Annotated in this window: 102 protein-coding genes and 1 other RNA gene (2 of these 103 only partly in view); 62 read left to right on the plus strand and 41 right to left on the minus strand. The window is 57.3% G+C overall.

All coding sequences use genetic code 11. The features are described from left to right. The 4 genes from PQR63_RS09255 to PQR63_RS09270 all read right to left on the minus strand — a co-directional run. Positions 1-1,046 carry the 5' portion of a branched-chain amino acid ABC transporter substrate-binding protein gene (locus PQR63_RS09255; protein ID WP_408167563.1) on the minus strand. It extends 100 nt beyond the left edge of the window, so the window shows 1,046 of its 1,146 coding nt (coding positions 1-1,046); the start codon lies at positions 1,044-1,046; its stop codon lies beyond the left edge, outside the window. 206 nt (positions 1,047-1,252) lie between these two features. Then, complete coding sequence (locus PQR63_RS09260) at positions 1,253-2,053, minus strand: MetQ/NlpA family ABC transporter substrate-binding protein (RefSeq protein ID WP_408167564.1); 801 nt, start codon at positions 2,051-2,053, stop codon at positions 1,253-1,255. 76 nt (positions 2,054-2,129) lie between these two features. Then, complete coding sequence (locus tag PQR63_RS09265) at positions 2,130-2,783, minus strand: methionine ABC transporter permease (protein WP_094562901.1); 654 nt, start codon at positions 2,781-2,783, stop codon at positions 2,130-2,132. Further along, complete coding sequence (locus tag PQR63_RS09270; protein ID WP_408167566.1) at positions 2,773-3,822, minus strand: methionine ABC transporter ATP-binding protein; 1,050 nt, start codon at positions 3,820-3,822, stop codon at positions 2,773-2,775. The genes PQR63_RS09265 and PQR63_RS09270 overlap by 11 nt, the downstream gene beginning before the upstream one ends. Positions 3,823-4,184: 362 nt before the next feature. Here PQR63_RS09270 and PQR63_RS09275 point away from each other — a divergent pair, with 362 nt between their 5' ends. Continuing rightward, a complete protein-coding gene (locus tag PQR63_RS09275; RefSeq protein ID WP_408167567.1) occupies positions 4,185-4,760 on the plus strand; it encodes a methylated-DNA--[protein]-cysteine S-methyltransferase in 576 nt (191 codons plus the stop codon). Between the two features lie 149 nt (positions 4,761-4,909). Here the strand turns inward: PQR63_RS09275 and groL are convergent, their stop codons facing one another. The 3 genes from groL to PQR63_RS09290 form a co-directional block, all read right to left on the minus strand. Next, complete coding sequence (gene groL, locus PQR63_RS09280) at positions 4,910-6,562, minus strand: chaperonin GroEL (protein WP_408167568.1); 1,653 nt, start codon at positions 6,560-6,562, stop codon at positions 4,910-4,912. A gap of 114 nt (positions 6,563-6,676) precedes the next feature. Further along, entirely contained in the window at positions 6,677-6,967 is a 291-nt protein-coding gene (gene groES / locus PQR63_RS09285) for a co-chaperone GroES (protein WP_007882171.1), read from the minus strand. Positions 6,968-7,138: 171 nt separating this feature from the next. Further along, complete coding sequence (locus PQR63_RS09290) at positions 7,139-8,104, minus strand: LysR family transcriptional regulator (protein ID WP_408167569.1); 966 nt, start codon at positions 8,102-8,104, stop codon at positions 7,139-7,141. Between the two features lie 121 nt (positions 8,105-8,225). Between PQR63_RS09290 and PQR63_RS09295 the strand changes: the two genes are divergently transcribed. Then, positions 8,226-9,392 (plus strand): mandelate racemase/muconate lactonizing enzyme family protein, encoded by a 1,167-nt coding sequence (locus PQR63_RS09295; protein ID WP_408167570.1) that lies wholly within the window; start codon positions 8,226-8,228, stop codon positions 9,390-9,392. 64 nt (positions 9,393-9,456) lie between these two features. Here PQR63_RS09295 and PQR63_RS09300 read toward each other — a convergent pair whose 3' ends face one another. The 3 genes from PQR63_RS09300 to PQR63_RS09310 all read right to left on the minus strand — a co-directional run bounded on the left by PQR63_RS09300 (position 9,457) and on the right by PQR63_RS09310 (position 12,674). Next, entirely contained in the window at positions 9,457-10,689 is a 1,233-nt protein-coding gene (locus PQR63_RS09300) for an MFS transporter (RefSeq protein WP_408167571.1), read from the minus strand. A gap of 128 nt (positions 10,690-10,817) precedes the next feature. After that, positions 10,818-11,393, minus strand: coding sequence for a TetR/AcrR family transcriptional regulator (locus PQR63_RS09305; protein ID WP_408167572.1), 576 nt, complete (start codon positions 11,391-11,393; stop codon positions 10,818-10,820). A 153-nt stretch (positions 11,394-11,546) separates the two neighbouring features. Beyond that, on the minus strand, positions 11,547-12,674 hold the full coding sequence (locus tag PQR63_RS09310; RefSeq protein ID WP_408167573.1) for an NAD(P)/FAD-dependent oxidoreductase: 1,128 nt from the start codon (positions 12,672-12,674) through the stop codon (positions 11,547-11,549). Between the two features lie 283 nt (positions 12,675-12,957). Here PQR63_RS09310 and PQR63_RS09315 point away from each other — a divergent pair, with 283 nt between their 5' ends. Further along, positions 12,958-14,481, plus strand: coding sequence for a sensor domain-containing diguanylate cyclase (locus PQR63_RS09315; protein ID WP_408167574.1), 1,524 nt, complete (start codon positions 12,958-12,960; stop codon positions 14,479-14,481). A gap of 55 nt (positions 14,482-14,536) precedes the next feature. Here the strand turns inward: PQR63_RS09315 and PQR63_RS09320 are convergent, their stop codons facing one another. From PQR63_RS09320 to PQR63_RS09330, 3 genes are all read right to left on the minus strand, one after another. Then, the gene (locus tag PQR63_RS09320; RefSeq protein ID WP_408167575.1) at positions 14,537-14,896 is read right to left on the minus strand and encodes a hypothetical protein; all 360 of its coding nucleotides are present in this window, start codon (positions 14,894-14,896) and stop codon (positions 14,537-14,539) included. A gap of 209 nt (positions 14,897-15,105) precedes the next feature. Beyond that, positions 15,106-16,062, minus strand: coding sequence for a chemotaxis protein (locus tag PQR63_RS09325; RefSeq protein WP_408167576.1), 957 nt, complete (start codon positions 16,060-16,062; stop codon positions 15,106-15,108). Between the two features lie 87 nt (positions 16,063-16,149). Beyond that, the gene (locus PQR63_RS09330; protein WP_408167578.1) at positions 16,150-17,904 is read right to left on the minus strand and encodes a methyl-accepting chemotaxis protein; all 1,755 of its coding nucleotides are present in this window, start codon (positions 17,902-17,904) and stop codon (positions 16,150-16,152) included. A 369-nt stretch (positions 17,905-18,273) separates the two neighbouring features. On the opposite strand from PQR63_RS09330, the gene map reads away from it, so the two are divergent. After that, positions 18,274-19,044, plus strand: coding sequence for a type I methionyl aminopeptidase (gene map, locus PQR63_RS09335; RefSeq protein ID WP_408167783.1), 771 nt, complete (start codon positions 18,274-18,276; stop codon positions 19,042-19,044). 199 nt (positions 19,045-19,243) lie between these two features. Continuing rightward, positions 19,244-20,326, plus strand: coding sequence for a calcium:cation antiporter (locus tag PQR63_RS09340; RefSeq protein ID WP_408167579.1), 1,083 nt, complete (start codon positions 19,244-19,246; stop codon positions 20,324-20,326). A gap of 22 nt (positions 20,327-20,348) precedes the next feature. Here PQR63_RS09340 and PQR63_RS09345 read toward each other — a convergent pair whose 3' ends face one another. Further along, a complete protein-coding gene (locus PQR63_RS09345; protein WP_408167580.1) occupies positions 20,349-20,579 on the minus strand; it encodes a DUF3820 family protein in 231 nt (76 codons plus the stop codon). 8 nt (positions 20,580-20,587) lie between these two features. Next, positions 20,588-22,165, minus strand: coding sequence for a sensor domain-containing diguanylate cyclase (locus tag PQR63_RS09350; protein ID WP_408167581.1), 1,578 nt, complete (start codon positions 22,163-22,165; stop codon positions 20,588-20,590). Positions 22,166-22,443: 278 nt separating this feature from the next. Between PQR63_RS09350 and PQR63_RS09355 the strand changes: the two genes are divergently transcribed. Further along, a complete protein-coding gene (locus PQR63_RS09355; protein ID WP_408167784.1) occupies positions 22,444-22,647 on the plus strand; it encodes an oxidoreductase-like domain-containing protein in 204 nt (67 codons plus the stop codon). A 141-nt stretch (positions 22,648-22,788) separates the two neighbouring features. Further along, positions 22,789-23,697 (plus strand): polyphosphate kinase 2, encoded by a 909-nt coding sequence (ppk2, locus tag PQR63_RS09360; RefSeq protein WP_408167582.1) that lies wholly within the window; start codon positions 22,789-22,791, stop codon positions 23,695-23,697. A 91-nt stretch (positions 23,698-23,788) separates the two neighbouring features. On the opposite strand, the gene PQR63_RS09365 is transcribed toward ppk2, so the two are convergent. Beyond that, positions 23,789-24,313 carry a hypothetical protein gene (locus tag PQR63_RS09365; protein ID WP_094562916.1) on the minus strand — a complete coding sequence of 175 codons (525 nt, stop codon included), beginning with the start codon at positions 24,311-24,313 and terminating at the stop codon, positions 23,789-23,791. A 362-nt stretch (positions 24,314-24,675) separates the two neighbouring features. Between PQR63_RS09365 and PQR63_RS09370 the strand changes: the two genes are divergently transcribed. The 4 genes from PQR63_RS09370 to PQR63_RS09385 are packed head-to-tail and all read left to right on the plus strand — an operon-like array spanning position 24,676 to position 27,740. Beyond that, a complete protein-coding gene (locus PQR63_RS09370; RefSeq protein WP_408167583.1) occupies positions 24,676-25,194 on the plus strand; it encodes a FecR family protein in 519 nt (172 codons plus the stop codon). Beyond that, the gene (locus tag PQR63_RS09375; protein ID WP_408167585.1) at positions 25,187-25,813 is read left to right on the plus strand and encodes an OmpA family protein; all 627 of its coding nucleotides are present in this window, start codon (positions 25,187-25,189) and stop codon (positions 25,811-25,813) included. The genes PQR63_RS09370 and PQR63_RS09375 overlap by 8 nt, the downstream gene beginning before the upstream one ends. A 48-nt stretch (positions 25,814-25,861) precedes the next feature. Then, positions 25,862-26,878, plus strand: a complete 1,017-nt coding sequence (locus tag PQR63_RS09380; protein WP_408167586.1) for an NAD(P)-dependent oxidoreductase — start codon at positions 25,862-25,864, stop codon at positions 26,876-26,878. 25 nt (positions 26,879-26,903) lie between these two features. Beyond that, entirely contained in the window at positions 26,904-27,740 is an 837-nt protein-coding gene (locus PQR63_RS09385; protein WP_408167587.1) for an amidohydrolase family protein, read from the plus strand. On the opposite strand, the gene PQR63_RS09390 is transcribed toward PQR63_RS09385, so the two are convergent. After that, a complete protein-coding gene (locus PQR63_RS09390) occupies positions 27,728-28,717 on the minus strand; it encodes an SDR family oxidoreductase (RefSeq protein ID WP_408167588.1) in 990 nt (329 codons plus the stop codon). The two genes, PQR63_RS09385 and PQR63_RS09390, sit on opposite strands and share 13 nt — an antisense overlap. A gap of 287 nt (positions 28,718-29,004) precedes the next feature. Between PQR63_RS09390 and PQR63_RS09395 the strand changes: the two genes are divergently transcribed. After that, positions 29,005-30,138 (plus strand): metallophosphoesterase, encoded by a 1,134-nt coding sequence (locus PQR63_RS09395; RefSeq protein WP_408167589.1) that lies wholly within the window; start codon positions 29,005-29,007, stop codon positions 30,136-30,138. Positions 30,139-30,551: 413 nt separating this feature from the next. Here PQR63_RS09395 and PQR63_RS09400 read toward each other — a convergent pair whose 3' ends face one another. Beyond that, the gene (locus tag PQR63_RS09400) at positions 30,552-31,526 is read right to left on the minus strand and encodes a GlxA family transcriptional regulator (RefSeq protein ID WP_408167590.1); all 975 of its coding nucleotides are present in this window, start codon (positions 31,524-31,526) and stop codon (positions 30,552-30,554) included. Positions 31,527-31,634: 108 nt separating this feature from the next. Here PQR63_RS09400 and PQR63_RS09405 point away from each other — a divergent pair, with 108 nt between their 5' ends. After that, positions 31,635-32,885: an MFS transporter gene (locus PQR63_RS09405; protein WP_408167591.1), complete on the plus strand. Its 1,251-nt coding sequence runs from the start codon at positions 31,635-31,637 to the stop codon at positions 32,883-32,885. Positions 32,886-32,946: 61 nt separating this feature from the next. Next, positions 32,947-33,870, plus strand: coding sequence for a LysR family transcriptional regulator (locus PQR63_RS09410; RefSeq protein WP_408167592.1), 924 nt, complete (start codon positions 32,947-32,949; stop codon positions 33,868-33,870). Here PQR63_RS09410 and PQR63_RS09415 read toward each other — a convergent pair. Both PQR63_RS09415 and PQR63_RS09420 read right to left on the minus strand, forming a co-directional pair. Further along, the gene (locus tag PQR63_RS09415) at positions 33,867-34,982 is read right to left on the minus strand and encodes an alkene reductase (protein ID WP_408167593.1); all 1,116 of its coding nucleotides are present in this window, start codon (positions 34,980-34,982) and stop codon (positions 33,867-33,869) included. The genes PQR63_RS09410 and PQR63_RS09415 overlap by 4 nt on opposite strands. Beyond that, entirely contained in the window at positions 34,982-35,710 is a 729-nt protein-coding gene (locus PQR63_RS09420; RefSeq protein ID WP_408167594.1) for an SDR family oxidoreductase, read from the minus strand. The genes PQR63_RS09415 and PQR63_RS09420 overlap by 1 nt, the downstream gene beginning before the upstream one ends. 182 nt (positions 35,711-35,892) lie before the next feature. On the opposite strand from PQR63_RS09420, the gene PQR63_RS09425 reads away from it, so the two are divergent. The 3 genes from PQR63_RS09425 (at position 35,893) to PQR63_RS09435 (ending at position 38,709) form a co-directional block, all read left to right on the plus strand. Next, positions 35,893-36,483 carry a TetR/AcrR family transcriptional regulator gene (locus tag PQR63_RS09425; RefSeq protein WP_408167595.1) on the plus strand — a complete coding sequence of 197 codons (591 nt, stop codon included), beginning with the start codon at positions 35,893-35,895 and terminating at the stop codon, positions 36,481-36,483. An 88-nt stretch (positions 36,484-36,571) separates the two neighbouring features. Next, on the plus strand, positions 36,572-37,612 hold the full coding sequence (gene curA / locus PQR63_RS09430) for an NADPH-dependent curcumin/dihydrocurcumin reductase (protein WP_408167596.1): 1,041 nt from the start codon (positions 36,572-36,574) through the stop codon (positions 37,610-37,612). Positions 37,613-37,692: 80 nt separating this feature from the next. Beyond that, positions 37,693-38,709 carry an LLM class flavin-dependent oxidoreductase gene (locus PQR63_RS09435; protein ID WP_408167597.1) on the plus strand — a complete coding sequence of 339 codons (1,017 nt, stop codon included), beginning with the start codon at positions 37,693-37,695 and terminating at the stop codon, positions 38,707-38,709. Between the two features lie 78 nt (positions 38,710-38,787). On the opposite strand, the gene PQR63_RS09440 is transcribed toward PQR63_RS09435, so the two are convergent. From PQR63_RS09440 to PQR63_RS09450, 3 genes are all read right to left on the minus strand, one after another. Further along, positions 38,788-39,600: a GntR family transcriptional regulator gene (locus PQR63_RS09440; protein ID WP_408167598.1), complete on the minus strand. Its 813-nt coding sequence runs from the start codon at positions 39,598-39,600 to the stop codon at positions 38,788-38,790. Positions 39,601-39,662: 62 nt separating this feature from the next. Continuing rightward, positions 39,663-40,868: an amidase gene (locus PQR63_RS09445; protein ID WP_408167599.1), complete on the minus strand. Its 1,206-nt coding sequence runs from the start codon at positions 40,866-40,868 to the stop codon at positions 39,663-39,665. A gap of 4 nt (positions 40,869-40,872) precedes the next feature. Then, positions 40,873-41,871, minus strand: a complete 999-nt coding sequence (locus PQR63_RS09450) for a polysaccharide deacetylase family protein (protein WP_408167600.1) — start codon at positions 41,869-41,871, stop codon at positions 40,873-40,875. A gap of 227 nt (positions 41,872-42,098) precedes the next feature. Between PQR63_RS09450 and PQR63_RS09455 the strand changes: the two genes are divergently transcribed. The 14 genes from PQR63_RS09455 to PQR63_RS09520 all read left to right on the plus strand — a co-directional run bounded on the left by PQR63_RS09455 (position 42,099) and on the right by PQR63_RS09520 (position 62,409). Continuing rightward, complete coding sequence (locus PQR63_RS09455) at positions 42,099-43,286, plus strand: ABC transporter substrate-binding protein (protein ID WP_408167601.1); 1,188 nt, start codon at positions 42,099-42,101, stop codon at positions 43,284-43,286. A gap of 62 nt (positions 43,287-43,348) precedes the next feature. Then, positions 43,349-43,423, plus strand: a non-coding RNA gene (locus PQR63_RS09460) — sX9 sRNA. A gap of 60 nt (positions 43,424-43,483) precedes the next feature. After that, positions 43,484-44,362: a branched-chain amino acid ABC transporter permease gene (locus PQR63_RS09465; protein WP_408167602.1), complete on the plus strand. Its 879-nt coding sequence runs from the start codon at positions 43,484-43,486 to the stop codon at positions 44,360-44,362. Next, positions 44,359-46,956, plus strand: coding sequence for a branched-chain amino acid ABC transporter ATP-binding protein/permease (locus PQR63_RS09470; RefSeq protein ID WP_408167603.1), 2,598 nt, complete (start codon positions 44,359-44,361; stop codon positions 46,954-46,956). Before PQR63_RS09465 ends, PQR63_RS09470 begins: the two co-directional genes overlap by 4 nt. Positions 46,957-46,965: 9 nt before the next feature. Beyond that, entirely contained in the window at positions 46,966-47,349 is a 384-nt protein-coding gene (gene hpxZ / locus PQR63_RS09475; RefSeq protein ID WP_408167604.1) for an oxalurate catabolism protein HpxZ, read from the plus strand. 37 nt (positions 47,350-47,386) lie between these two features. After that, positions 47,387-48,976 (plus strand): gamma-glutamyltransferase family protein, encoded by a 1,590-nt coding sequence (locus PQR63_RS09480; protein WP_408167606.1) that lies wholly within the window; start codon positions 47,387-47,389, stop codon positions 48,974-48,976. Positions 48,977-49,294: 318 nt separating this feature from the next. After that, on the plus strand, positions 49,295-51,442 hold the full coding sequence (locus tag PQR63_RS09485) for a diguanylate cyclase domain-containing protein (RefSeq protein WP_408167607.1): 2,148 nt from the start codon (positions 49,295-49,297) through the stop codon (positions 51,440-51,442). Positions 51,443-51,968: 526 nt separating this feature from the next. Continuing rightward, on the plus strand, positions 51,969-52,058 hold the full coding sequence (gene kdpF / locus PQR63_RS09490; protein ID WP_007883498.1) for a K(+)-transporting ATPase subunit F: 90 nt from the start codon (positions 51,969-51,971) through the stop codon (positions 52,056-52,058). Between the two features lies 1 nt (position 52,059). Continuing rightward, complete coding sequence (gene kdpA / locus PQR63_RS09495; protein ID WP_408167608.1) at positions 52,060-53,853, plus strand: potassium-transporting ATPase subunit KdpA; 1,794 nt, start codon at positions 52,060-52,062, stop codon at positions 53,851-53,853. A gap of 120 nt (positions 53,854-53,973) precedes the next feature. Continuing rightward, positions 53,974-56,037, plus strand: coding sequence for a potassium-transporting ATPase subunit KdpB (gene kdpB, locus PQR63_RS09500; RefSeq protein ID WP_408167786.1), 2,064 nt, complete (start codon positions 53,974-53,976; stop codon positions 56,035-56,037). A 36-nt stretch (positions 56,038-56,073) separates the two neighbouring features. Next, on the plus strand, positions 56,074-56,652 hold the full coding sequence (gene kdpC, locus PQR63_RS09505) for a potassium-transporting ATPase subunit KdpC (RefSeq protein ID WP_408167609.1): 579 nt from the start codon (positions 56,074-56,076) through the stop codon (positions 56,650-56,652). A gap of 222 nt (positions 56,653-56,874) precedes the next feature. Beyond that, positions 56,875-59,589 carry a DUF4118 domain-containing protein gene (locus PQR63_RS09510; protein ID WP_408167610.1) on the plus strand — a complete coding sequence of 905 codons (2,715 nt, stop codon included), beginning with the start codon at positions 56,875-56,877 and terminating at the stop codon, positions 59,587-59,589. Positions 59,590-59,594: 5 nt separating this feature from the next. Next, a complete protein-coding gene (locus PQR63_RS09515; protein ID WP_408167612.1) occupies positions 59,595-60,296 on the plus strand; it encodes a response regulator in 702 nt (233 codons plus the stop codon). Positions 60,297-60,420: 124 nt separating this feature from the next. After that, positions 60,421-62,409, plus strand: coding sequence for a methyl-accepting chemotaxis protein (locus tag PQR63_RS09520; RefSeq protein WP_408167613.1), 1,989 nt, complete (start codon positions 60,421-60,423; stop codon positions 62,407-62,409). A 39-nt stretch (positions 62,410-62,448) separates the two neighbouring features. On the opposite strand, the gene PQR63_RS09525 is transcribed toward PQR63_RS09520, so the two are convergent. From PQR63_RS09525 to PQR63_RS09535, 3 genes are all read right to left on the minus strand, one after another. After that, the gene (locus PQR63_RS09525) at positions 62,449-62,880 is read right to left on the minus strand and encodes a hypothetical protein (protein ID WP_408167614.1); all 432 of its coding nucleotides are present in this window, start codon (positions 62,878-62,880) and stop codon (positions 62,449-62,451) included. Positions 62,881-62,911: 31 nt separating this feature from the next. Further along, positions 62,912-63,715, minus strand: a complete 804-nt coding sequence (locus tag PQR63_RS09530) for a TorF family putative porin (protein WP_408167615.1) — start codon at positions 63,713-63,715, stop codon at positions 62,912-62,914. Between the two features lie 133 nt (positions 63,716-63,848). Beyond that, positions 63,849-64,625 carry a GntR family transcriptional regulator gene (locus PQR63_RS09535; RefSeq protein WP_408167616.1) on the minus strand — a complete coding sequence of 259 codons (777 nt, stop codon included), beginning with the start codon at positions 64,623-64,625 and terminating at the stop codon, positions 63,849-63,851. A 365-nt stretch (positions 64,626-64,990) separates the two neighbouring features. Between PQR63_RS09535 and PQR63_RS09540 the strand changes: the two genes are divergently transcribed. The 7 genes from PQR63_RS09540 to PQR63_RS09570 all read left to right on the plus strand — a co-directional run bounded on the left by PQR63_RS09540 (position 64,991) and on the right by PQR63_RS09570 (position 72,530). After that, positions 64,991-66,049, plus strand: a complete 1,059-nt coding sequence (locus PQR63_RS09540) for an ABC transporter substrate-binding protein (RefSeq protein WP_408167617.1) — start codon at positions 64,991-64,993, stop codon at positions 66,047-66,049. A gap of 60 nt (positions 66,050-66,109) precedes the next feature. Then, positions 66,110-66,925 (plus strand): ABC transporter permease, encoded by an 816-nt coding sequence (locus PQR63_RS09545; RefSeq protein ID WP_094562948.1) that lies wholly within the window; start codon positions 66,110-66,112, stop codon positions 66,923-66,925. A gap of 10 nt (positions 66,926-66,935) precedes the next feature. Continuing rightward, a complete protein-coding gene (locus PQR63_RS09550) occupies positions 66,936-67,754 on the plus strand; it encodes an ABC transporter ATP-binding protein (RefSeq protein ID WP_408167618.1) in 819 nt (272 codons plus the stop codon). A 19-nt stretch (positions 67,755-67,773) separates the two neighbouring features. Next, positions 67,774-68,502, plus strand: coding sequence for a maleate cis-trans isomerase family protein (locus PQR63_RS09555; protein WP_408167619.1), 729 nt, complete (start codon positions 67,774-67,776; stop codon positions 68,500-68,502). A gap of 14 nt (positions 68,503-68,516) precedes the next feature. Next, a complete protein-coding gene (gene hydA, locus PQR63_RS09560) occupies positions 68,517-69,935 on the plus strand; it encodes a dihydropyrimidinase (protein WP_408167620.1) in 1,419 nt (472 codons plus the stop codon). Positions 69,936-70,186: 251 nt separating this feature from the next. Beyond that, the gene (locus PQR63_RS09565; RefSeq protein ID WP_408167621.1) at positions 70,187-70,909 is read left to right on the plus strand and encodes a PA4824 family protein; all 723 of its coding nucleotides are present in this window, start codon (positions 70,187-70,189) and stop codon (positions 70,907-70,909) included. Between the two features lie 286 nt (positions 70,910-71,195). Continuing rightward, positions 71,196-72,530, plus strand: coding sequence for a hemolysin family protein (locus PQR63_RS09570; RefSeq protein ID WP_408167622.1), 1,335 nt, complete (start codon positions 71,196-71,198; stop codon positions 72,528-72,530). Between the two features lie 154 nt (positions 72,531-72,684). Here the strand turns inward: PQR63_RS09570 and PQR63_RS09575 are convergent, their stop codons facing one another. Together PQR63_RS09575 and PQR63_RS09580 are read right to left on the minus strand one after the other, a co-directional pair. Further along, entirely contained in the window at positions 72,685-73,467 is a 783-nt protein-coding gene (locus PQR63_RS09575; protein ID WP_408167623.1) for a 3-hydroxybutyrate dehydrogenase, read from the minus strand. A gap of 9 nt (positions 73,468-73,476) precedes the next feature. After that, positions 73,477-74,217 carry an acetoacetate decarboxylase gene (locus PQR63_RS09580; protein WP_408167624.1) on the minus strand — a complete coding sequence of 247 codons (741 nt, stop codon included), beginning with the start codon at positions 74,215-74,217 and terminating at the stop codon, positions 73,477-73,479. 227 nt (positions 74,218-74,444) lie between these two features. Between PQR63_RS09580 and PQR63_RS09585 the strand changes: the two genes are divergently transcribed. The 6 genes from PQR63_RS09585 (at position 74,445) to PQR63_RS09610 (ending at position 83,925) form a co-directional block, all read left to right on the plus strand. Further along, entirely contained in the window at positions 74,445-75,212 is a 768-nt protein-coding gene (locus PQR63_RS09585) for a GNAT family N-acetyltransferase (protein WP_408167625.1), read from the plus strand. Then, positions 75,209-76,069, plus strand: a complete 861-nt coding sequence (locus PQR63_RS09590; RefSeq protein ID WP_408167626.1) for a UDP-2,3-diacylglucosamine diphosphatase — start codon at positions 75,209-75,211, stop codon at positions 76,067-76,069. The genes PQR63_RS09585 and PQR63_RS09590 overlap by 4 nt, the downstream gene beginning before the upstream one ends. Beyond that, entirely contained in the window at positions 76,051-77,088 is a 1,038-nt protein-coding gene (locus tag PQR63_RS09595) for a glycosyltransferase family 4 protein (protein ID WP_408167627.1), read from the plus strand. Before PQR63_RS09590 ends, PQR63_RS09595 begins: the two co-directional genes overlap by 19 nt. A 374-nt stretch (positions 77,089-77,462) precedes the next feature. Further along, positions 77,463-79,607 (plus strand): methyl-accepting chemotaxis protein, encoded by a 2,145-nt coding sequence (locus tag PQR63_RS09600; RefSeq protein WP_408167629.1) that lies wholly within the window; start codon positions 77,463-77,465, stop codon positions 79,605-79,607. Positions 79,608-80,119: 512 nt separating this feature from the next. After that, complete coding sequence (locus PQR63_RS09605; RefSeq protein WP_408167630.1) at positions 80,120-81,856, plus strand: methyl-accepting chemotaxis protein; 1,737 nt, start codon at positions 80,120-80,122, stop codon at positions 81,854-81,856. 266 nt (positions 81,857-82,122) lie between these two features. Beyond that, positions 82,123-83,925 carry a methyl-accepting chemotaxis protein gene (locus tag PQR63_RS09610; protein WP_408167631.1) on the plus strand — a complete coding sequence of 601 codons (1,803 nt, stop codon included), beginning with the start codon at positions 82,123-82,125 and terminating at the stop codon, positions 83,923-83,925. Between the two features lie 127 nt (positions 83,926-84,052). Here the strand turns inward: PQR63_RS09610 and PQR63_RS09615 are convergent, their stop codons facing one another. Together PQR63_RS09615 and ppk1 are read right to left on the minus strand one after the other, a co-directional pair. Then, the gene (locus tag PQR63_RS09615) at positions 84,053-84,511 is read right to left on the minus strand and encodes a SixA phosphatase family protein (RefSeq protein ID WP_408167633.1); all 459 of its coding nucleotides are present in this window, start codon (positions 84,509-84,511) and stop codon (positions 84,053-84,055) included. A gap of 64 nt (positions 84,512-84,575) precedes the next feature. Then, positions 84,576-86,687, minus strand: coding sequence for a polyphosphate kinase 1 (gene ppk1, locus PQR63_RS09620; RefSeq protein ID WP_408167634.1), 2,112 nt, complete (start codon positions 86,685-86,687; stop codon positions 84,576-84,578). Positions 86,688-87,073: 386 nt separating this feature from the next. Between ppk1 and pstS the strand changes: the two genes are divergently transcribed. The 7 genes from pstS to phoR all read left to right on the plus strand — a co-directional run bounded on the left by pstS (position 87,074) and on the right by phoR (position 94,120). Further along, a complete protein-coding gene (gene pstS / locus PQR63_RS09625; protein ID WP_408167635.1) occupies positions 87,074-88,123 on the plus strand; it encodes a phosphate ABC transporter substrate-binding protein PstS in 1,050 nt (349 codons plus the stop codon). Positions 88,124-88,244: 121 nt separating this feature from the next. Beyond that, positions 88,245-89,279 carry a phosphate ABC transporter permease subunit PstC gene (gene pstC, locus PQR63_RS09630; RefSeq protein WP_408167636.1) on the plus strand — a complete coding sequence of 345 codons (1,035 nt, stop codon included), beginning with the start codon at positions 88,245-88,247 and terminating at the stop codon, positions 89,277-89,279. A gap of 89 nt (positions 89,280-89,368) precedes the next feature. Then, positions 89,369-90,214, plus strand: a complete 846-nt coding sequence (gene pstA, locus PQR63_RS09635) for a phosphate ABC transporter permease PstA (protein ID WP_408167787.1) — start codon at positions 89,369-89,371, stop codon at positions 90,212-90,214. Positions 90,215-90,266: 52 nt separating this feature from the next. Further along, complete coding sequence (gene pstB, locus PQR63_RS09640) at positions 90,267-91,052, plus strand: phosphate ABC transporter ATP-binding protein PstB (protein ID WP_408167637.1); 786 nt, start codon at positions 90,267-90,269, stop codon at positions 91,050-91,052. Positions 91,053-91,231: 179 nt separating this feature from the next. Beyond that, the gene (gene phoU, locus PQR63_RS09645) at positions 91,232-91,942 is read left to right on the plus strand and encodes a phosphate signaling complex protein PhoU (protein ID WP_408167638.1); all 711 of its coding nucleotides are present in this window, start codon (positions 91,232-91,234) and stop codon (positions 91,940-91,942) included. A 42-nt stretch (positions 91,943-91,984) separates the two neighbouring features. Then, positions 91,985-92,662, plus strand: a complete 678-nt coding sequence (locus tag PQR63_RS09650; protein ID WP_408167639.1) for a response regulator — start codon at positions 91,985-91,987, stop codon at positions 92,660-92,662. A gap of 138 nt (positions 92,663-92,800) precedes the next feature. After that, complete coding sequence (phoR, locus tag PQR63_RS09655; RefSeq protein WP_408167640.1) at positions 92,801-94,120, plus strand: phosphate regulon sensor histidine kinase PhoR; 1,320 nt, start codon at positions 92,801-92,803, stop codon at positions 94,118-94,120. Between the two features lie 113 nt (positions 94,121-94,233). Here phoR and PQR63_RS09660 read toward each other — a convergent pair whose 3' ends face one another. After that, positions 94,234-94,491, minus strand: a complete 258-nt coding sequence (locus tag PQR63_RS09660; RefSeq protein ID WP_408167641.1) for a hypothetical protein — start codon at positions 94,489-94,491, stop codon at positions 94,234-94,236. Between the two features lie 233 nt (positions 94,492-94,724). On the opposite strand from PQR63_RS09660, the gene PQR63_RS09665 reads away from it, so the two are divergent. Beyond that, positions 94,725-95,177: a VOC family protein gene (locus PQR63_RS09665; RefSeq protein WP_408167642.1), complete on the plus strand. Its 453-nt coding sequence runs from the start codon at positions 94,725-94,727 to the stop codon at positions 95,175-95,177. 442 nt (positions 95,178-95,619) lie between these two features. Here the strand turns inward: PQR63_RS09665 and PQR63_RS09670 are convergent, their stop codons facing one another. The 3 genes from PQR63_RS09670 to PQR63_RS09680 form a co-directional block, all read right to left on the minus strand. Then, on the minus strand, positions 95,620-96,021 hold the full coding sequence (locus tag PQR63_RS09670; RefSeq protein ID WP_408167643.1) for a hypothetical protein: 402 nt from the start codon (positions 96,019-96,021) through the stop codon (positions 95,620-95,622). Then, positions 96,008-96,463 carry a hypothetical protein gene (locus tag PQR63_RS09675; protein ID WP_408167644.1) on the minus strand — a complete coding sequence of 152 codons (456 nt, stop codon included), beginning with the start codon at positions 96,461-96,463 and terminating at the stop codon, positions 96,008-96,010. The genes PQR63_RS09670 and PQR63_RS09675 overlap by 14 nt, the downstream gene beginning before the upstream one ends. Positions 96,464-96,537: 74 nt before the next feature. Further along, the gene (locus PQR63_RS09680) at positions 96,538-98,697 is read right to left on the minus strand and encodes a TonB-dependent siderophore receptor (protein WP_408167646.1); all 2,160 of its coding nucleotides are present in this window, start codon (positions 98,695-98,697) and stop codon (positions 96,538-96,540) included. Positions 98,698-99,044: 347 nt separating this feature from the next. On the opposite strand from PQR63_RS09680, the gene PQR63_RS09685 reads away from it, so the two are divergent. Next, positions 99,045-99,275, plus strand: a complete 231-nt coding sequence (locus PQR63_RS09685; RefSeq protein ID WP_408167647.1) for a hypothetical protein — start codon at positions 99,045-99,047, stop codon at positions 99,273-99,275. A gap of 690 nt (positions 99,276-99,965) precedes the next feature. Here the strand turns inward: PQR63_RS09685 and PQR63_RS09690 are convergent. The 4 genes from PQR63_RS09690 to PQR63_RS09705 all read right to left on the minus strand — a co-directional run bounded on the left by PQR63_RS09690 (position 99,966) and on the right by PQR63_RS09705 (position 102,843). Then, positions 99,966-100,820 carry an AraC family transcriptional regulator gene (locus tag PQR63_RS09690; RefSeq protein ID WP_408167648.1) on the minus strand — a complete coding sequence of 285 codons (855 nt, stop codon included), beginning with the start codon at positions 100,818-100,820 and terminating at the stop codon, positions 99,966-99,968. Between the two features lie 210 nt (positions 100,821-101,030). Further along, positions 101,031-101,444 carry a hypothetical protein gene (locus PQR63_RS09695; RefSeq protein ID WP_408167649.1) on the minus strand — a complete coding sequence of 138 codons (414 nt, stop codon included), beginning with the start codon at positions 101,442-101,444 and terminating at the stop codon, positions 101,031-101,033. Between the two features lie 104 nt (positions 101,445-101,548). Then, positions 101,549-101,788, minus strand: coding sequence for a hypothetical protein (locus tag PQR63_RS09700; RefSeq protein ID WP_408167650.1), 240 nt, complete (start codon positions 101,786-101,788; stop codon positions 101,549-101,551). Between the two features lie 158 nt (positions 101,789-101,946). Further along, complete coding sequence (locus PQR63_RS09705) at positions 101,947-102,843, minus strand: LysR family transcriptional regulator (protein WP_408167651.1); 897 nt, start codon at positions 102,841-102,843, stop codon at positions 101,947-101,949. Between the two features lie 185 nt (positions 102,844-103,028). Here PQR63_RS09705 and PQR63_RS09710 point away from each other — a divergent pair, with 185 nt between their 5' ends. Beyond that, positions 103,029-103,982, plus strand: a complete 954-nt coding sequence (locus tag PQR63_RS09710; RefSeq protein WP_408167788.1) for an aromatic alcohol reductase — start codon at positions 103,029-103,031, stop codon at positions 103,980-103,982. A 258-nt stretch (positions 103,983-104,240) separates the two neighbouring features. Here PQR63_RS09710 and PQR63_RS09715 read toward each other — a convergent pair whose 3' ends face one another. Beyond that, on the minus strand, positions 104,241-105,242 hold the full coding sequence (locus PQR63_RS09715) for an alpha/beta hydrolase (protein WP_408167652.1): 1,002 nt from the start codon (positions 105,240-105,242) through the stop codon (positions 104,241-104,243). A gap of 366 nt (positions 105,243-105,608) precedes the next feature. On the opposite strand from PQR63_RS09715, the gene PQR63_RS09720 reads away from it, so the two are divergent. The 5 genes from PQR63_RS09720 (at position 105,609) to PQR63_RS09740 (ending at position 109,998) form a co-directional block, all read left to right on the plus strand. Then, positions 105,609-106,421: a helix-turn-helix transcriptional regulator gene (locus tag PQR63_RS09720; protein WP_094562971.1), complete on the plus strand. Its 813-nt coding sequence runs from the start codon at positions 105,609-105,611 to the stop codon at positions 106,419-106,421. A gap of 94 nt (positions 106,422-106,515) precedes the next feature. Further along, on the plus strand, positions 106,516-107,919 hold the full coding sequence (locus PQR63_RS09725; protein ID WP_408167653.1) for an NAD-dependent succinate-semialdehyde dehydrogenase: 1,404 nt from the start codon (positions 106,516-106,518) through the stop codon (positions 107,917-107,919). A 166-nt stretch (positions 107,920-108,085) separates the two neighbouring features. After that, on the plus strand, positions 108,086-108,844 hold the full coding sequence (locus tag PQR63_RS09730) for an alpha/beta fold hydrolase (protein WP_408167654.1): 759 nt from the start codon (positions 108,086-108,088) through the stop codon (positions 108,842-108,844). Positions 108,845-109,018: 174 nt separating this feature from the next. Next, positions 109,019-109,693: a type 1 glutamine amidotransferase domain-containing protein gene (locus PQR63_RS09735; RefSeq protein ID WP_408167656.1), complete on the plus strand. Its 675-nt coding sequence runs from the start codon at positions 109,019-109,021 to the stop codon at positions 109,691-109,693. 2 nt (positions 109,694-109,695) lie between these two features. After that, entirely contained in the window at positions 109,696-109,998 is a 303-nt protein-coding gene (locus tag PQR63_RS09740; protein WP_408167657.1) for a putative quinol monooxygenase, read from the plus strand. A gap of 494 nt (positions 109,999-110,492) precedes the next feature. On the opposite strand, the gene PQR63_RS09745 is transcribed toward PQR63_RS09740, so the two are convergent. Beyond that, the gene (locus PQR63_RS09745; RefSeq protein WP_408167658.1) at positions 110,493-111,077 is read right to left on the minus strand and encodes a DUF2846 domain-containing protein; all 585 of its coding nucleotides are present in this window, start codon (positions 111,075-111,077) and stop codon (positions 110,493-110,495) included. A 368-nt stretch (positions 111,078-111,445) separates the two neighbouring features. Between PQR63_RS09745 and PQR63_RS09750 the strand changes: the two genes are divergently transcribed. The 3 genes from PQR63_RS09750 (at position 111,446) to PQR63_RS09760 (ending at position 114,899) form a co-directional block, all read left to right on the plus strand. Further along, positions 111,446-112,411 (plus strand): PEGA domain-containing protein, encoded by a 966-nt coding sequence (locus tag PQR63_RS09750; protein WP_408167659.1) that lies wholly within the window; start codon positions 111,446-111,448, stop codon positions 112,409-112,411. A gap of 106 nt (positions 112,412-112,517) precedes the next feature. Beyond that, entirely contained in the window at positions 112,518-113,606 is a 1,089-nt protein-coding gene (locus PQR63_RS09755; protein WP_408167660.1) for a hypothetical protein, read from the plus strand. Between the two features lie 78 nt (positions 113,607-113,684). Then, positions 113,685-114,899: a tetratricopeptide repeat protein gene (locus tag PQR63_RS09760; RefSeq protein WP_408167661.1), complete on the plus strand. Its 1,215-nt coding sequence runs from the start codon at positions 113,685-113,687 to the stop codon at positions 114,897-114,899. Positions 114,900-115,123: 224 nt separating this feature from the next. On the opposite strand, the gene PQR63_RS09765 is transcribed toward PQR63_RS09760, so the two are convergent. Beyond that, positions 115,124-115,343, minus strand: the final stretch of a protein-coding gene (locus PQR63_RS09765; protein WP_408167663.1) for an NAD(P)-dependent oxidoreductase. Its footprint extends 668 nt past the window's final position; 220 of the gene's 888 nt are visible here — the last part of the coding sequence; its start codon lies off the right edge, out of view; its stop codon occupies positions 115,124-115,126.

A 115,343-nucleotide genomic window follows, 5' to 3' on the forward strand; every position in this document is an offset into this window, starting at 1 on the left:
ACGAAGCCCAGCAATCCTTTATAACGAATCTTGTGCAGTTCTTCCACGATCTGCGACCGCTCCGTTGAATTGGCTTGTCTGATCGCGGCAATGAGCGTGTTGCAGGCATCGTACGACGACAGCGTGTAGACGCTGATGCTGGTGCGAAATTTTGCCGTGAAGTTTTTTTCAAACGTTTTGAATTGCGGATGTTCTTCGTAAGGCTTGCCGGGCGCCGCTGCGAAGATGCCTTCACCAACACCCTGAGTCATGCTGAGAAAAATCGGATTCATCACGCTACCGGTCAGAAAAAGTCTGGCCGGCACACGTAGCCGTTGTCGGGCACGCACGAGGTCTTCACTGCGCTGCAGGTAGCCGCTGAAGAAAATCAAATCGGCCTCTTTGGCCGCAAATTGCGACAGTGCAGCGTTGAAATCGGAGGTTTTGTTGCTGACGGTGCTTCTGCCGACGAGCTCGGTGGTAGTGCGCATCTGATCGGCGAAGGTGTCAGCCATGCGCGAGCCAAACGTGGACGTGTCATCGAGTATTGCGATGCGTTTTGCCTTTAACTCGCGGTTCGCAAACTCGGCAATGGCGGTCGCAGCGTCCTGGCTGTTGCCGATGATGCGGAAGCTGGTGTTATAGCCTTGCTGGGTGAATTCCGGTGCCGCGGCCGAGGCGCTGATGTGCGGCACACCGGCTGCGGCGTAAAGCGGCGCCGCCACATTGGTCGGCGCCGAAGTCCAGTGTCCGATGACACCGGCGACACCGGCGGTGATCATCGATTTGGCGACAAAACCTGCCACTGCGGTATCTGCCTTGTCATCGATGGCGAGCAGCTTGAAGACCAGCTTCTTTCCATTGATGGAATAGCGGTTGCGGTTGGCCTCGTCGATCGCCAGTTGGACGCCGTATTGGCCGCTCTGCGCAAGAGGCCAGGAAAGCGGACCGGCAAATCCGATCAGCACAGTCTGCGTGTTTGCTTCGGATGAAGCTGGCTGGGAGTAGAGCGAAGTAAGCAGAAGGCTGATGCCGAGCAAGCGTCGCAGGCGATGTACCGGTTTCATGTCGCTCCTTTCGAAGAGCATGCTGATAGAACGGACGGCGGGGGGAGGCGTGATGAGTTGTCAGAATAACAAATTTAATTGTTATTGAGGCAATTTCAAAGCAGGGAAAAGAGGGGCTTTGTGGCGTGGGACGAGAGGACTTACAAATAAAAAGGGCGGGCCTCCTTGGAGAGCCCGCCCTTGTTCAGCAGCTATTCAGCGATCGATTACCAGGAAGTTACAACCGAATTCTTGTACTTCTCGGTGACGAACTTCTTGATTTCAGGGCTGTGGTAAGCCTTGATCAGCTTGGCGACCCATGGCTTGTCCTTGTCTTCGACACGCACGGCGATCACGTTGACGTAAGGACCCTTGGGCGCTTCGACTGCGATGCTGTCCTTGGTTGGCGACAAGCCGGCGGATTCAGCGAAGTTACCGTTGATGGCGGCAGCGTCGAAGTCATCCAGCGAGCGTGGCAGCTGAGCAGCGTCCAGTTCGACGATCTTGACCTTCTTCGGATTGTCGATGATGTCCAGCGGGGTTGCCTTCAGGCCTGCATCAGGCTTCAGCTTGATCACGCCTTGTGCTTGCAACAGCAACAGCGCACGGCCGCCGTTGGTCGGATCGTTAGGCACGCCGATACGGGCGCCGTTTTTCAGATCTTTCAGGGACTTGATCTTCTTCGAGTACACGCCCATCGGGAAAGTGATGGTGGTGCCGACGCTGACCAGCTTGTAGCCGCGATCTTTGACTTGTGCGTCGAGGTACGGTTGGTGCTGATAGCTGTTGGCATCCAGATCGCCTGCAGCCAGTGCAGCGTTTGGTTGGATGTAATCGCTGAATTCAACGATTTGCAGCTTCAGGCCGTCTTTCTCGGCGAGCTTCTTCACTTGTTCCAGGATTTCAGCGTGCGGGCCGCCGGTAGCACCGATCTTGATCGGCTTGTCTTGCGCCAGAACAGGAGAGGACACCAGGCTGGCAGCAACGCCCAAACCTGCGAAAAACTGGATTAATTGACGACGATTCATTGTTTCCCTTTCTGTTAGATCTTCATAGCAGCGGATAGCTGCACTATTGTTTTAATGACGCGTGTTGCCTTGGCGTTTAGCGATGGCTCAGGCGTCGCACCAGGACATCGCCCAGTGTTTGCACCAATTGTACAAATACGATCAGGATCAGCACCACCGCCAGCATGACTTCCGGCAGGAAGCGCTGATAACCGTAGCGGATGCCGAGGTCGCCCAGGCCGCCGCCGCCGATCGCACCGGCCATGGCCGAGTAGCCGACCAGACTGACGAAGGTGATCGTGAGACCCGCGACGATACCAGCAAACGCTTCCGGTACCAATACTTTATAAATGATTTGCCAGGTGGTTGCACCCATGGCCTGAGCGGCTTCTACCAGACCGTGATCGACTTCACGCAACGCGGTTTCCACCAGACGCGCGATGAACGGCGCCGAAGCAATCGTCAGCGGTACGATCGCAGCGGCAGTACCGATTGACGTACCGACAAAGAAGCGCGTGAACGGGATCACCGCCACCAGCAAGATGATGAACGGCGTCGAACGCACGGCATTGACCAGCAGGCCGGCGATGCGGTTAAACGCGATGTTAGGCAGGATGCCCTTGCGTTCGGTCAGGTGCAGGGCAATGCCCAGTGGTACACCGAAGACTGCGCCCAGCAGGCCGGAGATGCCGACCATCATCAGCGTCTCGCCGAAGGAGCTGATAAAGAGATCAATCAGTTCAGATGACATGGTTCAGTTCCTCCACCACGACGCCTTGCGCACGCAGATAATTCATTGCATTGGTAATGTTCTCAGGGGTGCCGTTGGCAAGGATCGCCAGCGAGCCGAAAGCCTGACCCTGGATTTCATCGATCTGACCGTGCAGGATGTTGAAGTCCAGGTTGTAGCGGCGTACCGCTTCCGACAGATGCGGCTGATCCACACCCGAGCCGGTGAAGGCAAAACGGAACAGGTGATCAGTGCCTGCGCCATCCTTGGTATTGGCCAGACGCTCGCGCAGGCGTGCCAGCACGCCCTTGGGCAGTTCGTGCGCGATCACGTCACCGATCAGGGCGCGCGTGACTTCATGCTTGGGCTCGCGGAACACGTCGAGCACTTCACCCTGTTCGATTACCTCGCCAGCCTCCATCACTGCGACGCGGTCGCAGATCACCTTGATGACTTCCATCTGGTGGGTGATCAGTACGATCGTCAGGCCGAGTTCCTTGTTGATCTTGCGCAGCAGTTCGAGAATCGAACGTGTGGTTTCCGGATCAAGTGCGGAAGTGGCTTCATCTGACAGCAACACTTTAGGGTTGTTGGCCAGCGCGCGGGCGATGCCCACACGTTGCTTCTGGCCACCGGAGATTTGCGCCGGATAGCGGTTTTTCAGGGCGGTCAGGCCGACCAGCTCCAGCAACGGTTCTACTTTCTTGGCGATCTCAGACTTGGACAGACCGGCCAGTTCCAGTGGCAGGGCGATGTTGTCATACACCGTGCGCGAAGACAGCAGGTTGAAATGCTGGAAGATCATGCCGATGTGGCGGCGCGCATCGCGCAGGTCATCGGCTGACAGCGTCGTCATGTCCTTGCCGTCGAGGATGATGTTGCCGGAGGTCGGACGATTCAACAGGTTGATGGTGCGCACCAGTGTGCTCTTGCCGGCGCCGCTGCGGCCGATGATGCCGAAGACTTCTCCCTTGCGGATGGACAGGTTGACGTCGCGTACTGCGTCAACCGTGCCGTTGCCGCTTTGGAAGCGTTGGGTTACCCCCCGTATTTCAATCATATTGCTTTCGATCATGTTGCAATGAAAAAGGCAGCAGACCGGCCTCGTGGGCCACCTGCTGCCTATATTTTTTATATAGAAGCGTGATTTTATGAGGATTTCGTTACACGAGGAACTACATTTTGCATATTCCCTAATGAGTAAAAGGCATAACCACGCGGTTTTGTAGCGCAAATGGCGAGAATGGATGAAATTCTCCGCACGATCCTCAACAGGATTGTTTAAAAGCAATTTTATTGCTGCCGTACGTAGTTGCTGCCATTGAACCCTTACGCTGAAAGTTCTGTCTTCACAGGCTAAGATAGCCGGCATCGGGATCAGTGTCACCGTGTTCGTTGCCGTTGTCGGAGCTAAGGAAAAGCATGTCATACGTCTATAAAACAATGGAGTCGCCGGTCGGTCAGTTGACCTTGGTAGGGCGGGGCGAGAAGCTTGCGGCCATTCTGTGGGAGGACGACAAGCCGACCAGAGTAAAACTTGGTGAACTGACGCTGAAACCTGAAAGCGCCGTCCTGCTGGAGACGGAGAGGCAACTGAACGAATACTTCGCCGGCAAGCGCAAACATTTTGATGTAGAGCTGGATTTCACCGGTACCGATTTCCAGAAGCGCGTGTGGGCCGCCTTGCTGACCATTCCTTTCGGTGAAACCCGCAGCTACGGCGACATCGCTCGCGAGCTCGGCGACATCAAGGCGGTGCGCGCGGTTGGTGCGGCCAACGGCAAAAATCCCATCTCCATCATCGCGCCATGCCATCGCGTGATCGGCGCCTCAGGTGAGCTGACGGGTTTTGCCGGCGGCCTCAAGGCCAAGGAGCTGCTGCTCACACTGGAAGGTGCACATGCCTTGCACAACAAGCCCGGCACCGGTGTTCCGCAAAAGCGTCGCAACAAACACAAGCAGCCGGATCCGAATCAGAGTTTGCTGTTTGCGGACTGACAGCGCATGGCAATGTAGAAGTAGAAAATTCTCCGCACAATGAAAAAGGCCTCGATTGATCGAGGCCTTTTTTTGTACAGCGCGAAGCTGACATGGAAAGCGATGCCTTCCGGTGCGCCCGCATTCCGGAGAATGCAGGCGCAGCCGAATTACATCATGCCGTCCATACCGCCCATGCCGCCCATACCACCCATGCCGCCTGGCATACCGCCGCCCGACTTGTCTTCTGGCAGTTCTGCAACCAATGCGTCGGTTGTCAGGATCAGGCCGGCAACCGATGCTGCGTTTTGCAGAGCGGAGCGGGTGACCTTTGCTGGATCCAGAACGCCCAGCTCAACCAGGTCGCCGTAGGTGCCGTTGGCAGCGTTGTAACCGTAGTTACCAGTGCCTGCCAACACAGCGTTGATCACGACCGAAGGTTCGTCGCCTGCGTTGAATACGATCTGACGCAGTGGCTCTTCGACAGCGCGCAGAACGATCTTGATACCGGCTTCCTGGTCAGGATTGTCGCCCTTCAGGTTCTTGACGTTAGCGCGAGCGCGCAGCAGGGCAACGCCGCCGCCTGGCACAACGCCTTCTTCAACAGCAGCGCGAGTAGCGTGCAGAGCATCTTCAACGCGTGCTTTCTTTTCCTTCATTTCGACTTCGGTAGCTGCGCCAACCTTGATCAGAGCAACGCCGCCTGCCAGCTTGGCAACGCGTTCTTGCAGCTTTTCACGATCGTAGTCGGAAGTCGCTTCTTCGATTTGCGCGCGGATTTGCTTGACGCGTGCTTCGATAGCGATGGCTTCGCCGTTACCGTCGATGATGGTGGTGTTTTCCTTGCCGATTTCGATACGCTTGGCTTGGCCCAGTTCAGCCAGAGTGGCTTTTTCCAGAGTCAGGCCGACTTCTTCAGCGATCACTTGACCACCGGTCAGGATAGCGATGTCTTCCAGCATTGCCTTGCGACGGTCGCCGAAGCCAGGAGCCTTGACAGCTGCAGTCTTCAGGATGCCACGGATGTTGTTCACAACCAGAGTTGCCAGTGCTTCGCCTTCGACATCTTCAGCGATGATCAGCAGTGGACGGCCAGCCTTGGCGACTTGTTCCAGGATCGGCAGCAGGTCACGGATGTTCGAAACCTTCTTGTCGAACAGCAGGACGAATGGGTTTTCCAGAGCAACAACTTGCTTTTCTTGGTTGTTGATGAAGTATGGCGACAGGTAGCCGCGGTCGAATTGCATACCTTCGACGATGTCCAGTTCGTTTTCCAGCGACTTGCCGTCTTCCACGGTGATGACGCCTTCTTTACCGACTTTGTCCATTGCCTTGGCAATGATGTCGCCGATATCGGAATCCGAGTTAGCCGAGATCGAACCGACTTGAGCGATTTCCTTGCTGGTTGTTGTTGGCTTTGCCAGCAACTTGACTTCAGCGACGATGGCGGTAACAGCCTTGTCGATGCCGCGCTTCAGATCAGTTGGGTTGAAGCCTGCTGCAACGTACTTGAAGCCTTCGCGAACGATAGCTTGTGCCAGCACGGTAGCGGTAGTCGTACCGTCGCCTGCGTTGTCGGAAGTCTTGGAGGCAACTTCTTTAACCAGTTGCGCGCCCATGTTTTCCAGCTTGTCTTTCAGTTCGATTTCTTTAGCAACCGAAACACCGTCCTTGGTGACGGTTGGGGCACCGAAGCTACGCTCCAGAACCACGTTACGGCCCTTAGGACCCAGAGTTACCTTAACTGCGTTTGCCAGGATGTTGACGCCGTTGACGATTTTTGCACGTGCGTCATCGCCGAAAATTACTTGTTTTGCTGCCATGTTGGATTCTCCAAAATTCGTTTGTATTGCGATTGAATCGGCTTGTTCAGCTGCGATCCGAGTGTTCGCTGCCGGCGCAATGCGTCTGCATCGCGCCAATGCAGAGGAGGTCGATTATTTTTCGACGACGGCGAACAGGTCTTCTTCGCGCATGACCAGCAGTTCCTGGCCATCGATCTTCACGGCTTGGCCGGAGTACTTACCGAACAGAACGCGGTCGCCGACCTTGACTGCCAGCGGACGAACCTTGCCGTCATCCAGGATCTTGCCGTTGCCGACTGCCAGGATTTCGCCTTGATCTGGCTTTTCAGTTGCTGCGTCAGGCAGCACGATACCGGATGCGGTCTTGGTTTCTTGGTCGAGACGCTTGACGATAACGCGATCGTGCAAAGGACGAAGGCTCATGAAAACTCCTTAAAATTCAATAAGTTATAAATAATTGCGGCTTTTGCTGCAAAGTGTACTTAAGCCCTGCAGCAAGAAATCCGTGCCACATCGGAAAAGTGGGTAGGCCAGGAGGAGTTGTTAGCACTCTCCCCTAACGAGTGCTAAGTATAGGGGCGGAGTGGGGGTTTTTCAAGAGCGGGGTTGATTCAGGGGCGAATTAAATAGACGCGGAACTTCACTCACGGCCTGAGTTGAGAAATTGTCCTTGCGAAAACATTCCACGAGAAAATCAATGAACGCCCGGGCCCGGGCCGTCTGGTTGAGGCGGCCAGCGTAGTACACAAACAAATCGGCTGACGGTAGATTGAATTCAGGCAACACCACCTTCAGGCGCCCGCTTTCGAGATATTTGGCCAGATCCCACTCCGAGCGGATCAGGATGCCGTGGCCGTCCAGCGCCCAGCCCAGTACGATATCGCCGTCGTTGCTGGACAGCGTTCCCTGTACTTTCATGACTTCATTGTGCTGCTCATGCATGAAGCGCCAGATGCCGTAGGCGTCGTCGTTTTGGCGATGCAGGATGCAGCGGTGATGGGTGAGATCCGCCAGCGTGGTCGGGGTACCGTATTGCGCCAGATATAAAGGCGAGGCGCACAGGAAGCGGCGGTTGGTCATCAGGCAACGCGCATTGAGGCGCTGATCGGGCAGCGCGCCGAAGCGGATGGCCATGTCAAAGCCGCCGTCGACCAGGTCGACCGGCCGGTCGGTGAGTTCGACTTGTATCTCGACGTAAGGATGCAATTTGGCGAATTCCGATACCAGCGGGGCGATGGTGGTGCGGCCGAAACCCAGCGTGGTGTTGACGCGCAAGGGGCCGCGTAACTCGCTGCTGCTGCTGGAGACGGCTTCCTCCATTTCGCGCAATTGGGCAAGAATGCGCGTGGCGTGGGCGAGATAGGTTTCGCCCTCGGTGGTCAGGCTGATGCGCCGCGTGGTGCGGTTGAGGAGCCGCACGCCGAGCCGGCTTTCCATCTGCGACAGGCGTTTGGTGGCCGCGGGCGGGGTGATGTCGAGTGCGCGCGCAGCGGCGGACAGATTGCCGTGGCGGGCAATCAGGACAAAAAATTCCAATTCGGAAGCGAGGTCGTTTTTCACCAAAAGTTAATAATCATCTGATTTTTGGTGAAGTATAGGCCGGTCTTCCGCGAATAAGCTAGCGCTTCTACATCCATTCACATACAACATGCATCGCTTGAACGGTGCTGAGGAGATCCTGATGAGAATCGTTGAAATTCGCGAACAAACCATGCCGATCAGCTCGCCGATCCGCAATGCCTATATTGATTTCAGCAAAATGACGCTGAGCCTGGTTGCCGTCATTACCGACGTCATCCGCGACGGCAAGCCGGTGGTCGGCTACGGCTTCAACTCCAACGGCCGCTACGGCCAGGGCAAGCTGATGCGCGAGCGTTTTATCCCGCGCCTGATGGAAGCCGATCCTGCATCGCTGGTCAACGACGCCGGCGACAATTTCGACCCGCACAAGATCTGGGCGACGATGTTTACCAATGAAAAGCCTGGCGGCCATGGCGAACGCTCGGTCGCCATCGGCACCATCGACATGGCGGTGTGGGACGCCGTCGCCAAGATTGAAGGCAAGCCATTGTTTCAGTTGCTGGCCGACCGTTACGGCAACGGCGTGCCGGATCGCGAGGTGTTCGTTTACGCGGCGGGTGGTTACTACTATCCGAATCAGGATCACGAAAAGCTCAAGGATGAGATGCGCAGCTACATCGATCGCGGTTACACCGTGGTCAAGAAGAAGATCGGTGGCGCTTCGCTCGATGAAGATCTGCGCCGCATCGATTCCATCCTGAGCGTGCTGCAAGACGGTCAGAAACTCGCCGTCGATGCCAACGGCCGTTTCGATCTGGATACGGCGATCAAGTATGCCAAAGCACTCTCGCAATATGATCTGTTCTGGTATGAAGAGGCGGGCGATCCGCTGGATTACGAGTTGCAGGCGACGCTGCGCAATTACTACAAGAATCCGATGGCGACTGGCGAGAACCTGTTCTCCATGCAAGATGCACGCAACCTGATCCGCCACGGCGGCATGCGCGCGGACCGTGACTGGTTGCAGTTCGACTGTGCGCTGAGTTACGGGCTGGTGGAGTACCTGCGCACGCTGGACATGCTCAAGGAACACGGCTGGTCGGCCAGCCGTTGCATCCCGCACGGCGGCCATCAGATGTCGCTGAACATTGCGGCCGGTCTCGGCCTGGGCGGCAATGAATCCTATCCGGATCTGTTCCAGCCTTATGGTGGTTTCCCGGATGGCGTCAAGGTGCAGAACGGCTATATCACCATGCCTGATCTGCCGGGCATCGGGTTTGAAGGCAAGGCTGATTTGTATTTGCAAATGCAGAAGCTCTCGGCCTGATGCCTTGAATCACACCACGCTGCCGGACAATCGAGGCAGCGTGGCGCTTTTGTCTGTCTCTGATTTACGCTGCCGAAGCGCGGGCAGCAGTGCGGCGTGCAGCGCTACGCTTCATCAACAATGCACCGATCACGAAGGCTGCCGCCACCAATCCCAGATTGCGTACCGAACCGTCAGCGACAGTGATCGCACCTGCGCTGGCGCCCAGCGAAAAACCCAGATACATGAACGAGGCATTCAGCGAAAGCGCAATCGGCGCCAGCTTGATGCCGGCGATGTGGATCAGATTGGTTTGCTGTGCCGGATAAAACGCCCAACCCGCAATACCCCAGACGATCACCGAGACAAACACCGGCAGTACCGCCACGTTTGGCGGCAGCAGATACGCAATCGCCACCAGCGTCAGAAAAGCGGCGATCAGGAACATCAATGCAGGACCGGTCACGCGCTGAAAGCCGACGCGATCGGCAATCTTGCCGCCGGCCATGACGCCGATGGCGGCCGAGATGCCCCAGGCGAACAGCACATAACCCACATGCGTACCGTGGATGCCGGTGACTTGATTCAGGTACAGCGCAAAATACGTGTACATCGCATAAGCACCGGTAGCCCACAACAGCGTGGTCAGCAAGGCGCGCAGTACTGCTGGGTCACGTGCAGCCATTACGCGCTCACGCAGGCTGGCGACCGGCAGGTTGGCGCCAATGCCGTGTGGCAATCCGCGCAACAGGCCGATGGTTGCCAGCGCTGCGAGGATCGCCACACCGGCGAAGGTCATGCGCCAGCTAAGCTTGTCCGCGATCACGGTGCCCAGCGGCGCGGCTAGTGCGACGGCGACGGTGATGCCGCCGCTGACCAGCGCCAGCGCGCTGCCGCGGCGTTCTGGTGCGACCAGTGCGCCGGCCAGAGCCATGGCATTCGGTACATAGAGACCAGCGGCAAATGCCAGCAGGATCCGCGCCGTCATCAGTGACCAGTAGCCGGTGGCTTGCCAGGCAAGCAGATTGGCCAGCGTAAATGCGGTCATTGCGCCGATCAGCAGACCACGGCGATTGATGGCGCCGGTCAGCGCAGTCAGGATGGGTGAACTGAGAGCGTACGCAGCGGTGAAGGCCACTACCAGTTGTCCGGCAACGGCGACGCTGACGCCCAGATCGCGGGCAACGGTCGGCAGGATGCCGGCAATCATGAAACCTTCGGCGCCAACGGCAAAGGTGCCGAGTGCCAGCCAATACAGAGGGGCATTACTACCCGATGCGCCCGCAGGGGCGGGGGATAAAGTGGAAGATGTGCTCATGGCGTTCTCACAAAAAGGTATAAACAGATTTTTAAAATGACCAGTCGTCTTAAATTCGATGAAAAAAATGCCGCCTCTACTCTTTCTTGCCAAGGCGGCGTTACTGCAAACTCTGCAAATTCTTTGTTCTACTTCAGCATCTTGTTGAAGGCCAGATCCATGAACTGATCGAAGGCATCCTTGTTGCGCTCCACGCGTGTGCGCAGCGCCGCGCCTTCCCAGGCGTTGAGCAGAAAACCAGCCAGCGCTTCAGGGCTCATCTGCGTCGGAATCGAGCCTTCTTTCTGACCTGCAGCGATGGCATAGGCCAACTTGCCCGACCAGTTTGAATAGATCTTTATCAGTTCTTCGCGGATCAGCGCGCTTTGTTCCGACATCTCTGCACTCATGTTGCCGATCATGCAGCCATGCTGAAAACCGCGATCCACCAGCCTGTCGTTGAGCGCGGTGAAGTAGCGGTGCAGGCGTTCCAGCGCCGGTACGGCGTCGTCCACCAGGATTTCGCGCATCTTGCTGCGGCTGGCGTAATACGCCACGATTTCCGCACCCAGCACTTCTTTGCTCTCGAAGTGGTTGTAAAACGAACCCTTCGGTACGCCTGCTTCAGTAGTGATGTCCTGCACGCTGCATGCGTTGTAGCCGCGCTCTGATAACAATTTCAGCGCAGCATCGAAGATTTGGTCGCGGGTGTTTAACTTAGCCATGACCGAATAATATGACCAGTCGTCTTAAAAATCAAGCTTCGTTTTTCACATTGTTGGAAAAACGCGATGTTGCCGGTTGTCTACATGCTTTGTCCGGGCGTGGTCAAAGCATGTGTTGTCGTTGTAGAAACGTTGGGGAACGTAGCCTGAGTGTCATGCTGCTTCGCTTTCGGCAAGTACATACTGCGCAATCGCCAATGACGACGTCAGTCCCGGCGACTCGATGCCGAACAGATTGATCAGCCCGGTATAGCCATGCTGTGCGGGCCCGCTGATGAGGAAATCCTCTTCCTTGCTCGTGCTGGTGAGTTTGGGGCGTACGCCGGAATAGCTCGCCTGCAGGGACGCATCCGGTAATGCGGGCCAATAGCGCCGTATTGCCGCGTAAAAGCGCTCCGATCTGCGCTGATCGACGGCATAGTCCAAGTCCCGGTCATCCTTGACGTCCAGCCATTCCACGTCGGGACCGAAGCGCGCCTGGCCCGCCAGATCCAACGTCAGATGCACGCCCAATCCACCGTTTTCGGGTAGCGGATAAATCAGGTGTGAAAACGGCGTCTTGCCGCTCAGCGAAAAATAATTGCCCTTGGCGAAATAAGCGGTCGGGATATGTTCGGACGCTAGCCCTTCAAAGCAGCGCGCCAGCCGCGGCGCCGCCAGACCGGCTGCATTGATCACCAGGCCGGCGGACAATTGCACCTGATCGCCGTCTGTCGTGACCACATCCAGCGTGATGTTGTCACCGGTACGGCGCGCTGCGACAACCTGGCTTTGCAGCGCCAGGACGGCGCCGTGCGCCTCTGCGTCGGCAAGCAGTTGTTGCATCAGTCCATGGCTGTCGACGATGCCGGTGGAGGGGGACAGCAAAGCGCCGACGCAATCCAATGCCGGCTCCAGTTCTTTTGCGTGTGTGCTGCTTATCGTGGTCAGGTCATGTACGCCGTTCTGCGCGGCGTGCGCGGCAATGGCCTGCATACGCTCGGCCTGTTCTGCACTGGTGGCAACCAGCAATTTGCCGCAGCGCTGATGGGCGACGTGGCGTTCTTCGCAGTAGCGGTACAGCAGCGCACGTCCTTCGACACATAGCCTGGCCTTGAGCGAGCCGGGACGGTAATAAATTCCCGCATGGATCACCTCGCTGTTGCGTGAACTGATGCCGCTGCCGATGCTGTTGTCGGCTTCGACAATGACAACTTCGCGTCCGGCCAGCGCAAAGGCGCGCGCGATCGCCAGGCCGACGACACCGGCACCGATGACGACGCAGTCGATGCGGTCACTCATGAGGTAAAAAGGCTGCGAACAAGGTGATGAACAAGATGTACTCCAATCAGGCAAGCCGTCATTTTAGCGTGGCTGATGCGCTTCTGGCGCGATGCGCATTAAGCGTATTCATCAGCTGCACTAGGCGGCTACCGGCAAGAATGTTATAAATGAAAAACATACCGGCTTCATGGCTGGTCAGCTCCGATCCAGGCTTCATAACAACAATTAATAAGAGCCTCGCCGTAGCCCGACGACGTTCGTTTATGTTCATTCGTTGCTTGAACAATAGAGACGGAGATATATGGTCCGATACGCCGGATACAAGCGTTCTTCCACAGCATTGCTGGCAGCGGCATTTGTCCTGCTGGCTTGTATTTCGCTGATCGGACTGGATGCGTGGCGTACCTGGCAAGCCCGCGTCATCGAGGAGAGGGAAGCCGGCGTGACCGTGACCAACATGGCACGCGCGCTGGCGCAACATGCTGACGACACCTTCAAGGAGGCTGATACGGTGTTGATCGGCTTGCTGGAGCGTATTCGCTACGATGGCCTTCAGCCTGCGGCAGTGGAACGGCTGCATCGCTTGCTGATGTTGCGGGTAAAAGAGTTGCCGCAATTGGGCGGGATTTTTATCTACGACCCGGTCGGTCGCTGGATCGTCAATTCTCAGCCCGTCACCGATCGCAGCCTCAACAATGCAGACCGTGATTATTTCATCTATCACCGCGATCACAGCGATACCGGGCCTTATATCGGCATGCCGGTGAAGAGTCGTTCCAGCGGCAAGTGGATCGCCACCATCACACGGCGCATCAACAATGCGGACGGCAGCTTCGGCGGCGTGGTGTTGGCGACGATCGAGATGGATTACTTTCAGCGTTTTTATGACAGCTTCAACATCGGCAAATCGGGAGCGATTCTGCTTGCGCTCAACAACGGCACCATGATGTTCCGGCGCCCGCTGCGTGAAGATTCGATTTCAAAAAGCATGGCATCAGCATCGATATACCGTGATCATGCCTCCCGACACTCCAGCGGCGTCGCGCTGATCAAATCCTCACAAGATGGGGTCTTGCGCGTCAACGGCTACACCCATTTGCCGACGTATCCGATGTTCGTCGCGGTGGCATTGTCGAAAGATGAGGTACTTGAGGAGTGGCGCGCCGACGCCTACATGCACATGGCCGGCGTGTTGTTTCTGGTGACCTGTTTTGTCGTGGTCGGCCATCGAATGGTGCGGCAAATTGACAAGCGCGCGATGGCCGAGATCGAAGCCAATGAAGCGCGAGCCCAGGTGGAGGCGCTCAATCGAACGCTCGAGCGGCTCGCCATGCAAGACGGTCTGACCGGACTCGCCAATCGTCGTCACTTTGATGGGGCGCTGGCGCGCGAACTGGGCCGCGCGATAAGAAAAGGCGAAAGCCTTTCTCTCATCATGATCGACGTCGATCACTTCAAACTGTACAACGACATGTACGGGCATTTGTCCGGCGATGAATGTCTACGCAAGATCGGGCAGGCCATGTTGAGCGGTGAGCGCCGTCCCGGTGATCTGGCGGCGCGTTACGGTGGAGAAGAATTTGCGATGATCCTGCCCAATTGCGACGAAGCAGGCGCACTGATCGTGGCGGAGCAGATCAGGCAGGAAGTGCGCCGTCAGGCCATTCCGCATGCGTCCAATCCTGATGGCATGGTGACGATCAGTCTTGGTATCGGATCATTCAATCAGGCCCGGCGTGGTGCGACGACGTCTACGCTGGTGGGGGCCGCAGACCAGGCGCTGTATCGCGCCAAGGCCGGCGGTCGTGATCGTGTTGAGGTGTGAGTTGCCGAGCATCAGTTGCAGAGGATGAAGCGTGCCGGATATCCGGTAGATATTCTCAGTGGCGAGCGATTGTTTTCTCTACCGTTTTGGCAGCGACGACAGGCTCAGGAACAGGTTTAAAGACAGGTTCAGCAACGGGTTCGATGATCTCGCCTTCAACGACTTGCATTTCACCACTCTGTGCTATCGAGGAAAACGACCTGCCATCCATCGCACGATTGAAAGGGTAGACGTTGTTCTTCGCCTGCACGTCATTAACGACCTTCGCCATTTCCACGATCTGATATTGCGCCAGATCGTTTTCCCACTTTCGCTCGCGATAGTAAAAAAAGACCAGAAAGACCAGTCCGATGCTGAGGTAGGACACCACGGCGACGAACATGTCTTGTTGCAATAACTCGGCTAGAAATTTCATTTTTTAGGCTACTCGCTAAGTGGTGCGCCGGGGCCCGGGAGGGTTATCAGCGTGGGCATCGGCAGGGTTAAGCTGATGACTAAATGATAAAAAAAAGAGCGAGTGTTCGGTATCGGGGAATTCCTTATTTCCGGTATGAGATGCACTTTATGACCCTGACGATGTGACCCGAAACGCGGCATCTCATGCCGAAAATAGGGAGACGCGGTTTAGTGCAGCAAAGTCTTCTTCAATGTCGCTGCAAGCTCTTCAATGGCGAACTTGGCAACATAACCGTTGGCGCCGACGCTTCTGACGTGATCTTCGTTGGCGGAACCCGACAGTGAGGAGTGAATGACCACCGGAATCGTCTTGTAGCGCTGGTCGCTCTTGATGTTGCGCGTGAGCGTAAATCCATCCATCTCCGGCATCTCCAGATCGGTCAGCATGAGTGCAACCTTGTCGCCGATCTGCTTGCCTTCGCGCTGCGCTTCGACTGCCAGCGACTGCAATTTTTCCCAGGCTTCTTTGCCACTCTTTGTCATCACGTAAGGCACTCCCAGCGTCGATAAACCGCTTTCAATCATTGCGCGCGCCACCTTCGAGTCATCTGCCGCCAGCACGATCGAGCCCGGCTTGATCAGATCCTTGAGTTCGTTGCTGTGATCGCGATCGAGAGAACGCTTGACCGGTGACGTCATGTCCAGAATCTGTTCCACATCCAGCACCTGCACCAGGCGACTACCATCGACATCGGCATCCAGGCGCGCGATGCTGGTCACCATATCGCCACCGGCACTGGATTCTGCCGACAGCACCTGGCTCCAGTCCAGACGCACGATTTCTTCCACCGATTCCACCGCGAAGGCCTGCGTATTGCGGGCGTATTCGGTGATCAGCAAGATGTTCAGGCCGGTCTTCGGCGTGCAACCGGTCACCGCCGGCAAGTCAATGACGGAAATGACCTGCCCGCGGATATTGACCATGCCCAGCATGGGCGACTTGGTGCCGGCCGCCGTCGTGATCGGCACCATCGGCACAATCTCGCGGATCTTGAAAACATTGATCCCGAACAATTCGCCGGGACTGTCGCCAGCCGGGCTGCCGAGGCGGAACAGCAGCAATTCGAATTTGTTGCTACTGGTCAGGTTGGTACGTTCATCAATTTCTTTTTGGAATGCGTCCATGGGGTGGCCTCATTGTTGGTTTGGTGTTGCTGGCATTTGGGCGTGATGCTGCATTGATACTTTGCTTATGCGTCGTTAATACTTATTTCAGAATTGTTCCCAGGAGCCCGGATCGTCCTTCGGCACAGCCGATGATTTGAGCGCTGGCTGAGGCTGCCCACCACCCTTGACGACGCGCATGAGAGGCGCGGCGGGTTTAGCGGCAACTCGACGTACTGGCGGCGTAATGTCGATAGTGCGTTTGGGCATGGCTTTAGAGACGGGATTGCCGGCAGACTTGCTGACCGCGTTGCGTTCGTCGAGCTTGAATACGCCGACCACTTCCGACAAACGTCCGGCTTGTTCCTGCATCGATTGCGCAGCGGCGGCGGCTTGCTCAACCAGTGCGGCGTTTTGTTGCGTCACTTCATCCATTTGTGTGATCGCAAGATTGATCTGTTCGATGCCCTGGCTTTGCTCATGACTGGCGGCAGTGATTTCGCTGACGATGTCAGTCACGCGCTTGACGCTGTTGACCACTTCCTCCATGGTCGTGCCGGCTTGTTCGACCAGTTTGCTGCCGATGTCGACCTTGGCGACCGAGTCGTCGATCAGGATCTTGATCTCCTTGGCGGCTGAGGCCGAGCGTTGCGCCAGGCTGCGTACTTCGCTGGCCACGACCGCAAAGCCGCGGCCTTGCTCGCCGGCACGTGCTGCTTCGACAGCGGCATTCAGCGCCAGAATATTGGTTTGGAAAGCGATGCCGTCGATGACGCTGATGATGTCGACAATCTTGCGCGATGATTCATTGATTGAACCCATGGTGTTGACCACTTGCCCGACCACTTCACCGCCCGCGCTGGCGACTTCCGACGCGGTGACTGCAAGCTGGTTGGCCTGACGTGCGTTGTCGGCATTTTGCTTGACGGTGGAGGTGAGTTCTTCCATGGCCGAGGCGGTTTCTTCCAGCGAACCGGCTTGTTGTTCCGTACGCGACGACAGATCCATATTGCCGCTGGCGATTTCGTTGGAGGCCGTGGCGATGGTGTCGGTGCCGGTGCGTACTTCGCCGACGATCTTCATCAGGTTGTCGTTCATGCCTTTGAGTGCGTGCAGCAATTGACCGGTCTCATCTTTGCCGGCCAGTTGGATGTCCGCAGTCAGGTCGCCATCGGCGACACGCTGCGCCACCTCGACGGCAGCACCGAGCGGCTTGGAAATCACGCGAGAGATCCAGACTGCCAGTGTCATGGCGATGACCATGCAGATTGCCAGCATGGCGATGATCCACAGTTTTGCGCTGGCATACGTCGCATCGGCGTCGGCGCTCGATTTATCGGACCCTTTCTCGTTGACTTCGACCAATTTTTCCACCTGATCCAGCAGGTTACGATAGACCTTGGTCGACTCACCCTTGAGCAGGGCGCGTGCATCTTCGTTCTTGTTGGTGCGCGAGATGTCGAGGATTTTCTTGTGTTCGACAAGGAACACGGCAATCGCTTTTTCCACTTCAGGATAGATTGCGCGTTCTTCCGGTTCGCTGATTTGCTTCAGGTATTCGTCCTGTTGCTTTTTCAGATTGGCGATTTGCTTGTCGGCATTCTTCTCAATCTCTTCGAATTCCTGTGGTGTAGAGGCAAGGATATGTTGCAATTCGAAACTGCGAATGCGCGACAGCGAAAGTTTCATTTGCGACAGCGTGCGGATAGCCGGTAGCCAATTACTGGCGATGTCGGTCGAGGCCTGGTTCACGCGGCCCAGTTCGCGGATGGCGAAGGCGCCAAGTGCGGCTTCCAGTGCGATGACGATGCAGAACACCGAGATCAGTTTTTTTGAAATTTTCAGATCGTAGAACCACTTCATTTTTTTCTCCAGGCGGACGAGGGGCGACAGACTGCATTAGGGGCGCTGAAAGCATTCCGATACCAGTTGGCAGCGGATGAAAATGTCTGGCCATCAGGCAGGGATCCTGCGGGGACGTTCGAGCTGGTGTGATGAAGAAGGCAACTCGGACGCCGAGCAGGTGATAATTCCGCTATGCCCGATGTATTGCCAGCTTAGGGGAGTGACATACTCTCGGGTATCAGTGTTTTCCTGATAGCGGAAAAGCAACTCTGTCGTTGAGAGCGAAAAGAACGTTGCAGTTTTCTCGAAGGCAATATGAGGCAACTCCGCACAACGCTGCGCAGAGTGATGTGATCGGGGATAATAGCGGCTTCAACCAAACCAAGGATCGTCGTGGCAGTCTCCATCAAAACTGAAAAACAGATCGCCATGATGCGTGTGGCCGGAGGGTTGGCCGCAGATGTGCTGGAGATGATCGGCGAATATGTGGTGCCGGGCGTGACGACCGAAGAGCTGGATCGCCGCTGCCATGATTACATCCGCAAAGTGCAGAAGGCCACGCCGGCCAATATCGGCTATCACGGCTTTCCAAAGACCTTGTGTACCTCGGTCAATAGCGTGGTGTGTCATGGCATTCCCAGCAGCAAAGTGGTCTTGAAGGACGGCGACATCATCAATATCGACGTCACCGTCATCAAGGACGGCTGGCATGGCGATACCAGCCGCATGTATTTTGCCGGCACGCCGTCGGCGGAAGCACAGCGCCTGGTGCAGGTGACACTCGACGCGATGCTGGCGGGGATTGCCGTGGTGCGCCCCGGCGCGCGGCTTGGCGACGTCGGCCACGCGATCCAGACATTGGCCGAAGGCGCCGGTTATTCGGTGGTGCGCGAATATTGCGGCCATGGCATCGGCAAGGTCTACCACGAAGAGCCACAGGTGCTGCACTATGGCACACGCAACTCCGGCCTGCTGCTGCGCGAGGGCATGACGTTTACCGTCGAACCGATGATTAACCTGGGCGCGCGTGGCGTGCAGCAATTGGACGACGGCTGGACTGTTGTCACACGCGACGGTTCCTTATCGGCGCAGTGGGAGCACATGATTGCCGTGACCGCTGATGGCGCTGAGATCCTGACGGCCTGGCCGAAGAAATAAGCCGCTAAGTCGCTTCATCAATTAGCCTCAGATCCGCCAGCTGCGTTTCCCATGCAACCGTGTTTGCATTCCTTGCCGGATGTAGCACGTCTATCGGTTATCATTTCTTGCCGCAGGGTATGGCATACATTTCATGTGTGACCTCTTCGCGGCGGTTGCCCTTCTTTTCCACCGTTCTGACACCGATAGATCATCGCCCATGAAAATTTCCCCGTCGCTGCCGCTCTGGTCCATTGCTTCGCCCGTCATTGGCTGGCTGGTTTATGCCGTCAATGGTTTGCAGCCAGGTGGCTGGTTCGCCATCCTGCTGGTGATCGGTCTGATGGCATCCGTGCTGGCGGCGGTGTATCACGCCGAGGTGGTGGCGCACAAAGTCGGTGAACCATTTGGCACGCTGGTGTTGGCGCTGGCGGTGACGCTGATTGAGGTGGCGCTGATCGTGTCGTTGATGCTGTCCGGCGGTGAAGCCACGACCGGGCTGGCGCGCGATACGGTGTTTGCGGCCATCATGATCATCCTCAACGGCATTGTCGGCATTTGTCTGCTGGTCGGCGCCAGTCACCACCGCGAGCAATCATTTGGCCAGCATGGCGTCAGCGCATCGTTGGCGACCCTGGCTGCAATAGCGGTGTTGACACTGGTCTTGCCGAACTACACCCTGACCAAGATCGGCCCTTTCTACAGCCCCAGCCAGTTGGCGTTCATTGCCGTGATTTCACTGGTGTTGTACGGCACCTTCGTGCTGGTGCAGACTGTGCGCCATCGCGACTACTTCCTGCCTGCCGATGCGGCCTCCAATGAAGAAGCGCATGCGGAGCCGCCATCCAACAAGGTTGCCATCACCAGCGCGGTGCTGCTGTTGGCTTGCCTGGGTGCAGTGGTGTTGCTGGCCAAGGCGCTGGCGCCAACACTGGAAACTGCACTCGACAGTCTCGGCGCACCTAAATCGGTGGTAGGTATTGTCATTGCCGCCATCGTACTGTTGCCGGAAGGCTTGGCGGCGGTGCGTGCGGCGCGCGCCAACCGCTTGCAGACCAGCCTCAATCTGGCGATCGGTTCCGCGCTGGCGAGTATCGGCCTGACGATTCCTGCTGTGGCGGTAGTATCGCTGGCGACCGGCTGGACCTTGTCACTGGGACTTGATATCAAATCGACAGTGCTGCTCTTACTGTCGTTTATCGTCGCCGGTTTTTCGCTGAGTACCGGTCGCACGACGGTGATGCAGGGGATGGTGCATCTGGTGATTTTTGCGGTGTATCTGTTCACCACGATCGTGCCCTGACGGACATGGACCCTGGGACGCTTCAGCGTCTCAGGTTCTGCTGATCCTTGCGTAGCGGATCCAGCAACGGGCGCAGCGCATTGTGATCAAGTTCATACATCAGCGCCAGCAAGCTGCCCAACTCTCCGCGCGGAAATCCTTCACGCGCAAACCATCCCAGATAATGTCCCGGCAAGTCGGCCAGCAGGCGGCCTTTGTATTTGCCATAGGGCATTTCCATGCAGACCAGTTTCAACAGGTGTTCTTGATTCATCGTGAAGTTCAGGAAAGCGAGGTTTCGGTCTTGACCTCGTCACTGCGCGCGACATTATTGCGGCCCTTGGCTTTAGCGATATAAAGCGCGCGATCAGCTTCTTCGACCAGTTGATCCGGCGTATCTGATTGCAAGCTCGGACGAATGACGGCAACGCCCACGCTGATGGTGACGATGGTCAACGGACTGGCGGCATGCTGGATATCGAGCGCAGCAATGTCGGCGCGCAAGCGTTCGGCGATGATGGCTGCTGACTCCAGCGTTGTTTGCGGCAGCAGCACAACCATTTCTTCGCCGCCGTAGCGCGCAGCGAGGTCGCCTGTGCGTTGCGGCACTGCTTTGATCATGTCGGCGATGCGGCGCAGAGAATCGTCGCCCGCACGGTGTCCGTAAATGTCGTTGTATTGCTTGAACCAGTCGACGTCGATCATGATCAGGCCCAGCGTTTCTCTATTGCGCAATGCCCGTGCAAATTCTTCGTTGAGTGCGATGTCAAAATGGCGCCGGTTCGCCAGCCCCGTCAGACCGTCTTCCAATGCCAGATTCTGCAGGTGCTTGTTCAACTGATCGAGATTGTCGTGCGCGATGACAAGCTTGGCTTCGGTTTCCAGGCGCAACTTGATCTGGCTCAACAGCCAGTTGCCGAGTACCGCCAGGATCAGGATCAGGATGAGAATGGCTGCCGTATGGCGCAAGGTGTCATCAATCCAGCCATCCAGCACCTCGTCCTTGGACAAGGCAATCGCGATAAACATCGGGAACTGGTTGAAGTGCCGGTAGGCGTTGATCTTGTCCTTGCCGTCCACGGTGGAGGGGGCGGTGTGCGTGCCATCGTGGTTCTTGGTGACGTAGTCGCGGAAGATCGGCACCTTGCGCAGATCCGAACCGACATATTTGTCAAAGAACGGCCGCCGCACCAGCAGGGTGCCGTTGTTGAGGCCAAGGATGATCAGACCGCTCTCGCCGATGTTGAAGGTGTTGTAGAAGTTGCGGAAGTAGTCGATGTCGATCGCTGCCAGCACCACGCCGCCGAAACTGCCATCGGGATTGTTGATGCGGCGCGATACCGTCAATCGCCAGGCGCCGGCAGGATTCTTGACCAAAGGCCCGACGTACGGCCCGAGGTCGGCATGGTCGCGATGGTATTGGAAATAATTGCGATCGTTCACGTTGTTGCTGAACAGGACTTCGTTGGAGTCGACCATCGCATAGCCGTCGGCATTGAGTACGAACAGGCCTGCCAGTTGCGGCAATTCGGCGACGCGCGACTTCAACAATTGGTGCAGGCGCGGTTTCATCTTTTCGGTAAGACCGTCCGCCGCCATCAGTTCGATGACGCCGCTGAGAATCAGATCGGCGGCTTTCAGTGTGTCGTCGCCATGCTGAGCCAGTGCGCGGGCCATGTTGACCATGGTGGTTTCCGTGTCGCGCAACTGCACGGTGCGGTTCTTCCATGCTTGCCAGCCATCGACGGAGAGCAGCGACAGGCAGACGAGAAAGAAGAAAATCTTTGCCCTGAAAACGATCGGGGGTGTTTCACCCGCGTTTCCGGTGCTGAGGTTTTTCAATCGTCGTATTACGGTCATAACAGGCATCATAGTTATTATCGGCTTGCCGGCGTGCGCTGTCTCGTCGCCCACTATGGGAATGGCAAGCGTCTGTGACTTCCATGCTACTAGAAATATGTGTCAAATTCGCGGTAGTTTGTTCTCTATGGGCAAATTATCCACAGTGCCACGGCAAGCTTGCGACAACAAAGCATTGTTTCTTTGTGAGCGCGACTTTACGGCAAATATATTGATTTTCAGCAATGCCTGATCGCGACTTTATAATTGAATCTCGTCACACCTTTTCCAGTGTTTTCATGCCCGAACAGATCGACAACGACCCGCCACCGACACCGCCGATAGAGCCTCAGCTGGAAGATTGCTGTCAGAGCGGTTGCGATCCCTGCATTTTTGATATTTATCAGGATGCATTGGAGCGTTATCGACTAGCCTTACAGGAATGGCAAGCACGTCGGGACGCCGCTACCACCAGCCATAAACCGTCCAAGCGCGCCAAATAGCAGTCCGGCAAGCTCCTGCAACGGTCGATAGAAGTCCTCTGTCATTTGAGGGTCATATTCTTCGTGTAAGTTCTGACAGTACCCTGACCGACAAACCGGGCGCCGGTCTGCCAGACCGGTTCAGACCCAGATGGAGAAAAAATGAACGACGAAGAACTGGTGCGCCGCATCCACCGTGAACTGGCGGACAGCTATGATGAAGAGCTGGAACTGGAAATCGAGGATCGCACGATCGAAGAGCTGGCTGAAGGCGTGGATGCCCGCAGCGAGCAGGACAAGGAAGATCGCCGTCTGTATTTCCGCGAACTGTTCCGCCTCCAGGCTGAACTGGTCAAGCTGCAGGATTGGGTGGTCGCCACCGGCCACAAGGTGGTGATCCTGTTTGAAGGCCGCGATGCAGCAGGCAAGGGTGGCGTCATCAAGCGCATCACTCAGCGCCTCAATCCACGCGTGTGCCGTGTTGCCGCTTTGCCGGCGCCGAACGACCGCGAGCGCACGCAATGGTATTTTCAGCGCTATATCTCGCATCTGCCTGCCGCAGGCGAGATCGTGCTGTTCGACCGCAGCTGGTACAACCGCGCCGGTGTCGAGCGCGTCATGGGTTTTTGCACGGATGATCAGTACGAAGAATTCTTCCGCTCTGCACCGGAGTTCGAGCGCATGCTGGCGCGCTCCGGCATTCAGCTGATCAAATACTGGTTCTCCATCACCGACGAAGAGCAGCACATGCGCTTCTTGAGCCGTATCCATGATCCGCTGAAACAGTGGAAACTCAGCCCGATGGATCTGGAATCGCGTCGCCGTTGGGAGGATTACACCAAGGCCAAGGAAATCATGCTGGAGCGCACCCACATCCCTGAAGCGCCATGGTGGGTCGTGCAGGCCGTCGACAAGAAAAAAGCGCGCCTGAACTGCATCCATCACTTGCTGGGTCAAATGCCGTACGGTGAAGTCGAACATTCGCCGATCTCGCTGCCTGAACGCGTGCGTCACGACGACTACTTCCGCCGCGAAGTATCGAGCGAAATCGTGGTGCCGGAAGTGTATTGATTGTTTCTGTCAGCGTAGCAGAGGTGGTGATGCAATAAAAAACGGGAGCCGAGGCTCCCGTTTTTTATTGTGCAGAGGATCGCAGGATCGCTCAGAAATACTTTTTCAGCACTTCGCCAAACGCTTGTTCCGCCGACATGCCGGCACGCATCATGGCAGTGATTTCCGTGGAGTGCTCGCCGATGGTGTCAGGCAGCGTGGAGCGATTGGCTTTGAAGTATTCATACTTCTCGCTGTCGACCAGATCCTTGGCGCGGGTTGCTGCGCTTGGCGCGCGCGTGGTGCTGGCGCGCTTGACGGTGCCGGTGCTCATCGTACGTGCCGGCTTCAGACCGCCGACCTTGGCCAGCTTGATCTGTTCCAGGGTGAATACGCCGGTGGAGTTGCCAGGGGCGAACTCGGCTTCTTCAGGATGATGCAGGTGATGGTTGCCGTCGAAGGCCATCTTCTTGCCGGCGCTGTTGGTGAGCTGATAGCGCGGGCCGTTGCCCGATGTGACCAGCGCGAACTGCACGCGATCGCCGTAAGTATCCATCTGGGTGATGACACCGGTCAGGTAGTCGGCCTTCAGGGATTCGATATTGCCGTTCCAGCGTTTGCTTCTTGTCGTAGTCAAAATATGTACTTCCAGTAATGATGGCGACCGCGCGCGAGGGGATCGGAGGAGGAAATCAGCAATCCGTGGCGGCCAGCCTGAAAAATCAGTTTGACCCTCCATTATCCTCTTCTCGCGCAGAGATTGACAGGGCAGGCGGGAAATTTGCCCTTATTTTATGCAGAATTTTTTTCTTGGTCGGCGCAAAGCCTCTCCCATGGCTGATGTTGGCAAAATACAATCATGTCGTGCGGAAATATTGCGGCTATAATGTCCTACAGCAAAGGCAACCGGGGAATGCCGCGCTCTTGTGTCACGCATGTCACTCATGTCTCGTATCACGCCCCGTTCAACCCGATCGCAACAATAAAAAGGCAGGCATCATGGGGCAGGGAATCGTTTCGTTTCAGCGGTCGTGGGGATTAGCTGTCGCGCTGGTTTGCGTTAGTCCAATCGCGTACGCTGAGGTGCAGGACTACGTTCAGGCCGGCATCATCAAGGTGGTGCGCGGCGACGTGCAAGTGCTGCGTCAGGGCGCGGTGCAAAAGCCTGCAGAGGCGACCTCTCCACAAGCCGCTTCTCCACAAATATTTGCCCACGTCGGCGATCGCCTGTTCTCCGGTGATCGCGTCGTCACCGCCGATGGCGCTGCAGTCGGCATAACCTTGCGCGACGACACGCTGGTGTCGCTTGGACCCAAGAGCACCTTCGTGCTCGAACAATACAATTTCAACGAAAGCTCTGGTGAAGGCAACGTTGCCGTGCGCGTGGTCAAGGGCACCTTGCGCTACGTCACCGGCCTGATCGGCAAGCACGCGCCGGAGCGCCAGCAAGTCATTACGCCCACGGCCACCATCGGCATACGCGGCACCGACTTCATCGTGGACGTGGCCAGTGAATAAGCGTAGCGGCGGTACACGCCTGGGTAAGCTCCTTGCATTCTGGAGCTGTCTCGCGGGTTTTGTGTTCCTGACCGGTTGCGCCGGGCCGAAGGAGCGTTTTGTCCTGTTGCCGCAGCCGGATGGTTCATCCAGCAGCATCGTGGTCAAGACCAATGTCGGCGAGACCTCATTGACCACGCCGTACGCCTCGGTGGAAACCGACGGTGGCAAAGCCGGCAAGACGCTGACCCTGAACGAAGCCCAGGTGCAGGCGCGCTATGCACCGGTGATGGATAATTTGCCCTTGCGGCCTCGCACCTATGTCTTGTTGTTCGAGCTGGGGCGCGACCGCCTCACGCCCGCCGCCCGCAAATTTCTCGATCAGGCGATTGAAGAATTCAAGCAATTCCCCGCTGGCGAATTCATCGTCATCGGCCATGCCGACAACATCGGCAACGATGCCTTCAACGACACGCTGTCGGTGCGACGCGCCAAGCTGATCGAGCGCGAATTGATCCGTGCTAAAGTCAATCTGATCAGCATCGAGGTGATCGGCAAGGGATCGCGCGAACCGCGTGTCCCTGCGAAGAAGGGTGTGCCGGAACCGGGTAATCGTTACGTAGAAATCAAGCTGCGCTAAGAGCCGCTAACAAAACGCCGCATCATAAGTTTCACCACATTCAGAGACATGGCCATTATCTATCTGGCGTATTCGCCGCAAACGCGCGTCAACTATTATGGCGAGCGCGCCCTGACGCGTTTGCAAGCGCTCGGCGAGGTACGATTGAATCAGAGTGAAGTGGCGCTGACGCCCATCGATCTGGTGCGTGAAGCTGCCGGTTGCGACATCATCGTCGCACCGCGTATTCCCGCTGCGACAGCAGAATTGTTCGACAATCTGCCGCAACTGGTTGCTTATTGTCGCGGCGCCGTAGACATCCGCACCATCGACGTTGCTGCCGCCAGCCGCAACGGCGTACTGGTGACACACGCCACGCCGGGCTTTGCAGCCTCGGTCGCAGAGTGGGTGCTGGCTGCCATGTTTGACCTCAGCCGCAATATCAGCGATGCCGTATTGGATTATCGCAACGGCATTGTGCCGGCCGTCAGAATGGGCCGTGAATTGCGCGGCGCGACACTGGGTGTGGCGGGCTACGGCACCATTGGTCAGTATTTGTGCCGTATCGCGCAAGCGCTTGGGATGAAGGTGCTGGTGGCCGATCCTTATGCACGTATAGATGATCCGGCGCAGGTTGCTGTCGATTTCGACACCTTGCTGGCGACATCCGATTACGTCGTCTGCCTGGCGCCGGCCAATGCGGAGACTGCGCACATGTTCAACACCGCCGCGTTTGCCAAGATGCAGGCGTCGGCCTTTTTCATCAATGCCTCGCGCGGTGAACTGGTGGATGAAGCGGCCTTGTTGCATGCGCTGGATCATGGTGTCATTACGGCCTGCGCTCTTGATGTCGGCATGGCGCCCGACCAGATGCCGTCGCCGCAGCTGGCTCGCCATCCGCGTGTGATCGCCACGCCGCATATTGGCGGACTCACACCACAGGCGGCTGAGCATCAAGCCATGGACACGGTCAATCAAGTCGCCGCCATCGTTGCGGGACGCATGCCGGAAGGCGCGGTCAATGCGGATCAGGCGACGCGGCTGTTGCGACTGTTGCGGCTGTTACGACCCTCAGCCGCTACATAAAAGCATAGTTCAACGGAGACATCCCATGGCCGCAACAGCACAGGCAAACGACATGCCCGAAGGGGCTTGCGATTGTCACATCCACATCTACGATTACACTCGTTTTGAGTTGGCACCGACGGCCTTATCCAGGCCGCCGCAAGCCCTATGGTCAGACTATCGGCGCGAGCAGCAGGCATTGGGGCTGACCCGTGCAGTGGTGGTGCAGCCGACCGGTTATGGCTTCGACAATCGCTGCACGCTCGATGCACTGACACAGGCAGACGGCAACGCGCGCGGCATCGTGGCAATTGCACCCGATGTCACCGAGGCTGAGTTGACGCAGATGGATGCCGCCGGCGTACGCGGTGTGCGCTTCATGATGATCGCCAATGGTGGCGGCGTGATGCGTTGGGACATGCTGGAGACTATCGCTGCAAAGATTGCGCCGCTGAACTGGAACATCAATCTGCAAATCGACGGCCGTGATTTTGAACAATACGAAGACCTGCTGAAGTCGCTGCCATGCCGCGTCGTCATCGACCACAACGGCAAATTTCTCACGCCGGTCAAGCCGGATCATCCCGGCATGAAAAGCCTGTTGCGCTTGCTCGATACAGGGCGCTGCTGGATCAAGCTGTCAGCCCCCTACGAGACGTCACAAACCGGCGCGCCAGCTTATGACGATGTCAGCGTGCTGGCCAAGACCTTCGTCGATGCCTATCCGGAACGCTGCCTGTGGGCCAGCAACTGGCCGCATCCGGGGCGAAACCCCCAGCCGTCCAATCGCGCGCTGCTGGATCTGTTGCCGGTCTGGGCGCCTTCGGCAGAAATACGCAAGCGCATTCTGGTCGACAACCCGGCAGCGCTTTACGGATTCTGAGCGTATTGCGGCAACACAGGCCAGTTGCCTTGTGCCGCTGTGACTCCTGCAATTGCCTTTGCCATTGCTTGCATCGTGTGATCTTCTGTATCGTCAACTTCATAGAGATCATCCAGCGGCCATGCCAGCGACAACGGTGTGAGCTGCATGCCGAAGTGTGCTGCCGTCGCTTCGACGTCACGCGGCACCCGCGTTCTGGCGATGAGATCGATCATCGTGGCAGGTAGCTCGGCATTGTCGCCTGCTTGTGCGACAGCGATGGTCTGTATGGGCACCTGCCTGCCGTTGACCAGTTGTACCAGCTCCTTAAGACTGTGCTCGTCAGGGCCGCCCAATTCATAGGTGCCCGCACTGCCGGCACCCAGTGCAGCGGCTTCTGCAATGGTGGCGATGTCGCCCAGATTGATCGGCCGGCAACGCTGTTCGCCGCTGCCATACACGGTCACCGGGACATCGGGCGCGCGTTGTTGCAGCGACAGTTCAAACGGTAGCGGTTGCGGGCTGCCGCGCACCACCGGGCCGTGGCGAAAGATCACCGCATTGCTCAGACGTGCCAGTGCCTGTTCCGCCAATCCCTTGGCTTTCAGATACCAGTTGTCTTCAGTGACGTGTGCACCGACGTGAGAGAAGTAAATCACACGCGTGTCGCGCTCGCCCACCGCAGCGGCGATGCGTTCGGCGGTATCGACCATGCCTTCCCGATAAGCATCCCAGTTGTTGGCGGCAACAACGCCGGTCAGCAGGATGACGGCATCGGCTTCCGCGATGACTTCAAAGCTGCGTTCGCTGCGCGTCCAGTCGGTGACAACTTCGTCAGCGATCAGCCGCAGCGGTTGCCGCACCAGCGCGGTGACATGCACATCGGCATCGCGCAGCAACAGCATCAGCAGACGGGCAGTAGGGCCGTTAGCCCCGGCGATGACAACCCGGCGCAAGGGTACAGTGGGTGCAGCGGGGGCGGTGTGAAAGTAGTGCATGGCTTCTCCCTGATTTGGCAGATATGCAGATGAGGACGTTCGAGAGGCCGCAATATTGTGCCGCACAAAAATATTTTTCCATCTGCTCTTTCCGGCGTACTTGCCTGTTACGCTGGCAGGCAATTTGCTCAGCAGCCTGTCAGGAATTCTGAATAAAACTCAGCAAAACCCGGCAAAACAAGGCGATTGCAAGGTAATCACACTGCAACAGCGGGCAAGCCATTGAAATGCGTGTATGCATACCAACATGCACGGCAACATCATCTTTTTATCCTTCGCGAGGTCTCATGCCGTCACGTTTCACGATTGTTTTTGTGCTTTCCATATTGGGAGCCCTACACGCATGGATAGGCTGGCGCATCTTGCCCGCGCTGGGTATTGATGCCGCCTGGCAAGCCACCGGGGCCTTGTTGCTGGTGTTGTCGTACTTGCTGATCCCGGCTGGTTTGCTGTCGCGCGGGATCAAGCAACAGCCCTTGTCGGATCGCCTGGCCTGGGTCGGCATGCTGATCATGGGCTTGTTTTCGTCGCTGCTGCTGCTGACGATCCTGCGTGAGATTGTTTTGCTGGTGCTGCCTTTGTTTGGCGCGTTGACCCCGGACATGGTGGAGAGCACTGCCTGGGCCGTCATTGGATGCGCTTTGCTGTTGACCGTGATCGGCTATGCCAATGCACGCCGTCTGGCTGCCGTAGTCGACATCGACGTACCGATCAAGGGCTTGTCGCCGGCGCTGGAAGGTTTCACCATCGTGCAGATCAGCGACATCCACGTCGGTCCCACCATCAAGCGCAGCTATTTGCGCGCCATCGTCGACAAGGTCAATTCGTTGAAGGCCGACATGATTGCCATCACCGGTGATCTGGTCGACGGCAGCGTGCAGCAGTTGTCCGAGCACACAGCGCCGCTGGAGCAATTGCGGTCGCGTCACGGCGCTTACTTCGTCACCGGCAATCATGAGTATTACTCCAATGCGCATGCCTGGATCGAAGAGGTGCGTCGTCTTGGACTGACCGTGTTGATGAATGAACACGTGGTGTTGCAGCATCATGGTGCGCCGCTGGTGTTGGCGGGGGTGACGGATTTCACCGCTCATCACTTCGATGAGAATCATCGCAGTGATCCGCATGCAGCGATTCGCAATGCGCCGGTCAGCAGCGTGCGCGTGCTATTGGCGCATCAGCCGCGGTCGGCTGCTGCAGCTTCGGATGCGGGATTTGATTTGCAATTGTCGGGGCATACACACGGTGGGCAGTTTTTTCCGTGGAATTTCTTTGTGCCTTTGCAGCAGCCTTATGTGGCGGGCTTGAATCGCTTGAAGGATTTGTGGGTGTATACGAGCCGTGGGACGGGGTATTGGGGGCCGCCTAAGAGGTTGTTGGCGCCTTCGGAGATTACGAGGTTGAGGTTGGTGAGTGCGTGAGGATTTGATCTGTTCCGACTTGCCTGCTTTTTGTAGCTGATTCTTTTCTTTCTTCGATCAACCTAGCCGGGGGCGGCCCGGCAGCCGCTTACTTTTCTTGCTCCGCCAAGAAAAGTAAGCAAAAGAAGGCGGCCGCTGGGTCGTAGCCCCTTCGGGGTTCCCGGCGCCGTCAGGCGCAAATCGGGAAGGGAAAACAACTCGCTGCGCTCAGACATTTTTCCCTTCTTTTTCCGATTTGCACCTGCCGTCACCGGCTACTCTCAAGCGGACTTCGAGACCGGCTCGCTTCGCTTTGCCCTGGGGTGGCTCGCCTTCGGCATCGTGGCTTCAGGCGCTGGTCATGCTGCAAATTTCACTTTTACTTTTCATTTTGTCGTCTCAGCGTCGTGATGACGTGCCTTCAAACTCCATCCTCAAAGATACAACGCTTCCTGTTTCCGCTGCGCTCTTCTGATCGCTTGCGGGGGATATCCAAACACGCGCAGAAACGCGCGGCGCATGCGTTCCGGGTCGTCGAAGCCGACGGCGCGGGCGATGTTTTCCAATGACTCTTCTCCTGCTTCCACACGTGGCCGCGCCGCTTCCGCTCGCAGTTTTTCAATCGCCTTGGCCGGTGTTTGTCCGGTCTCCGCGCTGAAGGCGCGGTCGAACTGGCGGCGGCTCAGGCAGGCGATTTCTGCCAGGCGATCTGCACTCAGCGATTCATGCAGATGATTGCGTGCGTAGCTCAGGGTTTCGCGGATGCGGCCTGAGGGCGGATCCATTTCCAGCAGGTTGGAGAATTGCGATTGGCCGCCCGGACGACGGTGATACACCACCAGTTCGCGGGCGACGGCGCGTGCCAGTTCGACGCCCAGGTCTTCTTCGATCAGCGCCAGCGCGAGGTCGATGCCAGCAGAGATGCCGGCCGAGGTCCAGACATTGCCGTCTTTGATGAAGATCTTGTCGCTGTCGACTTGCACCATCGGGTGCATGCGCTGCAACCGTGCCGCCATACGCCAGTGTGTTGTGGCGCGCTTGCCGTCGAGCAGGCCAGCGGCGGCGAGGACGAATGCTCCCGTGCAGACGCTGGCGACGCGGCGGGCCTGGCCGGCGGCGTGGCGGGTGTAATCCAGCAAGGCCGCCGACAGCACGCCTTCGCGCGGACCGGCGCCCCCGGCGATGATCAGCGTATCGAATGCGCTGCGGTCCAGCGGGTGAGTGACGACCGCCGTGCCCGACGCGCTTTCCAGCATGCCCCCTTGTTCGGACATCACGCGCAGTTGATAAGGCCGGGACGCTCCGGAACGTTCTTCACTAAGCCGGTTGGCAACGTCGAAGGCGGTCAGCGGGCCGGTGAAGTCGAGCAGGCTGCAGTCGAGGAAGAGTAAAAAGCCGATCTTGCGCATGACAGTTTGTCCAAAAAAGAGGATTGTCCAAAAACGAGGTTTTTATGTCATTTTGGACGCATGGTGGCACGGCACACTCTAGGTGTCAAATCACCTTGGAGTCGCATCATGAACACGACAGCGCAAGCTACGCCGGACGGACTTGCCGTGCGCAAGGACAGCCATCGCTGGAAAATCCTCGGTATCGGCGTGCTGGCCAACGCCAGCTTTTCCGCCGCCTTTGCCGGGATTCCGGTCACTGCCATTTTCATGCGCGCCGACTATCGGCTCGACAACACACAACTTGGTCTGGTGCTGGGTTCGCTTGGTCTCGGCGTGGCGGTGAGCGAATTGCCATGGGGCGTGCTGACCGACCGTTGGGGCGACCGCAAGGTGTTGCTGTGTGGTCTGATCACCACTGCGCTGACATTGGCGGCCATGGCGTTGTTTGCGGTGCCCGGCATTGATGGCATACCAACGATGTGGCAATTGGCGCTGGGTTTGCTGACGGTCGGCCTGCTTGGCGGCAGCGTCAACGGCTCCAGCGGCCGTGCAGTGATGGGCTGGTTTCGCGAGGGCGAACGTGGTCTGGCGATGAGCATCCGCCAGACCGCGGTGCCGGTCGGCGGCGGTGTCGGTGCCGTGGTCTTGCCGGCGCTGGCGTCGGCGCATGGCTTTGCGGCAGTGTACGGATTGCTGGCGCTGTTCTGTTTGCTCAGTGCCGCTATGGCGTGGTTGTGGCTGCATGAGCCGCCTGCTGTTGCCGGCGGAATGAATGCGCCGGCGCAGACGCGTAGCGCCTTGCGTGACATCAAGGTCTGGCGCGTGGCGATGGCGATCGGGATTTTGTGTTTTCCGCAAGTATCGGTGCTGACCTTCGCGACGATCTTCTTGCACGATGTCGGTCATGCCGGTTTGACCCTGATCAGCGCGACCATGGCGGCGATTCAGATCGGTGCCGCAGTGATGCGGGTCTGGAGCGGACGGTGGACTGACCGCCACGGCAATCGCCGCAGTTATCTGCGCACCTGCAGCGCACTGAGCGTGCTGCTGTTCGTTGGACTGGGCGTGCTGGCGGCATTGGCGCCGGCAAGCTGGCCGCAATGGGTATTGGGGCTCATCGTGCTGATGCTGATCGCCGGCGGCATTTGCGCCTCGGCCTGGCATGGCGTGGCGTATACCGAACTGGCAACACTGGCAGGTGCGCATCAGGTCGGCACGGCGCTGGGGCTGGGCAATACCTGCGTGTTTCTGGTGTTCTTCCTGGCGGCGCAGGCGGTGCCGGTCTTGCTGGCCTGGCAATCATGGCCGGCGGTGTGGCTGGCCGGCGCAGTCGGCGCGCTGATTGCGTGGCCGATTTTTCTCAGGCAGGCGCGTTGATGTCGGGTTGATGTCGAGTTGATGTAATAATCATCCGCTTCAACCACTTCTCCTCTCCGCCATGGATCGTCTGAGCGACATGCGTCTGTTTCTGAGCGCGGCTTCCGCCGGCAGCTTTTCTGCTGCCGGGCGCAAGGTCGGCTTGTCGCCGGCGGCTTCAAGCGCGGCCATGCAAAGGCTGGAGCAGTCGCTCGGCGTCAAGCTGTTCGAGCGCACTACGCGTCAGTTGCGGCTGACCGAAGAAGGGCGGCTGTATCAGTACTACTGCCAGCAAGCCATCGACGCCATCACCGAAGCGGAACATCAACTGCAAGCCGGCAAGCAACTGGTGCAAGGCACGGTGCGCATCTCGGCGCCGTCGGATCTGGGACGCAATCTGCTGCAGGATTATCTGCTGGAATTCTCGCAGCGCTATCCGGACGTGCGTTTCGTCCTGGCGCTGACCGACTCGCACGCCAATCTGGTGCTCGACGATGTCGACGTCGCCATTCGTTACGGAAAGCTCGCCGACAGCAGCATGGTGGCGCGCACATTGGCGCCGAACCGCCGCGTGATTTGCGTAGCACCGGCTTGCGATGACCACTTCGGCCCGTTGACGGAATTGTCGCAACTGGCGCAGCGGCCCGCGCTGGTGCTGACGACCTCGGCCGGTCCGATGAACGTGTGGCAGTTCCAGAGCGGCAAGCGCGCTGAATCCATCCAGCTCGACCACTATCACGAGACCAACGACGGTGAGATCCTGCGCAAGTGGGCAGTGCAGGGACGCGGTTACGCGTACAAGTCCGCGCTGGATATCGTCGATGACGTTCGCGCGGAACGCCTGCGCATCGTACTGCCCGACAAGCTGTCGGCGCCGGTGCCGCTGCATGCGCTATATCACCGCAACAAGCACCAGCCACCGCGCGTCAAGCTGCTGCTGGACTTCCTGCAAGAGCGTTTCGCCGCCCAGTCCGCCGGACTCGGGGAGCTGGGCATCGCTTTTTAAGCGACAGGCGAATAGTCGCTATAGCCGCGCTGATCGCCACCAAACAAGGTCGCACCATCGAGGTCGGCCAGCGCCAGATTTTCCTGCAAGCGTTTCGGCAAGTCCGGATTGGCGACGAAAGGTCGGCCGAAGGCCACCAGATCGGCCAGTCCATCGGCCAATATCTTGCCTGCGCGATCCTTGTCATAACGTCCGGCCACCACGATGCGTCCCGAGTAAGCGGCGCGCAGTTTGTGGCGAAAATCTTCGGGAATCGTCGGCGCATCGTCCCAGTCGGCTTCCGAGAGATGGATATAGGCGACCTTGAGTTTTTCCAGTTCGCCGGCAGCGTGGAGGATGGAGTCGACGATTTCAGGATCGGCCATGTCTTTCATGGTGATGTAAGGTGCCAGTCGCACCCCGACGCGTTCTGCGCCGATTTCCTTGACCACTGCCGTCACCACTTCGCGCAAAAAGCGTACGCGGTTGTCGACACTGCCACCGTACTGGTCGGTGCGATGGTTCGACACTGTGCGCAGAAACTGATCGATCAGGTAGCCGTTGCCGCCATGGAATTCAATACCGTCAAAACCGGCTTTCATCGCATTGGCCGCCGCCTGGCGAAAGTCTTCGACGATGTCGCCGATCTCTGCCACCGTCAGTTCACGCGGCATCGAGGTATCGATCATGCGGCCGACGCCGTCGTCACCCACAATCCACACTTGCGTACCGCGCGGCTGGATCGCCGATGGTGCCACCGGTGCCGCACCGTCATGGAATACCGTATGCGACACGCGTCCGACGTGCCACAACTGCACGAAGATGCGTCCGCCCTTGGCATGTACGGCATCGGTGACCAGCTTCCAGCCGGCGATCTGTTCCTGGGTGTGGATACCCGGCGTGAACGAATAGCCCTGGCCTTGCGGGGAAATCTGCGTCGCCTCGCTCACGATCAGACCGGCTGTTGCGCGCTGGGCATAGTACTCGGCCATCATCTGGTTAGGGATATTGCCCGGCTGCGTGGTGCGGGCGCGTGTCATTGGCGCCATCACGATGCGGTTGGGCAACTGAGACTCTCCCAGTTGCAATGTTGAAAACAGGGTCGAGTCTTTCAATGGTGTGGTGTTAGTCATTACAGTAATCCTCCGCCTTCGATATCAAATACGGCGCCGCTGACGAAGCCGTTTTCCATGGCAAGCAGGTATGCCTGCGCTACATCCTGTGGTGTGCCGACACGGCCCACCGGCAAACCTTGGCCGATGCGGGCCATTGCCGCCACGCGCGATTCTGCACCGGCTTCGCCCCACAACTCTGTGTCAATGACGCCGGGGCTGACGACGTTCACGCGGCGCGGCGCCAGTTCCTTTGCGAGGGTTTTTGCAGTCGCTTCCACGGCGGCGTTTAAGGTGCTCTTGAGCAAACCACCAGGGCCGAACTTGCGCGACAGCAGGCCCGAAGTCAGCGTCACGGAAGCCTTGGGCGTCAGGTAAGGCAGTGCCGCCTGGATCGCAAACAGCGAACCGAACAGCTTGACGTTGAAGGCCAGTTCCAATTCGTCGCGCTTGAGATCGGTCAGCTTGGGCGAGCCGACACGAGCGCCTGCGGTCAGTACCAGATGATCGATCCTGCCGATGGCGGCAAAGGCTTGGTTGAGGGCAGCGTTGTCGGTGACGTCGGCAGCGATGGCAGTGATGGCAGTGATGGCAACAACGCCGCGCAGATTGTCGTCAGCTTTCGCCGAGCGCCCGATGACGGTAACGGTGGCGCCGCGTTGTGCCGCCTCCTTGGCGACTTCGCGGCCGATGCCGGAAGTGCCGCCGATGACGACGACTTGCTGGTTTTTCAGTGAGGTGTCGGACATGATGATCTTTCGTTGTGGAATAAGGTGAGGCTATTGTCGGTCGCAGCGACTTTCTTGAGAATGTGTCCGGCGCTTGAATCATCTTCTTGATATTTTTGAAGATGGGTCAATTGCCGGCCCGAATCACCCCGTTTTTTGATCTTTAGACGACTGGTCTAATTTTTGGGTAAAATAGCCACATCATGAGAGATACCTACGCCGAAACCAAACTCGCCATCCTGCTCGCAGGACGCGGCCTTATTGCCAAGAAAGGCTTTACCGGCGTGGGTTTGAGTGAGCTGCTGGCGGCAGCCGATATTCCGAAAGGCTCGTTCTACCATTACTTCGGTTCCAAGGAAGGCTATGGCAAGGAGTTGATCGAGCAATACGTCAACGAATACCTGCAAGTGCTCAACAAGCTTTTCACCGCCGGTGACAGCAACGCACGTGAACGCCTGCTGACCTACTGGGGGCACTGGATAGAGACGCAATGTTGCGACATGACCGAGCACAAATGCCTGGTGGTCAAGCTCAGTGCGGAAGTCGCGGATCTGTCCGACGACATGCGCATCGCTTTATATGAAGGCACTAAAGCCATCATGGCGCGCATCGGCGCCGTGATTCAGGAGGGCATCGATGAAGGCTCCCTGCATACCGCGCTGGAACCGGCCAAGACGGCGCAGATGCTCTATCAGCTGTGGCTGGGCGCGAGTTTGATCAGCAAGCTGAGCAAAGGTCGCGACGCACTCGAAGGCGCGATGGATGTCACCCGGCGCGTGCTGGTTGCACCATAAAGTCGATCGCATCGCCCATTGAAATTTGAACGCAAGCACTGCTGACATCGTGGTCGGCAGGGACTCACTTTTTCCAAAGGAAAGCATCATGCCGCAATCCACTACTCAGTCTTCTACTGTCAATCGTCGCATCGTCCTGGCGTCGCGTCCTGCCGCCGCGCCGACACCCGAGAATTTCCGCATTGAAGAAGTCGCCGTACCGACACCGGCGGCGGGGCAGTTCCTGCTGCGCGCGGACTATCTCTCACTTGATCCTTACATGCGCGGCCGCATGAGCGACGCACCGTCGTATGCACCCTGTGTCGAAATCGGCGGCGTCATGACCGGCGGCACCGTGTCGCGCGTGGTGGCGTCGCAGCATCCGGATTATCAGGAAGGCGATCTGGTGATGGCCTATACCGGCTGGCAAGACTACGCTTTGTCCGACGGCACCGCTGCCACCAAGCTGGACAAGAATATGCCGCGTCCATCGTATGCGCTCGGCCTGTTCGGCATGCCGGGTTTCACCGCCTACGCGGGCTTGCTCGACATTGGTCAGCCTAAAGAAGGTGAGACCGTCGTGGTTGCGGCAGCAACCGGTGCGGTCGGTTCCGTGGTCGGGCAGATCGCCAAGCTCAAGGGCTGCCGTGTGATCGGCATCGCCGGCGGCGCCGAGAAATGCCGCTACGCCGTGGAAGAACTCGGCTTCGACGCCTGCATCGATCACCGCAGTGACGACTTGCCGCAACAACTCAAGGACGCCTGCCCGCAAGGCATCGACGTCTATTTCGAAAACGTCGGTGGCAAAGTGTTCGAAGCCGTCCTGCCTTTGCTCAATGTGCATGCACGCGTACCGCTGTGCGGTCTGATCGCGCAATACAGCGGCGTTGCACCGAATGCGGCCTTGCTCGCCACGCTGCCGCGCAATCTGCTGACCAAGCGCATCCGCATGCAGGGCTTCATCATTTTCGATTACTACCAGCGCGCCGGCTATTTCGCCGAGTTCTTCAAGGACATGAGCGCCTGGGTTGCTGCCGGCAAGATCAAGTATCGCGAAGACGTGGTGCAAGGTCTGGAGAATGCACCGCAAGCCTTCATGGGGCTGCTGGAAGGCAAGAACTTCGGCAAGCTCGTGGTTCAGATCGCATAGTTCAGATCGTGTAACTATTTTTGTAGCGTTTTTTATAGCGCATTTCAGTCGCCCGGCTCGGGCGTCAGCAAGGACACAGCATGATTCCGTTTTCCGTACTCGACCTGTCGCCGATCAATCAGGGCAGCACCGCCGCGCAAGCTTTTCAAAACAGCAAGGAGCTGGCGCAGAAAGCGGAGGCCCTCGGCTACAACCGCTACTGGCTGGCAGAGCATCACAACATGACCGGCATCGCCAGCGCAGCGACCTCGGTGGTGATCTCGCATATCGCGGCCAACACCAAGACCATCCGCGTCGGCGCTGGCGGCATCATGCTGCCCAACCATTCGCCGCTGGTGATTGCCGAACAGTTCGGCACCCTGGAGTCGCTCTATCCGGGTCGTATCGATCTTGGACTGGGCCGCGCGCCGGGTTCTGATCAACGTACCGCGCGCGCTTTGCGCCGTCATCTTGGCGACAGCGCCGATACCTTTCCGCAAGACGTGGTGGAGTTGCAGGAATATTTCAAGGAAGCGTCGCCGTATCAGTCCGTGCGTGCCGTGCCGGGTTATGGCCTGAACGTGCCGCTGTGGCTGCTCGGTTCCAGCATGTTCAGCGCGCAGCTGGCGGCGGAACTGGGTTTGCCATTTGCCTTCGCTTCGCACTTTGCGCCGGGATTCATGAAATCGGCCATCGAGATTTATCGCAGCCGCTTCAAGCCGTCCGAAGCGCTGGCGCGTCCCCACGTCATGCTCGGACTGAACGTCTTCGCCGCTGATACGGATCGCGAAGGTGAGCGCCTGTTCACCTCGCTGCAACAGCAGTTTGTCAATCTGGTGCGCGGTGTGCCGGGCCAGTTGAATCCACCGCGCGAGACCATGGAAGACTACTGGCGTCCGGAAGAGAAATCTCATGTCGAGCGCTCCCTGTCCTGCGCCATCGTCGGCTCGCCCGAAACCGTGCGCGAAGGCTTGCAAAACTTCATCGACGACACCGGCGCCGACGAGTTGATGATCACCGCGCAGATCTACGATCACGCGGCGCGTTTGCGGTCGTTTGAAATCGTGGCGGAAGCGCGCGAAGCTTTGACGCCAAAGGTGCCTACACTGGAGTTTTGAAGTAGCGAGGAAGCAGGAGACAAAAATAAAGGCCGGTCCATGAAAATGGCCCGGCCTTTTTTATTCAGCGGCAGATTGCTACTCCATGCCCAGCATGCGCGCCAGACTGTTTGCCGACTTTTCGCTGACCAGATGGATGCGTTGTTCCAGCACCAGCAAGTGTTCTTCCATGGCGGCGATGGCGCCGGCGGCGTCGCCTTTTTCGATGAAGTCGACGATGCTGGTGTGTTCGTCATGTTCGCAGGCGGCGTAGCCCGATGGCTCGTGCAAGGCCACGATCAGCGAGCAGCGTGAGATCAGTTCGCTCAGATAGCGTTGCAGGATGGGATTGCGCGACAGCTCTGCCACACGCAGGTGGAAGGCCGATGCCAGACGTGCCCAATCAGTCTGGGCATAGTCGTGCATGGCGGCGTGTTCTTCCTTGAGCTGGCGGCGCAGCTTGGCGAGGTCAGACTTGGTGGCGTTCTTGACGGCCAGCGACAGCACTGCGGATTCCAGCGAGCGGCGTGCTTCGAAGATTTCGCGGGTTTCTTCAGGTGTCGGCATGGCGACAATGGCGCCGCGGTTGGGACGCAGTTCGACGATGTGTTCGTGCGCAAGTTTTTGCAGCGCCTTTTGCACCACCGTACGGCCGACGCCGAACAGTTCGCACAACGCAGCTTCCGGCAGTTTGGTGCCGGGTGTCAGGCGCTGACTCATCACGCTGGCGAAGACGGTCTGGTAGATGCGCTGGATGATGTCGTCGCCATCGTCGCCATTCGCGTTGGCAGAAGCATGCGCCAGTGAGTCATGACGCACCTTGGGACGGCCGGTGCGTGCCGCCGGTTTGGACGTTGGCTTGGGCCTTGCTGCGGCTTTTTTACCTGTGCTGCGAAGAGAAATATCGGTCATCGTTTTCTGCAATATGCTGCGAATTTTTCTGCGAGGGGCTGGCGGACACTGGTTTACCACTGTCATGTCTGCAAGCGCTTCCACAAGGCCGTCGCCAGCCGTATCAGTGCCAGGTCGCTGCCTGCCGGGCCCAGCAATGATACGCCGATCGGCAGCCCTGCGTCTGTAGCAAACGGCAGACTGACCTGCGGCAGGCCCGCCAATCCTGCGATGCAGGTGATGCGGAAGGTGCGCATGCGGATCTGATCAACTTCCGCGCCGGTAGCCGTCAGCAGCGGGGCCACGCTGGCCGCTGATGGAATGATCGCGACTCCGTCCTGGCCGAGGAAATTGCTGACTTGTCTGGCAATGTCTTGTTGGCGTTGTACCGCTAGCGCGGCGTCGTCGGCGCTGATACCGGCGGCGGTCTGCCAGCGTGAGGCAACGGCGGTGCCGAAGTTGGGCTGATTCTCCGAGATCCATTTTCCATGCACTTGCCAGCCTTCATAAGCGGATGCGGTGACATAAGTCTGACGCCAGCTTTCCAGTGTCTCTGCATCAACCAGCGTGCAGCGTGTGCGTGCGCCGTCAAAAGTATTGAGCACTTTTTCTATCTTGTCGTGGAACACTTCGTCGGCCTGCGCCAGTACGTCGGACAGCAGCAGGGCACGCTTGAAATTATGCGATGACGCCGGCAGCAGAGCTTTGCCCACGCGCTCAAACACGTCCGCATCCTGCGCAAACCACGTGGTGGTATCGAAAGACGGTTGCAGCGGTACCATCGCCGTGCGCGGCAGCAGTCCGTGCGTGGTGCGCAAGCCCCACACGCCGCAATAACTGGCTGGTACGCGCGTCGAGCCACCGGTGTCGGTGCCGAGCGCGAAGTCGCACAAACCTGCCGCCACTGCGGCGACAGATCCGCTCGACGAGCCGCCCGGGACGCGATCCGGCGCGCGCGTATTGATCGGTGTGCCGTAGTGGACATTGTCGCCGTGAATGCTGTAGGCGAGTTCGTCGGTGATGGTCTTGCCGACCAGCGTGGCGCCGGCAGCCAGCAAGGTCGTGACGATGGGGCTGCTGGTATGCGGCACCGGCTGCGTGGCCAGCCATGTGGGGTTGCCGGCACCGGTGGGATGGCCGGCGACGTCGAATACATCCTTGACGGCAAAGTGCAGGCCGCTCAGCGGCCCTTGCGGCGAACCGGCGATGACAAAGTGACCATGCGGCACCCAGGCGCGAGCGTAGTCTTCGTGGGCTTGAGTAGATTGTGTGGTGGCAGATACGTTCATGCGATCACCCCTGCACCAGCGACACGGCCGGCTCTGCTTTCAGAACTTCGAGTCCGTCGACGTGCTCGCAAATCGCCCCCGGCGTGGTGAACCACACGTCACCCTTGTCGCGCGCCTGCGCAATATGTTCCAGCGCACGGCGCAGATGGCGCAGGCGGTAAGGTTGGCCGACCAGATAAGGATGCAGGGCGATGCCCATTACCAGCGGCTGCTTGCGTGACTGGTCGAGCATTTCGTCGAAGTTGTCGATGATGAGTTGGGCGAAATCCTTGCCATCCATCTGGCGCGCCACAATCATCGGGATGTCGTTGACCTCCTGCGGATAGGGAATCGACCACAGTGTCTTGCCGCTGCGCGTCTGCATGTGCGTCGGCTGGTCGTCGTGGCACCAGTTGAGGTTGTAGCGATAGCCGCTTTCCAGCAGCAGGTCGGGCGTGGCGATGGTTTCCGAAATCCACGGCGACAGCCAGCCAGTCGGCGTCTGGCCGCTGTGCTGCTGCATGCGCTCGCGGCAATGTTGCAGCAGCGCCAATTCTGCGGCTTCGTCGAGCACGCCTTGCTGACGGGCGTTGGTGTGACCGTGGCCGATCAGCTCGTCGCCGCGCGCAACGAAGGCGGCAATCAGTTCCGGGCAATGGTCGTAGAGCGCCGTGTTGGCCAGCACGCCGGCCGGCAAGCCGAGGCTGTCGAACAGTTCAAGGCAGCGCCAGGCGCCGACGCGGTTGCCGTATTCACGCCATGCGTAGTTGAGTACATCGGGTTCCGAACCTGCCGGCCCGAGCCGTGCGCCTAGGCCTTCCCCAAAAGCGAAGTGCTCGATGTTGAAGCCGAGGTAGACCGCCAGGCCGGCGCCGTTGGGCCAGCGGTAATGCGGACGCTGCGTGATGGCGGAGTAACCGAAGCGGCCATGAACGGGCAGGGCGCCGAAGCGATTGCCATTGCCATGATTGTTGCTGGTCGATGATGGTGCGTTTGCTGTCTCGCTGTGCATCATTTTATTCATCTCTTTCCACTTTCTGCACGTTGTTTGTGCATTCTTGATTTCAATATTTGATGGATATTTGCATCAATAAAGTGAAGTTATTGCTGGTAATACTAAATACATATTGTCGGCAAAAACTAAAATTTATTGTGGCAGTTGGCATAGCCCTTGCATAAGTCATGCCGGGAAGCACGCAAAACCAAGATCCTCAATAGTCACCTCACTAATCAAGTTCCGGGAGAGCCACCATGATTCGTTTCAAGCGCCGCACCATCCTCGCCAGCGCCATTGCCGCACTGGCAGCCGCCACCCTGTCGCCGCTGGCAATGGCCGCCGACAATATCAAAATCGGCCTGGTCACGGCCTTGTCCGGCCAATCGGCGCAATCCGGCGAAGCGATCACGCGCGGTCTGACAATCGCCATTGACGAAATCAACGCCAAGGGCGGCCTGCTCGGCGGTCGCAAACTGGAACTGGTGCGCCGCGACGATGAAGGCAATCCGGCCAAAGGCGTGGTGGCAGCGCGCGAACTGATCTTCAAGGAAAAAGTGGCGGTGGTCTTCGGCGGTCTCGATACGCCGGTATCGATGGCGATCGTGCCGATCATCAATGCTGAGAAAGTACCGTTCATGGGCCCATGGGCAGCAGGCACCGGCGTCACCAAGAACGGCGCCAATCCGAACTACGCCTTCCGTGTCTCGGCCGTGGATGAACTGGTCGACAAAGCCATGCTGAGCTACGCGCAAAAGACCTTCAAGACCACCAAGGCCGGTCTGATCCTGGTCAACAATCCATGGGGAGAATCGAACGAGAAGGGCATCGTCGCTGCATTGAGCGAGAAGTCGATGAAGCCGGCCGGCATCGAGAAGTTTGAAGCCAGCGACGTCGACATCGTGCCGCAACTGACGCGCCTGAAAGCCGCCGGCGCCGACACTTTATTTTTGGTCGGTAACGTCGGCCCGTCGGCGCAGGTGGTGAAGTCGCTCGACCGCATGGGGTGGAAAGTGCCGGTGGTGTCGCACTGGGGTCCTGCAGGCGGACGCTTTACCGAGCTGGCCGGACCGAATGCCAAGAACGTTCACTTCGTCCAGACCTTCAGCTTCTTCGGCAAGCTGTCGCCGGTCGGCGAAAAAGTAGTCAAGGATCTGAAGGCCAAGTATCCGAACATCAAGGGACCGGATGACATCACACCGGCAGTCGGCGTCGCCAACGCCTACGACGGCATGCAACTGGCTGCACTGGCGATTGCCAAGGCAGGCTCCACCAACGGCGATGCAATCCGCGAAGGCTTCTACAAGATCGATCGCTACGAAGGCCTGATCAAGACCTACGTCAAACCATTCTCGCCCACCGTGCATGACGGACTGCAAGCGGATGACTACGTCTGGGCGCAGTTCATCGATAACAAGATACTTCCCGTCGGCATGATCCAGTAAAAACCGGCTCATGATCCTACTGCGAGGCCGTGATCCGACGTCGGGCGGTGCTCCGAATCCTCATGTACTTAAGTACATTCCGGTTCGTCCGCTCCGGCCGCCACCGGCTGACGGCCTCTCGCTACGGATCCTGAACCGGTTTTCGAGCGTAAGTAGCGGCAAGACGATTTAGCTAAGAGAAATTCAGGGAGAAAAAGATGTTGCTGTTGTCGGCACTGATCAGCGGTCTGGGACTGGGCAGTATGTATGGCCTGATGGCGCTGGGTTTTTATATTACCTATGCGGTATCGGGCACGGTCAATTTTGCGCAGGGCAGTTCCATGATGCTGGGGGCGGTGTTGTGTTTCACGTTTTCGCAGACGCTGGGCTGGCCGATGTGGTCGGCGATCTTGCTGGCGTTGGCTTTGTGCGCGCTGTACGGTCTGGTGGTGGAGATCCTCGCCGTGCGTCCGTTTGCCAATCGCGGTTCCAATGCCTGGCTGATGTCGACCGTGGCACTCGGCATCGTGCTCGACAACGTCGTCATGCACACCTTCGGCAAGGAGCCGCGCAGTTTGCCGTCTCCGCTGGCGCTGTCGTCGATTGAAGTCGGCGGTGTCGGCCTGGGCGTGTATCCGCTGCAGTTGCTGATCCCGATCGTCGGTCTGTTACTGGCTGCCGTGCTGCATCGTATTTCGCGCCGCACGCGCTGGGGCATTGCCATGCTGGCGGTGGTGCAGAACCGCGATGCTGCGCGACTGATGGGCATCCCCATCGTACGTGCCATCGCGTTTGCGTTTGCCTTGTCGACGCTGCTGGCGGGCATCGCCGGTGTGTTGATTGCGCCGCTGTTCAACGTCAATGCCGACATGGGGACTTTGTTCGGACTGAAGGCATTCGCCGTCGCCATCCTCGGCGGCATCACCAGCGCCTGGGGTGTGATGATTGCCGGTCTGCTGTTCGGCATCGCCGAAGCGATGATCACGTCCACGCTCGGTTCCGGCTACACCCAGATCATCACCTTCGCGCTGGTGATCGTGGTACTGGCAATTCGTCCCAATGGCCTGTTCGGTCGCGCACAGGTGAAAAAAGTATGATGACAACTCCTCCTGCTCCGGTTGTGACGGTGGCCAAAAAAGCTGCTGCTGCATCTTCTGTATCGTCGGCGCCGCGCCGTTTGCTCGGCCTGGCTTCGCCGTTGCAGTTGTCGGTGGGCCTCGTAGCGTTTGTTGCGGTGTGCTGTCTGGCGTTGACCGTCAATAGCTACTACGTGTTCGTGCTGACCAGCATCGCCCTGATGGCGATGGTCGGCATCGGATTGAATGTCTTGCTCGGTTTGACCGGGCAGGTGTCGTTCGGACACATCGGCTTCTACGCCATCGGTGCTTACACCGTGGCGATCCTCACCACCAAGTTCGGCATCAGCTTCTGGATGGCGTGGCCGCTGGCGGCCTTGATCGCCGGAGCGTTGGGTGCATTGCTGGCCTTGCCTGCTCTGCGCGTGAAGGGGCCTTATCTGGCGATGATCACCATCGCGTTCAGCTTCATCGTGCAGCACGCCATCATTGAAATGCGCGAACTCACCGGCGGTCAGAACGGCATCATGAGTATTGCCGCGCCTGGCTTTGGTGGCGTCGTGCAGGGCGAGCGCGGTATCGCGTTACTGGCGATCTGTGGCGCCGCCGTTTTGCTCGCGGCGTTCTGCTGGCTGGCACGCGGTACCTGGGGCGCTGCAATGCGCGCCGTCAAGGACAGCGAGACCGCATCCGAATCCATCGGTCTCAATCCATTGGTGATCAAGACCGTCGCCTTCGCCGTGTCGGCCATGCTGGCGGGTCTTGCGGGTGGCTTGTTTGCACCATTGTCAACGTTCGTCACGCCGGATACCTTCGGCTTCATGCAGTCGATTCTGTTCGTGCTGGTGGTTGTGGTGGGTGGAGCAGGTTCCACCATGGGCCCGCTGATCGGCGCGATCATCGTCGGCGTTCTGCCGGAATTGTTGGCTAGCCTGGAGGATTATCGCCTGCTGTTTTTCGGCGGCTTGCTATTGCTGGTGTTGTGGATTGCGCCTGACGGTGTGATCGGCATGCTGCGCCAGATTGCTCAAAAAATAGTCAAGAAACCGGCTGTCGTGAATGACGTCATGACACCTTCGTTCGACGATGCGCCGCAAGGACTGCACGAGGCGGTGTTACCGCAACGCGCTCGCCGTACTTTGCGCGCAGACGGTTTGACGATGATTTTCGGTGGCGTACGAGCAGTCGGCGATCTGAGTTTCGATGTGCCGGCTGCGGCTGTCACCAGCCTGATCGGCCCCAACGGCGCGGGCAAGACGACAGCGCTGAACATGTTGAGCGGCTTCTACAAACCGTCGCTGGGCGGTTTCTCGTTGCAGGATAAACCGCTCGCAGGCTTGCCTGCTTTCCGTATTGCACGCCATGGCGTCGCGCGCACCTATCAGACTTCGCAACTGTTCGGCACGCTGACGGTAGAAGACAACGTCGCACTGGCCATGGGCAAGGGCAAGCTTGGCGGTCTGCTCAATGCCAGCCGTTTCAGCGCTGCCAAGATTCGTGAACGCAGCCGCGAGCTGCTGGCGTATTGCGGCTATGAAGGCGCGGTCGATATTCCCTCTGCCGATCTGGCGCACGTCGATCGCCGTCTGGTGGAAATTGCACGCGCATTGGCGACCGATCCCGATGTGTTGTTGCTGGATGAACCGGCTGCCGGCTTGTCACGTGAAGACAAGGAAAAACTGGCGCGCCTGCTGCAACGCATCGCGGCTGCCGGCATCAGCGTGGTGCTGGTGGAACATGACATGTCGCTGGTGATGGACATCTCGCATCGCATCGTCGTGCTGGACGCGGGGCAGCGCCTGGCGCTCGGTACGCCGCAAGAGATTCAGGACAATCCAGCTGTGCGCCAGGCTTATCTCGGCGAAGCCATGCAGGCTGAAGCACGTATTCGCGGCAGCCGCTCCGGCAAGGAATTGCTCGGCGTCGGCGAGCTGGTCACTGGCTATGGTGCGGAACCTGTCCTGCACGGCATCAACCTGCAGGTGAAGCAGGGAGAGATGGTGGCGCTGCTGGGCGCTAACGGAGCGGGCAAGTCGACGCTGATGCGCGCGCTCTCCGGCTTGCACCGTCCGGTGCGCGGCGGCATCCACGTCGACGGCGTCAACCTGATGCATTTGCGCGCCGAAGAAATCGTCAAGCATGGCGTGGTGCTGGTGCCGGAAGGCCGTCAGGTTTTCCCCGAACTGAGCGTGCTGGACAATATCCGCCTCGGCGCTTTCCTCTATCCAAAGGACATGGACACACGCGTCGAGGAAATGCTTACCCGTTTTCCGCGCTTGCGCGAGCGCCTGTATCATCGTGCAGGCTTGCTGTCCGGCGGCGAACAGCAAATGCTGGCGGTGGCGCGCGGGCTGATGTCGCGGCCGCGCATCCTGTTGCTGGATGAACCATCGCTCGGCCTCGCGCCGAAGGTAATCGCAGAATTGTTTGCCGCACTGGATGCCTTGCGCGACGAAGACATGACCATTCTGCTGGTGGATCAGATGGCGGCGCTGGCGCTGGCATTGGCTGATCGTGCCTACGTGATCGAAGGCGGCCGCGTCGTCGCTGAAGGCAGCGCCGCAGAAATCGCCGCCAACGATGCGCTGGCAAAAGCCTATCTGGGCGGACACTGAAAAGGACATATGGAACACGAGATCAACCTGCCGGAAGTCGTCGCCGAAGTCACGGCCGCTTTCGCGCGTTACGAATGCGCACTGGTCAACAACGACCTCGTCATTCTGGACGAGCTGTTCTGGAACAGTCCGCACACCTTGCGTTACGGCGCCACCGAAAACCTGATCGGTTACGATACCATTCAGGCTTTCCGCAACAGCCGCTCGCCAAAGAATCTGGCACGCGACTTGCGTCAGACCGTGATCACCACGTATGGCCGCGACTACGCCACCGCCAACACCGAATTCACCAAAGCCGGTGAAGCGCGCGTCGGTCGCCAGAGCCACACCTGGCTGCGCTTGCCGCAAGGCTGGCGGATCGTGGCGGCGCATGTGTCGTGGATGGATAATTAAGACTAATCAAGTCTAAGAACATCAGGAGTCTCAAACTATGTTGTACAGCAAGACTTGCATCGGTGGCATGGTCACCGCACCGCATCACCTCGCCGCGCAAGCAGGTGCCGCCGTATTGCGCGAAGGCGGTAATGCCGTCGAAGCCATGGTTGCCGCTGCGGCAGCCATCGCCGTGGTGTATCCGCATATGAACGGTATCGGCGGCGACGGCTTCTGGGTCATCAGCGAACCCGGCCGCGATCCGGTGGCGGTGCAAGCCTGCGGCCAGTCGGCTGCGCTGGCGACCAAGGATTTCTACGCACAACATGGCGACGCCGCGATTCCGACGCGCGGCCCGCGTGCTGCGCTGACCGTCGCCGGTGCTGTCGGCGGCTGGGCAGCGGCCTTGGACGTCGCCAAAGGCTGGGGCAAGAGTTTGCCGGTGTCGCGCCTGTTGGCCGATGCGATTCATCACGCGACTGCCGGCGTGCCGGTGACGCGTTCGCAAGCCGAACTGACGCACGACAAGTGGGATGAACTGAAAGATCAGCCCGGCTTTGCCGAGACCTATGCGGCACAGGGCGCGCCAAAACTGGGCGATATTCTCAAGCAACCGGCGCTGGCAGCTACGCTGACGCGTTTGGCCGAAGCTGGTCTCGATGATTACTATCGCGGTGATCTGGCGCAAAAGCTGGCCGCCGGTCTGGAGCAGGCCGGTAGCCCTTTGCGTGCCGCCGACCTCGCCGCTTATCGCGCGCAAGTGGTCAAGCCGCTGATGGTGCAGATGAAGTCCGGCAGCATCTACAACCTGCCGCCGCCGACGCAGGGCGTGTCGGCGTTGATGATCCTGGGTCTGTTTGACCGCCTGGGCATAACACAGGCGCAGGCCGATGGGTTTGAACACATCCATGGTCTGGTTGAGGCCACCAAACGCGCCTTCATCCTGCGTAATAAATATGTGACCGACACCGCGCACATGTCGGTCAATGCCGCCGACTGGCTGTTGCCCGATGCCTTGGATCGTGAAGCCGCGCAGATCGACATGCAGCGCGCCGCGCCGTGGCCGCACGTGCCGAAGCCGGGCGACACCATCTGGATGGGCGCAGCGGATGCGCAGGGCCGGGTGGTCAGTTATATACAGAGTATCTTCTGGGAGTTCGGCAGCGGCGTGGTGCCGTCAGGCACCGGCGTGGTGTGGCAAAACCGCGGCGCCAGCTTCACGCTGGACGATGGCGCCAATCAACTGCAACCGGGCAAGCTGCCATTCCATACGCTCAATCCATCGCTGGCGCGCCTCAAGGATGGCCGCACGCTGGCCTACGGCACCATGGGTGGCGAAGGCCAGCCGCAGACCCAAGCTGCGGTGTACAGCCGCCATATCCTGTTCGGACAAAACATGCAGGCGGCAGTCAGTGCGCCGCGCTGGTTGCTCGGCCGTACATGGGGCGCAGCATCCACCAATCTGAAGCTGGAAGGACGCGTGCCGGATCACGTGGTCGATGCCTTGAAACGGGCTGGTCATGACGTCGAAATCGTCGCCGACTACACTGACATGATGGGGCACGCGGGCGCGGTATGCTTCCATCCCGGTGGCTTGATCGAAGGTGCAACCGACCCGCGTGCCGACGGAATTTGCGCAAGCGTCTGAAATCCGCAGCCAGACTGTTGTTTTCCTGAAAATCGCCCGCTATGCCGGGCGATTTCTGTTTATGGGCCTGTTTACTAGGGGCGGCGCAATAGAGAGCGCATTCTGAGCGGTACGGCACATCGTCGAGTTGCTTATAGAAAATTGTCAAAAAGACATTTTCTTTTTTGGCAACAAATCATTTATTGCTCCAACTACAATTCAGCAGCTAATATTTCGTTGTCCCTTACAAAAAACAACGAACTTTCCGGGACACTTTGGCAAAATCCGCTTGATTGCGTCATTGCCTCCGGAATAATGTCGTATAGCAGCGGAGTCACTTTGAGCATAAAGAAAATCTCGTCGACGTTGAGCCTCTCATCATGGGTCACCCTCGGCGTGGTGCTGTCTGTGCTCATCACGACCGTATCGGTATTGATTCTGGTCGACCAGTTTACGCGCAGCTATGCGCGCCGCGAAGCAGAAGCACGGCTCAATCAACTGGCCTGGCAGATGCAGGATGCGCTGGATCGCAGCATGGCCGAACGTTATATCGACGTCAAAATTTTGGCGCAGCGTCCTTCCGTGCGCGAAGCCAAAGACCCGGCGCGCATGCGCGCAGTTTTCAATGAGCTTCAGAAAAACGTCCCCAACTACGCCTGGATAGGTTTTGCCACCCCGGACGGCAACGTGTTCGCCGCCGCCAATGGCATGCTGGAAAACCAGAGCGTTGCACAGCGGCCGTGGTTCCAACAGTCGCAGAAGGAATTCTTCGTCGGTGACTATCATCCCGCCGTCCTGCTGGAAAAGAAGCTGCCGGTCATGAACGACCCCTGGCGCTTCGTCGATATCGCTACACCGATCATGAGTCTGGACGGCCAGTTTCAGGGCGTGCTCGGGGTGCATCTGAGTTGGAATTGGGCGCGCGACCTCGCCAAGAAACTGCTCAATCCAGCCAACGATCGCTACGACGTCGAGATCATGATTGTGCGTGAAGACGGTACGGTCTTGCTTGGCCCAAAGGAATTGGAAGAAAAGAAAATCTCCAGCGACAGCTTCAAGGCATCGCTGCGTTTGCCTTCGGGGTCCCTGCGTGAGGTGAGCGAAACCGGTGAACCGTATCTGACCGGTTTTGCCCGCACGGGTCTGAACAGCGAATACACAGAAATGAAATGGACCGTGCTGGTCCGCCAGCCGGAGCAGGTCGCCATGTCCGGCTTCAAGGAACTTGAGCGTCAGGTGCTGTTCGTCGGCTGCCTGGTGGGATTGGCGCTGATGCTGCTAGCCTTCTTCCTCACGCGTCGCCTGGTGTCACCGATGAATGCGCTGAGCGCTGCACTGGAACGCCGTGCGACCGGCGCCCAGGATGTCCACATCCCCATCGTCAGCACGTATTACGAAATCCAGCTGCTGTCGTCGACGCTGGCAGCCATGGTGCAGCGTGAAGAAAACTATCTGCGTGAAGTGCGCTCGCTCAACGAAGGCCTTGAGCAGCGCGTCGAAGACCGCACCAGCCGTCTGCACGAGACCGCCATTGCGCTTCAACAGTCGCTCGATAACCAGCGCGAAAATCAGATCAAGCTGGAAGAAAGCGAAAACGAGCTGCGCGCTATTCTGGAAAACGCCCATGATGCCTTCATCGCCATCGATGAAGACGGCATGGTGGTGGAATGGAATCGCCAGGCCGAGCAATTGCTTGGCTGGTCACGCAAGGAAGCCTACGGCCATGAACTGGCCGAGATGATCGTGCCGCCTGAACAGCGCGAAATGCATCGCCGTGGCATGAAGCATTTCCTCTCCACCGGTGAAGGCGTCGTGATCAACAACCGCATTGAGATCAATGCATTGCGCCGCGACGGCAAAGAGCTACCGGTAGAGATGACGGTCGGCTACGTGCAGCGCCGTACCGGTCATTTGTTCATCGCCTTCCTGCATGACATCACCGATCGTCAGGCTTTCCGCCACTCGCTGCAGGAAATGGCGTTGACCGACATCCTGACCGGCTTGCCAAACCGCCGTGCGTTTACGCAAAAATTGCCGGAAGCCATGGCGCGCGCGATTCGCGAACCGCAGCAGATGGGCTTGCTGTTCATGGATATTGACGGTTTTAAGGGGGTCAACGACAAGTATGGCCATGAAGCCGGTGACGAATTGCTGGTCCAGTTTGCCGAGCGCCTGATTGATTCGGTGCGCGAAGTCGACACTGTGGCCCGATTGGCCGGCGACGAATTCACGGTCATTCTTGAGCGTTTACACACCATCGCGGACGCCACGGGTGTGGCGGAAAAAATTCTGCTGACAATGCGCCGCCCCTTTATTCTGAAGGCGGCTACGGTCAATGTCTCCACCAGTATCGGTGTCGCCATTTACGAACCGAACCAGCATACGACCCAAGACAGCCTGGTCGCGCACGCCGACAAGGCCATGTACGCAGCCAAAAAGGCAGGCAAGAATCGCGTCGAATGGAGCACGGAAGAAAACACCGCCTGAACGCTCAGTGCGCTTCAGTCAGCCCCGTGGTCATCTGGCAAGATTCACCGTCGTCCCAGCGCACGCTGGGATCCAGTGTCGTTACAACGTTCGAAGCGAAGCTGGATCCTGACTTTCGTCAGGACGACAGTTGTAACGGACGACAAGTTTTTAATTTGGCGGAACGGCATTAACCTAAGCGGTGATGTCTTTTATCCGTCATTTCCCCTGGCAGAGTTCCTGCCATCTTTCTTGAACCACCCCTCACACGCCGTTGCCCTATCGGCGCGATCTCTCCTCATTTTTCTTCTGCAGGCGTTGATCGGCGGCAATTGACTGCACGCTCCCGCTGTCCGTTTGTTTACACAAAATTTATACCGTCCGCCGATAGTTTTATCCGGATTTGATGCCCTTCCCAATATTGTTTGCCTCGTAAGCATTTATCAAGGGAGTAGGACATGGATTTCTTATATATCGGCGGCTTGCTGGCTTGCAGCGTCGCGATGTGGGCATTTGTCGTTGCCTGCAAAAAGCTGGAGGACATGCAATGAGCGTCATGCAAATACTGGGGCTGGCCGTATCGGTCGGCCTGTTGGCGTACCTGGTTTACGCCCTGATCAAGCCGGAGGCCTTCTGACATGACTGCCTCAATTACCCAACTGGCGATCTATCTGGTCGTCCTGCTCTTGCTGTCGGTGCCACTGGGCTGGTACATCGCCCGCGTGATGGAAGGCAAGTCCGCCGTCAATCGCATCTTCGGCGGCATGGAAAATTTTCTCTACCGCTTGTCCGGCATTCGTACGGATGCTGAAATGGGCTGGAAGCAATATGCGCTGGCGATGCTGCTGTTCAACATCGTCGGCATGTTTGTCGTTTACGCCCTGCAACGCCTGCAACTGTGGTTGCCGCTGAACCCGGCCGGCATGGCCAACGTCAGTGCCGACTCGTCGTTCAACACCGCCGTCAGCTTTGTCACCAACACCAATTGGCAGGGCTACGTCGGTGAAAGCACCATGAGCTACCTGACGCAGATGCTGGCGCTGGCGGTGCAAAACTTCTTCTCCGCTGCTACCGGTATCGCTGTCGCGTTTGCCTTGATCCGTGGCTTCGTACGTCACAGCAGCAAGAGCATCGGCAACTTCTGGGTCGACATGACGCGCTCCAGCCTGTACGTGCTGTTGCCACTGTCGGTGCTGGTCGCCGTGGTGCTGATGAGCCAGGGCGTGATCCAGAACTTCAAATCTTATGTGGAAGTGTCTACGCTGGAAACCACCGTCTACACCGTGCCGCGCCTGGATCCGCAAGGTCAGCCGCTCAAGGATGAGAAGGGCAATCCGCTCGTCGATGAGATGAAGACCACCAAGCAAACCTTGCCGATGGGCCCTGTCGCCTCGCAGGAAGCCATCAAGATGGTCGGCACCAACGGCGGTGGTTTCTTCAATGCCAACTCGGCGCATCCGTTTGAGAACCCGACACCGCTGTCGAACTTTGTGCAGATGCTAGCGATCCTGATCATTCCCGCTGCGCTGTGCACCAGCTTCGGCATGCTGGCCGGCGACCGCCGTCAGGGCTGGGCGATTCTGGCTGCGATGACCTTGCTGTTTATCGTCATGACGCTGACGGTGATGTACTTCGAGCAGCAGCCTAACCCCGCGCTTGCTGTGGCCCATGCCGCGCAGGGCAACGGCATCAGCGGCATGATGGAAGGCAAGGAAACCCGCTTCGGCATCATCGCATCGAGCTTGTTCGCGGCAATCACGACGGCGGCATCCTGCGGCGCGGTTAACGCCATGCATGACTCGCTGTCGCCGCTGGGCGGACTGGTGCCGATGTTGCAGATGCAGCTGGGCGAAGTGGTCTTCGGCGGCGTTGGCTCAGGCTTGTACGGTATGCTGATTTTCGCGGTGCTGGCGGTCTTCATCGCCGGCCTGATGATTGGTCGCACGCCGGAATATCTGGGCAAGAAGATCGGCGTGTTCGACATGAAGATGATGTCGATCGCCATTCTGATGACGCCGGCGCTGGTGCTGGTAATGACGGCGATTTCGGTGATGGTCGAAAACGGCCTGGCCGGTATCGCCAACCCCGGCGCGCACGGTTTCTCGGAAATCCTCTACGCCTTCAGTTCGGCCGCCAATAACAACGGTAGTGCCTTTGCCGGCCTGTCCGCCAACACACCTTACTACAACGTCATGACCGGTATCGCCATGTGGCTGGGCCGCTTCGGCATCATCGTGCCGGTGCTTGCCATGGCAGGTTCGCTGGCCGGCAAGAAGCGTCTGGCGGCAACCTCCGGCACCTTGCCGACGCACGGCCCGCTGTTCGTCACGCTGCTGATCGGCGCGGTGATCCTGGTCGGTGCATTGACTTATGTCCCGGCGCTGGCGCTGGGTCCGGTGATCGAGCATCTGCAGATGCTGGCGATTCACTAATCATTGGAGAAAAACATGGCAAATAGTCCTGCCAAAAAAGTTGTAACCCCGGCTGCTACGGTTGCTGCTACACAAGTGAGCACACCGACAGCATCCGGCGCGCAATCCGCCACCAAATGGATGTTCGATCCGGCCATCGTCAAACCGGCCATGATCGACTCATTCCGCAAGTTGTCGCCACGCGCTCAGTGGCGCAATCCGGTGATGTTCGTGGTGTATCTCGGCAGCATCCTGACCACGCTCTTGTATGTCCAAGCGCTGAACGGTCAGGGCGAAGCGCCGGCCGGCTTCATCCTGGCAGTCGCGGTCTGGCTGTGGTTCACCGTCTTGTTCGCCAATTTCGCCGAAGCACTGGCGGAAGGCCGCAGCAAGGCACAGGCAGCATCGCTGCGCAGCGCCAAGAAGAGCGTGGTTGCCAAGAAGCTGCAACGGGCAAACCGCGCTGACCGTTGCGAATTGGTGGAAGGCACCAGCCTGCGCAAGGGTGACTTCGTACTGATCGAAGCAGGTGACTATGTCCCGGCCGACGGCGAAGTAGTCGAAGGCGTCGCTACCGTTGACGAGAGCGCCATCACCGGCGAATCGGCACCGGTGATCCGCGAGTCGGGCGGCGACTTTTCTGCCGTCACCGGCGGTACCCGCGTGCTGTCGGACTGGATCATCGTGCGCGTCACGGTGAACCCGGGCGAAGCCTTCCTCGATCGCATGATCGCCATGGTGGAAAGCGCCAAGCGCCAGAAGACACCCAACGAGATCGCATTGACCTTGTTGCTGGTCGCACTGACCATCGTGTTCCTGCTGGTGACGGTGACCTTGCTGCCGTTCTCGGTGTTCAGCGTTAACGTTGCCCATGGCGGTTCGCCCGTCACCGTAACTGCCCTGATCGCCTTGCTGGTGTGCCTGATCCCGACCACCATCGGCGGCCTGCTGTCGGCCATCGGTGTGGCCGGCATGAGCCGTATGATGCAGGCCAATGTCATCGCCACCTCGGGACGCGCAGTGGAAGCCGCCGGCGACGTCGACGTGCTGCTACTGGACAAGACCGGCACCATCACGCTCGGCAATCGCCAGGCCTCGACCTTCCTGCCCGCCAATGGCGTGAGTGAACAAGAGCTGGCCGATATCGCCCAACTTGCTTCGCTCGCGGATGAAACACCGGAAGGCCGCAGCATTGTGGTGCTGGCCAAGAAGCGCTTCAATCTGCGTGAACGCGAGATGGCGACGCTGGGCGCAGTCTTCATTCCCTTCACCGCTCAGACACGCCTGTCCGGCGTCGACATCGGCAACCGTCAGATCCGCAAGGGCGCAGCTGATGCCATCCGCAAGCTGGCTGAGCAAGCCGGCCAACAGGTTCCGGCAGAAGTCGCTGCAGCCGTCGATATCGTCGCCCGTCGCGGCAGCACGCCACTGGTGGTGGCAGAGACCGACGTATCCAACGGCTCCATCCGTGTGCTCGGCGTGATCGAGTTGAAGGACATCGTCAAAGGCGGCATCAAGGAGCGTTTCTCCGAGCTGCGCCGCATGGGTATCAAGACCATCATGATCACCGGCGACAACCGTCTCACAGCGGCGGCGATTGCGGCCGAAGCGGGCGTTGACGACTTCCTCGCCGAAGCCACGCCGGAGAACAAGCTGTCGCTGATCCGTCAGCATCAAAGCGAAGGCAAGCTGGTTGCGATGACCGGTGACGGCACCAACGACGCGCCTGCGCTGGCACAAGCCGACGTTGCGGTCGCCATGAACACCGGCACGCAAGCAGCGAAAGAGGCCGGCAACATGGTGGACCTGGATTCCAATCCGACCAAGCTGATCGAGATCGTTGAGATCGGCAAGCAGATGCTGATGACGCGCGGCAGCCTCACCACCTTCAGTATCGCCAACGACGTCGCCAAGTACTTCGCCATCATCCCGGCGATGTTCGCGACCACGTATCCGCAACTGGCGGCGCTGGACATCATGCATCTGAACAATCCTTCGTCGGCGATCCTGTCGGCGGTGATTTTCAATGCGCTGGTGATCGTCGTGCTGATCCCGCTGGCCTTGCGTGGTGTGCGTTATCGGGCATTGGGCGCGGCCGTGCTGTTGCGTCGCAATCTGTTGATTTACGGTTTGGGCGGTTTGATCGTGCCGTTCGTGGGCATCAAGCTGATTGACGTGCTGCTCGGCGTATTCGGTCTGGCCTGATCCCGTTCTGCACTTATTCTGTACAAGGAGTTATTCATGAAAACTTATTTGCGTCCCGCCGTTTCTCTGTTCATTTTCATGTCAGTGATCCTTGGTGGTATTTATCCTGCTGTCGTGACCTTGGTCGGGCAGGCATTTTTCCCCAAGGAAGCAAACGGCAGCGTCATCGTGCGTGACGGCGTGCCGGTCGGTTCGGAACTGATCGGTCAGAACTTCACCGAGCCAAAATACTTCTGGGGCCGTATCTCGGCAACCGGCACGTTTCCCTACAACGGCATGGCCTCCGGTGGCAGCAACCTGGGGCCGTTGAATCCGGCGCTGGTGGATGCTGCGAAGGGAAGGGCGGAGGCTTTGCAGGCGGCCAATCCTGGTTCTGCCCGGGAGATTCCTGTGGATCTGCTGACCTCTTCGGCAAGCGGTCTGGATCCGCAGATCAGTCCGGCGGCGGCTGAGTATCAGGTGGTGCGGGTGGCGCAGGCGCGGGGTTTGTCTTTGGACAAGGTGCGCGAGCAGGTGAAGGCGCAGACTGAGGCACCACAGTGGGGCTTGTTTGGTGAGCCTCGGGTGAATGTGTTGAAGTTGAATCTCGCGTTGGATGCGTTGAGCAAAACTTAAGATGTTCTGTTTTATTGTTTTTTGTTTGCTTGCTTTTGCTTTTTGGTAGCTTCGGTTTTCTTTCTCCGGACGGGCCGGGGTTGCCGGGGGCCGCCCCGGCAAGGTCGTCCGAAGAATGAAAGTCGAAGCACCCACAGAACAGAGTCGGAAGCAACTACTAACAATCCCAAACATCATCAACACATCCGAAAAAAGCCCATTTCAAACTACAATACCCCCACCATGCCCACCCGCCCCAACCCCGACGAACTGCTCGACCGCGTCATGCGCGACGAAGACCGTCAGGCGCGTGGTCGTCTCAAGATTTTCTTTGGCTCATCCGCCGGCGTCGGCAAAACCTACGCCATGCTCGCCGCCGCACAAAACCTGCGCGAGCAGAATGAAGACGTCATCGCCGGCATCGTAGAAACCCACGGTCGCGCCGACACCGAAGCCATGCTCGAAGGCATCGAGCGCTTGCCGTTGCGCAGTACGCAATACCGCGACCGCACGCTCTACGAATTCGACCTCGACGCCGCGCTCGACCGCAAACCGCATGTCATCCTCGTCGACGAGCTGGCGCATTCCAATGTCCCCGGCTCACGTCACGCCAAACGCTGGCAAGACATCGAAGAACTGCTGCACGCCGGTATTCACGTCTACACCACCGTCAACGTCCAGCACATCGAAAGCCTTAACGACGTGGTCGGACAGATCACGGGTATCCGCGTGCATGAGACGATTCCGGATCATGTCTTTGACGAAGCCGACGAGGTGACGCTGGTGGATCTGCCACCTGACGAGCTGTTGCAGCGTCTCAAAGAAGGCAAGGTCTATCTGCCACAACAGGCCGAGAAGGCCGGTCGTAATTTTTTCCGCAAAGGCAATCTGCTGGCGCTGCGAGAGATCGCTTTGCGCCGCACTGCCGATCGCGTCGATGCCGATATGCGCGAGTACCGCGCCGACCGCTCCATCGTGCAGCTGTGGCAAACCAAGGAACGTATCGTGGTTGCCATCGGCGCGCGTGCCGACGAAGACAAGCTGGTGCGTGCCGCTGCTCGGTTGGCGGCCAAGTTGCAGGCGGATTGGCTGGCGGTGCACGTGGATGCCCCGACATGGCCGCGCGTCACATTGGCCGGGCGCGAACGCATTCTCAAGAATCTCAAGCTGGCGCAATCGCTCGGCGCTGAAACCGCCAGTATTACCGGCGAAGACGTGGCGCAGGCGCTGGTGCAGTTTGCACGCAGCCGCAACGCCGGCAAGCTGGTGATCGGTCAGTCGCATGGCCACCGCTGGACACGTTGGACGCGCTGGTGGCGCAAGAATCTGGCCGAGCGCATCGGATCCGAAGGCAAGGATATCGACGTCTATACCGTGGCGCGTCCGGCGAGTTCCGGGCAGGATGAAAGTCCGAGGCTTGCAGCAGAAGAAACACGCGACGACAGCGGACGATTGCGCCGCCGCCGCGGCTATCTGTGGGCGACGATCAGTTGTGCTTTAACGACTGCCTTGGCCTGGTGGCTGATCGCTTATCTGCATCCGGCCAACGTGATCATGCTGTATCTGGTTGGCGTGATGATCGTTGCGGTGCGCTATGGCCGCTCGGCGTCGGCGTTGGCGTCGATCCTGAGTGTTCTTGCTTTCGATTTCTTTTTCGTGGCACCACGGTTTTCCATCACCGTCTCTGATGCGCAATATCTGATTACCTTGATGGTGATGCTGGCGGTGTCGCTGTTCATCAGTTCGCTGGCATCGCGCATGCGGCATCAGGCTAACGTCGCGATGTTACGTGAAGCACGCGCAGGCAACCTGTACATGCTCGGCAAGGAACTGGCGGCGGTGCTGACGCTGGAACAGATCCTGGAAATCGGCCGCCGTCATCTCGGCGCAGTGTTTGGTGCAAAGACCGCATTCTGCCTGCCGGATAGCGGTGAGCACGTTCGTGTCGCCGCGCCGGAACAACATGATGCCCATGCCTTGCAGCAGATCGATCTGGGGGTTGCGCAATGGGTTTATGACAATGATCAGGCGGCCGGACATGGCACAGCGACTTTGCCGGCGGCCCAGGCCTTGTATCTGCCGTTGAACGCCACCATGCGTACGCGCGGCGTACTGGCTTTTGTCGCTGACGATCCTTTGCAACTGGCCTTGCCGGAGAACCGGCAGATGCTGGAGATTTTTTGTTCGCAGATCGCCATGGCTATCGAGCGTTTGCACTATGCTGAAGTGGCGCAGGACGCGTTGGTGACGATGGAGTCGGAGCGTTTGCGTAATTCTTTGTTGTCGGCGATTTCGCATGATCTGCGCACACCGCTGACTTCGCTGGTAGGCAGTGCCGAGGCGCTGGCGCGGCAGCCCTCGCTTGGCGCGGATGAGCGAGAGATGGCACTCACCATCAGCGAACAGTCACAGCGTATGTCGGGGCTGGTGGAAAATTTGCTCGACATGGCACGCCTGCAATCGGGCGGCATCACGCTCAACCGGCAGTGGAACTCGATCGAAGAAATCGTCGGTACCGCTTTGCGTCTCCTGAACAAGACATTGGGCGAACGCCGCGTCGAGACGCATCTGCCGGTCGACTTGCCACTGGTGCGCTTTGATGCGGTACTGATCGAACGTGTCTTCGCCAATCTGATCGAGAACGCCGTGAAGTATGCGCCGGCCGGTGAGATCATCGTCGTTGAAGCCAGAGCGAACGCGGGCATGATGGAAATCAGTGTGATCGACCGCGGGCCGGGTTTCCCCGCAGGCATGGAAGAGCGTGCATTTGAAAAATTCACCCGTGGTGACACGGAGTCGAGCACGCCTGGTGTCGGTCTTGGTCTGGCGATTTGCCGCGCCATTGTTGATGCGCATGGTGGCACGATACGCGCATTGCCGGCTGATGGCGGCCGTGGTGCACGCGTGTGTTTTACTTTGCCCCTGGATAAACCACCGGCTTTACCCGAAGAGGAATAGCGATCATGTTGGATCACGCAGGCAATATTGTTTTTGTCGAAGATGACGCCCACATCCGCAAGCTGGTGCGCGGCGCCCTTGAGCAAGAGGGCTTTATCGTCCATGAAGCTCGCACCGCGCGCGAAGGCATGGTGGAAGCCGGCACGCGCAAACCGGATCTGGTGATCGTTGACCTCGGCTTGCCCGATCAGGATGGCAAGCAGGTCATTGCCGACATCCGCTCGTGGAGCGATGTACCGATCGTCATCTTGTCGGCACGCACGCAGGAGGCGGAAAAGGTCGCTGCACTTGATGCCGGCGCCGACGATTATCTGACGAAGCCCTTCGGCGTGCCGGAGTTGCTGGCGCGTATTCGTGCGCAACTGCGCCGGCGCAGCCAGGCCAGCGCCGCCACCGGACGTTTTCGACTTGGCGATCTGCTGTTCGACTTGCCGGCGCGTACTGCCAGCAAAGGTGGTGAGCCGGTGCATCTGACCCAGATTGAGCATCGCCTTATCTCTACACTTTTACGGGACGCCGGGCGCGTGATTACTCATCGCCAACTGCTGGCGGCAGGCTGGGGGCCGTCGCATACGGAAGATCATCATTACTTGCGCATTTACATGCAACGCCTGCGTCAGAAGTTGGAGGATGATTCCGCGCAACCGAAATATATCCTGACGGAAATTGGTGTGGGATACCGTGTGGTGAACGTCGAGCCGGCTTGACGACGAATCGAACGAATTAGCTACGTTATCGCGTGATAACTAGAATTAAATGATTTTATGAAAGAAATTCAATGTTTTAAATGCAATATCCTCCTTTAGAATAAGATAAACAGGAGGTTCGACGATGCGAGCGTTGCAGCGAATGAAATTGTGGCAACGAATCGCGTTGCTGGGATTGATGGGGCTGGTGCTGGTTGCCCCTCCTTTTTATCTCTACGTTGATGGCGCAAACAAAAGCATCGACGTATCGACTTTTGAATACGCTGGACTCGAACCCGGCAAAGCCGCTCTGAGGGTGCTGCAGGCTGCACAACAGCATCGAGGCTTATCCGCCGCTTTCCTTGTTTCAGGCCAGATGGCGCAGCAACGCAGCGATACGGCGCGTCGCATGGAGCTGGCGCTGGATGAGCTTGCGCAGGCTATGAAGCCCGGTGGTCTTTCTTCTTCAGCTCTCTGGCAGAAGATTCGTTCTGAATGGAACGCCCTCTCCAAAAGCATTGGCACTCGCGGCCTGACTCCCAGCGAAAGTTTTCAACTCCACACCCAGCTTTGTCAGGACCTGCTGCTGCTGATTGAACGCATCAGCGATAGTTACAAACTCACCCTCGATACCGATGCGGACGTCTACTATCTGGTTCATGCCGTTTACTTCGACTTGCCTCAGCTGACCGAATATTTCGGGCAGGTGCGCGGCATGGGTGTCGGCGTGTTGAGTAGCGGGAATGTTACTCCAGAGGTGCGCACAAAAATGTACGGATTGATTGCCGGAGCACGTCTGTACGGCAAGACGACTACCAGATATTTCGAGAAAGCCTATGAAGCCCGCCAGGCGCTGAAGGATCGTTTTGCGCCAAGCATCGCCGCAGCCACTGCGCAGGGTAGTGAAGTGTTGACGATGGCAAACGATAATATTGCCGCAGCCAATGGTGTCAGTCTCGCACCTCAGGAATACTTTGATCTTGTAAGCAAGGCAATCGAAAGGCAATATCAGATTGCCTTTGCTGCGGTGGATCAATTGCAATTGCTAATTAATGAACGGGTCGAGCAACAGCGCGAGATGCGTAATCTGCTCTCTGGTGTCGTCATACTGATCGCAGTGCTAGCGGTACTGTTTGGTTGGTTTGTCTGCCGTAGTTTGGTCCGACAACTAGGCGGTGAGCCAGGCGACGTGATCCGTGTCTTGAAAAAAGTTGCGCAAGGCGACCTGACGCAACGTATAGAAGTGGATCCCGGCGATCACTCCAGCCTGGTGTGCCAGATGAAAGAGATGGTTGATCGTTTGTCGATAGTTATCACCGAGGTCGCAACAGGCGCATCCGTACTGGCCGACGCATCTCATGAAATCAGCAGCACGGCGCAACTGCTGTCTTCCGGCGCAAATGAACAGGCCGCCGGCGTTGAAATGACCAGCGCGTCGCTGGAAGAAATGTCTTCCTCGATCACCAGCAATGCCAAAAACGCAAAAATTACCGAAGCACTGGCAGGCCAGGCTGCCGGGGATGCGAGTGAGGGCGGTGCTTCAGTGCGTTCGACCGTGATTGTGATGAAGCAGATTGCGAAGATGGTCGATATGATCGACGACATCGCTTACCAGACCAACCTTCTTGCTTTGAACGCCGCTATTGAAGCCGCCAGCGCCGGCGGGCAGAGCCGTGGTTTTGCGGTTGTCTCTGCGGAGATTCGCAAGCTGGCAGAACGCAGCCAGACGGCTGCGCAGGAGATCGGCGAAGTTGTCGGCAAGAGCGTCGAACTGGCGGAGAAATCCAGCGATATGCTGGCGTTGCTTGTGCCGCGGATCGAGCAAACGGCAACGCTGGTGCAAAACATTACACAGGCTTCTGCCGAGCAGGCCTCGGGCGTGGGGCAAATCAATTCGGCGTTGTTTCAACTCAGCATGACAGTGCAGCAGAACGCTGCAGGATCAGAAGAACTGGCTGCCACCGCTGAAGAAATGAGCTCACAAGCTGAAAAATTGCGCCGTTCCATTGCCTTCTTTAAAACGAGGGAAGAGCATCATGTCGATGACAAGAAGACACGGTCATTGAAAAACCAGTCTCAATTGCATGGCCGTGTTGGCGTGCTCCCGCTGGTAGCGCGACCCGAGACAGATTAAGTACGGCTACATGTCTTTACCTACTCTGCGCGGCGAAACCTAAAGATCCCCCCAGATGTCGATCTGCCGCCGGATCACACCCGCATGTCCGTCGCAGATGATGAGTACTTCTCTCGTGCCGCTGCGCATCACAAAACGAAAATACTCCGCATCGGCACGCTGGACGAAACTCTCGCTTTCTATCTTGCCGCCACCTGCCACGCCGTTGGTCTTAGTCATTGCTGCCATCGTCTCCATGGCGGCACGGCGGCAGGCGGGCAAGTGATTTCTGGCTTCCAGCGAAGGGCCGTAATCCTCCGGCGAGCGATAGGGTACAACCGCGTGCGCCTGCTGGAGACTCAGCACCACATACAACATGACCATCAGCATTACACCCCATGCCGCTTTCTTCTGCCGGTTGCGGCGCTTTGCCGCGGCGTTCAGACGATCGCCAAGAGTGTGCTTGTGTGAGGCAATGAGGTAGTGGCGCATGATGGCCTCCGGAGCAAATGGATACGGTTGATCAGAACGTGCGCGAGACTGCCAACACTAACTGGTCGCGGCCCAGGTTCTTGCCCTTGACGGTGTAGCCCGCATCCTTGGCGTTGGTACCGGTGTAATAGGCCGCGAGAACGTAGCCGGAGAAGTCGCGGTTCAGACCGAGCTTCCAGTCTGTGTATGACAGGTTGGATGCATTGGGACCGGTGTAGCGTTGATGACCGACGTGCGCTACGCCGTTGATACCGGCAAACAATTCATGCGTCAGCGACAAGTCGATGTAGTTGGAGCCGCGTGTGTCGGCGCTGCCGAAAGTATTGCCGACGGCATAGGAGTAGCGCAGCGAGATCCATTTGGCGTCGAGGCCGAGATACAGCTCGTTGGTGTCGGCCTTGGTGTAGCCGCTGGGGAAGCTGCCCGGATAAGCGTAGTGCAGGAAGCCGACGTCGCCCGTCAGCGTGTCATTGAACTGATACTTGAAGCCGCCGTAGATGTCGGCTTCCAGGCTGGCTGAAGCGCTCGGTGTGGCGTCGCTGATCCAGCTGATGTTGGAGGCCCAGATGCCTGCATACAAACCGCTCTCATGCGACAGATCGAAGCCGCCTTGCAGAGCAGGCTTTTCATTGGTCTGTGTCAGGCCGCGGAAGACGTACTGGCTGTAGAGGCCGATATTGGCGCTGGTGGTGAAGGCCGGAGCAGGCGCTGCTGCTGTTTGAGCGTCGCTGCTGTCCGCCGCCATCGACGGCGTGGCTTGCAGCAATGCCGCCGCTCCTGTTGTCAGCACCAGCAGGCGGGCAAGCGCCAGGGGAAAGCTCTTCGGGGATGTCATTTTCTTGTACTCCACATGTCAGGTTGATGTGGAGTACAAGATAAAAAAAGCGGCGTTTAATTCTTATAAAACTTCAGCCCGGCAGAATAAACATCACGTAAAAACCAGCGATATTTTTTCTGCTACAGGTGATTTACATCACACCCAACACGGCTTCCAGATCTTCCTCTTCGCTTGGCGGCACCGACATGTCGAGCACTGCTTCGATGTGATTCAGATGTTCGATCATGGACGCCACGGCCTGTTCGGCATTGCCGGCGGCGATGGCGTTGATGATGTCGCCGTGTTCGTCGTGGGTGCAGGCGGGCACGGTAGGTGAGTCGTAGAGCACGATGATCAGGCAGGTCAGCGAAGCCAGCTCGCGCATCATCTTGCTCATGACCGGGTTCTCGACCATGTCGGCGATACGAATGTGGAACTCGCCTGACAGGCGGATGATCGCGCGGCGGTCGTTGGCTTCGCGCGCCTGCGCTTCCTGTGCGACATGCTCGCGTAGTTGGGCCACGTGTTCGGGTTTGGTCTGTTCGCACAGATGGCGCAACAGCGCCGGCTCGATCAGACGGCGCGCCGCAAAAATGGCGCGCGCTTCGCTTGGCGTCGGGCTGGCAATAAAGGCGCCGCGATTCGGGATGGTGGTGATCAGGCCTTCGTGGCTCAAGCGCGCCAGCACTTCGCGCACACGCGTGCGGTTGACGTTGAAGATGCCGGCCAGCTTTTCTTCCACCAGCTTGGTGCCGGGTGTGAGGCGGTGCTCCATGATGGAAGTAAGGATGCGCTCATAAATGATGTCGCCTGCCATCGGCCGGGCGCTGACGGCTTGCGCCGGGAGCGGGCTGTTTTCCGGTTTGCTGACGGCTTTCTTTCTTGCTGTGCTGGCTTTGGTTGTGGCTGCTGCGGTGGTGCTGGTCATTTCTCTGTCCTGAATAAGTATCCCAGGACATGTGCTGCATGTGCGTCCGATGGGCGTCAATTTTGTGGAGACATATTGTCACAATTTTAAAAAAAATTCCCCACATTTATAAAATATTTTGTCGCACTGATTTGGTTTGATTTTCTCGAGTTTGCACCAGCATGGGCCCTGATTGCTGTGCGATGACGGTGATTTCAAGCTGATTCTGCCGTCCACAAAACATTTTTATAGTTAAAACAGTCCTGGCACAGGTATTGCATTAATTGTCGCAATGAATAAATTAAATTGTCACAATTTATATTCTCATTGTTCATTTTTTGCTTTATTTACTGTCGCCTTCACTGTCTTATTACGGGAGAGTCACCATGCCATACCAAGCACAACAACCACAAAGCACACAAAAAACATCACGTCTGTTTGTCTTTCGTACCGCTGCGGTGACGCTCGGCCTGGCATGCAGCCTGGCTTTCGCCGGTTCGGCACAGGCTCAGTCCAAGCCAAAATTCAAGCTGGCCTACGCCAAGTGTGCGCACTGTATGTCTATGGCGTTGGTGCCTGAGCTGGCCAAGAACGTTGACATCGAAGGTATCAACTTCACCGCCGGCAGCGACGCGCTGACCGCGCTGGTGTCCAAGAGCGTGGACATTGCGCAGGTGACGTATCTGTCTTTTGTCAGTGGCCTCGACAAGGGTTTCGATCTGGTGGCGGTATCAGGCCAGGTCAACGGCGGCTCCGAAATGCTGGTCGGCAAGGACACGGCATTGGCATCCGACGACTGGGCCGGTCTGAAAAAGCTGATCGCTGAATACAAGGCGCAAGGCAAGCCGTTCCGCATCGCCGCCTCCCGCGGTAACGCACAAGACTTGCACATGCGCGGCGAACTGGCCTTGAACGGCATCAACCCGAGCAAGGACGTGCAGTTCGTCAACATCCCGAATCCATCCGACCACGCAGCGGCCTTGCAACGCGGCGAAGTCGAGCTGATCTGCTCGGTTGAGCCATTCGCTTCGCAAATTCGCATGACCGGCGTCGGCAAGCATTTTGCCTTCCCCTACAAGCAAGCTGCAGGTCGCCTGACCAACCTGATCGTCACCCGTTCGGACGTGATCAAGGAACATCCGGCTGAAGTGAAGGAAACCGTCGCTGCCGTAGTGCGTCTGGTCGACAACCTGCAAAAGGACAAGCAAGCCTGGGTCGCCAGCATCGTCAAGGGCACCGGCCTGGACAAGACCGTCGCCACCGAAGCGCTGAAGAATTCCTACCCTGACTACAAGATGTACCGCGCACAGACGCAAGCCATCGGCACCATGATGAAAGAGTTGAAGTACATCTCCACCGACGTCTCGTCGCAGATCGACAAGAACATGGACTACAGCTTTTTGATGGAAGTCACCAAGAAGCCGAAGACCGAACTGGGTTATTGATCCGAGCGGCGCACCACGGATTGAGTCAGATAGAAACTGGATAGAAAGCAGGTGATCACAATGAATGGACTGATGCGTTCCTTGTCGGAGGCGAAGTGGCGTTTCGCCGTACCGATTTTGTTGGTGTTGTTCTGGGAAGCATTTTCCCGTTCGGGGGCGATTCCTGCTTCCTTGCTGCCGGCGCCGTCGCGCGTGTTTGCGACCTGGATGGACTGGATCTTCGGCTATAGCGAAGCGGCGCAGGACAGCAGTGGCCGTTGGATCTTCGACGCCATGGCCAGCTGCATGCGGGTCACGGCCGGTTATCTGATTGCTGCGATTTCCGGCATTGCGCTGGGGGTGGCGATCGGCTGGTGGCGCTGGGTGGAGCGCGCCATCGAACCGACGGTGCAGATGCTGCGGCCGATTCCGCCGGTGTCGTGGATTCCGCTGGCGATCATCTGGTTCGGCATCGCCAACAAGCCGGCGATCTTCCTGGTGTTTCTCGGCGCGTTCTTTCCTATCCTGATGAACACCGTGCACGGCGTCAAAACCTCCGACCGCAATCTGTTGCGCGCGGCGGCGATGGCCGGCGCCAATCAGAGCCAGTTGTTGCGTTTCGTGATCTTGCCTGCGGCGATGCCAAGCATCTTCGCTGGTTTGCGCATCGGTATCGGTAGCGCCTGGATGCTGACCGTGACGGCAGAAATGGTGGCGGTCAAGAGCGGTCTCGGCTATGCGCTGTGGGATTCGTACTACTTCCTGCGCTATGACCTGGTGATCGCGGCCATGATCAGCATCGGCTTGCTCGGCTATCTGGCTGACCTGATCCTGAAACTGATCATGAATTCGGTACTGCGCTGGCAACATGTGGCGACAGTACAGGGCAAAGCGTAAGGAGAACAACATGGCATTCATCGAACTCAACAATATCGTCAAAGTCTTCAAGGACAAAAACCGCAAGGATAAGAATAACGGCGGGGACATGCTCGCCATCGACAACGTCACGCTGAGCCTGGAGAAGAAGGAATTCCTTTGCCTGCTCGGCCCGTCCGGTTGCGGCAAGTCGACGCTGCTGAACATGATCGCCGGTTTTGAGCATCCGACTTCCGGCAGCGTTACTGTCGCCGGCAAGCCGATCACCGGCCCCGGCGCCGATCGCGGCATGGTGTTTCAACAGGCCAACCTGATGCCGTGGCTACCGGTGTGGGACAACATCGCGTTCTCGCTCAAGCTGCAAGGCAAGAGCGCTGCTGAACGCCGCGCTGCAGCCCAGCCTTTCATCGAAACAGTCAAGCTCAAGGGTTTCGAAAATCACTTCCCGGCAGAACTGTCGGGCGGCATGGCGCAGCGCGTCGGCATCGCCCGCGCGCTGTTGCAGAATCCATCGGTGATCCTCATGGACGAACCGTTTGCGGCACTCGATGCGCAGACCAAGATGGAAATGCAGGAAGAGCTGGTCACGCTGTGGCAGCGTTATGAGAGTACGATTGTGTTCGTCACGCACAGCGTAGATGAAGCGCTGGTGCTGGCGACCAAGGTTGCCGTCATGACGCATCGCCCGGGCCGTATCCGCGATCTGATCGACATCGACCTAGAGCGGCCGCGCGACACCACGACCGCCGAATTCAACCAATACAAACGCCATGTGCTGAGCCTGATCCGCGAAGAATCTGCGCTCGCTCATGCCGATGCAGCAGCCCATGCCACTAAGCTGGCTGCTTAGACCTAACAAGGAAACCATCATGACTCAACGTACTCTGCTCGGCATGCTTACACCGTCCTCAAACACCACGCTGGAGCCGGTCACCACAGCGATGATCGGGGATATCCCGGAAGCCAGCGCCCACTTCGGCCGCTTTCGCGTGACCGAAATCGCCTTGTCGAACCAGGCGCTGGCGCAATTCGACGATAGCGAAATCCTGCGCGCGGCTGAACTGCTTTCCCACGCCAAGGTGCAAAGCATAGGCTGGAACGGCACGTCGTCGGGCTGGCTCGGCTTCGACGCCGACGAGCGCCTGTGCCGCCGCATCACCGAAGCGACCGGCATTCCGGCATGCACGTCGGTGCTGGCGCTGAATGAAATTTTCGACATCACCGGCGTCAAGCGCTTCGGCCTTGTGACACCTTACCTCGATGATGTACAGGCGGCGATCATCAAGAACTACGCCGCATCGGGCATGGAATGTATCGCCGAACGCCATCTGCGCAAACAAGACAATTTTTCGTTCTCCGAAGTTGGTGCCGACGAGTTGCGCGCCATGGTGCGCGAAGTCGCCAAGGAAAAGCCGCAAGCCATCACCATCTTCTGCACCAACCTGCGCGGTGCGCCGCTGGTGGAAGAGCTGGAGCGCGAAGTCGGCATTCCCATCTATGACACCATTTCTACCGTGGTGTGGAAGTCGCTTAAGCAGGCGGGAGTGGATCCGTCACGCATTCGAAATTGGGGCAGCCTGTTCCGTGAAGTTCAATAAATCCGGAGCCGCATATGGAAGACTTTGATCTGGTAATCCGCAACGGCACTGTCGCCACCGCGTCCGACATCATGCAATGCGATGTCGGCGTCGTCGGCGGCAAGGTCGTGGCCCTGGGGCGCAATCTCGCGCCTGGAAGAAAAGAAATCGATGCCGCCGGCAAGCTGGTCTTGCCGGGTGGCGTCGACAGCCATTGCCATCTCGATCAGCCGATGGAAGAGGGGCTGGAGATGGCCGACGATTTTCGCAGCGGCACGATCTCGGCAGCATGCGGCGGTACCACCACGGTGATTCCGTTTGCGGCGCAAGCCAAGGGACAATCGCTGCGCGCCGCAGTGGAGGACTACCATCGCCGCGCCGAAGGCAAGGCGGTGATTGACTACGCCTTTCACATGATCGTCAGCGACCCGACCGAAAAGGTCTTGAAGGAAGAGCTGCCGCAGTTGATCAGCGAAGGCTATACCTCATTCAAGATCTACATGACCTACGACGATCTGAAGCTCAATGATCGCCAGATCATCGACGTGCTGGCCATCGCGCGACGCGAAGGTGCGATGGTGATGATTCATGCAGAAAACGCCGATTGCATTGCATGGCTCACAGAGCAACTGGAAGACGCCGGATTGACGGCGCCGAAGTACCACGCCAACTCACGGCCGATGCTGGTCGAGCGCGAAGCAACGCATCGCGCCATCGCACTGTCCGAACTGGTTGACGTACCGATCCTGATCGTGCACGTATCGGGTAAGGAAGCTATCGAGCAAATCCGCTGGGCGCATGGTCATGGCCTGCGCATTTATGCCGAGACGTGCCCGCAGTATTTCATGCTGACTGAAGACGACCTCGATCAGGAGGGCTATCACGGCGCCAAATGCATCTGCAGCCCGCCGCCGCGCGACAAGGAAAATCAGCAACACATCTGGGACGGTTTGGCCAACGGCTTGTTCACGGTGTTTTCGTCGGACCATGCGCCGTTTCGTTACGCTGATCCGAAGGGCAAAATGCCGGGCGGGAAGGAAGTGCCGTTCCGTTATATTCCCAACGGCACGCCGGGTTTGGAGACACGTCTGCCACTGCTGTTTTCAGAAGGCGTCGGCAAAGGCCGCATCGATCTCAACCGTTTCGTGGCACTGACGGCGACCGATCCGGCCAAGATGTATGGGCTGTATCCGCAGAAGGGCACCATCGCCATCGGCGGCGACGCCGACATCGCAATCTGGGACCCGCACAAGGAAGTCTTGATCGCCAACGATAACCTGCATCACAACGTCGACTACACGCCGTATGAAGGCGTCACGGTTACCGGCTGGCCGACGATCACGCTCTCGCGCGGTGAAGTCGTGTACGACGGCAAGGAGCCGCAGGGCGCCATCGGTCGTGGCGAATTCCTGAAATGCGGTCTGCCTGATCCGGCGCGTCCGCGGAAACGTTGACCGGGCTCTTCAGGTGCTCTTGCTCGTAAACGATAAGCACTCTCAATACAGTAAATTTTCAATGTTACGGTCACACTTCTGCGCATGTGGAAGTGTGATTGCAGCATCTCATTGTGGTTATTCACCCACGTATTTAAAAATCTCCGACTCGCGTTCGATTTCTGATTGCTCGCGCCGGAGGCATGGTGCTAGCATCACGCCGGACGTTGTCTTCCGATGGCAGCGTCAGATTCTTAAAGACGGGGTAACACATGAAAAAACAACTCATGATCGCAACCATGGCCGTCCATGGATTGCTGGGGATGCAGTCGGCACATGCTGCCGGTGCAATGAATGTCGATGACGCGCAAGTGCTCGGCGCAAACAAATGTCAGTTGGAAACCTGGGGTAAATTCAATCGTGACGGTACCGAGCGCTGGCTCAATCCGTCGTGCAACCTCACCGGCAATCTCGAGATTTCGTGGGGCAATTCGTGGCAGCGCGATGCCAACGGCATGTATCTCTCAAATAGCCAGCTCCAGGGTAAAACCGTATTCAAGGAAATGTCGGCCAACAGTTATGGCATCGGCATGCTTGGCGGTGTAGTGCGGCAGACCGATAGTGGCGACGACAACAATGGCGCGCGTCAACGTTCGTGGAATTATTATTCAAAACTGTTGACCTCGTTCTCCTTCAAGGACGACGCGGTGCTGTTGCATACGAATGTCGGTTTCAACCGCAAGGGTAAAGAGCAGACCACGCGTCTGACCTGGGGTCTGGGCAACGAGACGCGGCTGATGGATCGACTGTCGTTCATCGGTGAGGTCTTTGGCGAGAACAAGGGCAAGCCCGGCTATCAGGCCGGTATCCGCGCCACGCTGGTGCCAGAACATGTCGAGATGGATCTGACCTACGGCAATACTTTCGGGCGCGAGACGCAAGGCCGCTATGTGGTTCTGGGTCTGCGTTTCATTACGCCTGAGCTGCGTCGCTGATTGTTTGCGCAATCAACCCCGTTGATTCTGTAACTCACATCAAACTCATCAAGCTCGTCAATCCGGCTTGCCGGATTGACATTGTTTTCTGACAATTCCTCTTGTCGTGGTAAATTACGTCCTGCGCTTGCAGCAACACGCAAGAGCAGCTAACAAAACTTTCGCAGTTTTTCCCGTTTGCGATTTCTTCATTGCGCATCCGCGGTTCCACCCGACGGACTTCGCGCTGTTTTGTTAGCTGTTCTTCAGCATGCGTAATTTCTTCACTACTCAATAGGTACCTTCGTTGGAAAACATCTTACTGATCGTCGCGGCCCTCTTTTTGGTCGCGCTGAACGGTTTTTTCGTCGCAGCAGAATTCGGTCTGGTCAAATTGCGCCAGACTCGCATCAGAGCCATCGTCAAGACGCAAGGTTTGCGCGGACGTATCCTGGCCACTGTCCACAATCAACTTGACGCGTATCTGTCGGCTTGCCAGCTGGGTATCACGCTGGCGTCGCTGGGTCTCGGCTGGATCGGCGAGCCGGCCTTTGCCAGCCTGCTGGAGCCGCTGTTCGCAGTCCTTGGCGTCAGCTCGCCGGAGTTGATCCACGGCGTGTCGTTCGTCTTCGCCTTCGTCATCATTTCTTTCCTGCATATCGTCGTCGGCGAACTCGCGCCGAAGTCCATGGCTATTCGCAATCCGGAGCGCATTGGTCTGTGGTGTGCGATGCCGCTGTACGGTTTCTACTGGACGATGTATCCGGCCATCTGGCTGCTCAACCTGAGCGCCAACTGGGTGCTGCGTATTTCAGGACTGGGCGGTGCGCACGGTCACGATTCGCACTACTCGTCGGACGAACTAAAACTCATCCTGCGTGGTGGTGGCAAGACCGCAGGCAAGTTCACGCGCGATGAGTGGAACGTTCTGGCGCAGTCGCTGGATTTCGGCGATCTGAAAGTCATGGACCTGATGCGTCCCGCCAATGAAATCATTGCCTTGAGTGCTGCCAATACGCAGCAAGAAAATCTGGAAATCATCTATCGCAATCGGTTCAGCCGCTATCCCTACTTTGATGAAGAGCGTCAGGAGGTGCTGGGACTGTTGCACCTGAAGGACGTCTTCATTGCGCAGCAGGACGGCAAGGCGGTTTCTGACTTGCGCTTGTATCTGCGTCCGGTGCAATACATCTCGCCGAGTTTGTCGGCGCAAGAACTGCTGCGTCGTTTCCGCACCGGTTCCCCGCACTTCGCGATCATTGGACGCAAGGGACAGCCGGCGCTGGGCTTCATCACCCTGGATAATTTGCTGAGCGTGCTGGTGGGTGAGATTCGCGATGAGTTTCGTCATACCAACAACGAGTGGACACGTCAGGATGACGGTACTCTGCTGGGCAAAGGCAGCCTGCCGATCGTCACGCTGGAACATATGCTGGGCATCGATTTTGAGTACGACGAGAGCGTCGACTCAGTGGGTGGTCTGGTGATGGAGAAGCTGGGTGAGGTGCCTAAAGAAGGGCAGAAGGTGGAGTTTCCGGCGTTTGACATCGTGGTGGTGAAGATGAAGGGGCCTAAGATTGTGTTGGTGAAAGTTTTTCCCAAGATGGTGGACGGGGAGTGGGTTGGGGAATCGGAGGGATAAGTTTGGTTTTGTATTTTTTCCCGACTTACTTTATCTTCAACTGAATCTTTTCTTTCTTCGGACGAATCAAAGCCGAAACAAAACAAAGAGACCATAGAAAAAGCCGCCATAAAGGCGGCTTTTCTCCATCCCAAGCGACCAGCGCCCGCAATGCTTACTGCATAAACCAACCATGGCTAACCACCACCGATTGACCGGTCAATGCATTCGTCGGGAACGCCGCCAGGAACACTGCCGTCTGCGCCACATCCGCAGTCGTCGTGAACTCACCGTCAACCGTATCCTTCAACATCACCTTCTTGATCACATCTTCTTCGCTGATGTTCAATTCCTTGGCTTGTTCAGGAATCTGCTTCTCCACCAGCGGTGTACGCACAAAGCCCGGACAGATCACGTTGGAGCGGATCTTGTCCTTCGCGCCTTCCTTGGCGACGACCTTGGCCAGACCGATCAGGCCGTGCTTGGCAGTGACGTAAGGTGCCTTCAGCGGAGAGGCCTCGTGCGAGTGCACTGAACCCATATAGATGATCGAGCCGCCGTTGCCGGCCTTGATCATCGCACGCATCGCTGCGCGGGTGGTCAGGTAGGCACCGTCGAGATGGATTGCCAGCATCTTGCGCCAGTTTTCCAGCGTGCTGTCGACGATCGGAGCGATGATCTGAATGCCTGCGTTGCTGATCAGGATGTCGAGCTTGCCGTAGGCGGCCACTGCATCGGCAATACCCTTGTCGACCTGCGCTTCGTCGACCACGTTCATGGCGACGGCCATGGCGGTACCGCCGCTCTTGTTGATTTCTTCTGCAGCGGCTTTGGCGGCGTCGAGCGCCAGATCGGCGATGACGACCTTGGCGCCTGCCTTGGCGTATTCGATGGCGATTTCCTTGCCGATACCGCTGGCTGCGCCTGTGATCAGGGCGACTTTATCTTTGAGTTGCATGACGTTCCTTTATTTAGCAAGATAATCAAAAGCGACCGTGCCCAGAGGCAAGGTCAGGTCAGACAAAATATGTACAGCCGATATGATTTCCAGTACGGGCAGGTCGGCGATCGGCGCCAGCGCATGCGGATGCAGATCCAGCGCGCCGGGACCGGTCCAGGCGCCCTTGATGGTGATGTCGGACAGACTGTACTGTACCAGTTCGCAGATACGCGGTGTGCCGTCGACGTGGGGAATGATTTTCAGCAGATAACTCGGTGAGCCCAGCGTCTTGGCCACAGCCTCGTGATCCAGCGCACGATGCTTGAATCCCATCGTGCCGGTGGCGATGCGAAAGTCGCTGTAATCGAGCGTGCCGACCAAGGTATCTGTGTGGACACGCAACTCCGGCGTGCCGAGTTTTTTTGGAAAGCCCCATAGCTCACGGCCACCGGCAATCGGTGGATGATCGTTGAGATACATGCTGTGCACATAGCCGCCGGCGACGCCGTTGAGCGTAACCGGGATCACCTGGCCTGATTCGCAATAGTGGCCAAAGCCCGTCGAATCCGGCATGTTGATGAACTCGAACTTGACGATAGGTTCGACGAATTGCAGCGGGGCGGGAATGATTTTTTTGAGTGCTTCCGGATCGGTGCGATAAGTGATGATCAGAAATTCACGGTCGACGAATCGGTACGGACCCGGTGGAAATGCCGGGTTGTGAAGCGGCATGGCGAAAGCATTGCGACGGACTTCATCTTCAGTCATATCTTTGTCTTCCTTTTCTGTAAGCCGAAAAAATCGGTAGCTTCAGTTCGACGGGGGCGTTCGTTATAAAGTTCACATCATTTCCTTGCAAAACCCTGACAGCATCGGCGTTTGGGGTAAAGCTGCCCAACAGTGTTGCAGGCTTGCCATGCGAGGGTCATGTGTCATTTGCCTGAAACAATCGACAGTTACGCTCTGCATCGTTGTCAACTGAAAAAGGACGATGCATGAGACTGCTCACCACTCCAGCAGATGCTAACCAGAGTTTTTCCAAACTGTCACTGAGTCTCGCCAGCACGCCGGAAGAGGTGCGCGAAGTACAACGTCTGCGCTATAAAGTCTTCATCGAAGCAATGAACCTGTCCGCTCTGGCCAATGCCGAAGGTCTGGACAAGGATGAGTTCGATGACTATTGCGATCACCTGATCGTACGCGACAACAAAACATTGAGCGTGGTCGGTACCTACCGCGTCATGAGCCCGCATGCAGCACGCCGCATGGGCAAATTCTACTCGGAACAGGAATTCGACCTGAGCCGCCTCGACAATATTCGCAACGCCATCTGCGAAGCCGGCCGCGCCTGCATCCATCCGGATTATCGCAGTGGCGCCGTCATCATGTTGCTGTGGGCTGGCATTGCAGATTTCATGCGCAAGGAGCGTTGCGACTATCTGATGGGATGCGCCAGCGTCAGCCTGGCTGATGGCGGCCACAATGCCGCAGCGCTGTACCACGCCTTCCGCGAAAACAACATGGCGCCGCAAGAGTACAGCGTCACGCCGCATACGGCGTTTCCGATCGAGGAACGCGAAGCCGGCCATCAGCCGCAAGTGCCGCCGCTGTTGCGTGGCTACCTGCGCAGTGGCGCATGGGTGTGCGGTGAACCGGCCTGGGATCCTGACTTCCACTCGGCGGATTTTTTCCTGCTGCTACCGCTGGCCAAGCTCGACGGCCGGTATGCCAAACACTACCTGAAAGAAACGAGACCCGTATGAAACCACGCGATCAGTTTCTGGATGACGATGGTGTAGAAGCCTCTCTGGGAATGAAACGCGATCCCCTCCGTTTCAGAACAATCTGGATCTCCGATGTGCACCTTGGCACGACGGGGTGCCAGGCGCAACGACTCCTTGAGTTCTTGCGTGCGACCGAATCGGAGACCCTCTATCTGGTGGGCGACATCATCGACGGCTGGCAGCTGAAGCGTCGCTGGTATTGGGAACAAAGCCACAACAACGTGGTACAGACGGTGCTCAAGAAAGCCAAGAAGGGCACCAATGTTATTTTTGTGCCGGGCAACCACGACGAAGTCGTCCGTCAGTTCATCGACCTCGACTTCGGCGGCATCAAGATCCGCGACGAACTGGTCCACACAACGGCCAACGGCAAGCGCATGCTGGTGATTCACGGCGACCGTTTCGACGGCGTCATTGCCTGCGCCAAGTGGTTGGCCTATGTCGGCGACAACCTCTACACCATGATCCTCAAGTTCAACCAGTGGTTCAACAGCTGGCGCGCGCGTGCAGGATTACCTTACTGGTCGCTGTCGCAATACCTCAAGGGCAAGGTCAAGAACGCGGTCAACTACATCACTTCGTTTGAAGATGCACTGGCCGCCGAAGCGCACAAAAAGGGTCTCGACGGCGTGATCTGCGGGCACATCCATAAACCGGAAATCCGCGACATCAACGGTATCAAGTATTGCAATGACGGCGATTGGGTCGAAAGCCTGTCGGCCCTGGTTGAAGATCCTTCCGGCGAATTGCGCCTGGTAACCTGGGGCGAGATCATGCAGTTGAAGAAGAGTTCCAAATTAGCCGGAGTAGAAGATTTATGCGCATTGCCATCGTAAGCGACGCGGGCGAGCCCCAAGTCAATGGCGTAGTCAACACCCTGCGGGCGACGTCCACTTGCCTGCGAAACAAAGGTCACGAAGTACTCATGCTGGCGCCGCGCGATTTCCGCACGTTTGCCTGCCCGACTTACCCCGAAATACGGCTGGCCTACAAGCCGTATGCCAAAATCGCCGCCGCGCTGGATGCATTTAAACCCGACTGCATCCACATCTCCACTGAAGGTCCGATGGGCCTCGCAGCGCGCCGCTACTGCCTCAGAAACAAGCTGGATTTCACGACGGCGTATCACACACGCTTTCCGGAGTATCTGAGCGCGCGCAAGCTTTTACCCAAGGCGCTGACGTATCGCCTGATGCGTTGGTTCCATGGGCCGTCCAAGGCCATCATGGTGCCGACGCCGAAGATGAAGGACGCGCTTGAGCTGCATGGCTTCCGCAACGTAGCGTTGTGGGGCCGCGGCGTCGATACCGAGCACTTTAAACCGGCGGCGGAAGATCACGCCTGCATCGTGCGCCCACTGTTCCTCTACGTCGGTCGCGTGGCGGTGGAAAAGAATATTGAAGCCTTCCTCAAGCTCGATCTGCCCGGTTCCAAATGGGTGATTGGCGACGGGCCGCAACGCGAAGAGTTGGAACAGCGCTATCCGCACGTTCGCTTCCTCGGCGCCAAAGGCCACGACGAATTGCCGGCGTATTACAACTGCGCCGACGTATTCGTCTTTCCCAGTCGTACCGATACCTTCGGGCTGGTGTTGGCGGAAGCGATGGCATGCGGCGTGCCCGTCGCAGCTTATCCTGTGGAAGGGCCGATTGATGTCGTCGCCAATGGCTTCTCGGGCGCCTTGCACGAGGATCTCGATGTCGCCTGCATGGACGCGCTGCATTTGTCGCGTGACGACGTGCGCGCGCATGCGATGAGCTATTCGTGGGAGGCGGCAACACAACAGTTCCTGCAGCATCTCCACTACGCACGTAACGCCGCACCGGCTGCGCTGCCGGATGTAGTGGATGCCTGACCATTGTGAGCCGCCTTGTGCGGCTCGCGGTCGTTATTCTTGGCCGTAACGCTTTAATTTAACGTTCAACGCCAACGGTTAAACGATATTGCAGGAGAAAACTTTCCTGTCGGCAGGGTTACTCCAAGACTACGGATGTGTGCAATCTCATCCGCCGTTCACCACCGCTTTTCCCTCGCTGTTCTTTCTTGCTAATCCGGACACCCTCTGTCTATCGCTATCGGTACGATTCTTGCATTCTTTACAATGGCATAGATTTAGTTGCAATTAAACCAATCAGGTATAAAACGTAACGATAGTCTGCTGCTTGCCGGGCAGATGTCGTGCGCCTTATGTCGCTGCGGTGCCTTGGTGAAATCAAAAGGGGGAATAGAATGAAAAATCTGTTTGCAAGCCTGCAGTTGTGGAAGAAATTTGCATTGCTGGGTGTAATCGGTTTGGCCTTGTTCGGTGTTCCGACCGCACTCTATTTGATCAGCGCAGAAGGCATCATCGCGCACAAGCAGTTGGAAATAAAAGGCGTCAATCCTGCACGGGCTTTACTACGCACAATGCAACTGATGCAGCAGCATCGTGGCATGTCAGCCATTCTGATCGGCGGCAATACCGGTGTAGGACCTCAGCGCCAGGCCAAGGCACAAGAGGTTGATAAAGCCTTCCAGAATTTGTCTGAAGAATTGAAGAAGAACGGTGTTCACAATCCGGCCATCGAAAAAGATCTGGCGACGGTGCAGAGCACTTGGAACGGCTTGCGTGATGGTATCAACGGCGGTCAGGTGACCGGGCCGCAGAGCTTCACTACGCACAGTGACGAGATCACCAGGCTCTTTGAAATCAATGATCTGATACTCGACGATTTCAAGCTCAGCCTCGACGCTGATCTTGATAGTTCAAAGCTCATCATCGGCGCCTTCGTTGCCTTTCCTTTGTTGACGGAAGAGCTCGGGAAAATGCGCGCACGCGGTTCGGCATTATTGGCCAAAAAAACGGCAACGCAGGAAGACAAGTTGGGCATTATTCGTCCGAGTCAGCGCGGACAAGAGCGGTTGAAACAAGCCGACAAACTTTTTCAGCAAGCCTTTGCGCTCAACGTTTCACTGAAGGATAGTCTGGGTGGCACCGTCGACAACGCCCGCAAGCTGGCTGTGAGCGCCATCGCCCTGGCCGACGAAAAAGTGCTCAAGCCGGAGACACTGGATTTTCCACCGCAAGAATATTTCGCCAAATTTACCGAAGCCATCGACGCGCAATTCAAGGTGGTCGATGTCGTCATCGTCAATCTTGAGAGTACGCTGGGTCAGCAGACCGCTCAGTTGCGCCGGAGCGAAATCTGGGTGTTGGGAAGTATCAGCGCGCTGGCCTTGTTCGCTGCGTGGATCGGTACCATGCTGTCGCGCTCTATTACCGTGCCTATCTCCGAGTCGGTGAGCATGGCGCAGCGTGTTGCTTCCTGTGATCTGACATCGCGTGCAGTCGTCGTCGGCAGTGACGAGTCGGCGCAATTGCTGCACGCCCTTAACGACATGACTGGCAGTCTGGTGAACATTGTCGGAGATGTGCGCACCAGTATCGATGTGATTCATGTGGCGTCCAAAGAGATCGCCATGGGCAATGCTGATTTGTCCAACCGCACCGAGTCGCAGGCATCCAGTCTGGAAGAGACTGCCAGTTCAATGGAAGAGCTGACGTCCACCGTGCGTCAAAATGCGGACAATGCGCGCCAGGCGAATTCACTGGTGACTTCCGCATCCGTGCTGGCCGTCAAGGGTGGCGAGGTCGTCGGGAGTGTCGTGCAAACCATGGGATCGATCAAAGAAAGCTCAAGCAAGATCGTTGAAATCATCAGCGTCATCGACGGCATCGCATTTCAGACCAATATCCTTGCATTGAATGCGGCAGTTGAGGCGGCGCGAGCTGGTGAGCAGGGACGTGGGTTTGCCGTCGTCGCCAGCGAAGTGCGCAGCCTGGCGCAACGTTCCGCTTCTGCCGCCAAAGAGATCAAGCAGCTCATCAGTGACTCGGTGGGCAAGGTCGATGCTGGCGGCCGACTGGTCGACGAAGCAGGTGCGACCATGAGCGAGATCGTGACTTCGGTCAAACATGTCGCCGACATCATGGGTGAAATTACTGCCGCCAGCCAGGAGCAGAGTGTCGGGATTGAAGAGGTTAATCGCGCCATCACGCAGATGGATGAAATCACACAGCAGAATGCTGCTTTGGTCGAGCAGGCTGCCGCCGCTGCGGAAAGTCTTCAGGAACAGGCTGACATTCTTGCGCAGGCTGTCAGCGTGTTCAAGATCACACCGGCGGAAGGATCTGCCGCAGCGTCCCGCATGTCGCTACCGCCATCCGGATCTTCACCGGCAGTAAAGCGATTGGCAGTGACCAGTAAGCCCGCATCGACACCGGCAAAAAAATCTGCTTCACCGATGTTGAAAAGCTTACCAAAACCCGCCTCAACATCTGCTAAAAAATCTGTGGAAGCAGGCGGCAACGCGAATGAATGGGAGGAGTTTTAAGCCTTCTTCAGTACTCTTCACTCTCTGCACCAATTCAGCCGGTATTGCAATGAATGATGTTGTTTTGTTATTCATTGCATCCATCAATCGAGCTGTGGAAGGGCTTTTTAGGTAATTATGCGAAAAAGGTATAGTTGCATGCGCACAAAGCATTAGCTTACTTTTGAGCCGTTATCTAAGATGCCGCCACGGGTCATCATTGATTGAGATGGTCAAGTGGACTTTGTCGCGAACAGTTGCACGGTCGGGTAATGTCCACCATTTCCATCCATCCCCAAAAGAGACGTAGGCGCATCGGCGCTGCGTCTTTTTTCATTTCTTCAATCGATTTTAATTGCCCTGCAACAAGAAAAATAAGTGCGGAACACGTACAATCAAGCGTAGATAAGCAGGCACGAATCCTGCTGGGAATGACGTGAATGTAATTCCGGATTGTTCACCGGCGATGTGAACAATCTGGCAAGTTGCACCTTCAGGGACGGCAGTTTTTTATCAGGGGAAGTTGAGTGGTTATGATCTCGAATATCAAAATTGGAGCACGTCTCGCACTGGGATTTTGTCTCGTCTTGTTTTGCGCAGCAGCGATTTTGTTCAATGGCCTCTGGCGCATGAGCGAAATGGAGAGCAGCAGCGAGTACATCATCAATCAGAAAGTTGCCAGCATGACCGCGGCAATGAACATGCGGGAATCCGGCAGTGCACTGGCACTCGCGTTGCGCAAGGTTGTCACCCCGACTGATGCCGCCGAAGGCCAGCAAGAAAACCAGCGCCTGGCGAAGATTCTGCAGGCCTATGCCGGCTATGAAGGACAGCTCACCAAGCTGACGTCAACCGAAAAGGGCAAGGCCTTGCTCGCATCTTCCGCGTCCGAGCGGAAGGTACTGTTTCCCATCGTTGAAAAGATTCGCGAGATGGTCGGCGGCGGTAACTACTTCGACGCCGCGCAATTGCTCAAAAGCGATTTCCTGCCATCGTATGAAAAGTGGATGGCCAGCGTCGGCGCTTTGGCCAGCTATCAGCAGGACGACATGTCGACTGCTTATATTGCCTTTCAGTCAAGCTATCACACGGGCCAGATCAGCATGGTCATCATCGGTATCGTGACACTGGTGCTGGGCGCATTCTTCACCTGGTCGATTACCCGCACCATTACTGCACCATTGCAACGCGCCGGCCGAATCACCGAGACCATCGCCAGCGGTGATCTCACCACAATAGTGGAAGAAAAGAGTCATGACGAGGCCGGTCAACTGGTGCATTCGCTCAATGCAATGCAAACCAAGCTGGCATCGACCGTCAACGAAATCAAGCAAAGCGCCGCCATCATTGCAGTCGCCTCGCAAGAGATCGCCACCGGTAATGCCGACTTGTCCCATCGTACTGAGTCGCAGGCTTCGAGCCTGGAAGAAACTGCCAGCTCGATGGAGCAACTGACCTCGACGGTGAAACAGAATGCCGAGAACGCGCATCAGGCCAACCAGCTCGTCATGTCAGCCTCCGACTATGCGGTCAAGGGCGGCAAGGTGGTCGGCGATGTGGTGGCAACCATGGGTTCCATCAAGGCCAGCTCCAGCAAGATCGTCGACATCATCGGCGTGATTGACGGTATTGCCTTCCAGACCAATATTCTTGCGCTCAATGCTGCCGTGGAAGCAGCACGTGCAGGCGAGCAAGGCCGTGGCTTTGCAGTGGTTGCATCCGAAGTACGCAGCCTGGCGCAGCGTTCGGCCAGCGCCGCCAAGGAAATCAAGATCCTTATCGGCGACTCCGTCAGCAAGGTCGACGCGGGCGGCAAACTGGTCGATGAAGCCGGTGTGACCATGAGCGAGATCGTGACGTCGGTCAAGCACGTCGCCGACATCATGGGTGAGATCACCGCTGCCAGCAAGGAGCAAAGCGCCGGTATTGCAGAAGTCAATGGCGCCATTGCGCAGATCGACGAGATCACTCAGCAGAATGCCGCCCTGGTGGAGCAGGCCGCTGCTGCCGCTGAAAGTTTGCAAGAGCAGGCCGATTTGCTGGCGCGTGCAGTCGCCGTATTCAAAGTTGATGCCGCCGTCATGGCATCGCAAGGTGCGCCGCTGTCGGTTGTGCCGTCGATGCTGAAGACGGTCAATCCTCCGCTCGAGTTGCAAGCCGAACCTGCTGCCAAACCAGTTGCCTCGATTGCTGCGCGCAAGAAGGTTTCAGCAGTAGCACCGAAAAAGCCGGTTGCGGCACAAGATGAAGGCAGCTGGGAAGAATTCTGACATGCCTCGCGCCTGCGTGACGTCAAGTAACGACGGTAACGACGAGGTCACAATCCCGATTTAATCTGCATCTGTCGCAATGATGCAGACAAAGCCCGCAGGCCTTCTGGTCTGCGGGCTTTTTAACAAGATGTCCGACAATATCCTGTGGGAAATATGGTCGCAAGGCATCAGTAGTACATCAGCAACGCATTGGCAATACAGCCGCAGCACCTCTGCAATTCAGCAGCAACATACAAGCAACAATTTTCATCAAAGGTAGGAATATGTTTTTTTCGACACTGCGAATGCGCCTGATCGCGTTGTGCGTATCGGTTGTTGTGCTGGCGATGCTCGCCATCATTGCCGCCAATTTTTTGACCAGCAAGTCACGTATGCTGGACTCGCTCGATAGCCAGACACGCCAGCTTTCGGACAGTCATGCTGCGACGATTGCAGAGTGGGTGGCGTCGAAAAAATCGGTCGTCACTTCCATCAAGCAAGCTGCCGATGCAGCCGAGCCGCTGCCTTTCGTCAAAGCGGCGGAGCAAGCCGGCGGCTTTGACCTTGCTTACATCGGTTATGCCGACAAGCACACGGTTTTTTCCCAGGAACGTACGCGTGCGCCGGATTATGATCCGACCAAGCGTTCCTGGTACACGCTGGCGTCGCAGGTGGCAGGTCCGGTCGTGACTTCGCCTTATACCAGCGCCAGTACCGGCAGGCTGCTGGTGACCTTTGCCGAGGGTATAGGCGAGAAGGGACAGATCAAGGCAGTCGCGGCGGCAGACGTGTTGCTCGACACGGTTGTACGGACCATCGTCGCGATCAAGCCGACACCGGCAAGCTATGCCTTTCTGGTCGACAGCAAGGGCAAGATCATCGCGCATCCCGACACCAAACTGACTCTCAAACCGATCGCCGATCTCGACAAGGATTTGTCGGTGCAGACGCTGGCAGAAGTCGAGAGTACGCGTCAAAGCAAGCAAGTTCGCCTGAATGATCGCGACGGCATGCTCTATGTCGCGAAAGTCGCGGGCACCGACTGGCTGTTGGTGGTGGTGCTGGATCGCGCTGATGCAACTTCTCCACTCAAGGTAATGCTGGGCACCTCGGCCGTCACGGCATTGGTGGTGACGGTACTGGTCTGTCTGCTGCTGAGCGTGCTGATTGCCAAGGCATTACAGCGTCTGGCTTTGGTGCGCAATGCCTTGGGTGAAATTGCGGTCGGCGACGGCGATCTGACACGTCGCCTGGACGCAACCGGGAAGGATGAACTGGCGCAGATCGGCCTGGCATTCAATCAGTTCATCGACAAAATTTCGGCAGCCTTGCTTGATATTCGCAGGGCTAGCGATACGATCAAGGAGGCTTCGCGCGAGATCGCCGACGGTAACAGTGACTTGTCTGCACGCACCGAAGCGCAGGCGGGCTCGCTGGAAGAAACCGCATCGGCCATGGAAGAGCTGACCGCCGGCGTCAAGAACAACGCCGACAATGCGCATGAAGCCAATCTGCTGGTCGCCTCTGCATCTGACGTCGCGGCCCGCGGTGGCGACATGGTGGGGCAGGTGGTCGACACGATGGGCGCCATCAATGAGTCATCCAAGAAGATTGTCGACATCATCAGCGTGATTGACGGCATCGCTTTTCAGACCAACATCCTCGCACTTAACGCTGCCGTGGAAGCCGCACGCGCCGGTGAGCAAGGCCGAGGCTTCGCCGTAGTGGCTTCTGAAGTACGCAGCCTGGCGCAGCGTTCCGCCACTGCCGCGAAAGAAATCAAAGTGCTCATTGGCGACTCCGTGCAGCAGGTGGAACGGGGTAGTGATTTGGTGGCGCAGGCCGGTGCGACGATTCGTGAAGTGGTCGACAGCGTCAAGCGCGTGACCGAAGTCGTGGCCGAAATCAGCGCTGCCAGCCGCGAGCAAAGCCAGGGCATCAACCAGACCAATCAAGCGATTGCGCAAATGGATGAAACCACGCAGCAAAACGCCGCGCTGGTGGAGCAAGCTGCTGCAGGCGCGCAATCCTTGCAGGAGCAGGCGATCCGTCTGGCCGGCGCGGTGAGTTCGTTCAAGCTTAGCTGATGCTGCATGGATGGCGGCATTGATGGCCGTGCCAACCACGACATAGAACTAAAAAACGACGCCGGGTTGCTGAGGACATCAGCAACCCGGCGTCGTTTATTGATTCGTCTAGTTTCCTTGCGTACGCTTATTTGACGATCAGATCCGGTGCCATGACTGCGCGCAGATAATTGGTGGTGATATCGCCGCGTTCTCGTTGCGCAATCCACCAGACATTGGCTTTACGGATCGACCATTCCTGCGGTATGCCACCGATCAGCTGTGCGGCCACCAGGCCCAGTGTCGGCTGATGGCCGATGATCAGCACCGGTTCCCGGCTGTCGGGCCAGTTGGCGGCGGCGAGCAAGTCTTCCGGGCTTTTGTCCGGCGCCAGGTCTGCATGGATCTTGAATTTGCGGCCCAGTGCTTCAGCCGTTTGCAGCGTGCGTGTGGCCGGGCTGACCAGAATGCGACAGCTGTCCGGTAGATTGCGGTCGAGCCAGTCGGCCATTTTCCACGCCTGCTTGTGTCCCTTGCCGGTCAGGGCACGGCCCTCATCTGGTTCGCCTAACTCCGCTTCTGCATGACGCCATAAAATCAGTTCCATGGGAGCTCGCCTCTGGTTGATTGGTAGATGTTCAATGCGGGTCGTCCACGCTGTCACTCTTTGGTTACTCTTCGACGAGCGGCGTGGAAATGCCGAGCGTATTCATCAGATAGGCCTGTGCGCTGAATGCCGCCTGGCGCGTACGTGCCTTTTTGAGTGCGTAGACACCGTCGCAGTTCAAGTGCCACGCATTGGTGTTGTCCTTCAGGTAAGGATCGAGCCCTTCGCTGATGATGCGCTTCTTCAGCGTTTTGTCCAGAATCGGGAAGGCCACTTCGATACGGCGGAACAGATTGCGGTTCATCCAGTCAGCGCTCGACAAGTACACGTCATGCGCGAGGTCGTTGCGGAAATAATAAATGCGCGAGTGTTCCAGATAACGGCCTATTACCGAGCGTACGCGGATATTTTCCGACAGGCCCGCGACACCGGGGCGCAGGGCGCAAGCGCCGCGCACAATCAGGTCGATCTTCACGCCATCGGCCGATGCGGCATATAACGCGCGGATGACCGATTCGTCCAGCAGTGCGTTCATCTTGGCGATGATGCGGGCAGGGCGGCCTTCGCGGGCGATCAGCGCTTCGTTGCGGATGGCGCGGATAATTTCTTTTTGCAGCGAGAACGGCGCCAGCCAAAGATGATTCAATGTACGCGGCTTGGTCAGTGTCGTCAGGTGAATGAAGACTTCGTTGACTTCGGCGGTCAGTTCGCGATGCGATGTCAGCAGACCGAAGTCGGTATAGAACTTGGTCGTGGTCGGGTGATAGTTGCCGGTGCCGAGGTGGGCATAGAAGTGCAGGGCATCATCTTCACGGCGGATCACCAACGCGATCTTGGCATGGGTCTTCAAGCCGACTACGCCATACACAACTTGTGCACCGGCCTGTTCCAGTTTCACGGCCCAGTTGATATTTGCTTCTTCATCGAAGCGCGCCATCAATTCCACGATAACGGTGACTTCCTTGCCGCGCTGGGCGGCATGGATCAATGCCTCCATCAGATCGGAGTTCATACCGGTGCGGTAAATCGTTTGCTTGATCGCCACCACATTCGGATCGTGTGCCGCCGTGCGGATGAAATCCACCACCGGCTGGAACGACTGGAAAGGGTGATGCAACAAGACGTCGCGCTTTTTCAGCACGGCGAAGATGTTTTCGTTTTGCAGATGCGGCGGCAACGTTGGCGAAAACGGTGGGAAGCGCAGCGCCGGCACGGACGCCAGGTCGACCAGCTCCGACAGGCGCACCAGATTCACCGGCCCCTTGACGGCATACAGGCGATTGCGCTCGATCGAGAATTGATTCAGCAGAAACTGCGCCAGATGTTCCGGGCAGTTGCTGGCGACTTCCAGCCGTACACCAACGCCGAACTGGCGGCTTTGCAATTCGGTCTGCAATGCCTGACGCAGGTTTTTTACTTCTTCTTCATCCACCCACAGATCGCTGTTGCGCGTGACGCGGAACTGCGAATAAGCCGTGATCTCGCGGCCTGTAAATAATTCGGCAATATGCGCGTGAATCACCGACGACAGCAGGCAGAACGACATGCCTTTCTTGTCCGACAGTCCGTCAGGCAGACGGATCACGCGCGGCAGCACGCGTGGTGCTTTGACGATGGCGATCGCCGTGCCCCGGCCGAAGGCATCCTTGCCCGACAACTCGATGATGAAATTCAAACTCTTGTTCAACACCTGCGGGAAGGGGTGAGCCGGATCGAGGCCGATCGGCGTCAGCAGCGGTCGCACATTCTGTTCGAAGTACTGCTTGACCCAGGCGCGCTGCGCGTCATTGCGGTCTTCGTGACGCAGCAAGTGGATGCCCTTGTTGGCCAGTTGCGGGAGGATGTCCTTGTTCAGCAATTCATACTGGCGCGCAACGATCTGGTGGCATTCGATGCTGGTGCGTTCCAGCGCGGCGCTCAGCTCCGGCGGATCGATATGTTCGCCTTCGATACGGTTGGCCAGCAGGCTGGCGATGCGCACTTCAAAGAATTCGTCGAGGTTGCTGCTGCAGATGCACAAATAGCGCAAACGCTCCAGCAGCGGGATCTGTTTGTTTTCCGCCTGAGCCAGAACACGGCGGTTGAACGCCAATTGTGACAGTTCGCGATTGAGATAAATGGCGGTCGGATTGATTTCCGTGTGGGAGCTATCTTCCTGCTTTTCTTTTCTGGTCATGCGTTATTCCTGTATCCCTGGCAATTTTTTCGCAGTGTAGGGCGGCTGTATGACAAGTTAATGACAAGCCCGGAAGAGTCTTGTCACAAATATCTGCGCCTTGATGAGACTGCATTTCCATGCGGAAATTATTCTTTTGACTTCGATTCTACTCTGCGCGCTCACCCTCTGCGACCTGTTGCCAAAAAGAAAACGAATTCTTTTCGAATCCTTTTCCTTCATGACAAGATCGGGTCATAAACTCGTCACATTTGCTGGTTAAAGTTCACCCCGTCCCTGGAACTCATTCCATAAAGACGTCGCTTGAACGGGCACGCAATCGCTGAGACGACGATTTATGAAATGGGTTCTTCGACAAACTATCTCGTCAAACAAAGGAGCAAGACATGGGGTTTAATCACATTCTTAAATCTGTTGCGGTAGCAGTGTGCGGCACGGTCGCGTTTTCTGCAGCAGCACATGCAGCAGAAATCACCGGCGCAGGCGCATCGTTTCCGTACCCGATTTACGCCAAATGGGCAGAATCGTACAAGGCTGCTACTGGTAACAGCCTGAACTACCAATCCATCGGTTCCGGTGGCGGCATCAAGCAAATCAAGGCAAAGACTGTTGACTTCGGCGCATCCGATGCTCCTCTGTCGCAAGCCGAACTCGAAGCTGACGGTCTGACACAATTCCCGGCAGTGGTCGGCGGTGTTGTGCCGGTCATCAACCTGGAAGGTACTACTCCAGGCCAGGTCAAGCTGTCCGGTCAAGTACTGGGCGACATCTACGCGGGCAAGATCACCAAGTGGAATGCTCCTGAAATCGCTGCTCTGAACGCAGGCGTCAAGCTGCCGGCAGAAGACATCACTGTGGTCTACCGTTCCGACGGTTCGGGCACATCGTTCGTGTTCACCAGCTACCTGTCGAAGGCTAACGCTGACTTCAAGTCGAAGATCGGCGCAGGCACTGCAGTCAAGTGGCCAGTCGGCGTGGGCGGCAAGGGTAACGAAGGTGTCGCAGCCAACGTTCAAAAGGTCAAGGGCGCAATCGGCTACGTCGAATACGCTTACGTGAAGAAGAACAAGCTGAACTACACCCAGCTGAAGAACAAGGACGGCACTTTCGTGTCGCCTGACGACGCGACATTCAAGGCAGCTACTGCTGCTGCTGACTGGGCCAAGACTCCAGGTTTCGCAGTTGACTTCACTGATGCAGCCGGCAAGAACAGCTGGCCTATCAGCAGCGCAACCTTCATCCTGCTGCACAAAGCACAAGTTGCTGACGGCGCCAAGGGTAAGGAAGTCCTGAAGTTCTTCGACTGGGCCTACAAGAACGGCGGCGCTGCAGCTGCTGATCTGGACTACGTGCCACTGCCAGCATCGGTCACCAAGCTGGTTGAAGATTCCTGGAAAGCCAATGTCAAGGACAGCTCCGGCAAGGCAATCTGGTAATCAGTATTCAGTACTGCCCCGGGTACGCCCAAGCGGCGTACCAAATGTGCACTAACTGAAACAAGGCAGGGCTGCAGCAGATCATGAGGTCTCTGCAGCCCGCTACTAAATGGTGAAAACAATGAGCTCAAACATCTCTGCCACGACCATGTCGAACACCGATCTAGGTAAGCCTCCCGTAGATACGTCTGCGCAGCAAGCTCATGAAGAGCTGTTGGCAACGATGCGCAAGCAACGCATTCAAGATTTCCTTTTTCATAAAGTCACGCTGATCTTCGCATTGTCGGTATTGCTGATGCTCGGCGGGATTATTGTTTCCCTCTTCATCGGCGCCTGGCCGGCCTTCCATGAATTTGGCCCCGGCTTCATCACGCGCGTGGAGTGGGATCCGGTCAATGACCAATACGGCGCAGCGATTGCCATCGTCGGCACGCTGACCACTTCGCTGATTGCGCTGCTGATCGCTTTTCCGGTCAGCTTCGGTATCGCACTGTTCCTGACTGAAATCTGCCCGAGCCGTCTGCGTCGTCCGCTCGGTACGGCAGTCGAGCTGCTGGCCGGCGTGCCAAGCATCATTTACGGCATGTGGGGTTTGTTTGTATTCGCACCGCTGTTTGCAGAATACGGCCAGCCTTTCCTGAAAGCCACCATTGGTCAACTGCCGGTGATCGGCGCCTTGTTCCAGGGGCCGACCATGGGTATCGGCATCATGACTGCCGGCCTGATCCTGTCGGTCATGATCATCCCGTTCATCGCCTCCGTGATGCGCGACGTGTTTGAAGTCGTGCCGGCTGTGTTGAAAGAATCCGCTTACGGCCTCGGCTGTACCCGTTGGGAAGTGGTGCGCAAGGTGGTGCTGCCTTACACCAAGACCGGTGTGGTTGGCGGCGTCATGCTCGGCCTCGGCCGCGCACTGGGTGAAACAATGGCGGTCACTTTCGTGATCGGTAACTCGCACCGTTTGTCGTGGTCGCTGTTCGCCGCAGGCAACAGTATCGCCTCCACACTCGCCAATGAAATCGCCGAAGCATCGTCGACACTGCACGTGTCGTCGCTCTTCGCCCTCGGTCTGATCCTGTTCGTGATCACCTTCATCGTGTTGTCGGTGGCGAAGATCATGTTGATGGGTATGACACGCAAGGAAGGTGCAAAATAATGAATCAACCTGCAAATCAAACGACCGCTCCGGCGCAAGCAACACAAGCAACACAAGCAGCTCACGCCAAGCCTGAACTGAATTCGCCAATGAACCCGGTGTATCGCCGCCGTCTGCTGCAACATCGCATCGGCATGCTGTTCTCTTTTCTGGCGATGGCAGCCGGCCTGATCGTTCTGGCCTGGATTCTGCTGACGCTGGTGATCAAGGGTTTCAGCGCGATCAACATCGGCATGCTCACGCAAAACACCCCATCGCCGGGTGGCGACGGCGGTGGTCTGCTCAACCCGATCATCGGCAGCCTGATGATGGTCGGCCTCGGTACGCTGATCAGCACGCCGATCGGTATCCTGGCCGGCATCTACCTGGCGGAATACGGCGAAGAGAGCAAGCTGGCGCAGACCACACGTTTTGTCACCGACATCATGCTGTCGGCGCCATCGATCGTCATCGGTCTGTTCGTCTACGCGATCTACGTCGCCAACGTCGGCCACTTCTCAGGCTGGGCAGGTACATTTGCCATCTCGCTGATTGCGATTCCGGTGGTAGTACGTACGACCGACAACATGTTGAAGCTGGTGCCAAGCAGTCTGCGTGAAGCCGCATTCTCGCTCGGCGCACCGCGCTGGAAAGTTGCGATGATGATCCGTCTACGCGCTGTCAAAGCGGGCGTCGTGACCGGCGTGCTGCTGGCGGTGGCGCGTATTTCCGGTGAGACTGCGCCGCTGCTGTTCACTGCGCTCAACAACCAGTTCTTCAGCACCAACATGAATCAACCGATCGCCAACCTGCCGGTGGTGATCAACCAGTTCGCCATGAGTCCTTACGACAACTGGGTCGCACTTGCATGGGGTGGCGCCTTGCTGATCACGTTCAGTGTCCTCGCCCTGAACATCCTGTCCCGAACCATGTTTAGCCAACGCGTTCCCGGCTAAAGAAACAAGCGATCCCAGCGAATCCAGATAAGTGAATCGACAAGAGAACACTATGACTACTCAGACATCCGCAACTGCAGACAAGAAATCGACCATTGAAATTTCTCAGCTGAATTTCTACTACGGTGGTTTTCAGGGCCTGAAGAACATCAACATGAACATCTTCGAAGGCAAGGTTACCGCCTTCATCGGCCCATCGGGCTGCGGCAAATCGACACTGCTGCGCACCTTCAACCGCATGTATGACCTGTACCCAGGTCAACGCGCTGAAGGCAAGATCATGTACGCCGGCAAGAACATCCTTGAACCGGGCCAGGACTTGAACATGCTGCGCGCCAAGGTCGGCATGGTGTTCCAGAAGCCGACACCGTTCCCGATGTCGGTCTACGACAACATCGCTTTCGGTATCCGTCTGTACGAAAACCTGCCTAAAGGCGAAATGGACGAGCGCGTCGAATGGGCTTTGAACAAAGCTGCATTGTGGGGCGAAGTCAAAGACAAGCTGAACAAGAGCGGCCTGTCCCTGTCGGGCGGTCAGCAACAACGTCTGTGCATCGCCCGCGGCGTCGCGGTCAAGCCTGAAGTGCTGCTGCTGGACGAGCCGACATCGGCGCTGGATCCGATCTCGACCGCCAAGGTGGAAGAACTGATCGGCGAACTGAAGAACGACTACACCATCGCCATCGTCACGCACAACATGCAACAAGCGGCGCGTTGCTCGGATTACACCGCCTACATGTACCTGGGCGAATTGATGGAGTTTGGCGAGACCGACCAGATTTTCATGAATCCGGCACGCAAAGAGACCCAAGACTACATCACCGGTCGTTTTGGTTAATTGAATCATTGTCTCGGCTACTGCGCGACGCGATTTTGCGGCTGCGCTTCTCGACACAAACTCACGCCGCTCGCTACGCCGATACAACGATTCAAGGGCAGTCGAATAAGTTCTTCTGCCTCACCTCTTGAGGCCGGTTGGTTGTTAATAAATATTTATACATTTTCTAAGGACGTGACATGACAGGCGATCACTCTTCCAAGCAATACGATGCTGATCTGGAAACTATCCGTTCCAACGTGCTGGCCATGGGCGGCATGGTGGAGCGTCAGTTCCAGGATGCCATTGCCGCTTTCCGCACCGGTAATCTGGAGCTGGCAGCGCGCGTGATGAAGGACGACGAGGCTGTCAATCGCCTGGAAGTCGAACTCGACGACGCTTGCAGCCACCTGATCGTACGTCGCCAACCGACCGCCAACGATCTGCGTACCGTGATGGCGACCATCAAGATCATTACCGATCTGGAACGCGTCGGCGACGAAGCGACCAAGATCGCACGCAACGCGATTCACCTGCACAAGCGCGGCATCGGCCCGATCAATCATTACGAAACCGTGCGCGTCATCGCCGAAGAAGCTTCTGAAATGCTGCGCAGCGCGCTGGATTCTTTCGCACGTCTCGACACCGAACAAGCGACTGCATTGATCGCACAGGACGCCAGCATCGATCACGGCTTCCGTTCGATCACACGCAGCCTGGCGACGTTCATGATGGAAGATCCGCGCACGATCTCGGCGTCGATCGACACGCTGTGGGTGGCCAAGGCGATTGAGCGTATCGGCGACCACGCCAAGAACATCGGCGAATACGTGATCTACGTCGTCGGCGGCAAGGATATCCGTCACACCGATTTCGGTGCGGCGAAGATCCTCGAAACTGAAGAAGACTGAGTATCTGGCGTTATCCTTGATCAATACTGACAGCGCAACTCCATGACTACCATCCTGATCGTTGAAGACGAACCGTCGATTGCCGAGCTGATTGCCTTCACGCTCAAAGAAGCAGGCTGGTCCAGCTTCGTGGTATCGAACACGGCAGCAGCGTGGGAGTTCGTCCAGCGCCGCGCACCGCAACTGGTGCTGCTGGACTGGATGCTGCCGGATCGCAGCGGCCTGCACCTGCTGTCGCGCATTCGTGGCGACCGTCAGTTGCAGCAGCTGTCGGTGATCATGCTGACCGCCAAGAGCATGGAAGAAGACAAGATCGCCGGCCTCGACAATGGTGCTGACGACTACATCACCAAGCCATTTTCACCACGCGAACTGACGGCGCGCATCAAGGCGCTGCTGCGCCGCAAGAGCCCCGAGTTTGCCCAGGAAGAAATGATTGTCGGTCCAGTCACGCTGGATCCGGCCAGTTGCTCGGTGGCCCTGAACGGCGACAAGATCGACATCGGCCACGCCGAATACAAGTTGTTGAAGTTCTTCATGGCGCATCCCGACCGGGTATTCTCGCGCAGCCAGCTGCTCGACCGCGTCTGGGGCGACCACGTCGTTATTGAAGAGCGAACCGTCGACGTGCATGTGCTACGCCTGCGGAAGGCTTTGCGCGAAGCCGAGCAGTTGATCAAGACCGTGCGCAGCGTCGGCTATATGTTGTCTGCAAAATAACAAAAAAGACACACGCTGGCACTTGCCGGCAGGCGCGACCCCTCTGGAGACATTGGGAACCCCGAAAGACCTCTATACTGGATACTCATTCGTCATCGCGATAATCGAGTTAATCCAGTTCTGAATAATGAGTTTTACATGAGTCCACAGCTGCTGTTTTGGGTTCCGGCTGCCTTGCGCTTTTTGATTTGCCTGGCCGGCGTCGGTATTGTCTGGTTTTTCTTCGGCGCCACCGCCGGGTTGATCCTCGCCCTCATCGGTATGGGTGCGCTGGCGTTTACGCAACTGCACTATCTGTTCCGTCTCGGCAGTTGGCTCGACAATCCGCATCAATCCAAACTGCCGGACGGCTGGGGCGCCTGGACGGATATCTTCGCCCGCCTGTACCGCATGCGCCGCGACGACGAAAAAAATCAGATTGAACTGGCCGAATGGCTGGCGCGCTTCCGTCAGGCGATGAGCCTGTTGCCGGATGGCGTGGTCATCATGGACGATGTGCTGTTTCTTGAATGGTGCAACCCGGCGGCGCAAAGACATCTGGGTTTGCAGCTCGAACGCGACAAAGGCATGCGTGTGACCAACCTGATTCGCAATCCTGCCTTCATCGATTACATTATCCTCGGCCGCTATGAGCAGCCGCTGATTCTGAGCGTGCAGGAGCGCAAGCTGATCGTGCAGATCATTCCTTTCGAAAACCGCCGCCAGATTCTCGTCACGCACGACGCGACCGAGTCGGAGCGCATCGACATGATGCGCCGCGACTTCATCGCCAATGCCTCGCATGAGCTGCGCACACCGCTGACGGTCATCAACGGTTTCCTCGAGATTGCTCTGGCTCAACCCAACCTCGATACGGCAGTCCGTACGTCGCACCTCAAGCTCATGACCGAGCAAGGCCAGCGCATGCAAAACCTGATCGGCGACATGCTGACGCTGACGCGGCTGGAGTCGGTCGACTATCCTTTGCGTTCCGAGCGCGTGCATGTGCGTCCGCTACTGGAAGGTATCCTCGAAGAAGCCAAGGCGCTTTCAGCGGGCAAGCACACGATCACGCTGGAAGCGGACGGCCCCGATCTGCAAGGCAATGTCGATGAACTGCGCAGCGCCTTCAGCAACTTGGTCTCCAACGCCGTGCGCTATACGCCGCAAGACGGCGCCATCAAACTGTACTGGGAACGCAAGCAGGGCGGCGGCGCGCAATTTGTCGTCAAGGACAACGGCATCGGCATCAGCCAGGAACACATATCACGTCTGACGGAACGTTTCTACCGCGTCGACAAGAGCCGCTCGCGCGAAACCCAAGGCACCGGCCTCGGCCTCGCCATCGTCCGCCACGTCCTCCTGCGCCATCGCGCCACGCTGGGAGTCGAATCGATACCAGACAAAGGAAGTACCTTCACGGTCTGCTTCCCGGCGAATTTGCTGATTGAAGAGTTTGTGCCCGTGGAGAGCGCCTGACTTGTAATCAGGGGGTGGCGGGTTCAAGTCCTGCAGCCAGCACCCGTATTTAAAAAAATAGCCCAAATTAATTGGGCTATTTTTGCCGATTGCGGACGTCGTTAGTCAACTATTCATAACGGTTCAATATCCGCAGGGAATTGGCTGGCTTTCTCCCACTCCACATCACTCAGGTCTTCGCGAATGTCACGGCGATGCCATGCTCTATTGAGATGCGCAAATACATGTCCAAGATCAATCCGCAGATTAGCGTTGTCATACTCTGAATCCTGGTGCATATTCTCGATCAAAGTAGAGAGATGTTCTTTTGCATCTTCCAATTCAGATATCAGCAAAGCCCATCCGACAGGTGCGTTTTCTTTTGTAATCATGACTTCGTCTTCTTTTTTTTCAATGTCTGTTTCTGGCCGATAGCTTCACTGTGATGGGCGAACTCGGTCGACGGCATTCAGGATAGCAGCTTGCTCTGCTGCAAAAATCACAGATTGTCACTCCCGACTGAAGCCGCCCATAACGGTCATCTGTTAAAGTGATGGGGGAGGTCCAGACCGGATTCTTACCTCTCGCATAAATCTGCGGCCTCGATTGTTAACAGGATGCACCTATGAACGACCAAACCTCTACCGTATTGCGCACCGAGCACACTGGGCTGACTGTCGCGTCGATCGATGGCGTACTTGATTTCTGGACTGAGGTCCTCGGCTTTCAACTCGTGTACCGCAAAGAGCTTGGCGGTGGGCACGCGATGGAACAAGTGGTCGGGGTGTCGGGGGCTTATTTAAGAAACGCTCTCCTAGAGGGGCCCGATGGATATAGAGTTGAGCTGGTTGAGTACGATTCGCCGGAAGACCGCGTGGTTTTGAAACAACGTCCATGCGACGTCGGTTCGGCTCATTTGACGTTTGCCGTGACCGATCTGCGCGCAATGCTAAATCGCATGGCCCCTTATGGATGGACGGCAACCGGCGAACCGCAAACTGCGCCTAGCGGAACAATCATGGTCTACACCCGAGGACCTGACGGCCACACTATAGAACTTATGCAACATCCGGAGTAACTGCTTGTCAGTGAATATTTTATCTTGGTTGCTATCTGGTAGACGTAAGACGGAGAACAACTTCGGCATCAGCTGGGCGGTGCATCATTGGTGTGAGGTTTTAATGGGTGATTACTTGAGCGACCGGTTTTGGCGATTGCGGCCATTCTCATAAGCTATCTTCGCAACATTTTGCGTTTCTGAACAAGCTCCACGCGGCGTCGCGCAATCTGGGTGTTGATTTGCCCGCAGAATTGACTGCCTCAGCACTGAGCCATATAGAAAGGCTTTGATGAAGGGCTTCTAGAATAAGTCAAAGTCGGCCGCGTTTGATCTTTCGGCGGACCTAATACGCGCCCGAAGGTAGTGGAGCTGTGAGACCCTGACCAACAGGTCAGGAGGAGCGCTCTGAGGCTCGCTGGAACGTCCGGTGCCATGGATGATCAGACACCAGAGTGAGTCATCAGTAGGATGACTTTCCATTCTTCAGGAGTAGTTCTCTTGCCATCTCCATGGCCTGCTCACGTGCGGCAGCAAGAAGTAGAGGGTAGCCCCAGAATTTGGCAAAAACGACCGCAAAGGCCTTGAATCCAAGACGTTTTGCCGAGTTGGGTTCGACAAGGATCATTGCCACAACCAACTTTCGCAATTCAGCCTTGTGTTTTTTCATCCAGAGCGCGGTGCGCTTCTTTTCTTCCGGAGAGTGCTCATGGTCTTCGGCAGGTGCTGTATCGGTCAAGAGTACGAAGGGCTCTCCGCGCTGCAAATTGGCCTCCAATTCGGCGAAGTCCTTCTCATGATCATGGCCGGGTTCTTGCGTAAGACTCATCCAGACAAAAGGGAAGTTAGAACTATTCATCGACATGGTCGTTTCCTTTACTTTTGATGTGACGCCAGGTGACCGCAATAGCGAACACACCAGGCAACGAAATGAAAAACACTGCCGAGAAGGTAACGTGCCAGCCGTCGCGTAACCCGTCGGAGATTCCGCCTAAGGTATTGAGGACGACAAGCAGGCTGCCGAGGACTAGGACAACCCGTTGAGCCGTACGGGTACCGATCAGCGCGAGGAGCACCGTGACGATCCAAGAGCCGTAGAATGCGGAAAACATCCACAGTACGTCGGGCTCAAACGTAATTGCCGGTGTCGCTCCCTGCGCTCTCACAAAGTCGTTGACGTAGAAGAACAATTGGAAAGTCACAAAGAGCACGGCTCCAACGGCCGTCGTCAGCCAGTACAAGGTGACCTTGTTTCCGTTGTTCGTGGCCAGGTCGTGCGCGGGGCTTAGGGGAGTATTAGGGGGCATAGGCGCTTTCTCGATAATAAATGGTTGTATGTCTGGGGATTTCCAAAGGGTGAAGCTTTTTGCCTGCGGGCCAATCAATACCGATAGTTCAGCGTCACCATCAGGCTGCGTGGTGCGCCATAGGTCACGGTATCGAAGTCGCCCTTCTGTAGCGCGTACTTTTTGTCGAACAGGTTGTTGAGGTTGACGTCCACACTGGTCTTGTTCGTGATGGCGTAACGTCCCATCAGGGATACCAGCGCATAGGAAGCTTGTTCCCCGCCTAACGTGCTGGTGCCAGTGCTGGGTGCCTCGTAGATGCGGCTTTGCCATTTGACGCCGCCGCCGAGTGTCAACTTGCTCCACTCTCCGGGCAACTGGTAGGTGCTGAAAAACTGGGCTGTGGTGCGCGGTATTTGCGAATTCAAACGGACGCCATTGCCGTCTTGCGCCGTAAAGTGGGCGATGCCCGCGTAGATATTCCAGCCGCGCGTCAGCTCACCCTGCAAGTCCAGCTCGATGCCACGCGACTTCGTGCCATTCACGCTCTGATAGGCTTGGGCACCGCCCGGCGTGAAGGTGCCGGCTACTATCTGTGCCGCGTTGTCCAGCTCGGTCTCAAACACCGCCAGCGAGGCATTCAGACGCCCCTCCATGTAAGCACCCTTGAGGCCGACTTCCTTGGTTTTTCCCTTGGACGGCGTGAGCACATTGCCCTTGCTGTCCCGATAGTCGGTTTGCGGATTGAAGATACCCGTGTAGCTGAGGTAGGCCGAATAGATCTTGTTGATGTCGTAGATCACGCCGGCATAGGGCGTGAATTCATTGCTCTTTTTGTAGTGCAGCGATGTGCCACCGGCGTTGTCGTCGACTTCGTAGTTGCTGAAGCGACCGCCAACAATAAGCTTCAGAGGTTCGGCCAGGGAAAACCGGGCTGTGCTGTAGACACCGCTTTGCTTGATCCGCGTGTCGCTCAATGTCGCACTCCTGGCATCGAAGTCAGGGCGAGGATAGGGCTGGCTCAGGTCATAGACATTGACCGGCGTAAAGGAGGAATAGAACGGCGCAATATCCCTCTGGCTGGCTGTGCGGCGTGAAGTCGTCGCCCCCACCACCAACTCATGCTGGCGACCCAGCAGTTCGAAGGGCCCGCTCGCCATCACGTCGAAGGTATTTTGACGACTGCGACCTGCGGAGGCCAGTGCGACTGGATAAGCCCCATTGGGGAAAGTACCCAGTCCGGTGGCGCGATCTGGGCGTCCGACTAGGCCGAGCAGTTCAGCATCATAGTCAGTGCGGTACTGGTTAGCGATGGCCCGGAGTTTCCAGCCGTTGTCGAAACGGTGCTCGATCCCGGCAAACGCCGTCTTAAGGGTGTTGTCCCAATGGCTCCAATCCTGTGCGTAGCTGCTGGAACGTGAATACTGCGCCTGCGTGCGGTCGCTGAACCATAGTGGCAAACCTCCCCAGGTGGCGCCCTTGGGCGTGATGTCCTGGTAGTCATAGCCCAGGCTTACCGTGGTGCTGGGCGTCAGGTCTGCCTCGATGATGCCGTAGACCCCCTTTCTCTCAGGCCTGTATCCGTCGATATAGGAGTGCCCCTCCTGGTAGGTTCCGACCAGGCGCGCTCGGATCCTGCCGTCCTCGGTCAACGGTGTCGATATGTCGGCCATACCTCGGTGGGTATCCCAGCTACCAGTACCGAGGGAGGCCGACGCCGAAAAATCGCGGGTCGGGAGTTTGCGCACCAGGTTGACGGCGGCCGAGGGGTTGCCGGTGCCGGTCAACAAGCCGGAGCCACCGCGTACTACCTCGACGCGGTCATAGAATGCGGTATCGATCGAGCCGATTCCGCTTCCATTGACGGTATTGCCGACGACGGTGGGTATCCCGTCGTATTGAACGTTGTTGATCAGGAAACCACGCGAATAGAAACTCGTCCGTTCGCTGTCGGACTGGTACGTCGCCACACCGGTGGTGTTCTCCAGCACGCCCTGCACCGAATTCAATTGCTGGTCATCCATACGCTGGCGCGTGATCACCGTCACCGACTGCGGAGTTTCCTGCAGCGACAGCGGCAGGCGCGTTGCCGCGGCCGTCTGATCCATGGTGTAGGAGCCCGTGCCTTCGGTGATCGCCTCATTCTTGCGGTCCGTGACGGTGACTGCCGGCAAGGCTATCTCCTCTTGCGACGTGCTTCCAGCCTTGTTCTGAATTTGAGTTGAATCAGCGGCGAATGTGCCCTGCGCGCTCATGAGAACTGCCGCAGCAACTGCCGAGCCCAGCACGGTGCGCGGCGTACTCCTGACCACGCATATGTCCGGCCTGTCTAGAAGAGGATAGGCGACGGACTTTGAGCGCATATCGATTGGCCAACGGGAACTCGACGCAGTTTTGAGAGTGGGCATAAATAATAATCATTTTTATTTGGATGCCGCATTTAACAATAGATATAAGAAGCCGCAATAGCGAAACCAAGCCAGATTGTTATTCGATTCGGCCAATCGCGATCATTCCCATGTGCCAGCCGTATTGAAAAATATTCTGACCTAATTTTGCAAGGTGTAAGTTTGTTGGCGTGGGTACGCTATGCCGAATTGTGGTGTGCCATACCTCAACCCAGCGCTACCGCGCCGAATCGATCAGTTACCTTGATGTGATCGTGGCGCTGGCCAGTGTGATCGACGCTGGTTCGCAAGTGGCCGCTCCCGACAAGCGGCTAGGTTCCGCACGGGTCAGCGTGTTCAAGGCGCTTGGTGGCGGATGGGAACAGGCCGCGGCGCATTGGCTTCTACGGACTTCAGTGAGTGGTCACCCCACTACCCCGCTGTGACCCAGACCAACCATGAGCAATGTCGATTCGCGTTGCGACGAACAAGCGAGTTCGGGCATAGCTAAAGAGGAATGATATGGAGCCATATGATGACTCGCGTCGGATCGTCGACCTGGTTGCGTCATTCGGCAGCAAGAAGCCGCCATCAGGCCAACACAAGAGAAAGAACACTGCGGCAGCCCGTGCCAAGACCGGATCGTCGACATCGTCTCAGGGACAACACCTAGAGGCGAACGGGCTGCGACCGACGATTGCTAGTGCCATTGTGTTGGGCGCCTAGAGAACGCAGACCCGAGCTGTCTGGATGCCAGCCAGATATATCGCATCCTCAGCATGCAATTCAACACAACAGCCTCGCACAGGACCTGTACCGAGCGCTGAACGATTTATGGACCGCTGGGTTGCTGGTTCGTCCGGCAGGCACACGCGGACGCGCCTTCTGTGTCAACCGGAGCGCCAGATGACCAGTACGACACACTGCGTTGTCATTGCGGCGCGACTTGTTTTCATTGAAGCCCTTGCGTTGCGTAAACACCTGCAATCGCTGGCATTCCAGGAGGGCTTCGCTCTCGAGGAAGAGGCGTTTTTCATCATCACCATACCGTGTTCGAAATGTCGGCAACTCCGCAAGAGAGGATAGCGGGCGGTGGAGGGCAGTCAGCGGTCCCGAGCCAGGACAGCCTTACCTAATCAGGATGAGATTTCATCGGGGAGCATGATTCCTGGCACGGGAGCAAGCTGCGCGCCGCCCGTGCGATCCGAGAGGTATCGTGCCGGAGACTTGCCCGCCGCCTTGCGGAACATGGTGATGAACCCACTGGCGTTTTCGTACCCCAGCTCCAATGCTACCGTTTGCACGCTTTCACCCTTGGTCAACCGTTGAAGCGCAAGGATCACATGCAGCTGCCGACGCCAGCGCCCGAAGCTCATTCCAATTTCGTGCAACAGAAGACGGCTCATGCTTCGCTCGCTCATGCCAATGCGAGTTGCCCAATCGGCCTTCGAAGTTTTGTCCGTGGGATCGGCCAGCATCATTTCCGCGAGGCGACGCAATCGGAGGTCGCGCGGCATGGGCAGATGTAGATCTTCCACCGGTGCGGCCACCAGCTCATCGAGCAATGCGGCAATCAACCGGTCTTCCCGTCCCCCCAGCGCGTATAGCTCAGGAAAACCGGCCACCTTCAATAGCAACTCACGTAGCAATGGCGATACCGAAATCGTGCAACAGGTTTTCGGAAGACCCTGGGCGGCGTCTGGCTCGACGAACAGGCAATAGCATTCCGTTTCACCAGCGCCCCGCGCCGCGTGCGGCAAGTCACCCGGTATCCATATGGCGCACTGCGGCGGCACAATCCAGACACCGTCTTCGATTTCGCAGTTAAGGATGCCGCGTACGGAGTAAATCAGCTGCGCCTTGCGATGCTGATGCCTCGCATTTTCCCAGCCCTTTGTTACCGATGTCGCACTCAAGGCCACTACGGGTCGCGAGACGCTGTCGACGTCCCTGGGCACAACAGTTAGATCGGTGATTGCAATGCTCGACATATTGTCTTATAGAGCCTCGGATGAAAGATGGAGTAGATTGGCCTAATTGGAAAATATTATGACCAACTTGCTCAATGACGTCCATCCTCACCAGCCATTCCGCTCTCCGCTGAAGGTGACAGTAAAAATTCTGCCTGCAAAATTTTCAAGCCTGACAGGAAGGTGTCCGCTTCTGGCCGATTGCGGACCTATCGTTTGTTGATAAGGCAATCATCTCCGAATCGCCCTTTTGGAGAAGGCACGGAAAATCAGATAGGCCAGAAAAACGAATAAAATTAAAAATACGCAGAACGGCCAGATGTCAAAAGTGCCGAGGACCAGGACGCCAGGCTCTCCAACTATCCGGTAATGCGCTCCATCTTGGGGTATAGGTATGGAGAAAATTCCGAGATATGAGTCTAATGTGAAATAGCAAGCATAACTTGCCACACCGGTGGAAAAAGAATAGGCCCAAGGACGAGAGAGATTGCGCCAAAAAAAAGCTGCCGCTACAGCCGTACAGCACAGAGGAAACACCATTATCAAAATGATTTCCAAGTCCATTTGGTCTAGCAGCACCAATATTGCAAGGCCAATGGTGAATATCGCTAGAGCAGGTCTGGACGCTAAGGATGGATTTTTCATGGAAGCATTTCAATGATGTACTGGTTGCCTACTAGGTCCGCTCTTGGCCGGTTGCTGCCTTCTGTTTTGTCCATCGCAGCCAATTAGATATTTCATTTCGATATTCAGGAAAATGAAATGATGTGAACTGTGTCGTGGGATTTAGCGAAGCCGCGCAATTGTTCTGATGCTGAAGGATGAATTTTGGAGTATTCCTCCTTCAGATATTCCTCCACTTCTTCAATGCTCCAAGGTCCGAGGGAGGCTTTGTAATCAGGATACTCATGCTGAATTTCGAGCCATGATTCGTACCGTTTTTTTGATAAAAGCATCGCAGATTCTGTATAGATTATATGAAGATTCATATGCGTCTTCTGTTAAGTATCTATGTCCGTTTTTGGCCGATTGCGAACCTCGGCGCTTCGTTAGTGGCGCAACCCGATCAAGAACAGCTCCGTATTCGCTAGGACACCGCTCCGACAATCTGGCTAGCCCATCCGACCTGACCGGCGACTTCCTCCCCTTAACCTACATTACTGAACAGCTTGGCTGTCCAATCGGCGAACGCTTGCATCGCCGGAGAGAGAAAGCGGTGATGAGGGTAAACAAGTGATACCGGCACAGGTGCCGGTCGCATGTCGGCAAGTACCTCGACTAATTCTCCGTTCCGCAAATGGTCCGCCACCAAAATCTCAGCCACCTGTAACAGGCCAAGTCCGTCGAGGCCCAGCTTGATGTACAACCCAGTCTCGTTAACTGCAATCGTGCCGGGAACCGGAACATTGACGCTGTCTCCCGCCTCCATGAAATGCAACTCGCCTCCCCGCCGCGTCGTGCTGGAAAAGTAGTGAACCGCCCGGTGACGTTGCAGATCCTTCAGATCCTCGGGAATACCCTTTTCGTCTAAGTAGGACGGTGATGCGCAGGTGATCCAGCGCAACTCGCCCAGGCGGCGTGCGACCAACGTCGAGTCATGGAGGTTGCCGGTACGAATAACGCAATCGACGCCGTCCTGGACCAAGTCCACCTGACGATCATTTACGCCGATCATTAGGTAGATATCGGGGTAACGTTGTTGGAATTTCTCCAACTGAGAAAGTATGACGACATGTGCAATGCCGCCAGGCATATCCACTCTCAGTCGCCCTTGCGGCCGCTCAGCAGACCCTTGCAGACTGGATTCCGTATCGTCAATCAGGTCAAGTATCTCGCGGCAGCGGTAAAAGTATCGCTCACCCTCTGGCGTCAAGCTGAGGTTTCTGGTGGAACGGTTGAGTAGGCGTGTTTGCAAATGTTTTTCTAGCCTCTTGATGATGCCGGTGACTGATGACGCCGGTAAGCCCAGGGTCTCTGCTGCGCGGACAAAACTCCTGCTCTCCACCACGCGAAGAAATACCTGCATTGCTTGTACGCGATCCATGCATTGCCCTGGTAGCGATAGATAAAACGGCACTATAACCCAAGATTGTTCGCGTTTTCTGCATGATGAAAACCTCCAGGGCTACTTTTCCCGCGTCATCAAAATAGCTACAGTTCAGGCACTCAAACTTACAGGAATAATCAACCATGTCTAATCAAAACCGCCAACTGCTTGTACCGCTAACGATGAACCAAGCAGATCCTAACGCCATGTCTCAAAACATTCTCGTGCTCGGTGCCGGTGAACTCGGCCTACCGGTGCTACGCAGTCTTGCGCACCGCGCGAAGGGCATCGACGGTGTGAAGATCAGTGTCCTGCTGCGCGCAAGTGCCGTTGAGTCCAGTGCACCAGGCAAGCAACGTGATATCGCGGAGATTCGATATCTTGGGATCGAGATTGTCGTAGGAGATCTTGTGAAGAGCTCCATTGATGAGCTCGCCGTAGTATTCGCACAATATGACACAGTACTCGGTTGCGCGGGTTATGCGGCGGGAATCGACACGCCAATGAAGTTAGCGCGCGCTGCCTTGCAGGCACGAATCCCAAGATATTTTCCATGGCAGTTCGGCGTGGATTTTGACGTGATCGGACGCGGCAGTCCGCAGGACATTTTCGACGCACAGTTAGACGTGCGAGAGCTTTTGCGTAGTCAGCATCAGACTGAGTGGGTGATTATTTCGACCGGCATGTTTATGAGCTACTTGTTTGAGCCCGAATTCGGCGTTGTTGATCTACAAAACCATGCAGTCCATGCACTGGGCAGCCTCGACACCGCTGTGACACTGACGACTCCCGATGATATCGGAGCGCTAACTGCCGAAGTCATGTTCGCAAAACCTCGAATCCAGAACGAGATTGTCTATCTAGCCGGCGATACCGTGACTTACGGAGAGGTCGCCGACAAGTTGGAAGTGTCCCTCGGTCGCCCCTTTACCCGTTCGGAATGGAGCGAGGAGTATTTGCTGGGCGAACTGGCCCGCGACCCGCACAATATGATGCGCAAGTACCGTGCGGCCTTTGCTCAAGGACGGGGTGTCGCTTGGGATAAGAGTGGCACGTTCAATAGTCAACGCGCCCTCACGGTTACCGACGTGGCGTCGTGGATCAATGTAAACCTGATTTCCGGCCGCAGCAAGTAATCGTCATCCAGAGGGCTAGACTCCTGGCCCTTCCTTTTCTTAGAGTTTTCCCAATGTCAGCAACTGGCCGATTGCAGAAGTCGGCAGCGCCCAAGCCGCAACTCTATCAAGAAATTCTGCTTTCTCACTCGGTCTCACTATTGCCCCAATTTTTGCTCCTCCATTTCCTACCGAATGCAGCGCAATGCAGCGTCCCGGGCTATATATTTTTACGGATTGGGGAGAAAAAAATGATTTGAGTATTGTTCTTATTGAAATCTAGCATAGGGGAGTCGAGAGGGGATCCTCGATGCACTGCCGTATCCATTGCCGGCTGTACGCAAGGGTCTGTTCGGCCATCCGCGTGGGGAAATGAATGAATCCATGGGGAGCATCCGGTACCAGATGCGTTTCTACGTTGGCGTGCTTGGCCCAATGCTTGGTAATTTCCAGCGTGTCGTCACGCAAGGGATCAAGCGAGCCGACAAACATGAGCGCAGGCGGGAGATCCTCGAAGTCGCCATACAGTGGCGACAGCGGCGCTTGTTGCCGCTCAGCGTCACTCAGATCCGGCGTGAGCATGCGGAATGCCGGCGCCATCCCCGGGCCGTCCAGTACCAATGTGTCTGGGCCAGCCTGGCGCACGCTGGGTGTGCCGAGAAGATCATAAACACCGTAGTACAGAACAGCGCCCCTCACGCGGCGAAGCAACTCAGGCCAGGCTTTTAATTGGAGCAGGGTAGCGGCTGCCAAATGCCCGCCAGCCGATTCGCCGACAAAGATGACCGGCAGACCCTTATACTCAGGAAGGCCGTCGCCGAGCAGCCAGCGTGCGGTGGTGAGGACATCCGTCATGATTCCTTGAATGGGCGTGTGTCCAAACAAGCGATAGTCGATGGATACCACCGCCACGCTGCAATGGACAGCCATGGCAGCGTTGGCTGCGTCATCCATCTGGGCGTTGCCGATTACCCATCCGCCGCCATGGACATCGAAGACGACGCCTTGAACCGGCCCTGACGGCCTGATGATCCGGACAGCTACCTGCATGCCGTCTGTTGCAATCCTTCTTTGTTCAACGCTAAGTCCTTGTCGTTCCAGTTTTTTCGTGCCGCCTATCTGGGAAAGACGCAACAGTGACTGAATCACCAAGGGCGTAAACCGATTGCGAATTTTGAACCGGGGCGCCCAGGCGAGCTTCCGATTAAAACGTCTTGCTTCTGCCAGTGTCGTTTCGTCAAATAAAATAGGTGTCATAGTAATAGAGGGAGTAGTTTTCACGGGTCTTGGTGCCGGCATTGGCAACAATCAATGTCTTAGCATGCCCCCTGTTCGAGCATGCTGTTATAGGACAAAGGACTATTCGATTGACTTGGATGCGGGTAAGTTTTCATTTGATCGTTAAAAATGGAAAGCCACAAAAATTGTTCGCGATTTGTCAAAACTTTGTCAGCAAGCAATGCAAAGATGAGGCTACGTGAAGTCGCTCCCTATAGTCGCTGCCAGCAGACTTTCTGGCAAAATGATCGGATCATCGATGCATCTATGCCGCTCGCACGATGTTTATCGTCGTAGATATCATCGCAGCTTGAAACACACGCCAGCTTTTTTTAGCCATTTCAATTTCACAAATTGCCCGAGCACTCCATGTCAAGCAGACCATCTCCCGAACAACGACGCGAATTAGGTAGTTTTCTCAGTAGTCGACGTGCGCGTCTTCAGCCGGATGAATACGGTCTGCCCAAGGGCCCGCGTCGCACGCCGGGTTTGCGCCGGGAAGAGGTTGCCGTGCTCGCCGGCGTCAGCGTCAGCTGGTACACCTGGCTGGAACAGGGACGAGAGATTCAGCCATCGTCCGACGCATTGCGGAGAATTTCGAAGGTTCTCAAGCTCGACCAGATTGAGTCAGCCCACTTGTTCGCGCTATCGTCCCGTGAAGCGCCCGCTGTAGCAACGGGTGGCCGTCTGAGCGACGGACTGGAGTTGCTGGTGCGCGCCATTCACGTGCCTGCCTATGTCCGCAACACCCGTCTGGACATCCTCGCCTGGAACGATCCGATCGCCGACCTGTTCGTGGACTACGGTTTGCTGCAGCCCCATGAGCGCAATACCTTGCGCCTGCTCTTTCTGTACCCGCCTTATCGCACTCAAATCCTTGATTGGGAGCAAATGACGCGCGGCATGATCTCGGCATTTCGCGCGGCACGTGCTCAGGCGCAGGACAAGGCGCCGTTCGACAGCCTGATCACCGAGCTGACCGAGTTAAGCCCAGAGTTTCGCGCGTGGTGGCCGGACACCAACGTCAAAGGCTTTGATGAGGGCGCCAAGCGGATGCGTCTTCCTTCCGGGGAAATCACGGCCTTTACCTACGTGGCCCTGACACCGGTCGGGCGGCCGGACTTGTCGCTGGTCACCTATATTCCCACGCCGCCGGCGTCTGCCAGTGAGTGCGACTCATAGGATAACAAGACGCCTTCTTGAGATTGTTGCGATTGCCTAAAGTGACGTCAGAGCAGTTCTTGAACACTGCTCCTTCATCTCACGGAGGCCAACCATGTCGCAATTCAATATCAATCCTGCTGCCAACGCAGTTTCCCGCAATCCTGCCACCGGCGAACTGATCGCCACCTACGCTTTCCAGACTCCTGCCGAGGTAGAGCGCATGCTCGAAGACAACGCTGCAGCCTTCAGCATGTGGCGCGCCACACCGATAGCCGAGCGCGTCGCGACTTACCGTCGTCTGGCCGACGCCTTGCGCAAAAACGCCGAAGACCTGGCTGCCGTCATCACGGCAGAGATGGGCAAGACCATCGCCGCTGCGCGCGCAGAAGTCGAGAAATGCGCTTCCACCATCGATTGGATCGCTGAAAACGGCCCGGCCATCCTCGCCGACGAGCCGGTCGCGGTCGATGGCAACGACCAGGTGCACGTGTCGTATCTTCCGATCGGCAGCATCCTGGCCGTCATGCCATGGAATTTCCCCTTGTGGCAGGTGGTACGTGCTTCCGGGCCGGTCATGTTGTCCGGTAACGGCTTCATCCTCAAGCATGCTCCCAATGTGATGGGATCTGCCTATGCCTTGCAACGTATGTATGAAGTCGCTGGCTTTCCCCAAGGCTTGTTTGCCAACCTGAATGCCGACAACGAAACCGTGGCGCACGTGATCGAAGATCCGCGCGTCGCAGCAGTCACGCTCACTGGCAGCATGCGTGCCGGCGCCGCAGTTGCCGCGCTGGCAGGCAAGGCGCTCAAGAAGAGCTTGCTGGAACTTGGCGGCGCCGACGCCTTCATCGTGCTGGCCGACGCCAACATTGATCTGGCCGTGAAAGCGGCAATTGAGGCGCGCTTCCAGAACGCCGGTCAGGTCTGTCTCGCCGCTAAACGCTTCATCCTCGAAAAACCTATTGCCGCCGAATTTACCCGCAAGTTCGTCGCCGCAGCCAGTCAGTTGAAGGCCAGCGATCCGCTGGATCCATCGAGTGCGATGGGGCCGATGGCACGCAATGACTTGCGCGACGAACTGCACAACCAGGTCGAACGTACGCTTGCAGCCGGGGCTACCTTGCTGTTGGGCGGACACAAGATCGATGGCCCCGGCAACTTTTATGCCCCGACGGTATTGGCCGACGTCAAGCCAGGCATGGCCGCTTTCGATGAAGAAACCTTCGGCCCGGTTGCCGCGATCACCGTTGCGGAAGACGCTGAACACGCCATCGAACTGGCCAACACCAGCGACTACGGCCTCGGCGGAAGCTTGTGGACCGGCGACGTTGCCCGCGCCCAGCGCCTTGCCCGCCGTCTCGAAACCGGCGGCGTATTCATCAACGGCTTTTCGGCATCCAATCCGCGCATTCCAGTCGGTGGCGTCAAGAAGAGTGGCTACGGCCGCGAGTTGTCGCATTTCGGCTTGCGCGAGTTCACCAACGCGCAAGCGGTCTGGGCCAAGACCGTCGGCTGATGCAGGCTGCTGCTGCAGCTTTGATAGTCGCTCACATCGCTAATGACCAATACACGCTGCTTCTCGTCGAGAAGAATGGCCGCTTGAGAGGCACGAAGAAACTTTTACTTTCCACTTTTTGTAATGAAGTAATCCCACCTTATTTTTAACTTTTTGGAGTATCAACATGAACAAGATTACCCGTATCGCTTCCGCTCTCGCCCTTGCTTTGGTCGCTACCCTCAATCATCCCGCGATGGCCGCGCCGGTAAAAAATATCGTCCTGGTTCACGGTTTTTTTGCTGACGGCTCAGGTTGGCAAGGCGTGGCAAGGATTCTGACGCGCGATGGTTACAGCGTCGCCGTCGTCCAGGAACCGGAAACATCGTTCGCTGAAGACGTGAAAGTCACCACCCGCGCTATCAATGCCTTCGACGGTAAAAGCATTCTGGTCGGTCACAGCTATGGCGGTATGGTGATTACCGAAGCAGGCGTGAATGAGAAGGTTGCAGGTCTGGTCTATGTCTCGGCATTCCAGCCCGATGTCGGTGAGAGCTTGGCGACCCTGGTCAAGAAGACACCGCCGGTCAGTGAATCCATCAAGGCGACCGCCGACGGCTATCTTTACGTTGATCAGGCACGCTTCCATGCCGACTTCGCCGCCGATCTGCCCGCAGCCGACGCCAAATTCATGGCCATGTCGCAAGTGATGCCGACCGTCCAGACGGCAGGTGCTCCCGTCACGCAAGCTGCGTGGAAGACGAAGCCGAGCTGGGCTGTCATAACGACGGCAGACCGTACAGTCAATCCCGAGCTGCAACGCTTCATGGCGGCGCGTGCAGGCAGCAAGGTAGTCGAGATCAACGGCAGTCATGCAGCATTTATCGCGCATGCCGAAGCGGTGGCGAAAGTCATCGAGCAGGCCGCTGACCAGGCTGATCACTAATCCTTCACTGGTGCGATTGGCATATCAAGCCAGACTCAGCCCCGTGCCAGTGAGTACGACTCATAGGATAACAAGACGCCTTCCTGGCGTCGCCCTGATTGCATAAAGTGACATCAGAGCAGTTATTCAACACTGCTTTCACATTTTACCGCCCCCTTATTTTTGGAGATTGCCATGACCGTTAAGCACATACTTTTTGTTTTGACCAACACGCCACAGATCGGCCCGAACCAACGTCCTACAGGATATTTTTTCTCCGAAGTCGCGCATCCTTACGAAGTGTTCGACAAGGCCGGTATCGCCATCGAGTACGCCTCTCCGTTGGGGGGCACACCGCCCGAAGACGGCTACGATGAAAAGGATCCGGTTCAACTGACCTTCCGCAACAGCGACGCCATCCGTCGTATGGCACGTAGCCGCAAGCTGTCGGAAGTCGATGTCCTCGACTACGATGCGGTTTTCTTCCCCGGCGGACTGGGGCCGATGATGGATATCGCCGTTGACCCTGAAGTAAAACGTGTCGTTGCCCGCGCCTGGGATGCAGGCAAGATCGTCGCCGCTGTGTGTCATGGTCCCGCTGCATTTCTGGGTGTGAGACTGGCCGACGGCACGCCGTTGATCCAGAATCGCAAGCTGACATCCTTCTCCAATGAAGAAGAAGCCGGTTACGCGCAAGCCGACGTACCATTTTTGTTGGAAGATGCTCTGCGTGCCGAAGGCGGCGACTATTCGGCAACGGATGTCTGGCAATCCAAGGTCGTCATCGACGGCCGTTTGTTTACCGGCCAGAACCCTGCATCGGCAGGACCATTGGCGCAGGCCATCGTCAAAGAACTTCAAGGAGAATAATGATGAACACAACGACACAAATTACCATCGTGGCGCGTTGGCAGCCATTGAGCGAGTCTTACGATGAAGTCCTGGCGGTGATCGGTGAGCTGCGTCCGCAATCACTGGCCGAAGAAGGTTGCCTGGGCTACGAGGTTTTCCAGCGTGCAGACGAGCCACGCACGATATTGTTGCTTGAGCACTATCGCGATGCCGAAGCATTGGAAGCACACAAGTTGTCGGCGCATTATCAGGCGCTGGTGGTAGGACGTGTGCTGCCCTTGCTGGCTGACCGAAAGGTCGAGATTCTGCAGGCGCGACCTTGATGGCCGCTGTGTGACTTGCCCTTGGTGAAAGAACGGCCCGCGCAATGCGGGCCTTTTGTTATGCGTCCGTACTTGCAGGCGCTCCCTCCTTTTTACCTACATGCAAAGAGGCTTTTATCTGATCGCGGCAATCTGCCGTTTGGTCAACACTGCCGATGCGCACATACGTCCGCATAACACGGAAAACGGGAGAGCCAAATGAACACTACCAGTACCGCCAATGCCGGCCAAAACCGGTCAACAAGGCCATAAGCCCATGCACGGCCTTTTCAGCTTTGGGATTGTGATTCTGGCTGTCATCCTGGCCTGCAGCGGATGGCTTGTGTTGATGTTTCTCCGGGCTTGGGACTATTGGGATCTCGCTGAGAATGAAGACGATATGACAGGTCAATGTACGGAACTGCTGGAGTTGTAGAGCGCACGTAAAAAAGGACGCCAAGGCGTCCTTTTTCTTGTTTCGATCTTTTATCGATACAAATCACCGATACCGGCGCTTACTTCGGATCAGCCTTGACTGCTCTGCCGGTGTAGCTCAGCTTGCGTAATTCCGGTTCCGCCATGGACTCGTCCATCACGATAAACGACACGCTTCCGGGCATGATGCCCATGAGGGCGATATTTACTTCTGTACGGATGTACTTCACTTCGCCGACAGAAAGACTGAAGTCCAGCGCGGTTGCGACGGAGGTCGAGGTCTTGGCCTGATAGGCGCCGGCGGGGCGGTCGACAAAGAAGAAGCCGCGTGCTCGTGATCTGCCTACAACCTGATTGTTGAGTTGGATTTCCGGCTGGATGGGAGATCCGAAGAAAGCTGAGGAGCGCAAGAAATAAATGCGCCCATAACCAGGTTTAAGGGCTGGCATCGCGACTTCGAGGTCCGCTTGTTGCGGACCGGATGCACAACCTGTCAGGACTGCGGCCAGCATCACAATGGCCAGCAATAGGCGAATCATTTTCATCACTGTTTTCTTTCTTGTCGTCGCTTGATTGAATTGGGGCGGTGCATTGCGCTTCTCCCGATCTTGAATGCGCTGAAGATCCCCCTCACAAGCATTCATCGCCCGGCGTTGCAAATACATCCCACATCGTTGTCGTTCCCGGCCTCCCCATTTTGGCCCTGTGAATGAACAACGTGTAAATATTAGCAAACAAAGCTGACGGACCGGTGTTTCTCTTGCCAAATTAGTGGCGTAAAGCGCAACGAAACGACAGGCTATGCACGAGGCCTGCCAGCTTTGGAATGCGGAAATTTTATCCACCTTATCCGCTTTAACCAAGGGCTGAGCGCGGCAAAGAGCTTATCCATCCTGCAAAATCCAATCCCTGGTCAAAAAACTGGCGCAAAGCAGGCGCAGGCACGCGGAGGCCACAGTTTCTATAGCCATTCCAACGGTAACTTGCTACAGTCTCCGGAACAAAAAATAAATCTTCATCCGGGGGAATTTCCATGAAATGTTTCGCTGCCTTATGCGGTGCGCCTGTTGTATTGCTGGTGTCATCGATGGCCTTTGCCGCCGCGCCCAGCGCGATGTTGCGCGTCGTCTGCGAAGACGGCGACAAGGGCGCTGAGGTCATGATCGACGGTAAATTCAAGGGTGAATGCCCGGTCGATATCATGCTGACCGAAGGCACGCACAAGTTGCGCGTGAGCAAGCCTGTCGGATCTGCGCAAGAGCAGTTGTTCGAACAGGATGTGCGTCTTGGCAGTGGAACCAGCAAGCGTGTTGAAGTAGTGCTCTCGACGGCGCAGATGAATGCCGCTGGAAAACGCGCGGCGGAGGCGGCCAGCAACGATCGCCGTCGTCAAGCTGAAGCGCGTCTGACCAAAATGATCAAGGCAGCGCCCGGCGATCCTCAGGCTGCGAATGATCTTGCCAGGTACTATTTTCTTGATCCCAGATCCTGCTACTTGTTCAAGCCGGTTACGGGTGAGACCGTTTCCTGGACCGGTCCTTGCCGCGATGGCATCGCGTCGGGAAGCGGCGAGTTGAAATTCGAAGCCAACGGCGTCGTCTCGGCGCGTTACGTCGGCACGGTGGCGGCAGGATGGGCAGATGGGCAAGGTACCCTATACCTTAACGGCGGCGAGGAATACCGTGGAGATTTCGTCGAAGGCTTTCGGGACGGACATGGCAAACAGGCGCTCAATAACGGCACGTTCGAGGGCGAGTTCTCCAAAGGTCTGCGCAATGGCAGAGGCGTGTATGCCTGGAACACCGGCGATCGCTACGACGGCAACTGGGTCAGCGGCAAACGCCAGGGCAAGGGAGAGCTGCTGACCAAAGATGGCTATCGCTACATCGGTGATTTCGCCAACAATATGCGGCACGGTAACGGTGTTGTAATTGCGCCTGACGGTACGCGTGTGGAAGGCCGGTTTGAAAATGATGACAGAGTCGGCCCGCCGCGCTAGGAAAATCAGGTTGCTGGAAATTCCAAAACCAATGGCGCGCCATCTCGCATCAGAATAAAAGGGGAAAACTTTGGGTACAAAGAGGTTGGCCGTGGGGACGGTTGGTATGAATAAAATTTTGCGGGTGCTCTTGTTGTCATGCGCCGGCCTAGCGATGACATCTGCGCAGGCCGGGCCGCAAGATTTGCTGCGCATGAGCGAGCAGCTGGACCGCGTCGACAAGGGCGATTTCGACGAAGCACTATCCAAGGCCTCTCAATGCATTCGCGTGCGAGATTACACTTGTGCCGAAACGCAGTTGAAGAACGCCAGAAAATTCTCCACCGATTCCAAGTCCAAGACTGCGCTCAAACGTACAGAAGACGAACTTCTTGCCGAACGTGCGCGTGAAAAAGAAGAGCAGCGCCTCGCCGCACAACGACAACGCGAACTGGAGAAGCAAGAAGCGCAGTTGCGGCAAGCCGAACAGCGTGCGCGCGATGCGGAACGACAAGCACAGGCCGAAGCCGAAGAGCGCGAAAACCTCAACAATCGCATCGCCGCCGCAGGGAGCGCCTATTCGCAAACCATTCGTGCGCAGGCCAATAATCGTGCGGCAGAACAGGCGCGCAACCAGCAGTTCGCTCAACAACAGGCCGAGGCCGCCCGCAACGTAGCCACAGAGCAGCGACGGCAGGCGCAGGATCGTGCGCAGCTCGATTCGCAACGTCTGCAACAGCAACGCCAGGCTGAAACGCAACGCATCCAATTGGCGCAGGCTCAGCAGGATAACCAGCGTGCACAGGCTGCAGCTGCAGCCGCGAAGAGTACACCAGCGAGCCAGCCGGTTCGGGACGTAGCACCCGCCGCCGCCAGTGCGCCGCAAAAGAAATCCAACTCGATCAATACCGGCCGCGAAGCAATGCGCTGTGTCTCCGTCAGTCGAGAGAAGGAAGATCTCGGCTTTACCAACACCTGCAACATTCAGATCTTTGTCGTGTGGTGCGGCAATCTGAAGTACAGCAAGAAGCAATGTGGTGACGGTCCGGCAGGTAATAGTTTTTATACGCACTCCGTCAATGTCGGCCCTGGTGACAAACAATATGCGCGCGGCATCGGCGATTATCACTACGCAGCCTGCGAAGGTGGTATTGCGTTCGGCAAGGATGAAATTCAGGATCGACCTGACGGGACTTTTACTTGTGTTCCGAAGTAAATGTTCGCCAATAAGGACAGCAAAGATTCACCTTCACATTCATTCAACCAGATGGTCGGGTAGCCGAGAGAAAATGACATGAAAAAAATAACGAATCGCGGCTACTTGTTGCTTGCATTGTTGCTCGCACATGGCCTGGCCGGCGCGGCCGAGCCGAAAGCAAAAAATGCCAATGCGCAAAAACAAGCGCCGACGGAATTGTCGGTAATCCGCTTTCTGTGCGAGGGGAAGACCGCCAATTCCGAGATCAGGGTCAATGGCGTCTTCAAAGGCGAGTGTCCCCTCGATATGGAGGTGAAGCCCGGTCTCATCGAGATCACGGCAACGAAGAAGCGTGACGATTACTACGAACAACTCTTTGAGCAGAGCTTCACGCTCGGCGGAGGCGTCGCCAAACGGGTCGATATTGTGTTCAACAAGCGGCCTCGGTTCCGGCAGGATGCCATCGAGCGTACGGACAAGGCGGTTGAGGCCAGTGAAAGCGCGCAGGAAGTCCGACGCCGCAATGAAATACCGTCGCTGGAAAGCGCTGCTGCCGGCGGCGATGGCGCCGCCATGGCGCGCCTCGGCATGTTTTACAGAGCTGGATTGACGGGGCCGGTCGACATGAAGAAATCCGTGGACTGGTACAAGAAAGGCGCGGAAGCTGGCAATGCCGACGCCATGTACGAATATGCGTGGCTGTCGGAGCAGGGAAATCGGGTTCCCAAGAATATGGCGCTGGCCGTTGAACTTTATCAAAAGAGCGCGGCGCTGGGAGAGCCGCGCGCGCTTCAGAGAATGGGCGGGCTCACGGAAAAAGGCAGTGATGGGATCCCAAAGGATCTTCGTCTGGCTGGTACTTATTACTTCAAGGCAGCAGAGGCCGGCAGCAAATTGTCTTCGCTCATGTACTGGGGAATTCTGCCCGAGTCCGAAAAGGATGCGGCCCTGGCGACGGAAGAAAAGCTGGCGGCAACAGCGACCAGGATCCAGTTGAAAAAAGCTGAAGCCGGCGAGGATTTCGACGCGCTGACGGACGCAGCGGGAACCTACACCTTCGGCACCTATGGAAATGCAGCCAACCCTGAGCTGGCGCTGACTTACTATCGGATGGCATTACGGCAAAAAAAGAAACAGGCCGCAGCGGGCGATGCGGATAGCAACTACCAGTTGGGATACTGGTATGCAGAAGGTGTTCTGGGTTTGCCCAGGGATAAAAAAGAAGCGGCGCGCTATTACAAACAGGCGCAGCAGCTTGGTCATCCGAGCGCTGCGGAGGCGTTGCGAAAGTTAGAGTCAGAATCAAAATAGGCGAGCGAGGTAGGCACGCTTACTCAAACAATCAGTAAAAATAAACCGGATAGAGCGCAGTCACGATATGTGCGCGCCTGCCGCAAAGGTTTCCCTACTGAGTAGGGTGCTTGGCCAGCGTCGCAGGGATGTTCAATGCGACGCTGGATCCGGACTGTCATCAGGATGATAGCTGCGGTGTCTGTAACAAGACGCTCTCACTCGACTTCTGATGAAAGCGTCACTTACTTCTTCGCCGCCAGCCTGTCCTTGTGCGCCTTCACCATCGCGCCCAGCATCTGGTCGCCGAAGCCTTCCTTCACGCTTTGCTGCAAGGTCGCCGCAACATGCGTGCCGATCATGGCCGGATTGGCGAACTGCGCCGTCATGTTGTTGTAATAGCTGAGATCCTTGCCGGCGTTGGCGATGCTGAACTTCATGCCGTCGGAACGGCCTTCAAGGATG

This window comes from Herbaspirillum rhizosphaerae (assembly GCF_046025915.1).
GTDB classification, from domain to species: domain Bacteria; phylum Pseudomonadota; class Gammaproteobacteria; order Burkholderiales; family Burkholderiaceae_D; genus Herbaspirillum; species Herbaspirillum rhizosphaerae_A.

Bases quoted from the DNA above. Each gene is read 5' to 3' on its own strand.
- PQR63_RS09755 (WP_408167660.1), top strand. From the start codon at position 112,518: ATGAATAAAATTTTGCGGGTGCTCTTGTTGTCATGCGCCGGCCTAGCG.
- PQR63_RS09310 (WP_408167573.1), bottom strand. From the start codon at position 12,674: ATGAGTGACCGCATCGACTGCGTCGTCATCGGTGCCGGTGTCGTCGGC.
- PQR63_RS09690 (WP_408167648.1), bottom strand. From the start codon at position 100,820: ATGTCGAGCATTGCAATCACCGATCTAACTGTTGTGCCCAGGGACGTC.
- phoU (WP_408167638.1), top strand. From the start codon at position 91,232: ATGACAGGCGATCACTCTTCCAAGCAATACGATGCTGATCTGGAAACT.
- kdpB (WP_408167786.1), top strand. From the start codon at position 53,974: ATGTTCGATCCGGCCATCGTCAAACCGGCCATGATCGACTCATTCCGC.
- PQR63_RS09260 (WP_408167564.1), bottom strand. From the start codon at position 2,053: ATGAATCGTCGTCAATTAATCCAGTTTTTCGCAGGTTTGGGCGTTGCT.
- PQR63_RS09470 (WP_408167603.1), top strand. From the start codon at position 44,359: ATGATGACAACTCCTCCTGCTCCGGTTGTGACGGTGGCCAAAAAAGCT.
- PQR63_RS09535 (WP_408167616.1), bottom strand. From the start codon at position 64,625: ATGACCAGCACCACCGCAGCAGCCACAACCAAAGCCAGCACAGCAAGA.
- PQR63_RS09750 (WP_408167659.1), top strand. From the start codon at position 111,446: ATGAAATGTTTCGCTGCCTTATGCGGTGCGCCTGTTGTATTGCTGGTG.
- PQR63_RS09675 (WP_408167644.1), bottom strand. From the start codon at position 96,463: ATGCCCCCTAATACTCCCCTAAGCCCCGCGCACGACCTGGCCACGAAC.
- PQR63_RS09580 (WP_408167624.1), bottom strand. From the start codon at position 74,217: ATGACTGAAGATGAAGTCCGTCGCAATGCTTTCGCCATGCCGCTTCAC.
- PQR63_RS09705 (WP_408167651.1), bottom strand. From the start codon at position 102,843: ATGGATCGCGTACAAGCAATGCAGGTATTTCTTCGCGTGGTGGAGAGC.
- PQR63_RS09265 (WP_094562901.1), bottom strand. From the start codon at position 2,783: ATGTCATCTGAACTGATTGATCTCTTTATCAGCTCCTTCGGCGAGACG.
- PQR63_RS09420 (WP_408167594.1), bottom strand. From the start codon at position 35,710: ATGTCCGACACCTCACTGAAAAACCAGCAAGTCGTCGTCATCGGCGGC.
- ppk1 (WP_408167634.1), bottom strand. From the start codon at position 86,687: ATGACCAGAAAAGAAAAGCAGGAAGATAGCTCCCACACGGAAATCAAT.
- PQR63_RS09575 (WP_408167623.1), bottom strand. From the start codon at position 73,467: ATGCAACTCAAAGATAAAGTCGCCCTGATCACAGGCGCAGCCAGCGGT.
- PQR63_RS09425 (WP_408167595.1), top strand. From the start codon at position 35,893: ATGAGAGATACCTACGCCGAAACCAAACTCGCCATCCTGCTCGCAGGA.
- PQR63_RS09275 (WP_408167567.1), top strand. From the start codon at position 4,185: ATGTCATACGTCTATAAAACAATGGAGTCGCCGGTCGGTCAGTTGACC.
- PQR63_RS09445 (WP_408167599.1), bottom strand. From the start codon at position 40,868: ATGAACGTATCTGCCACCACACAATCTACTCAAGCCCACGAAGACTAC.
- curA (WP_408167596.1), top strand. From the start codon at position 36,572: ATGCCGCAATCCACTACTCAGTCTTCTACTGTCAATCGTCGCATCGTC.
- phoR (WP_408167640.1), top strand. From the start codon at position 92,801: ATGAGTCCACAGCTGCTGTTTTGGGTTCCGGCTGCCTTGCGCTTTTTG.
- PQR63_RS09610 (WP_408167631.1), top strand. From the start codon at position 82,123: ATGTTTTTTTCGACACTGCGAATGCGCCTGATCGCGTTGTGCGTATCG.
- PQR63_RS09615 (WP_408167633.1), bottom strand. From the start codon at position 84,511: ATGGAACTGATTTTATGGCGTCATGCAGAAGCGGAGTTAGGCGAACCA.
- PQR63_RS09760 (WP_408167661.1), top strand. From the start codon at position 113,685: ATGAAAAAAATAACGAATCGCGGCTACTTGTTGCTTGCATTGTTGCTC.
- PQR63_RS09395 (WP_408167589.1), top strand. From the start codon at position 29,005: ATGCCGTCACGTTTCACGATTGTTTTTGTGCTTTCCATATTGGGAGCC.
- kdpC (WP_408167609.1), top strand. From the start codon at position 56,074: ATGAAAACTTATTTGCGTCCCGCCGTTTCTCTGTTCATTTTCATGTCA.
- PQR63_RS09320 (WP_408167575.1), bottom strand. From the start codon at position 14,896: ATGAAATTTCTAGCCGAGTTATTGCAACAAGACATGTTCGTCGCCGTG.
- pstB (WP_408167637.1), top strand. From the start codon at position 90,267: ATGACTACTCAGACATCCGCAACTGCAGACAAGAAATCGACCATTGAA.
- PQR63_RS09540 (WP_408167617.1), top strand. From the start codon at position 64,991: ATGCCATACCAAGCACAACAACCACAAAGCACACAAAAAACATCACGT.
- groL (WP_408167568.1), bottom strand. From the start codon at position 6,562: ATGGCAGCAAAACAAGTAATTTTCGGCGATGACGCACGTGCAAAAATC.
- PQR63_RS09550 (WP_408167618.1), top strand. From the start codon at position 66,936: ATGGCATTCATCGAACTCAACAATATCGTCAAAGTCTTCAAGGACAAA.
- kdpA (WP_408167608.1), top strand. From the start codon at position 52,060: ATGACTGCCTCAATTACCCAACTGGCGATCTATCTGGTCGTCCTGCTC.
- PQR63_RS09370 (WP_408167583.1), top strand. From the start codon at position 24,676: ATGGGGCAGGGAATCGTTTCGTTTCAGCGGTCGTGGGGATTAGCTGTC.
- PQR63_RS09415 (WP_408167593.1), bottom strand. From the start codon at position 34,982: ATGACTAACACCACACCATTGAAAGACTCGACCCTGTTTTCAACATTG.
- PQR63_RS09745 (WP_408167658.1), bottom strand. From the start codon at position 111,077: ATGTATTTGCAACGCCGGGCGATGAATGCTTGTGAGGGGGATCTTCAG.
- PQR63_RS09605 (WP_408167630.1), top strand. From the start codon at position 80,120: ATGATCTCGAATATCAAAATTGGAGCACGTCTCGCACTGGGATTTTGT.
- PQR63_RS09660 (WP_408167641.1), bottom strand. From the start codon at position 94,491: ATGATTACAAAAGAAAACGCACCTGTCGGATGGGCTTTGCTGATATCT.
- PQR63_RS09565 (WP_408167621.1), top strand. From the start codon at position 70,187: ATGAAAAAACAACTCATGATCGCAACCATGGCCGTCCATGGATTGCTG.
- ppk2 (WP_408167582.1), top strand. From the start codon at position 22,789: ATGAACGACGAAGAACTGGTGCGCCGCATCCACCGTGAACTGGCGGAC.
- PQR63_RS09720 (WP_094562971.1), top strand. From the start codon at position 105,609: ATGTCAAGCAGACCATCTCCCGAACAACGACGCGAATTAGGTAGTTTT.
- PQR63_RS09665 (WP_408167642.1), top strand. From the start codon at position 94,725: ATGAACGACCAAACCTCTACCGTATTGCGCACCGAGCACACTGGGCTG.
- PQR63_RS09270 (WP_408167566.1), bottom strand. From the start codon at position 3,822: ATGATTGAAATACGGGGGGTAACCCAACGCTTCCAAAGCGGCAACGGC.
- PQR63_RS09525 (WP_408167614.1), bottom strand. From the start codon at position 62,880: ATGCGCCACTACCTCATTGCCTCACACAAGCACACTCTTGGCGATCGT.
- PQR63_RS09730 (WP_408167654.1), top strand. From the start codon at position 108,086: ATGAACAAGATTACCCGTATCGCTTCCGCTCTCGCCCTTGCTTTGGTC.
- pstS (WP_408167635.1), top strand. From the start codon at position 87,074: ATGGGGTTTAATCACATTCTTAAATCTGTTGCGGTAGCAGTGTGCGGC.
- PQR63_RS09440 (WP_408167598.1), bottom strand. From the start codon at position 39,600: ATGACCGATATTTCTCTTCGCAGCACAGGTAAAAAAGCCGCAGCAAGG.
- hpxZ (WP_408167604.1), top strand. From the start codon at position 46,966: ATGGAACACGAGATCAACCTGCCGGAAGTCGTCGCCGAAGTCACGGCC.
- PQR63_RS09515 (WP_408167612.1), top strand. From the start codon at position 59,595: ATGTTGGATCACGCAGGCAATATTGTTTTTGTCGAAGATGACGCCCAC.
- PQR63_RS09455 (WP_408167601.1), top strand. From the start codon at position 42,099: ATGATTCGTTTCAAGCGCCGCACCATCCTCGCCAGCGCCATTGCCGCA.
- PQR63_RS09600 (WP_408167629.1), top strand. From the start codon at position 77,463: ATGAAAAATCTGTTTGCAAGCCTGCAGTTGTGGAAGAAATTTGCATTG.
- PQR63_RS09465 (WP_408167602.1), top strand. From the start codon at position 43,484: ATGTTGCTGTTGTCGGCACTGATCAGCGGTCTGGGACTGGGCAGTATG.
- PQR63_RS09545 (WP_094562948.1), top strand. From the start codon at position 66,110: ATGAATGGACTGATGCGTTCCTTGTCGGAGGCGAAGTGGCGTTTCGCC.
- PQR63_RS09315 (WP_408167574.1), top strand. From the start codon at position 12,958: ATGGTCCGATACGCCGGATACAAGCGTTCTTCCACAGCATTGCTGGCA.
- PQR63_RS09650 (WP_408167639.1), top strand. From the start codon at position 91,985: ATGACTACCATCCTGATCGTTGAAGACGAACCGTCGATTGCCGAGCTG.
- PQR63_RS09305 (WP_408167572.1), bottom strand. From the start codon at position 11,393: ATGGCTAAGTTAAACACCCGCGACCAAATCTTCGATGCTGCGCTGAAA.
- PQR63_RS09405 (WP_408167591.1), top strand. From the start codon at position 31,635: ATGAACACGACAGCGCAAGCTACGCCGGACGGACTTGCCGTGCGCAAG.
- PQR63_RS09725 (WP_408167653.1), top strand. From the start codon at position 106,516: ATGTCGCAATTCAATATCAATCCTGCTGCCAACGCAGTTTCCCGCAAT.
- PQR63_RS09400 (WP_408167590.1), bottom strand. From the start codon at position 31,526: ATGCGCAAGATCGGCTTTTTACTCTTCCTCGACTGCAGCCTGCTCGAC.
- PQR63_RS09590 (WP_408167626.1), top strand. From the start codon at position 75,209: ATGAAACCACGCGATCAGTTTCTGGATGACGATGGTGTAGAAGCCTCT.
- PQR63_RS09295 (WP_408167570.1), top strand. From the start codon at position 8,226: ATGAGAATCGTTGAAATTCGCGAACAAACCATGCCGATCAGCTCGCCG.
- PQR63_RS09530 (WP_408167615.1), bottom strand. From the start codon at position 63,715: ATGACATCCCCGAAGAGCTTTCCCCTGGCGCTTGCCCGCCTGCTGGTG.
- PQR63_RS09695 (WP_408167649.1), bottom strand. From the start codon at position 101,444: ATGAAAAATCCATCCTTAGCGTCCAGACCTGCTCTAGCGATATTCACC.
- PQR63_RS09520 (WP_408167613.1), top strand. From the start codon at position 60,421: ATGCGAGCGTTGCAGCGAATGAAATTGTGGCAACGAATCGCGTTGCTG.
- PQR63_RS09410 (WP_408167592.1), top strand. From the start codon at position 32,947: ATGGATCGTCTGAGCGACATGCGTCTGTTTCTGAGCGCGGCTTCCGCC.
- PQR63_RS09435 (WP_408167597.1), top strand. From the start codon at position 37,693: ATGATTCCGTTTTCCGTACTCGACCTGTCGCCGATCAATCAGGGCAGC.
- PQR63_RS09350 (WP_408167581.1), bottom strand. From the start codon at position 22,165: ATGACCGTAATACGACGATTGAAAAACCTCAGCACCGGAAACGCGGGT.
- PQR63_RS09450 (WP_408167600.1), bottom strand. From the start codon at position 41,871: ATGAATAAAATGATGCACAGCGAGACAGCAAACGCACCATCATCGACC.
- PQR63_RS09735 (WP_408167656.1), top strand. From the start codon at position 109,019: ATGACCGTTAAGCACATACTTTTTGTTTTGACCAACACGCCACAGATC.
- PQR63_RS09300 (WP_408167571.1), bottom strand. From the start codon at position 10,689: ATGAGCACATCTTCCACTTTATCCCCCGCCCCTGCGGGCGCATCGGGT.
- hydA (WP_408167620.1), top strand. From the start codon at position 68,517: ATGGAAGACTTTGATCTGGTAATCCGCAACGGCACTGTCGCCACCGCG.
- pstA (WP_408167787.1), top strand. From the start codon at position 89,369: ATGAACCCGGTGTATCGCCGCCGTCTGCTGCAACATCGCATCGGCATG.
- PQR63_RS09345 (WP_408167580.1), bottom strand. From the start codon at position 20,579: ATGAATCAAGAACACCTGTTGAAACTGGTCTGCATGGAAATGCCCTAT.
- PQR63_RS09355 (WP_408167784.1), top strand. From the start codon at position 22,444: ATGCCCGAACAGATCGACAACGACCCGCCACCGACACCGCCGATAGAG.
- PQR63_RS09700 (WP_408167650.1), bottom strand. From the start codon at position 101,788: ATGAATCTTCATATAATCTATACAGAATCTGCGATGCTTTTATCAAAA.
- PQR63_RS09740 (WP_408167657.1), top strand. From the start codon at position 109,696: ATGAACACAACGACACAAATTACCATCGTGGCGCGTTGGCAGCCATTG.
- PQR63_RS09555 (WP_408167619.1), top strand. From the start codon at position 67,774: ATGACTCAACGTACTCTGCTCGGCATGCTTACACCGTCCTCAAACACC.
- groES (WP_007882171.1), bottom strand. From the start codon at position 6,967: ATGAGCCTTCGTCCTTTGCACGATCGCGTTATCGTCAAGCGTCTCGAC.
- PQR63_RS09680 (WP_408167646.1), bottom strand. From the start codon at position 98,697: ATGAGCGCGCAGGGCACATTCGCCGCTGATTCAACTCAAATTCAGAAC.
- pstC (WP_408167636.1), top strand. From the start codon at position 88,245: ATGAGCTCAAACATCTCTGCCACGACCATGTCGAACACCGATCTAGGT.
- kdpF (WP_007883498.1), top strand. From the start codon at position 51,969: ATGAGCGTCATGCAAATACTGGGGCTGGCCGTATCGGTCGGCCTGTTG.
- PQR63_RS09480 (WP_408167606.1), top strand. From the start codon at position 47,387: ATGTTGTACAGCAAGACTTGCATCGGTGGCATGGTCACCGCACCGCAT.
- PQR63_RS09670 (WP_408167643.1), bottom strand. From the start codon at position 96,021: ATGTCGATGAATAGTTCTAACTTCCCTTTTGTCTGGATGAGTCTTACG.
- PQR63_RS09390 (WP_408167588.1), bottom strand. From the start codon at position 28,717: ATGCACTACTTTCACACCGCCCCCGCTGCACCCACTGTACCCTTGCGC.
- PQR63_RS09595 (WP_408167627.1), top strand. From the start codon at position 76,051: ATGCGCATTGCCATCGTAAGCGACGCGGGCGAGCCCCAAGTCAATGGC.
- PQR63_RS09380 (WP_408167586.1), top strand. From the start codon at position 25,862: ATGGCCATTATCTATCTGGCGTATTCGCCGCAAACGCGCGTCAACTAT.
- PQR63_RS09385 (WP_408167587.1), top strand. From the start codon at position 26,904: ATGGCCGCAACAGCACAGGCAAACGACATGCCCGAAGGGGCTTGCGAT.
- PQR63_RS09325 (WP_408167576.1), bottom strand. From the start codon at position 16,062: ATGGACGCATTCCAAAAAGAAATTGATGAACGTACCAACCTGACCAGT.
- PQR63_RS09710 (WP_408167788.1), top strand. From the start codon at position 103,029: ATGAACCAAGCAGATCCTAACGCCATGTCTCAAAACATTCTCGTGCTC.
- PQR63_RS09585 (WP_408167625.1), top strand. From the start codon at position 74,445: ATGAGACTGCTCACCACTCCAGCAGATGCTAACCAGAGTTTTTCCAAA.
- PQR63_RS09330 (WP_408167578.1), bottom strand. From the start codon at position 17,904: ATGAAGTGGTTCTACGATCTGAAAATTTCAAAAAAACTGATCTCGGTG.
- PQR63_RS09340 (WP_408167579.1), top strand. From the start codon at position 19,244: ATGAAAATTTCCCCGTCGCTGCCGCTCTGGTCCATTGCTTCGCCCGTC.
- PQR63_RS09510 (WP_408167610.1), top strand. From the start codon at position 56,875: ATGCCCACCCGCCCCAACCCCGACGAACTGCTCGACCGCGTCATGCGC.